The 91,256-nt window shown below is 62.6% G+C and carries 91 protein-coding genes and 1 pseudogene; 45 read left to right on the plus strand and 47 right to left on the minus strand.

Translation table 11 applies throughout. The features are described 5' to 3' along the window. Positions 1-214: 214 nt before the first annotated feature. Complete coding sequence (locus ACN6NG_RS00040) at positions 215-484, minus strand: hypothetical protein (protein WP_155737803.1); 270 nt, start codon at positions 482-484, stop codon at positions 215-217. Positions 485-821: 337 nt separating this feature from the next. Between ACN6NG_RS00040 and ACN6NG_RS00045 the strand changes: the two genes are divergently transcribed. Continuing rightward, positions 822-1,139 (plus strand): hypothetical protein, encoded by a 318-nt coding sequence (locus ACN6NG_RS00045; RefSeq protein WP_474312691.1) that lies wholly within the window; start codon positions 822-824, stop codon positions 1,137-1,139. Positions 1,140-1,266: 127 nt separating this feature from the next. On the opposite strand, the gene ACN6NG_RS00050 is transcribed toward ACN6NG_RS00045, so the two are convergent. Continuing rightward, positions 1,267-2,244 carry an NADPH:quinone reductase gene (locus ACN6NG_RS00050; protein ID WP_474312692.1) on the minus strand — a complete coding sequence of 326 codons (978 nt, stop codon included), beginning with the start codon at positions 2,242-2,244 and terminating at the stop codon, positions 1,267-1,269. A gap of 134 nt (positions 2,245-2,378) precedes the next feature. On the opposite strand from ACN6NG_RS00050, the gene hemF reads away from it, so the two are divergent. Continuing rightward, positions 2,379-3,290 (plus strand): oxygen-dependent coproporphyrinogen oxidase, encoded by a 912-nt coding sequence (hemF, locus tag ACN6NG_RS00055; protein WP_063422588.1) that lies wholly within the window; start codon positions 2,379-2,381, stop codon positions 3,288-3,290. A gap of 25 nt (positions 3,291-3,315) precedes the next feature. After that, complete coding sequence (aroE, locus tag ACN6NG_RS00060; protein ID WP_049274556.1) at positions 3,316-4,140, plus strand: shikimate dehydrogenase; 825 nt, start codon at positions 3,316-3,318, stop codon at positions 4,138-4,140. 128 nt (positions 4,141-4,268) lie between these two features. Here aroE and ACN6NG_RS00065 read toward each other — a convergent pair whose 3' ends face one another. The 3 genes from ACN6NG_RS00065 to betC all read right to left on the minus strand — a co-directional run bounded on the left by ACN6NG_RS00065 (position 4,269) and on the right by betC (position 8,373). After that, entirely contained in the window at positions 4,269-5,834 is a 1,566-nt protein-coding gene (locus tag ACN6NG_RS00065; protein WP_016497377.1) for a SulP family inorganic anion transporter, read from the minus strand. A gap of 83 nt (positions 5,835-5,917) precedes the next feature. After that, on the minus strand, positions 5,918-6,841 hold the full coding sequence (gene choX / locus ACN6NG_RS00070) for a choline ABC transporter substrate-binding protein (RefSeq protein WP_474312693.1): 924 nt from the start codon (positions 6,839-6,841) through the stop codon (positions 5,918-5,920). Between the two features lie 14 nt (positions 6,842-6,855). After that, positions 6,856-8,373 (minus strand): choline-sulfatase, encoded by a 1,518-nt coding sequence (gene betC, locus ACN6NG_RS00075; protein WP_353457141.1) that lies wholly within the window; start codon positions 8,371-8,373, stop codon positions 6,856-6,858. 108 nt (positions 8,374-8,481) lie between these two features. Here betC and ACN6NG_RS00080 point away from each other — a divergent pair, with 108 nt between their 5' ends. Beyond that, complete coding sequence (locus ACN6NG_RS00080) at positions 8,482-9,381, plus strand: choline sulfate utilization transcriptional regulator (RefSeq protein WP_353457140.1); 900 nt, start codon at positions 8,482-8,484, stop codon at positions 9,379-9,381. A gap of 285 nt (positions 9,382-9,666) precedes the next feature. On the opposite strand, the gene ACN6NG_RS00085 is transcribed toward ACN6NG_RS00080, so the two are convergent. Then, entirely contained in the window at positions 9,667-10,221 is a 555-nt protein-coding gene (locus tag ACN6NG_RS00085; RefSeq protein ID WP_474312695.1) for an NAD(P)H-binding protein, read from the minus strand. Positions 10,222-10,273: 52 nt separating this feature from the next. Between ACN6NG_RS00085 and ACN6NG_RS00090 the strand changes: the two genes are divergently transcribed. After that, a complete protein-coding gene (locus ACN6NG_RS00090) occupies positions 10,274-10,606 on the plus strand; it encodes a DOPA 4,5-dioxygenase family protein (protein WP_016497382.1) in 333 nt (110 codons plus the stop codon). A gap of 118 nt (positions 10,607-10,724) precedes the next feature. Here ACN6NG_RS00090 and trpA read toward each other — a convergent pair whose 3' ends face one another. Together trpA and trpB are read right to left on the minus strand one after the other, a co-directional pair. After that, positions 10,725-11,534 (minus strand): tryptophan synthase subunit alpha, encoded by an 810-nt coding sequence (gene trpA, locus ACN6NG_RS00095; protein ID WP_063424516.1) that lies wholly within the window; start codon positions 11,532-11,534, stop codon positions 10,725-10,727. Then, positions 11,531-12,748 carry a tryptophan synthase subunit beta gene (gene trpB, locus ACN6NG_RS00100; RefSeq protein ID WP_016497384.1) on the minus strand — a complete coding sequence of 406 codons (1,218 nt, stop codon included), beginning with the start codon at positions 12,746-12,748 and terminating at the stop codon, positions 11,531-11,533. Before trpB ends, trpA begins: the two co-directional genes overlap by 4 nt. 110 nt (positions 12,749-12,858) lie before the next feature. Between trpB and ACN6NG_RS00105 the strand changes: the two genes are divergently transcribed. Further along, positions 12,859-13,755 carry a LysR family transcriptional regulator gene (locus ACN6NG_RS00105; RefSeq protein WP_474312697.1) on the plus strand — a complete coding sequence of 299 codons (897 nt, stop codon included), beginning with the start codon at positions 12,859-12,861 and terminating at the stop codon, positions 13,753-13,755. Here ACN6NG_RS00105 and ACN6NG_RS00110 read toward each other — a convergent pair. Beyond that, on the minus strand, positions 13,752-14,075 hold the full coding sequence (locus ACN6NG_RS00110) for an ElaB/YgaM/YqjD family protein (protein ID WP_016497386.1): 324 nt from the start codon (positions 14,073-14,075) through the stop codon (positions 13,752-13,754). The genes ACN6NG_RS00105 and ACN6NG_RS00110 overlap by 4 nt on opposite strands. A gap of 149 nt (positions 14,076-14,224) precedes the next feature. Here ACN6NG_RS00110 and ACN6NG_RS00115 point away from each other — a divergent pair, with 149 nt between their 5' ends. Next, positions 14,225-14,440 (plus strand): dodecin, encoded by a 216-nt coding sequence (locus tag ACN6NG_RS00115; protein ID WP_016497387.1) that lies wholly within the window; start codon positions 14,225-14,227, stop codon positions 14,438-14,440. Between the two features lie 101 nt (positions 14,441-14,541). Continuing rightward, positions 14,542-14,763 (plus strand): DUF1161 domain-containing protein, encoded by a 222-nt coding sequence (locus ACN6NG_RS00120; protein WP_049276156.1) that lies wholly within the window; start codon positions 14,542-14,544, stop codon positions 14,761-14,763. Positions 14,764-14,861: 98 nt separating this feature from the next. Here the strand turns inward: ACN6NG_RS00120 and ACN6NG_RS00125 are convergent, their stop codons facing one another. Then, the gene (locus ACN6NG_RS00125) at positions 14,862-15,866 is read right to left on the minus strand and encodes an LLM class flavin-dependent oxidoreductase (protein ID WP_353457138.1); all 1,005 of its coding nucleotides are present in this window, start codon (positions 15,864-15,866) and stop codon (positions 14,862-14,864) included. A 154-nt stretch (positions 15,867-16,020) separates the two neighbouring features. On the opposite strand from ACN6NG_RS00125, the gene ACN6NG_RS00130 reads away from it, so the two are divergent. After that, positions 16,021-16,446 carry an OsmC family protein gene (locus ACN6NG_RS00130; protein ID WP_019470354.1) on the plus strand — a complete coding sequence of 142 codons (426 nt, stop codon included), beginning with the start codon at positions 16,021-16,023 and terminating at the stop codon, positions 16,444-16,446. A gap of 73 nt (positions 16,447-16,519) precedes the next feature. After that, positions 16,520-16,753 (plus strand): DUF1161 domain-containing protein, encoded by a 234-nt coding sequence (locus ACN6NG_RS00135; RefSeq protein WP_016497391.1) that lies wholly within the window; start codon positions 16,520-16,522, stop codon positions 16,751-16,753. Positions 16,754-16,861: 108 nt separating this feature from the next. On the opposite strand, the gene ACN6NG_RS00140 is transcribed toward ACN6NG_RS00135, so the two are convergent. Then, positions 16,862-17,275, minus strand: coding sequence for a PA0061/PA0062 family lipoprotein (locus ACN6NG_RS00140; protein WP_016484244.1), 414 nt, complete (start codon positions 17,273-17,275; stop codon positions 16,862-16,864). Positions 17,276-17,330: 55 nt separating this feature from the next. Continuing rightward, entirely contained in the window at positions 17,331-17,744 is a 414-nt protein-coding gene (locus ACN6NG_RS00145) for a PA0061/PA0062 family lipoprotein (RefSeq protein ID WP_474312701.1), read from the minus strand. 85 nt (positions 17,745-17,829) lie between these two features. Here ACN6NG_RS00145 and ACN6NG_RS00150 point away from each other — a divergent pair, with 85 nt between their 5' ends. Further along, entirely contained in the window at positions 17,830-18,903 is a 1,074-nt protein-coding gene (locus tag ACN6NG_RS00150; protein ID WP_474312703.1) for an aminopeptidase, read from the plus strand. A gap of 118 nt (positions 18,904-19,021) precedes the next feature. Here the strand turns inward: ACN6NG_RS00150 and ACN6NG_RS00155 are convergent, their stop codons facing one another. Next, positions 19,022-19,672 carry an HAD family hydrolase gene (locus tag ACN6NG_RS00155; RefSeq protein ID WP_474312706.1) on the minus strand — a complete coding sequence of 217 codons (651 nt, stop codon included), beginning with the start codon at positions 19,670-19,672 and terminating at the stop codon, positions 19,022-19,024. A gap of 20 nt (positions 19,673-19,692) precedes the next feature. Further along, positions 19,693-20,241, minus strand: a complete 549-nt coding sequence (locus tag ACN6NG_RS00160) for a gamma carbonic anhydrase family protein (RefSeq protein ID WP_474312708.1) — start codon at positions 20,239-20,241, stop codon at positions 19,693-19,695. 66 nt (positions 20,242-20,307) lie between these two features. Between ACN6NG_RS00160 and prlC the strand changes: the two genes are divergently transcribed. The 5 genes from prlC (at position 20,308) to ACN6NG_RS00185 (ending at position 26,676) form a co-directional block, all read left to right on the plus strand. Next, a complete protein-coding gene (gene prlC, locus ACN6NG_RS00165) occupies positions 20,308-22,395 on the plus strand; it encodes an oligopeptidase A (RefSeq protein ID WP_474312709.1) in 2,088 nt (695 codons plus the stop codon). Then, the gene (locus ACN6NG_RS00170) at positions 22,392-22,673 is read left to right on the plus strand and encodes a YheV family putative zinc ribbon protein (protein WP_016497397.1); all 282 of its coding nucleotides are present in this window, start codon (positions 22,392-22,394) and stop codon (positions 22,671-22,673) included. The genes prlC and ACN6NG_RS00170 overlap by 4 nt, the downstream gene beginning before the upstream one ends. Positions 22,674-22,753: 80 nt before the next feature. Further along, positions 22,754-23,812 carry a PA0069 family radical SAM protein gene (locus tag ACN6NG_RS00175; RefSeq protein ID WP_353457134.1) on the plus strand — a complete coding sequence of 353 codons (1,059 nt, stop codon included), beginning with the start codon at positions 22,754-22,756 and terminating at the stop codon, positions 23,810-23,812. 421 nt (positions 23,813-24,233) lie between these two features. After that, the gene (locus ACN6NG_RS00180; RefSeq protein WP_016497399.1) at positions 24,234-24,953 is read left to right on the plus strand and encodes a carbonic anhydrase; all 720 of its coding nucleotides are present in this window, start codon (positions 24,234-24,236) and stop codon (positions 24,951-24,953) included. Positions 24,954-25,143: 190 nt separating this feature from the next. Further along, positions 25,144-26,676, plus strand: a complete 1,533-nt coding sequence (locus ACN6NG_RS00185; protein ID WP_063424530.1) for a SulP family inorganic anion transporter — start codon at positions 25,144-25,146, stop codon at positions 26,674-26,676. Positions 26,677-26,785: 109 nt separating this feature from the next. Here ACN6NG_RS00185 and ACN6NG_RS00190 read toward each other — a convergent pair whose 3' ends face one another. Continuing rightward, positions 26,786-27,427 carry a hypothetical protein gene (locus ACN6NG_RS00190; RefSeq protein ID WP_061202793.1) on the minus strand — a complete coding sequence of 214 codons (642 nt, stop codon included), beginning with the start codon at positions 27,425-27,427 and terminating at the stop codon, positions 26,786-26,788. A 368-nt stretch (positions 27,428-27,795) separates the two neighbouring features. Between ACN6NG_RS00190 and coxB the strand changes: the two genes are divergently transcribed. The 4 genes from coxB to ACN6NG_RS00210 are packed head-to-tail and all read left to right on the plus strand — an operon-like array spanning position 27,796 to position 32,037. Beyond that, positions 27,796-28,923, plus strand: a complete 1,128-nt coding sequence (gene coxB, locus ACN6NG_RS00195; protein WP_016497402.1) for a cytochrome c oxidase subunit II — start codon at positions 27,796-27,798, stop codon at positions 28,921-28,923. A gap of 43 nt (positions 28,924-28,966) precedes the next feature. Beyond that, complete coding sequence (gene ctaD, locus ACN6NG_RS00200) at positions 28,967-30,556, plus strand: cytochrome c oxidase subunit I (protein ID WP_016497403.1); 1,590 nt, start codon at positions 28,967-28,969, stop codon at positions 30,554-30,556. A 10-nt stretch (positions 30,557-30,566) separates the two neighbouring features. Further along, complete coding sequence (locus ACN6NG_RS00205; RefSeq protein WP_063424532.1) at positions 30,567-31,133, plus strand: cytochrome c oxidase assembly protein; 567 nt, start codon at positions 30,567-30,569, stop codon at positions 31,131-31,133. 16 nt (positions 31,134-31,149) lie between these two features. Further along, positions 31,150-32,037, plus strand: a complete 888-nt coding sequence (locus ACN6NG_RS00210; RefSeq protein ID WP_063424534.1) for a cytochrome c oxidase subunit 3 — start codon at positions 31,150-31,152, stop codon at positions 32,035-32,037. Positions 32,038-32,148: 111 nt separating this feature from the next. Here ACN6NG_RS00210 and ACN6NG_RS00215 read toward each other — a convergent pair whose 3' ends face one another. Further along, positions 32,149-32,352, minus strand: a complete 204-nt coding sequence (locus tag ACN6NG_RS00215; RefSeq protein ID WP_016484259.1) for a twin transmembrane helix small protein — start codon at positions 32,350-32,352, stop codon at positions 32,149-32,151. A 51-nt stretch (positions 32,353-32,403) separates the two neighbouring features. Between ACN6NG_RS00215 and ACN6NG_RS00220 the strand changes: the two genes are divergently transcribed. Genes ACN6NG_RS00220 through ACN6NG_RS00240 form a run of 5 tightly spaced genes read left to right on the plus strand, consistent with a single transcriptional unit; the run spans position 32,404 to position 36,287 of the window. Further along, positions 32,404-33,141, plus strand: a complete 738-nt coding sequence (locus tag ACN6NG_RS00220) for an SURF1 family protein (protein WP_353457132.1) — start codon at positions 32,404-32,406, stop codon at positions 33,139-33,141. Beyond that, positions 33,110-33,691 (plus strand): hypothetical protein, encoded by a 582-nt coding sequence (locus ACN6NG_RS00225; protein ID WP_063424536.1) that lies wholly within the window; start codon positions 33,110-33,112, stop codon positions 33,689-33,691. Before ACN6NG_RS00220 ends, ACN6NG_RS00225 begins: the two co-directional genes overlap by 32 nt. Positions 33,692-33,700: 9 nt before the next feature. Next, positions 33,701-34,780 carry a COX15/CtaA family protein gene (locus ACN6NG_RS00230; protein WP_063424538.1) on the plus strand — a complete coding sequence of 360 codons (1,080 nt, stop codon included), beginning with the start codon at positions 33,701-33,703 and terminating at the stop codon, positions 34,778-34,780. Further along, positions 34,765-35,658, plus strand: a complete 894-nt coding sequence (gene cyoE / locus ACN6NG_RS00235; protein ID WP_474312714.1) for a heme o synthase — start codon at positions 34,765-34,767, stop codon at positions 35,656-35,658. The genes ACN6NG_RS00230 and cyoE overlap by 16 nt, the downstream gene beginning before the upstream one ends. Next, positions 35,655-36,287, plus strand: a complete 633-nt coding sequence (locus ACN6NG_RS00240; protein ID WP_063424542.1) for an SCO family protein — start codon at positions 35,655-35,657, stop codon at positions 36,285-36,287. Before cyoE ends, ACN6NG_RS00240 begins: the two co-directional genes overlap by 4 nt. A gap of 196 nt (positions 36,288-36,483) precedes the next feature. Here ACN6NG_RS00240 and ACN6NG_RS00245 read toward each other — a convergent pair whose 3' ends face one another. The 3 genes from ACN6NG_RS00245 to ACN6NG_RS00255 form a co-directional block, all read right to left on the minus strand. Next, entirely contained in the window at positions 36,484-37,254 is a 771-nt protein-coding gene (locus ACN6NG_RS00245) for a MetQ/NlpA family ABC transporter substrate-binding protein (RefSeq protein ID WP_063424544.1), read from the minus strand. 64 nt (positions 37,255-37,318) lie between these two features. Then, entirely contained in the window at positions 37,319-37,990 is a 672-nt protein-coding gene (locus ACN6NG_RS00250; RefSeq protein WP_012269918.1) for a methionine ABC transporter permease, read from the minus strand. Next, positions 37,990-38,997 (minus strand): methionine ABC transporter ATP-binding protein, encoded by a 1,008-nt coding sequence (locus ACN6NG_RS00255; RefSeq protein ID WP_016497411.1) that lies wholly within the window; start codon positions 38,995-38,997, stop codon positions 37,990-37,992. Before ACN6NG_RS00255 ends, ACN6NG_RS00250 begins: the two co-directional genes overlap by 1 nt. 227 nt (positions 38,998-39,224) lie before the next feature. Here ACN6NG_RS00255 and katE point away from each other — a divergent pair, with 227 nt between their 5' ends. Then, complete coding sequence (gene katE / locus ACN6NG_RS00260) at positions 39,225-41,369, plus strand: catalase HPII (protein WP_474312717.1); 2,145 nt, start codon at positions 39,225-39,227, stop codon at positions 41,367-41,369. Positions 41,370-41,479: 110 nt separating this feature from the next. Here the strand turns inward: katE and ACN6NG_RS00265 are convergent, their stop codons facing one another. The 4 genes from ACN6NG_RS00265 to zur form a co-directional block, all read right to left on the minus strand. After that, entirely contained in the window at positions 41,480-42,187 is a 708-nt protein-coding gene (locus ACN6NG_RS00265) for a PA5502 family lipoprotein (RefSeq protein ID WP_403014131.1), read from the minus strand. Positions 42,188-42,314: 127 nt separating this feature from the next. Beyond that, positions 42,315-43,097, minus strand: a complete 783-nt coding sequence (gene znuB, locus ACN6NG_RS00270; RefSeq protein ID WP_016497414.1) for a zinc ABC transporter permease subunit ZnuB — start codon at positions 43,095-43,097, stop codon at positions 42,315-42,317. Continuing rightward, positions 43,090-43,863, minus strand: a complete 774-nt coding sequence (gene znuC / locus ACN6NG_RS00275) for a zinc ABC transporter ATP-binding protein ZnuC (RefSeq protein ID WP_012269923.1) — start codon at positions 43,861-43,863, stop codon at positions 43,090-43,092. Before znuC ends, znuB begins: the two co-directional genes overlap by 8 nt. After that, entirely contained in the window at positions 43,860-44,345 is a 486-nt protein-coding gene (gene zur / locus ACN6NG_RS00280; RefSeq protein WP_019472432.1) for a zinc uptake transcriptional repressor Zur, read from the minus strand. Before zur ends, znuC begins: the two co-directional genes overlap by 4 nt. An 18-nt stretch (positions 44,346-44,363) precedes the next feature. Here zur and ACN6NG_RS00285 point away from each other — a divergent pair, with 18 nt between their 5' ends. After that, entirely contained in the window at positions 44,364-45,320 is a 957-nt protein-coding gene (locus ACN6NG_RS00285) for a zinc ABC transporter substrate-binding protein (protein ID WP_474312718.1), read from the plus strand. Positions 45,321-45,431: 111 nt separating this feature from the next. Here the strand turns inward: ACN6NG_RS00285 and ACN6NG_RS00290 are convergent, their stop codons facing one another. Together ACN6NG_RS00290 and ACN6NG_RS00295 are read right to left on the minus strand one after the other, a co-directional pair. Further along, complete coding sequence (locus tag ACN6NG_RS00290) at positions 45,432-46,382, minus strand: homoserine kinase (RefSeq protein WP_063424550.1); 951 nt, start codon at positions 46,380-46,382, stop codon at positions 45,432-45,434. 69 nt (positions 46,383-46,451) lie between these two features. Further along, complete coding sequence (locus ACN6NG_RS00295) at positions 46,452-46,739, minus strand: DUF2782 domain-containing protein (RefSeq protein WP_003252997.1); 288 nt, start codon at positions 46,737-46,739, stop codon at positions 46,452-46,454. A 75-nt stretch (positions 46,740-46,814) separates the two neighbouring features. Here ACN6NG_RS00295 and polA point away from each other — a divergent pair, with 75 nt between their 5' ends. Beyond that, positions 46,815-49,562 (plus strand): DNA polymerase I, encoded by a 2,748-nt coding sequence (gene polA, locus ACN6NG_RS00300; RefSeq protein ID WP_474312720.1) that lies wholly within the window; start codon positions 46,815-46,817, stop codon positions 49,560-49,562. A gap of 399 nt (positions 49,563-49,961) precedes the next feature. On the opposite strand, the gene yihA is transcribed toward polA, so the two are convergent. Then, positions 49,962-50,594, minus strand: a complete 633-nt coding sequence (yihA, locus tag ACN6NG_RS00305) for a ribosome biogenesis GTP-binding protein YihA/YsxC (protein ID WP_258654474.1) — start codon at positions 50,592-50,594, stop codon at positions 49,962-49,964. A 201-nt stretch (positions 50,595-50,795) separates the two neighbouring features. Between yihA and ACN6NG_RS00310 the strand changes: the two genes are divergently transcribed. The 8 genes and pseudogenes from ACN6NG_RS00310 (at position 50,796) to ACN6NG_RS00345 (ending at position 58,574) form a co-directional block, all read left to right on the plus strand. Then, positions 50,796-51,098, plus strand: a complete 303-nt coding sequence (locus ACN6NG_RS00310; protein WP_016484276.1) for a c-type cytochrome — start codon at positions 50,796-50,798, stop codon at positions 51,096-51,098. A gap of 31 nt (positions 51,099-51,129) precedes the next feature. Beyond that, positions 51,130-51,747, plus strand: coding sequence for a c-type cytochrome (locus ACN6NG_RS00315; RefSeq protein WP_016497420.1), 618 nt, complete (start codon positions 51,130-51,132; stop codon positions 51,745-51,747). Positions 51,748-51,898: 151 nt separating this feature from the next. After that, complete coding sequence (dsbA, locus tag ACN6NG_RS00320; protein WP_063424554.1) at positions 51,899-52,531, plus strand: thiol:disulfide interchange protein DsbA; 633 nt, start codon at positions 51,899-51,901, stop codon at positions 52,529-52,531. 34 nt (positions 52,532-52,565) lie between these two features. Then, positions 52,566-53,398, plus strand: a pseudogene (locus ACN6NG_RS00325) (endonuclease/exonuclease/phosphatase family protein). A gap of 27 nt (positions 53,399-53,425) precedes the next feature. Next, the gene (locus tag ACN6NG_RS00330; RefSeq protein WP_063424556.1) at positions 53,426-55,345 is read left to right on the plus strand and encodes a GGDEF domain-containing protein; all 1,920 of its coding nucleotides are present in this window, start codon (positions 53,426-53,428) and stop codon (positions 55,343-55,345) included. A gap of 94 nt (positions 55,346-55,439) precedes the next feature. Continuing rightward, the gene (locus ACN6NG_RS00335; protein ID WP_474312721.1) at positions 55,440-55,835 is read left to right on the plus strand and encodes a hypothetical protein; all 396 of its coding nucleotides are present in this window, start codon (positions 55,440-55,442) and stop codon (positions 55,833-55,835) included. Positions 55,836-55,900: 65 nt separating this feature from the next. Next, entirely contained in the window at positions 55,901-56,689 is a 789-nt protein-coding gene (locus ACN6NG_RS00340) for an N-acetylmuramoyl-L-alanine amidase (protein ID WP_016497424.1), read from the plus strand. 280 nt (positions 56,690-56,969) lie between these two features. Beyond that, entirely contained in the window at positions 56,970-58,574 is a 1,605-nt protein-coding gene (locus ACN6NG_RS00345) for an EAL domain-containing protein (protein WP_049273074.1), read from the plus strand. Positions 58,575-58,612: 38 nt separating this feature from the next. Here the strand turns inward: ACN6NG_RS00345 and ACN6NG_RS00350 are convergent, their stop codons facing one another. Continuing rightward, positions 58,613-60,394: a KinB sensor domain-containing domain gene (locus ACN6NG_RS00350; protein WP_353457124.1), complete on the minus strand. Its 1,782-nt coding sequence runs from the start codon at positions 60,392-60,394 to the stop codon at positions 58,613-58,615. Next, positions 60,391-61,737, minus strand: a complete 1,347-nt coding sequence (gene algB / locus ACN6NG_RS00355) for a sigma-54-dependent response regulator transcription factor AlgB (RefSeq protein WP_016497427.1) — start codon at positions 61,735-61,737, stop codon at positions 60,391-60,393. Before algB ends, ACN6NG_RS00350 begins: the two co-directional genes overlap by 4 nt. 210 nt (positions 61,738-61,947) lie before the next feature. On the opposite strand from algB, the gene ACN6NG_RS00360 reads away from it, so the two are divergent. The 6 genes from ACN6NG_RS00360 (at position 61,948) to ACN6NG_RS00385 (ending at position 67,453) form a co-directional block, all read left to right on the plus strand. Beyond that, positions 61,948-62,769 carry a BON domain-containing protein gene (locus tag ACN6NG_RS00360; RefSeq protein ID WP_063424560.1) on the plus strand — a complete coding sequence of 274 codons (822 nt, stop codon included), beginning with the start codon at positions 61,948-61,950 and terminating at the stop codon, positions 62,767-62,769. A 174-nt stretch (positions 62,770-62,943) separates the two neighbouring features. Then, positions 62,944-63,234, plus strand: coding sequence for a hypothetical protein (locus tag ACN6NG_RS00365; RefSeq protein ID WP_049273081.1), 291 nt, complete (start codon positions 62,944-62,946; stop codon positions 63,232-63,234). A gap of 43 nt (positions 63,235-63,277) precedes the next feature. Continuing rightward, positions 63,278-63,439: a DUF1328 domain-containing protein gene (locus ACN6NG_RS00370; RefSeq protein WP_003252966.1), complete on the plus strand. Its 162-nt coding sequence runs from the start codon at positions 63,278-63,280 to the stop codon at positions 63,437-63,439. Between the two features lie 2 nt (positions 63,440-63,441). After that, complete coding sequence (locus ACN6NG_RS00375) at positions 63,442-63,912, plus strand: inhibitor of vertebrate lysozyme family protein (RefSeq protein ID WP_474312722.1); 471 nt, start codon at positions 63,442-63,444, stop codon at positions 63,910-63,912. Positions 63,913-64,656: 744 nt separating this feature from the next. Further along, complete coding sequence (gene gltP, locus ACN6NG_RS00380) at positions 64,657-65,985, plus strand: glutamate/aspartate:proton symporter GltP (protein ID WP_016497431.1); 1,329 nt, start codon at positions 64,657-64,659, stop codon at positions 65,983-65,985. A gap of 238 nt (positions 65,986-66,223) precedes the next feature. Further along, complete coding sequence (locus ACN6NG_RS00385) at positions 66,224-67,453, plus strand: nucleoside recognition domain-containing protein (RefSeq protein WP_043198682.1); 1,230 nt, start codon at positions 66,224-66,226, stop codon at positions 67,451-67,453. On the opposite strand, the gene ACN6NG_RS00390 is transcribed toward ACN6NG_RS00385, so the two are convergent. The 9 genes from ACN6NG_RS00390 to ACN6NG_RS00430 all read right to left on the minus strand — a co-directional run bounded on the left by ACN6NG_RS00390 (position 67,435) and on the right by ACN6NG_RS00430 (position 77,735). Continuing rightward, entirely contained in the window at positions 67,435-68,070 is a 636-nt protein-coding gene (locus ACN6NG_RS00390) for an ABC-type transport auxiliary lipoprotein family protein (RefSeq protein WP_259140783.1), read from the minus strand. The two genes, ACN6NG_RS00385 and ACN6NG_RS00390, sit on opposite strands and share 19 nt — an antisense overlap. After that, positions 68,067-69,005, minus strand: coding sequence for an MlaD family protein (locus tag ACN6NG_RS00395; protein ID WP_016497434.1), 939 nt, complete (start codon positions 69,003-69,005; stop codon positions 68,067-68,069). Before ACN6NG_RS00395 ends, ACN6NG_RS00390 begins: the two co-directional genes overlap by 4 nt. Positions 69,006-69,008: 3 nt before the next feature. Further along, positions 69,009-69,800, minus strand: a complete 792-nt coding sequence (locus ACN6NG_RS00400) for an ABC transporter ATP-binding protein (RefSeq protein WP_474312725.1) — start codon at positions 69,798-69,800, stop codon at positions 69,009-69,011. After that, positions 69,797-70,930, minus strand: coding sequence for an ABC transporter permease (locus ACN6NG_RS00405; RefSeq protein ID WP_041167477.1), 1,134 nt, complete (start codon positions 70,928-70,930; stop codon positions 69,797-69,799). Before ACN6NG_RS00405 ends, ACN6NG_RS00400 begins: the two co-directional genes overlap by 4 nt. A gap of 215 nt (positions 70,931-71,145) precedes the next feature. Continuing rightward, positions 71,146-72,171: a DUF5924 family protein gene (locus ACN6NG_RS00410; RefSeq protein ID WP_061202786.1), complete on the minus strand. Its 1,026-nt coding sequence runs from the start codon at positions 72,169-72,171 to the stop codon at positions 71,146-71,148. Positions 72,172-72,292: 121 nt separating this feature from the next. Beyond that, positions 72,293-73,699 carry a M16 family metallopeptidase gene (locus tag ACN6NG_RS00415; RefSeq protein WP_353457122.1) on the minus strand — a complete coding sequence of 469 codons (1,407 nt, stop codon included), beginning with the start codon at positions 73,697-73,699 and terminating at the stop codon, positions 72,293-72,295. Between the two features lie 30 nt (positions 73,700-73,729). Continuing rightward, the gene (locus ACN6NG_RS00420; RefSeq protein WP_353457121.1) at positions 73,730-75,388 is read right to left on the minus strand and encodes a Na/Pi cotransporter family protein; all 1,659 of its coding nucleotides are present in this window, start codon (positions 75,386-75,388) and stop codon (positions 73,730-73,732) included. A gap of 199 nt (positions 75,389-75,587) precedes the next feature. Beyond that, positions 75,588-76,358 (minus strand): TerC family protein, encoded by a 771-nt coding sequence (locus tag ACN6NG_RS00425; RefSeq protein ID WP_353457120.1) that lies wholly within the window; start codon positions 76,356-76,358, stop codon positions 75,588-75,590. A 69-nt stretch (positions 76,359-76,427) separates the two neighbouring features. Then, entirely contained in the window at positions 76,428-77,735 is a 1,308-nt protein-coding gene (locus ACN6NG_RS00430) for a CitMHS family transporter (RefSeq protein ID WP_016497440.1), read from the minus strand. Positions 77,736-78,002: 267 nt separating this feature from the next. Between ACN6NG_RS00430 and ACN6NG_RS00435 the strand changes: the two genes are divergently transcribed. Beyond that, positions 78,003-78,404: a GFA family protein gene (locus ACN6NG_RS00435; protein WP_063424577.1), complete on the plus strand. Its 402-nt coding sequence runs from the start codon at positions 78,003-78,005 to the stop codon at positions 78,402-78,404. A gap of 127 nt (positions 78,405-78,531) precedes the next feature. Here ACN6NG_RS00435 and ACN6NG_RS00440 read toward each other — a convergent pair whose 3' ends face one another. The 10 genes from ACN6NG_RS00440 to ACN6NG_RS00485 form a co-directional block, all read right to left on the minus strand. Further along, complete coding sequence (locus ACN6NG_RS00440) at positions 78,532-80,487, minus strand: DUF7844 domain-containing protein (RefSeq protein ID WP_353457119.1); 1,956 nt, start codon at positions 80,485-80,487, stop codon at positions 78,532-78,534. Then, complete coding sequence (locus ACN6NG_RS00445) at positions 80,484-80,804, minus strand: DUF2388 domain-containing protein (RefSeq protein ID WP_019473446.1); 321 nt, start codon at positions 80,802-80,804, stop codon at positions 80,484-80,486. The genes ACN6NG_RS00440 and ACN6NG_RS00445 overlap by 4 nt, the downstream gene beginning before the upstream one ends. Positions 80,805-80,841: 37 nt before the next feature. Beyond that, positions 80,842-81,135 (minus strand): DUF2388 domain-containing protein, encoded by a 294-nt coding sequence (locus tag ACN6NG_RS00450; RefSeq protein WP_016497444.1) that lies wholly within the window; start codon positions 81,133-81,135, stop codon positions 80,842-80,844. Between the two features lie 88 nt (positions 81,136-81,223). Further along, entirely contained in the window at positions 81,224-81,541 is a 318-nt protein-coding gene (locus tag ACN6NG_RS00455; protein ID WP_474312730.1) for a DUF2388 domain-containing protein, read from the minus strand. Between the two features lie 304 nt (positions 81,542-81,845). Beyond that, a complete protein-coding gene (locus tag ACN6NG_RS00460) occupies positions 81,846-82,061 on the minus strand; it encodes a DUF1127 domain-containing protein (RefSeq protein ID WP_016497446.1) in 216 nt (71 codons plus the stop codon). A gap of 383 nt (positions 82,062-82,444) precedes the next feature. Beyond that, positions 82,445-83,938: an acetyl-CoA hydrolase/transferase family protein gene (locus ACN6NG_RS00465; protein WP_063424583.1), complete on the minus strand. Its 1,494-nt coding sequence runs from the start codon at positions 83,936-83,938 to the stop codon at positions 82,445-82,447. 186 nt (positions 83,939-84,124) lie between these two features. After that, positions 84,125-85,561, minus strand: a complete 1,437-nt coding sequence (locus tag ACN6NG_RS00470) for an NAD(P)(+) transhydrogenase (Re/Si-specific) subunit beta (protein WP_016497448.1) — start codon at positions 85,559-85,561, stop codon at positions 84,125-84,127. 2 nt (positions 85,562-85,563) lie between these two features. Further along, entirely contained in the window at positions 85,564-85,878 is a 315-nt protein-coding gene (locus ACN6NG_RS00475) for an NAD(P) transhydrogenase subunit alpha part 2 (RefSeq protein ID WP_016484308.1), read from the minus strand. Between the two features lie 11 nt (positions 85,879-85,889). Next, positions 85,890-87,011: a Re/Si-specific NAD(P)(+) transhydrogenase subunit alpha gene (locus ACN6NG_RS00480; protein ID WP_368977830.1), complete on the minus strand. Its 1,122-nt coding sequence runs from the start codon at positions 87,009-87,011 to the stop codon at positions 85,890-85,892. A 436-nt stretch (positions 87,012-87,447) separates the two neighbouring features. Then, on the minus strand, positions 87,448-88,347 hold the full coding sequence (locus ACN6NG_RS00485) for a LysR family transcriptional regulator (RefSeq protein ID WP_474312733.1): 900 nt from the start codon (positions 88,345-88,347) through the stop codon (positions 87,448-87,450). A gap of 161 nt (positions 88,348-88,508) precedes the next feature. Between ACN6NG_RS00485 and ACN6NG_RS00490 the strand changes: the two genes are divergently transcribed. Both ACN6NG_RS00490 and ACN6NG_RS00495 read left to right on the plus strand, forming a co-directional pair. Beyond that, positions 88,509-89,690 (plus strand): acyl-CoA dehydrogenase, encoded by a 1,182-nt coding sequence (locus ACN6NG_RS00490; RefSeq protein WP_474312734.1) that lies wholly within the window; start codon positions 88,509-88,511, stop codon positions 89,688-89,690. A gap of 14 nt (positions 89,691-89,704) precedes the next feature. Continuing rightward, positions 89,705-90,925 (plus strand): CaiB/BaiF CoA transferase family protein, encoded by a 1,221-nt coding sequence (locus ACN6NG_RS00495; protein ID WP_063424587.1) that lies wholly within the window; start codon positions 89,705-89,707, stop codon positions 90,923-90,925. Positions 90,926-91,256: the final 331 nt, after the last annotated feature.

Below are 91,256 nucleotides of genomic sequence, written 5' to 3' on the forward strand. Positions count from 1 at the left end.
GGAGTAACTGGCCCGAAACAAATGTGGGAGCTGGCTTGCCGGCGATTGGGCCGCAAACCCCTGCAGATTTTTCTGGTTTTGTCTCGAATGGCTGGCGCGCGATCGTGTGAGGGCTGATAGGTGCTCGCCTTGATGCTTTCTTCGCCTGTGAGATCGAGCGCCGCCCGCGCGGCGCATCGCCGGCAAGCCAGCTCCCACATTTGTTTCGGGCCAGTTACTCCTGCACCTTTGGCGCGCGCACCCTTGGCGCATGCCTTGAGATGAAAGTAGTAGCGGCAGCGATACCTTCGATATCGAAGGGTAAAAACAAGGCGGGCAGCGATGACAGCACAGGAGTGATTGGCCCGAAACAAATGTGGGAGCTGGCTTGCCGGCGATGCGCCGCGCGGGCGGCGCTCGATTTGCGCGACACCACAGAAACCAAGGCGAGCGCCTGGTTACCGTTACGCGGTCTGCGTGCGCCAGATCGATTGATGCTGTGCATGCGCCTCCTGTCGCCATTTGCGTGATCAGAGTTTTCTGAATCTTACCGAAATGGCTGTCCAGCTTGCGGCTTGGGAAATATCCTACGAGCCGCGTCCTCTGCCATCACCTTCTCAGTGGGAACCTCTGCCCTTAGGCTTAAACCGTCGCCGAATAACTTGGCGATCGGGTGTGGTAACCCGGATGTGCGAATTCTGAATGGCAGCCATGGCGGCTGTGCGCGGGAGGCTTTCGAGCCTGCCGGGTTTGGGATTCGTCCGGTTTACCACCCCGCGTGCAGCTGCCACCCATTTCGTGTGGTAACGGATTGAGCGGCCGCCCTGATCAGGTGAATTCCCATGAGCAAGAAAATAGTCCCCGATCCACCCCTACCCTGCACCTCCACCCGCCCCTTCGGCCGCTGCGACGCCGGCCATGACCCGCTCTTCACCGTCAACCCGAACATTTCCGCCGAGGACGCTCTGGTCCACGTAGCCCTGTACCTACGCAGCGCTTACGAAACCGGCTACAAAGCTTTGGACTACATGCGTGAAGAAGGCCGCGGAATGTTCTGGTCGAACCTGCATGCGATTGAAATGGCAGAGGGTGTGATTGAGGCGATATTCGATGGCATCGAGTCGACCCCTCCACAGACAAACCGGCCCTCACAGGCATAGCGCAGCTATTGAAGCCGACGCAGTACCCGTGGGAGCGGGCGTGCCCGCGAACACCGGCAGAGCCGGTGCCATCCACCGCGGTGGCTGCTTCGCGGGCATGCCCGCTCCCACAGGGAACGTGTGTGGCTCAGGGGATTAGTACAGTCGATCCTACAGTCCGCCGCGCCGACAGCTCCGCCTGTGCCTTGGCCGCCTCGCTCAATGGATACCGCTGCTGGATATCCACAACCAGCTTGCCACTCGCAATCATCGCAAACAGGTCATCGGCCATGGCCTGGGTGTTCTCGGCATTATTGGCATAGGTCGCCAAGGTCGGCCGGGTGACGTACAACGAGCCCTTCTGCGCCAGGATCCCCAGGTTCACCCCGCTCACCGCGCCCGAGGCATTGCCAAAGCTCACCATCAACCCGCGTGGCTGCAGGCAGTCCAGCGAAGTCAGCCAGGTTTCGGCGCCCACGCCGTCATACACCACCGGGCATTTCTTGCCGTCGGTCAGTTCCAGTACCCGCTTGGCCACATCTTCGTGGCTGTAGTCGATGGTTTCCCATGCCCCCAGCGCCTTGGCCCGCTCGGCCTTCTCGGCAGAACTCACGGTGCCGATCAGCTTGGCGCCCAGGGCCTTGGCCCACTGGCAGGCCAGCGAACCGACGCCACCTGCTGCGGCGTGGAACAGGATCACATCGCCCGCCTTCACTTCATAGGTCTGCTTCAGCAGGTACTGCACGGTCAAACCCTTGAGCATCACCGCTGCCGCCTGCTCGAAGCTGATGTTGTCGGGCAGCTTGACCAGGTTGGCCTCCGGCAGCGTATGCACCTCGCTGTACGCGCCCAGCGGGCCACCGGCATGGGCCACGCGGTCACCCACCTTCAGGCGGGTCACACCGTCGCCCACGGCCTCGACCACGCCGGCCGCCTCGGTACCCAGGCCAGAAGGCAGGGACGGCGGTGCATAGAGCCCGCTGCGAAAGTACGTGTCGATGAAGTTCAGGCCGATGGCGTGGTTACGCACGCGCACCTGCTGCGGCCCGGGCGGGGTGGGTTCGAATTCCACAAACTGCAGCACTTCCGGGCCGCCATGCTGGCTGAACTGGATACGCTTGGCCATCTCGCACTCCTGTAGTCGGGATCGGGAAAAGGCCTTCTATCGGACGCCTTTGCTTGATCGCCGTCAACTGCGGCGCGCGCGCTGGCGGTGGTATGCTACGCGCGAATTCTTCCCTGCCCGTTCCTGGTGACCCGATGACTAGCCGCACCGAGGCCGTGAAAGCCTACCTGCTCGACCTGCAAGACCGCATCTGCTCTGCTCTCGAAACCGAAGACGGCGGCGCCCGTTTCGTCGAGGATGCCTGGGTGCGCGAAGCCGGTGGCGGGGGCCGCACGCGGGTGATCGGCGACGGCAAGGTGATCGAGAAAGGCGGGGTCAACTTCTCCCATGTGTTTGGTGCCGGCCTACCTCCTTCGGCCAGCGCCCACCGCCCTGAACTGGCGGGCCGTGGCTTCGAGGCCCTGGGGGTGTCGCTGGTGATCCACCCGCACAACCCGCATGTGCCCACTTCCCACGCCAATGTCCGGTTCTTCATCGCCGAAAAGGAAGGTGAAGAGGCCGTATGGTGGTTCGGCGGCGGTTTCGACCTGACGCCGTACTATGGCAACGAAGAAGACTGCATCCACTGGCACCGCGTGGCCGAACAGGCCTGCGCACCGTTCGGCGCCGACGTGTATCCGCGTTACAAGGCCTGGTGCGACCGCTACTTCCACCTCAAGCACCGTGGCGAGCCACGCGGCATCGGCGGCCTGTTCTTCGACGACCTGAACGAGTGGGACTTCGACACCTGCTTCGCTTTCATCCGCGCCATCGGCGATGCCTTCGTCAACGCCTACCTGCCGATCGTCCAGCGCCGCAAGGACACGCCCTACACCCCGCTGCAGCGCGAGTTCCAGGAATACCGCCGCGGCCGATACGTGGAGTTCAACCTGGTCTACGACCGTGGCACCCTGTTCGGCCTGCAGTCCGGTGGCCGCACCGAGTCCATCCTCATGTCGCTGCCACCTCAGGTGCGCTGGGGTTACGACTGGAAGGCCGCACCCGGCAGCGAAGAAGCGCGCCTGACCGAGTACTTCCTGCAGGACCGCGACTGGCTTGGCCAGTAAGCTTGTGGATAAACAAGGAGCCGTCATGGACCAGTACGTCGTTTTTGGTAACCCCATCGGCCACAGCAAGTCGCCGCTGATCCACCGCCTGTTCGCCGAGCAGACCGGCCAGGACCTGGAATACGCCACCCTGCTGGCGCCGCTGGACGAGTTCAGCGATTGCGCGCGCGGCTTCTTCAAGCAAGGCAGCGGCGGCAACGTCACCGTGCCGTTCAAGGAAGAGGCCTACCGCCTGTGCGACAGCCTGACCCCGCGTGCCCAGCGCGCTGGCGCAGTGAACACGCTGAGCAAGCTGGCTGATGGCACCCTGCAGGGCGACAACACCGATGGCGCGGGGCTGGTGCGCGACCTGACAGTGAATGCCGGGGTCGAACTGGCTGGCAAACGCATTCTCATCCTCGGTGCCGGTGGCGCCGTGCGTGGCGTGCTGGAGCCTATTCTGGCGCACAAACCGCAGTCGCTTGTGGTTGCCAACCGCACTGTGGAAAAAGCCGAGCAGCTGGCGCGAGAGTTCGATGAGCTGGGGCCGGTGGTGGCCAGCGGGTTTGCCTGGTTGCAGGAGCCTGTGGATGTAATCATCAACGCCACCTCGGCGAGCCTGGCCGGGGAGATGCCGCCGATTGCCGACAGCCTGGTCGAGGCGGGGCGCACGGTTTGCTACGACATGATGTATGGCAAGGAGCCGACGCCGTTTTGCGCGTGGGCTACCAAGCTGGGGGCTGCGAAAGTACTGGACGGGTTGGGGATGCTGGCTGAGCAGGCGGCTGAAGCCTTCTTTATCTGGCGTGGCGTGAGGCCGGATACGGCGCCGGTGCTGGCTGAACTGCGCCGGCAACTGGCTCGGGGCTGAGATTCTTGGGGCCGCTTTGCGGCCCTATCGCGACGCAAGGCCGCTCCCACAAAGTACGTCGTATGCCGATCCTCTGTGGGAGCGGCCTCGTGTCGCGATGGGCTGCAAAGCAGCCCCAGGACCCAACCTCATTCCTCAAACCGGATCGGACACAACTCCACCCCTTCCAGCTTCTGCAATTCCTCGATCACCTGCGGCCTGGCCCGGTGCAGGGTCAAACTCCCGCCCAACCGCCGCAACCGCCGCGCCTCGCGGTGCAACATATCCACACCCGAGTAATCGATAAAATTCACCTGCCGGGCATCGATCACCACATGTGGCCCCTGGCAGCGCTGCAAGCGCACCTGCAGGTAATGCGCCGCCCCAAAGAATATTGACCCGCCCACCCGTAACACATCCGCGTCTCCTTCACGGCTTTGCTGCACCCGTGGCCGGGAAGTGCGCTTCAAGTAGAAAAACAGTGACGCCAGCACCCCGGCATAGATGGCCGTCTGCAGCTCCAGCAACAACGTCGCCGCCGCCGTCAGTGTCATGACCAGGAACTCCGAGCGGCTGACCCTGAACAGCGCGCGAATCCCCCGATGGTCCACCAACCCCCAGCAGATCAGCAGGATGCTGCCGGCCATGGCCGGGATCGGCAGGTGCGCGATCAGGCCGGCGCCGGTAACGGCAAACAGCGCCACCCACAGAGCCGAGAACACCCCGGCCATTGGTGAACGGGCGCCCGCCTCGTAGCTCAGGCCCGAGCGGGTGAAGGAACCGGCGGACAGGTAGCCGGAGAAAAATGCACCGGCAATGTTCGACAGGCCCTGTGCGCGTATTTCCTGGTCCGGGTCGATCAGTTGTTCTGAACGTGCCGATAACGAGCGGGCAATCGACAGGCTGGTGACCAACCCCAGCATGCCCACCGCAACGGCGCTGGGCAGCAGACGCAACATGAGCTCCACGTCTAGCAAAGGCAGCGGGCTGAAAGGCGGGAGTTGCCCGGTGAACGCTGCCACCCGCGGCACATGGCCAAATAAGCCCGGCAACAGCCAGGCCAGCAAGCTGACCAGCATCAGGCTTATCAACAGGCTCGGCCAGCGTGGGCGCCAGAGCTTGAAGGCCACGCCGATCACTACGGTGGCCAGGCCCAACAGCAAGGAAGGCAGGTCGACCTCCCCTGCATGGCTGGCCAGGTCCTGTACGGTTTTCAGTGCTGTGGCCTGGCTGGGCAGGTCCATGCCCAGCAGGTTGGGCAATTGGCCCAGGGCAATGACGATGGCGGCGCCCAAGGTGAAACCGAGTACTACCGAGTGGGAGACGAAGTTGACCAGCGCGCCAAAGCGCAAAAGCCCGAGCAGCAGCTGGAAGATGCCGCCGAGGAAGGTCAGCAGCAGCACCAGGGTGATGTAATCGGCGCTGCCGGCCACGGCCAGCGGGCTGATGCTGGCGTAGAGCACGATGGAGATGGCAGCGGTGGGGCCGCAGATCAGGTGCCAGGACGAACCCCACAGGCAGGCGATCAGCACCGGTACGATGGCGGCGTACAGGCCATATTCGGCGGGCAAGCCGGCGATCAGGGCGTAGGCGATGGATTGTGGCAGGGCGAGGATGGCACCGCTCAGGCCGACCAGCAGGTCCTGGCGCAGGCTGCGGCCCGATTGGCGCGGGAGCCAGGTGAGGAAGGGCAGCAGGTGAATGATGCGATGCATGAGATATTCACATTTCCAAAGGTCCACTGTCCCCTGTGGGAGCGGGTTTACCCGCTCCCACAGGGGACGCGTCGTGTCTGAAACTACAGTTTGGCTTTGACGGCCTCCAGGGCATTGCCATCGGCCTTGGTAGTCACCCCAGCCAACCACCCTTCCAGCACCTCGGGATACGTTTTCACCCAAGCCCTGGCCGCGTCATCGAAGCTGATCTTCTTATCCACAACCTCGGCCATGATGGCGTTTTCCATGTCCAAGGTAAATTTCAGGTTACCCAACAGCTTTGCCGCATTCGGGCAGGCTTGTGGATAACCCTTTCGGGTCAGCGTATACACCTCGCCCTTGCTGCCGAACCACTTTTCCCCGCCAGTCAGGTAATGCATTTTCAGCTTCACGTTCATCGGGTGCGGGGTCCAGCCAAGGAAGGTGATGAACTGCTGTTTCTTCACCGCCCGGTCGACCTGGGCCAGCATCGCCTGCTCGCTGGACTCCACCAGTTTCCACTGGCCGAGGTTGAATTCATTCTTGTCGATGATTGCCTTCAGCGACAGGTTGGCCGGTGCACCGGAGCCGATACCGTACAGCTTCTTGTCGAACTGGTCGGCATGCTTCTGCAGGTCGGCAAAGTCCTTCACCCCGGCATTCCACACGTAGTCGGGCACCGCCAGGGTGAACTCGGTTCCTTCCAGGTTACGTGACAGTTGCTGCACATCGCCGTTGGCGATGAACTTGTCATGGAAGCCTTGCTGCGCCCGCATCCAGTTGCCCAGGAAGACATCGACGCGGCCGTCCTTCAAGCCGCCGTAGATGATCGGCACGGCCAGGCTGTCGATCTTCACCTTGTAGCCCAGGCTTTCCAGCAACAGACGGGCCACGGCATTGGTCGAGGCGATATCGCTCCAACCGGGGTCGGCCATTTTTACGGTACTGCATTGCGCGTCGCTGTCGGCGGCGTGGGTCGTGGCGGTGCCCAGGGCCAGGGCGAACACGGCGGCGGAGAACTTGTGCATGGCGGCCTCTCTTTTCAATCCAGGGGTGCGGGCTGTGGATAACGTGCCTTGCGCTCGAGGTCGTCGAGATCGATGTGGTTGCGCATGTACTGTTGGCTGGCGTCCACCAGCGGTTGGTGGTCCCAGCTTTTCAGCGTGCCGATGGCCAGCGCCTCCGCCACCAGGCGGCGGCGCCGCTGGCTGGCGAGCACCTGCTGGCGCAGGCTGGGGATATCCCAACGCTGTCGTGCTTCATCGGCAAATGCCTGCAGCAGCGCCTGGTGGTCCGGGCTGCCGGCGAGGTTCTCCCGCTCGTGCGGGTCGCGGCTCAGGTCATAGAGTAGCCATGGGTCGTCTTCGCTGTACACGAACTTGTAAGGCCCACGGCGGATCATCATCAGCGGGCCGACGGTGCCTTCGGCCATGTATTCGCCGATCACTTCATCGTGGCCGCCCTGCCCTTGCAGGTGGCCAAGCAGCGAGCGGCCGTCCAGGTGCAGGTTGTTATCCACAGCACCGCCGGCCAGTTCTACCAAGGTTGGCAGCAGGTCGCAGGTCGATACCGAGGCACTGACCCGAGCCGCCGCAAAGTGCTTGGGCGCATGGATCAGCAGCGGTACCCGCGCCGACATCTCGAACCAGTGCATCTTGTACCAGAGGCCACGCTCGCCAAGCATGTCGCCGTGGTCGCCGGAGAACACGATCAGGGTGTCGTCGGCCAGGTTGCACTCTTCCAGGGTTTGCAGCAGCTGGCCGATGTTGTCGTCGATGTAGCTGCAGGCGCCGAAGTAAGCGCGGCGGGCGTCGTGGATTTTTTCCACAGGCAGCGGCTTGTTCCACAGGTCGTAAACCTTGAGCAGGCGTTGCGAGTGGGGGTCGAGTTCTGCCTGGTTGAACTCGGCGCGTGGCATGGGGATATCCACACCCTCGTAGCGGTCCCAATAGCGCTTGGGGATGGTGTACGGGTCGTGCGGGTGAGTCATCGAAACGGTCAGGCAGAATGGCCGGCCATCGTTCTCGCGCACATGGTCGTACAGGTACTGGCGCGCCTTGAACACCACCTCCTCGTCGAAATCCAGCTGGTTGGTACGCACGCATGGGCCGGCCTGCAGTACCGAAGACATGTTGTGATACCAGCTTGGGCGCACATCCGGTTCGTCCCAGTTCACCGCCCAGCCGTAGTCGGCCGGGTAGATGTCGCTGGTCAGGCGCTCTTCGTAGCCGTGCAGCTGGTCCGGGCCGCAGAAGTGCATCTTGCCGGACAGCGCGGTGCGGTAGCCCAGGCGGCGCAGGTAGTGGGCATAGGTCGGCACATCGGCGGGGAAATCGGCGGCATTGTCGTAAGCGCCGATGCGGCTGGGCAACTGGCCGCTGACCAGGGTGAAGCGTGACGGCGCGCACAGCGGGCTGTTGCAGTAGGCCGAGTCGAACACCACCGCCTGCTCGGCCAAGCGGCTCAGGTGCGGCATCTGGATGGGCGAAGGGGCGTAGATCGGCAGCAAGGGTGCGGCCATCTGGTCGGCCATGATGAACAGGATATTCGGGCGCGTCATGGTGGCTTCCATCGTTGAGGGTTATGCGATTCACTTGCCTTCCAAGATGCGACTGCGGATAACATGGGTAAAGCCCATGGCGGGCAATGACTGGGATTAGCTGAGCTTATGTTTGAACACCTCGCCGGCCTGTCGCTGGATACCTTGCGCGTGTTCGAAGCCGCAGCGCGCCTGCGTGGCTTTACCGCTGCGGCGCTGGAGCTGGGCACGACACAGCCGGCAGTGAGCCAACAGGTGAAACGCCTGGAAGCCCAGCTGGGCACGCGCCTGTTTGACCGTATTTATCGGGGCATCGAGCTCACCGAGGCCGGCCAGCTGTTGTTTGGACAGGTACACCAGGGCCTGCAAGCCATGGATGACGGCATTTCCCAGGCCAGCGGGCGCGGTCAGCGCGAAGTGCTGCAGGTGGCCACCGACTTTGCCTTTGCGGCCTTCTGGCTGATGCCAAGGCTGCAACGCTTTCACGAGGCTTATCCACAGGTGGATGTGAGCCTGGTGACCGGTGAACGCAGCCAGGGGATGTTGCGCCCGGACATCGATGTGGCGGTGCTGTTTGGCGACGGGCGCTTTCACCAGGGTGAAAGCCGCTGGCTGTTCGATGAAGAAGTTTTCCCGGTGTGCAGCCCCCGCCTGACGGATGGCAAACCCTTGTCAGCCGTGGCTTTGCAACGTTTGCCTTTGCTGCATTTGAAGGGCGAGCAGGCCAGCCGCTGGTTTGACTGGGCGGGGGTTTTCCGCGGGTTTGGCGTGGCCAGCCTACCGCCTGCGGGGCAATTGCGGTTCGACAACTATACGTTGCTGATTCAGGCAGCGATTGCAGGACAAGGGGTGGCGATTGGTTGGCGGCACCTGGTGGATGGGTTGGTAGAGCAAGGGCTGCTGTGCCGGCCGCTGGAGGGGAGTTTGCGCTCGCAGCGCGGATACTACGCGGTGCTGCCGCCGCGCAAGCGGCGTGGGGCGCTGATCGAGCGGTTTGTGGGTTGGCTGGAGCATGAGCGCAGCCTTTGAGATCTTGGGGCCGCTTTGCGGCCCATCGCCGGCAAGCCAGCTCCCACAGGTAATGGGCAGGGCCAGGCATCGGCGCAGCCTTTGAGATCTTGGGGCCGCTTTGCGGCCCATCGCCGGCAAGCCAGCTCCCACTGGTACTGCACAGGGCCAGGCATCGGCGCAGCCTTTGAGATCTTGGGGCCGCTTTGCGGCCCATCGCCGGCAAGCCAGCTCCCACAAGTACTGCACAGGGCCAGGCATCGGCGCAGCCTTTGAGATCTTGGGCTGCACAGCAGCCCCGGCGATCTAGACCACGAAGTTCAGATGCTCGCCCCGGTGCAGGTCCAGTTCCAGCATATCCGCCATCCCCGCCGCCACACGTGCCCACCCCTCATCGGGCAAAGCCTGCGGCGTATTGATCAAGGTCCAGTGCAAAGCACTGCGCTGCAACCCATCAACCACCTGGTCCACACATTCGCGCTCTGCCTCGCTGTACTTGGCCGGCTCATCCAGCACAGCGAAATCGCCCACCAGCAACAGCCGGCGTATAGTCGTACGCTCAAGCCCCGCCACCAGCGCCTCGCTCAGGCGTGCTTGCCCCGGCAAGTCACCTGGCGCCAGCGCCGACAACAAGGCGATTACCGCCGAGCCGCCTGCCGCGCCCTGCTCTGCCTGGTCGGCATCGTCCAGCCCGCCTATCTTGAAGTGCAGACCCGGGCGTGCGGTATGGCGGTTCAGGTCATCGACCACCGCGGTGACTTCGTGCTGGCGCGACAGCAGCTCGGCCATCAGGGCATTGCCCAGGCTGCTTTCAGGCCCGAGCAAGACCAGTTTGAACACTGGGGTTTCGGCGTTTTTCACTGCATCACTCCCTTTGCAGGTGGTGATGGTTGGACCGCAATCAGGAGTTATCGTGCAGAGGATCAAGGGTTACCACGCCCACGTTTATTACGACGCAGCGACCATGGAGCAGGCCCGTGAACTGTGCGAGGAGGCGGCGCGGCTGTTTCCCGTGACCATGGGGCGCATGCATCAGAAGCCGGTTGGGCCGCACCCGGACTGGAGTTGCCAGCTGGCGTTCGGGCCTGAAGTGGTAGGGGTGGTTTTGCCTTGGTTGGCGCTGTACCGCAAGGGCCTGGTGGTGTTCATGCACCCGGAAACCGGGGATGAACTGGCGGACCACCGGGATCATGCGATCTGGATGGGGGCCGTGCGGCCATTGAAGCTGTCGATTTTTGGTGGGTAATTCTGTTGCCTGTGATGGCCTCTTCGCGGGCTTGCCCGCTCCCACAGGTTCTCCACAGTTTTCAGCATCTGTGTAGTCCCTGTGGGAGCGGGCAAGCCCGCGAAGCAGGCGACGCGGTTTAGCGGCGGGCGCCGCGCACGCCTTCAGCCAGTGCTGAGCACAGGCTCAATACATCAGTCACCGCCTGATCGGCACTTTTGGCGTGGGCAATTTTGTCGACCAGCGCCGAGCCCACCACGACACCATCCGCCAAGCGAGCTATGTTTGCAGCCTGCTCCGGGGTACGAATGCCGAAACCGACGCTGATCGGCAGTTTGGTATGCCGGCGCAGGCGGGCAATGGCTTCGGTCACGTGCTCGGTGGTCGCCGAGCCGGCACCGGTCACACCGGCCACCGACACGTAGTACACAAAGCCGGAGCTTCGCTCCAGCACGCGCGGCAGGCGCGCATCGTCGGTGGTCGGGGTGGTCAGGCGGATGAAGTCGATGCCTGCAGCCTGGGCCGGGGTGGCCAGTTCGGCATCGTGCTCTGGCGGCAGGTCGACGATGATCAGGCCATCGACACCTGCTTCCTTGGCTTCAGCCACGAACGCATCCACGCCAAAGCGGTGGATCGGGTTGTAGTAGCCCATCAGCACGATTGGCGTAGTGTGGTTATCCACACGGAATTCGCGAACCATCTGCAGGGTTTTGGCCAAGGTCTGGCCAGCTTCCAGGGCGCGCAGGGTGGCCAGCTGAATGGCCACCCCATCGGCCATCGGGTCGGTGAACGGCATGCCCAGTTCGATCACGTCGGCGCCGGCTGCCGGCAGGCCCTTGAGGATCTGCAGCGAGGCGTCGTAGCCCGGGTCGCCTGCGGTGACGAAGGTGACCAGTGCCGAACGGCCTTCGGCCTTCAGTTCGGCGAAGCGTTGTTCAAGACGGCTCATGCCTGTTTCTCCTGGGCGGCCATGTGGTTCATGACGGTTTGCATGTCTTTGTCGCCGCGGCCCGACAGGCACACGACCATCAGGTGGTCCTTGGGCAGCTTCGGTGCGCGCTTGATCGCTTCGGCCAGGGCGTGGGAGCTTTCCAGCGCCGGGATGATGCCTTCCAGACGGCAGCTGGCGTGGAACGCATCCAGCGCTTCGTCATCGGTAATGCTGACGTACTCGACGCGCTTCACTTCGTGCAGGTAGGCGTGCTCCGGGCCGATGCCCGGGTAGTCCAGGCCTGCGGAAATCGAGTGGGCGTCGGTGATCTGGCCGTCTGCATCTTGCAGCAGGTAGGTGCGGTTGCCGTGCAGTACGCCGGGTACGCCGCCGTTCAGGCTGGCAGCGTGCTTGTCGGTGTGCACGCCGTGGCCACCCGCTTCGACGCCGATGATCTGTACGCTTGGCTCTTCGAGAAACTCATGGAACAGGCCCATGGCGTTGGAACCACCACCGACGCAGGCAACCAGGCTGTCTGGCAGGCGGCCTTCCTTCTCTTGCAGCTGAGCGCGGGTTTCCTTGCCGATGATCGACTGGAAGTCGCGGACCATGGCCGGGTACGGGTGTGGGCCAGCGACAGTGCCGATCAGGTAGAAGGTGTCTTCGACGTTGGTGACCCAGTCGCGCAGGGCTTCGTTCATGGCGTCTTTCAGGGTACCGGTACCGGCGGTAACCGGGACGATTTCGGCGCCCAGCAGCTTCATGCGGAACACGTTCGCCTGCTGGCGCTCGATGTCGGTGGCGCCCATGTAGATCACGCACGGCAGGCCGAAGCGGGCAGCGACGGTGGCGGTGGCCACGCCGTGCATGCCGGCGCCGGTTTCGGCGATCAGGCGCTTTTTGCCCATGCGCTTGGCCAGCAGCACCTGGCCGATGCAGTTGTTCACCTTGTGCGCGCCGGTGTGGTTGAGCTCTTCACGCTTGAAGAAGATCTTCGCACCGCCACAGTGCTCGGTCAGGCGCTCGGCGAAGTACAGCGGGTTGGGGCGGCCGATGTAGTCGCGCTGGAAGTAGGCCAGCTCTTCGAGGAACTTGGGGTCTGCCTTGGCCGCTTCGTATTCGCGGGCCAGGTCCAGCACCAGTGGCATGAGGGTTTCGGCCACGTAGCGGCCGCCGAACGAGCCGAACAGGCCGTTGGCGTCGGGGCCGGGGCGGTATTGGGACTGGGTCATGGGGCGCTCCAGGGCGTAATGAATGAGTGATGGGCTTTACTCTAACCACGGCAAGCCCGGCTGAAAACCGATAAGATTGCGCAAACTTGTCAGAAAAACTCACAGGTACCATGGCCCACGACCTCCCTCCCCTGAATGCCCTGCGCGCCTTCGAGGCTACCGCCAGGCTCAACAGCGTCAGCCAGGCGTCTGAAGCGCTGCATGTTACCCATGGCGCTGTCAGCCGGCAGATCAAGGTGCTTGAGGAGCACCTGGGGGTGGCGCTTTTCGTCAAGGACGGGCGCGGCATCAAACTCACAGATGCCGGTGTGCGTCTGCGCGATGCCAGCGGTGAGGCCTTCGACCGGTTGCGCAGCGTGTGTACAGAACTCAGCCGCGATGTCAGCGAGGCGCCGTTTGTGCTGGGCTGCTCGGGGAGCCTGCTAGCGCGTTGGTTTATCCCCAGGCTTGGTCGCCTGAAGGCGGATTTGCCTGAGTTGCGCCTGCACTTGTCCGCAGGTGAAGGTGACCTCGACCCCCGTCGTCCAGGGCTCGATGCATTGCTGGTATACGCTGAACCCCCATGGCCGGCGGACATGCAGGTGCATGTGCTGGCTGAGGAGCGCATCGGGCCGGTGCTTAGCCCGCATTTTGCCGGCTTCGATCGCTTGCGAGATGCGCCCGCCAAAGCCCTGCTGGAGGAGGCCCTGTTGCATACCACCTCGCGGCCACAAGCATGGCCGACATGGGCTGGGCAACAGGGATTGGACCCGGCCGGGTTGCAGTATGGCCAGGCGTTCGAGCATTTGTACTATTTGCTGGAGGCTGCGGTTGCAGGCCTTGGGGTGGCCATCGCGCCGCAGCCACTGGTGGCTGATGACTTGCGGGCCGGAAGGCTCAGCGCGCCGTGGGGTTTTTCCCCTACCCGGGCAGCGCTGGCCTTGTGGGTGCCGCGGCGCGCCGCAGATGGGCGCGCCGAGCAGTTGGCGCAGTGGCTGCGCCGCGAATTGGAACGCCAGGCGGGTTAGTTGCGACGGGTCAGCAGATAGGCCGCCAGCAGGCCGAGGGCGCCAAGCGCCACGCCCGCTGTCGTAACCGGGTGCTCCTGTGCGTAATCACGGGTAGCAATACCGGTCTGGCGGGTGCGGGTCTTCACTTCCTCGTAAGCATCGCTGAGCAGGCTACGCGAGTGTTTCAGCGCACTTTCGGCGTTGCTGCGGATTGCCTTCACCGACTTCTGGGACTCTTCCGAGGCGTCATGCTTGAGGTTTTCCAGGCTTTTCAGAAGGCTTTCGATCTCCGCTTCCATGCTTTCCAGGGATGTTTTACGCAGCGAGTTGCGGTGCATGTTGACTCTCCTTTGCAGTATGGGCTGTAAGGTTGCGACCCTTGGCCCGCGCGAAAGTGCGATCGAACTTTCACCTTGGCGGATGGCTCGCAGGTAAACCAGGTCTACCCTGCTAGGCTGAATTTCACCGTTATCCAAGGAGCGTGAACATGACTGACCATCACACGTACAAGAAGATCGAGCTGGTGGGATCCTCGCCAACCAGCATCGAAGACGCGATCAACAATGCCCTGGCAGAAGCCGGCAAGAGCATCAAACACCTGGAATGGTTTGAAGTGGTCGATACCCGTGGGCATATTGAAGGCAACAAGGCCGCGCATTTTCAGGTCACGCTGAAGGTGGGCTTTCGTATCGCCAATAGCTGAAACACTGCCGGGCTGGATGATCCCGGCCTAATGGGGTATTCAGGAGAGGGGCGCCTTGGCGGGCGCCCTTTCTGATTTCATCTGCACAAGGAAAGCGATCGATGAACAAACTGATTCTGGCGCTGGGCCTGATGACATTGGCCGGTGGTGCGCTGGCGGCGGGCAAGCCGTGCGAAGAGCTGAAGGCAGAAATTGCCGCCAAGCTGGATGCCAAAGGGGTTACTGGCTACAAGCTGGAGGTCGTCAACAAGGGCGAGCCGGCCGGCAAGGTGATTGGTAGCTGCGAGGCGGGTACCAAAGAGATTGTGTACCGCCGCGGTTGATGCGTTTGCTTTTTCGCGGGCTCGCCCGCTCCCACAGGTACCACACTGGGTCAGGCACCCGTGCAGTCCTGTGGGAGCAGGCGAGCCCGCGAAAAAGGTCAGGCGGTCTTGAGGGCCTGCGCCAACAGCTCATAGGACCGGATCCGGTCCGCATGCTCATGCAGGTCACAGGTAAAGATCAGCTCGTCCGCCCCGGTCTGCTCCAGCAGCACCTCCACCTTGGCTCTTACCTTTTGCGGGCTGCCGATCATCGCCAGGCCCAGGAAACTGCCTACCGTATCCCGCTCATGGGGCAACCACAGCCCGTCCATGCTTTCTACCGGCGGCTTCTGCATCAGGCTTTGGCCGCGAATCAGCGCCAGGATGCGCTGGTACACCGAGGTTGCCAGGTATTCGGCCCTTTCGTCGGTTTCTGCCACCACCATGGGGATGCCCAGCATCACATACGGCTTGTCCAGCGTGGTCGAAGGCTTGAAATGATTGCGGTAAACGCGGATCGCCTCGTGCATGTAGCGCGGCGCAAAGTGTGAGGCAAAGGCATAGGGCATGCCGCGCATGCCCGCCAGCTGGGCGCTGAACAGGCTGGAACCGAGCAGCCACATCGGCACGTCAGTGTCGTGCCCCGGCACGGCGATCACTTTTTGATCATCGGTACGCGGGCCGAGGTAGCGCGACAGTTCCTCGACATCGTCCGGGAAGTCGTCCGGGCCGCCGGCACGGTCGCGGCGCAGGGCGTAGGCGGTCATCTGGTCCGAGCCCGGCGCACGGCCCAGGCCCAGGTCGATACGCCCCGGGTAGAGGCTGGCCAGGGTGCCGAACTGCTCGGCGATCACCAGCGGCGCGTGGTTGGGCAGCATCACCCCGCCAGAGCCTACGCGAATGGTCGAGGTGCCACCGGCCAGGTAGCCGATCAGCACCGACGTCGCCGAACTGGCGATGCCGTCCATGTTGTGGTGCTCCGCCACCCAGAAGCGGTTGTAGCCAAAACGCTCGACGTGTTGCGCCAGGTCCAGCGAGTTGCGCAGCGATTGCGCCGGGCCTGCATCGGCGCGCACGGGCACCAGGTCGAGGGTGGATATTTTCAGGTCACGCAGCTGCGTCATGGGAGCCTCCGCAAAGGTGGTTGGCCAGAGGCCTTTGTAACTCTGTATGGGCATATTCGGGGGATTCAATGTTTGCTGTGCGATTGGTCTGAACTTGCCGTAAGTGGCGGGCCTCTGAATCCATAACCACGTAACCGAATGACCAGGAGGCAGTATGAAAAAGACAGCATCGGCGATCTGGCAAGGTGGCTTGAAGGATGGCAAGGGCCTGCTTTCTACCGAAAGCGGCGCGCTCAAGCAGAACCCGTATGGCTTCAACACCCGTTTCGAGGGCACGCCTGGAACCAACCCGGAGGAGCTGATCGGCGCCGCGCATGCCGGCTGTTTCTCGATGGCGTTGTCGATGATGCTCGGTGAAGCAGGGCTGACTGCGGACCGGATCGACACCGCTGCCGAGGTGACGCTCGACAAGCTGCCGGATGGTTTTGCCATTACGGCCGTGCATCTTGTGCTCCGGGCCAAGGTACCGGGCGCGAGCGAGGCGCAGTTCCTGGAGATTGCCAACAAGGCCAAGGAAGGGTGCCCGGTGTCCAAGGTGCTGAACGCAAAAATCAGCCTGGATGCAGCGCTGGTGGGCTGAAGCGGCGCAACGGAGGCGGTTTGCTGTAGTCTAAACAGCGTCGGCAGCACGCTGCCTTTTCAGGAGCCGTTCCATGATTCGCGTAGCAATCGCCGTGTTGGCTTCCCTGGTCGCCACATCCACGTTGGCGGCGGTCAAGCCGTGCGAGGAACTGAAAGCCGAGATCGAGGCCAAGATCCAGGCTCAGGGTGTGCCGTCCTACACCCTGGAGATCGTGCCCAACAGTGAGGTCAAGGACCAGAATATGGTCGTCGGCACTTGCGATGGCGGGACGAAGAAGATCATTTACCAGAAGAATGATCGGTAGATTCGGGGCCGCTTTGCGGCCCATCGCAGCACAAGGCTGCTCCTGCAAACGTAGGCGATCCCTGTAGGAGCAGCCTTGTGCTGCGAATGGGCTGCAAACAGCCCCAGCTCACGGAATGCAGAACACGTTACTAGGCTCGTTCACCAGCACTTTGCGGCTGGCGTCGTACAGCAGCACCTGCGGCTCCATCACCGGCGCCCGCGCTTCCAGGCGATAACGCTCGCCGGCCTTGAAGTCGTCAAAGCGCACGGTCAGGTAGCAGGTTCGGTCCCTGGGTTCGGACATGATGCCGCCCGAGTAGATTTCATAATCGAAGCGCACCACCAGTTCGTGCTTGCCGGGCGTTACCTGAAAGTAACGGCCGTCCTCCAGGCGCTTGCCATCGAGGCGGTCGGCCATGATCACGCGGCCGGGGGTCATGGTGTACAGATCAACCCAGGCCTGCTTGGGGTCGACGGGGGGCAAGGGGCTGGCGCAAGCCCCCAGTGCACTGAGGGCGATCAGCATCATGGGCTGGCGCATGGCAAAACTCCCACTTGCGATTTACAAGTAACAAGCATAGCGCCGTTTGTGCGGTTCAGGTGCGTTGGCAGCCTGCAGGCAAGCCTTGGCCGACCATTTTCTGCTGGTCGTTGTAGAGCTTGATCCAGGGGCGGAAGCCGATACTGCCAGCGTGCAGCTGATAGCGCTGCCCGGCGGCAAAGTCCTTGAAGCTCAGTTTGACCTGGCAGTCGCGCCACAAGGGCTCGTCGACCGGGCCGATATTGCTGGGTGTGACCGGGAACTGGTAGCGCACGGTCAGCTCGTGGCTGCCGGGCTGTACTTCGAAATAGCGGCTGTCGGCCCAGTCACGTTCATCGACCTGCACGGCGTCCAGCGAGGTGTTGTCGTAGGGGGTAAGGTCGATCCAGGCCTGATTCGGGTCCGGGGCTGGCAACGTGGAACAGGCGGATATCAGCAACAGTGAACCGGCGACCAACAATGCACGCATGGCGAAACTCCCCCTTGGCGAGATAGTCTTGGAGCGAATTTGGCCTTGAGCGAGTCATACAGCCCGGATGCTTCGACTTTTTTTTATGCAGCGCTCAGACCCTGGGGCACTCGACCGCGTTTTCACCCGTTTGGTTCCGCTGCTGGGGGCGCTCCTGCTGAACGGTTGCAGCAGCGTGGCCTCCTATGGGCAGCTGGCCGAGGGCCAATTGCAGCTGCTGCGTGCGCGACAGCCAGTCGCGCAGGTGCTTGCCGACCCCACCACGTCACCGCAGTTACGCTCGCGCCTGGCGCACGCTGAACAGGCGCGGGTGTTCGCCAGCCAGCAGTTGAAACTGCCGGATAACCGCAGCTACCGGGTTTATGCCGACATTGGCCGGCCTTATGTGGTGTGGAATGTGTTTGCCACGCCCGAACTGTCGTTGCAGCCGGTGACGCACTGTTTCCCGATTGCGGGGTGCGTGGCCTATCGCGGCTACTACCAGCAAGGTGCGGCACGCGGGGCGGCGGCATTGATGCGCCAGGACGGCCTGGATGTGTATCTGGGGGGCGTGGAGGCGTATTCGACCCTTGGCTGGTTCGACGACCCGATCCTGTCGTCAATGGTCGGTTGGGGCGACGAGCGCCTGGCCACACTCATCTTCCATGAACTGGCTCACCAGCGCTTCTATGTGCAGGACGATACCGAGTTCAACGAATCGTTTGCCTCCTTTGTCGAGCAGGAAGGCACCCGGCAATGGCGTGCAGCGCGTGGGCTTGCCGCTGTTGGCGAGGAGCAGGGGCAGCAGCGTGACCAGTTCATCAGGCTGGTGCTGGCCAGCCGTGAGCGGTTGCAGGCGATTTATGGCGGGCCGCTGGACGATGCGCACAAGCGGCTGGCCAAGCAGGCCGAGTTTGAGCGTTTGAGGCGTGAGTACCGGCAGGTGCGTGATGGCCAGTGGGGCGGTGACAAGCGTTATGACGCCTGGATGTATGGGCCGATGAGTAATGCCAAGTTGTTGCCGTTTGGGCTGTATGACCAGTGGGTGCCGGCGTTTGCGGCGGTGTTCCGTGAGGTGGGCGGGGACTGGCTTCGGTTTTACCAGCGGGTCGAGCAGTTGGGGCGGTTGCCGATTGAAGAGCGCAAGGCTGCGTTGCAGGGGTTGATGGTTAACCTGTGAGATTTTGGGGCCGCGTTGCGGCCCTTTCGCGACACAAGGCCGCTCCTACAGGACATACGCGATTCTTGTAGGAGCGGCCTTGTGTCGCGATGGGCTGCAAAGCAGCCCCTTAGGGCCCTCAAGCCTTGATGAATGCCTGATGCATCTCGGCCAAGGTCGCAAAGTGGTAGGCCGGCTCTTCTGCCATCAGCTCTTCCCGGCTACCAAACCCATACCCCACCGCCACCGCCTGCAAGCCATTGCTGCGCGCGCCGATCAGGTCATGCTTGCGGTCCCCGATCATCAGGGTTTGCGCCGGGTCCAGCCCTTCTTCATCCAGCAGGTGGCGAATCAGCTCGACCTTGTTGGTGCGCGTGCCGTCCAGCTCGCTGCCGTAAATCACCTTGAAGTGGTGGTCAAAGGCGAAGTGCCGGGCGATTTCGCGGGCGAATTCCCACGGCTTGGAGGTGGCGATGTACAGCGTACGGCCCTGACCGTTCAGGGCTTCGAGCAACTCCGGCACGCCCTGGAACACCAGGTTTTCGTACAGGCCGGTGACGCGGAAACGCTCCCGGTAGAAGTTCACCGCCTCCCAGGCCCTGGCTTCGTCGAAGCTGTAGAACTGCATGAAGGCCTGCAGCAGGGGTGGGCCGATGAAATGTTCGAGGCGGGCCAGGTCCGGCTCGTCGATGCCCAGCTTGGCCAGGGCATACTGGATCGAGCGGGTGATGCCCAGGCGTGGGTCGGTCAGGGTGCCGTCGAGGTCGAAGAGGATGTTTTGCTGTTGCATGCTCGTCTCGTTAGTCGGGTTTATTCCGGTTGGTCGTAGCCTTCGGCCAGGTGTTGGTCCTTGAGCTTCACGTAGTTGCCGGCGCTGTAGGAGAAGAACGCGCGCTCTTTGTCGTTCAGCAGCCGGGCCTGTTTCACCGGGCTGCCCATGTACAGGTAACCACTGGCCAGGCGTTTGCCCGGCGGTACCAGGCTGCCGGCACCGATGATCACTTCGTCCTCGACGATGGCGCCATCCATGATGGTGCTGCCCATGCCGACCAGGATGCGGTTGCCCAGGGTGCAGCCATGCAGCATCACCTTGTGGCCGATGGTCACCTCGTCACCGATGATCAGCGGGAAACCGTCCGGGTTGAACGGGCCGGCGTGGGTGATGTGCAGCACACTGGCGTCCTGCACGCTGGTGCGTGCGCCGATGCGGATGCGGTGCATGTCGCCGCGTACCACGGTCAGCGGCCAGACCGAGCTGTCTTCACCGATCTCCACGTCGCCCAGCACCACTGCCGAGCGGTCGACGAAGGCACGTAGCCCAACTTTCGGAGTGTGTTGCTGGAAGCTTCGGATGGCCATGATAGCGTCTCTCATCTGTGCCGATAGGCAGGCTGCCTGCTGCGGTCGGCGTCGATTGTAATTAAGATGGGGCAGTGTTTCTTCTGCCAAGGTATCCAAACCGTGACTGCGAACAACCCGCTTCTGCAATCCCACGATCTGCCGCCCTTCTCGCAAATCCGTGCCGAACACGTGTTCCCGGCGATCGAAGCTATCCTGGCCGACAACCGTAAAGCCATTGCCGAGATCCTCGAAAAGCAGGGCAAGGCCCCTACCTGGGCTGGCCTGGTGCTGGCCATGGACGAACTGAACGACCGCCTGGGCGCTGCCTGGAGCCCGGTCAGCCACCTCAATGCGGTGTGCAACAGCGCCGAACTGCGTGAGGCCTACGAGTCGTGCCTGCCTGCATTGAGCGCCTACTCGACCGAACTGGGTCAGAACCGCGCGCTTTTCGAAGCCTACCAGGCGCTGATCGATAGCCCCGAAGCCGCCGGCTTCGATGTGGCGCAAAAGACTATTCTCGAACACGCCCTGCGTGACTTCCGCCTGTCGGGTATCGACCTGCCGGCGGACAAGCAGCAGCGCTACGCCGAAGTGCAAAGCAAGCTCAGCGAGCTGGGCAGCCGCTTCTCCAACCAGCTGCTCGACGCCACCCAGGCCTGGACCAAGCACGTTACCGACGAAGCCGCACTGGCCGGCCTGACCGATTCGGCCAAGGCGCAGATGGCGGCCGCTGCCCAGGCCAAGGGCCTCGACGGCTGGCTGATCACCCTGGAATTCCCCAGCTACTACGCCGTGATGACCTACGCCAGCGACCGCGCCCTGCGCGAAGAGCTGTACGCTGCCTACTGCACCCGCGCCTCGGACCAGGGCCCGAATGCCGGCCAGTTCGACAACGGCCCGGTGATGCAGGAAATTCTCGACCTGCGCCAGGAACTGGCTGCGTTGCTGGGTTACAAGAACTACGCCGAGCTGAGCCTGGCCACCAAGATGGCCGAGTCCAGCGACCAGGTGTTGAGCTTCCTGCGGGACCTGGCCAAGCGTTCCAAGCCGTTTGCCGCCCAGGACCTGGAGCAGCTGAAGGCCTATGCCGCCGAGCAGGGCTGCCCTGAACTGGCCAGCTGGGACGCCGGCTACTTTGGCGAGAAGCTGCGCGAGCAGCGCTACAGCGTGTCGCAGGAAGCCCTGCGCGCCTACTTCCCGATCGACAAGGTGCTGGGCGGTCTGTTCAGCATCGTGCAGCGCCTGTACGGCATCGAAATCGCCGAGCTCAAGGGCTTCGACAGCTGGCACCCGGACGTGCGCCTGTTCGAGATCAAGGAAAACGGCCAGCATGTCGGCCGCTTCTTCTTCGACCTTTACGCCCGCGCCAACAAGCGCGGCGGTGCCTGGATGGACGGCGCCCGCGACCGTCGTCGCACTGCCGGTGGCGAGCTGCAGAGCCCGGTGGCCAACCTGGTGTGCAACTTCACCCCGGCCGCACCCGGCAAGCCTGCACTGCTGACTCACGATGAAGTCACCACCCTGTTCCACGAATTCGGCCACGGCCTGCACCACCTGCTGACCCGCATCGAGCATGCCGGTGTTTCCGGTATCAACGGCGTGGCCTGGGACGCGGTCGAGTTGCCAAGCCAGTTCATGGAAAACTGGTGCTGGGAGCCGGAAGGCCTGGCGCTGATCTCCGGCCACTACGAAACCGGCGCGGCCCTGCCCCAGGACCTGCTGGACAAGATGCTGGCGGCGAAGAACTTCCAGTCGGGCATGATGATGGTGCGCCAGTTGGAGTTCTCGCTGTTCGACTTCGAGCTGCACGCCAGCCATGGCGACGGTCGCAGCGTACTGCAGGTGCTCGAAGGCGTGCGTGACGAGGTGTCGGTCATGCGCCCACCGGCGTACAACCGCTTCCCCAACAGCTTTGCGCACATTTTTGCGGGCGGTTACGCGGCGGGCTACTACAGCTACAAGTGGGCTGAAGTGCTGTCGGCTGACGCTTTCTCGCGCTTCGAGGAAGAAGGTGTGCTGAATGCCGAGACCGGGCGTGCCTTCCGCGAGGCTATCCTGGCCCGTGGCGGTTCGCGCGAGCCGATGGTGCTGTTTGTCGACTTCCGTGGCCGTGAACCTTCCATCGATGCGCTGCTGCGCCATAGTGGTCTTACCGAAGGCGCTGCGGCGTGAGCGAGGTAGTTGTGAACAAGACCAAGAAACGCTTCATCGCCGGGGCGGTATGCCCCGCGTGCAGCGAGCCCGACAAGCTGATGATGTGGAGCGAAGACGACGTACCGCACCGCGAGTGCGTCGCCTGCGGGTTCACCGACACCCTCAACGAGCAGGGCTTGTCGGTGCCCAAGGAGCTCGGCACCCGGGTCAACCACCTGGCGCCCAAGGCGGCGCCGGCCAAGGTCCAGACGGTGCAGTTCTTCCCTAATCCGAAGCTGAAGAAACCGACAGAGTAAGCACTGGCTGTCGGATCAGAGGCGCTGGTGGATTCATGGTAGCTGCGATACTGTATGTAAATACAGTATAGGGGTTAGCCATGAATCCTCCAGCACCACTAAAGGGCCGTGGCACGGCGCACAACCCGCACAACCGCTTCGCTCCCAGCCACTCGGTGGTGGAGGATGACGGCTGGTATCAGGAAGTGCCGCAGAGCCAAGGGACCGAGGTGCGGATCGAGACGGCCAAGTCGGTGATCAGCCGTAACACCTCACCCGACCTGCCCTTTGATCGCTCGATCAACCCCTACCGCGGCTGCGAGCATGGCTGCATCTACTGCTATGCCCGCCCTTCCCATGCCTACTGGGACCTGTCCCCCGGCCTAGACTTCGAAACCAAGCTGATCGCCAAGACCAACGCCGCCGAGGTGCTGGCACAGCAATTGAGCAAACCGGGCTACGTGTGCGCGCCGATCAACCTGGGCTCCAATACAGACCCGTACCAGCCGATCGAGCGGGAGCAGTTGCTGACCCGGCGGCTGCTGGAAGTGTTGCTGCGTTTTCGTCACCCGGTGACCATCGTGACCAAAGGTTCGCTGGTGTTGCGCGACCTCGACCTGCTGGCCGAAATGGCCCGGCAGCGTCTGGCGCGGGTAATGATCAGCCTGACCACGCTGGACGACGACCTCAAGCGGGTTCTGGAACCGCGGGCGGCGTCACCCAGTGCCCGGTTGAGGGCCATCCGCGTGTTGCGCGAGGCGGGTGTGCCGGTGGGTGTGTTGTGTTCGCCGATGATTCCGATGATCAACGACAGTGAGCTGGAGCGTTTGCTGGAGGCTGCCAGGGAAGCGGGCGCACAGAGCGCGGCCTACATGATGCTGCGCCTGCCACTGGAGGTGGCGCCGCTGTTCGAGCAGTGGCTGCAGGACCATTACCCGCAACGGGCGGCCCATGTGTTGAGCCTGATTCGCCAGAGCCGGGGCGGCGAGCTGTATGACAGCCGGTTTGGTGCGCGCATGCGCGGTGAAGGGGTATTTGCCGAGTTGTTGGCGCAACGGTTTGCCAAAGCCATGAAGCGGCTGGATTTTGAAGGGCGCGAGGCGCAGACGCTGGACTGCTCTGCCTTCTGCCCGCCCAATGGGCAGATGGCCCTGTTTTGATTTTGAAAAGATCACGGTTTTTGTGGGAGCGGGCGTGCCCGCGAACACCGGCGTAGCCGGTGCCTTATACCGAGTTGCCCTTTTCGCGGGCACGCCCGCTCCCACAGGCAGCTTGCAGGTCTCAGGTCCCCAAATGGGGCCCATTGCCAGCCCTCAATACAACTAATCCGAGTTAATAATTGCGCTAATACATATTGGCAGTTGATGTTTTTTTGCTATTATCCAGAACCCGCCTTTTATATCTGGAACGCCCGTTCTAGAGCCTTCGAATTAAGTTTCAGTTAAGTTTTCCCCGCTAGCGTAGGAAATCAGTCCACACCGACTGTGATCTATGGCCCGTGCGCGTCATCTAAAACCCTGCATAGCCAGAATCTTTCACCGGTAAAATGGATTTACCAACACACCGTCAAGAGGATGAATCATGCCCGTCAAGGACCCATCCAAGGTCGTTCCGGAGGTACCCGCTGAGGGCGCCGATGCCGCCCTGAAGCACATCGTCGACGGCTTCCTGCGCTTTCACCATGACGTCTTCCCCGAACAGCAAGAGCTGTTCAAGAAGCTCGCCACTGCGCAAACGCCGCGTGCCATGTTCATCACCTGCGCCGACTCGCGCATCGTCCCCGAGCTGATCACCCAGAGCTCGCCTGGCGACCTGTTCGTAACCCGTAACGTGGGTAACGTGGTACCGCCCTACGGTCAGATGAACGGCGGCGTTTCCAGCGCCATCGAATACGCCGTGCTTGCGCTGAAAGTGCACCACATCATCGTCTGTGGCCATTCCGACTGTGGCGCCATGCGTGCGGTACTCAACCCGCAATCGCTGACCAAGATGCCGACTGTTTCCGCCTGGCTGCGCCATGCCGAAGTGGCGCGTACCGTGGTCGAGAACAACTGCTCGTGCGGTACCGAACACGAAACCATGCAGGTGCTGACCAAGGAAAACGTGATCGCCCAGTTGCATCACCTGCGCACCCACCCTTCGGTTGCCTCGCGCCTTGCAGCCGGTGAGCTGTTCATTCATGGCTGGGTTTACGACATCGAAACCAGCAAGATCGAAGCTTATGACGCCATCAGCGACAGCTTCCTGCCCCTGGCTGCTGGCGAGCCGGTCCCCTGCGCTACTCCGAGAGGCCGCTACTAAGCGACCCATCCACCGCTAGAACCTTGATAGCCGGCTGCACCCTATGGGGTGTGGCGCGGCCTTCGGCTGCCTTGAATTCCCTGACTGCCTTGCCGGCAAGCCCGCTGGCGGCCCGCGCTTGCGCGCTCGTCAGGGGCAAACGTGCCCACGGCCAGAGGAATGGCCGTGCGACAGAGAAAGGAGAAACACGGTGAACATTACACAGTTGAAAGCGGCCCTGCCGCGTGAGTTGCTGGCGTCGGTGGTGGTTTTTCTGGTGGCCCTGCCGTTGTGCATGGGTATCGCGATTGCCTCGGGCATGCCGCCGGCCAAGGGCCTGATTACCGGCATTATCGGCGGCATTGTGGTGGGTTTCCTCGCCGGTTCGCCGTTGCAGGTCAGCGGCCCTGCCGCCGGCCTGGCGGTACTGGTGTTCGAACTGGTGCGCCAGCATGGCATGGCCATGCTTGGGCCGATCCTGTTGCTGGCCGGGCTGCTGCAGTTGCTGGCCGGGCGCCTGCGCCTGGGTTGCTGGTTTCGTGTCACTGCGCCAGCGGTGGTGTACGGCATGTTGGCGGGGATTGGCGTGCTGATCGTGTTGTCGCAGGTGCATGTGATGTTCGACACGGCGCCGCAGCCTTCCGGGTTGCAGAACCTGCTGGAGTTCCCGTCCACCGTTGCCGCAGCCCTGCCACAGGAAAACGCAGGCTCCGGCTGGATGGCCGGTGCGCTGGGCCTGGGCACCATCGCCATCATGTGGGGCTGGGAACGCCTGCGGCCGCAGCGGCTGCGCTTCGTCCCTGGCGCCCTGCTGGGTGTTGCCGCCATGACTGCCATCAGTATGTGGCTGGCCTTGCCGGTAAACCGCGTGCAGGTGCCGGCAGACCTGTCCGAGGCCATCGACTGGCTCCGCCCGGCTGACCTGATGCAACTGGCCGACCCTACCCTGCTGGTCGCCGCCTTTGCCCTGGCCTTCATCGCCAGCGCCGAAACCTTGCTCTCGGCCGCGGCGGTAGACCGCATGCACAGCGGCCAGCGTTCGGACTTTGACCGTGAACTGTCGGCCCAAGGTATCGGCAACATGCTCTGTGGCGTGCTGGGCGCGCTGCCGATGACGGGTGTGATCGTGCGCAGCTCGGCCAATGTGCAGGCGGGGGCGCAGACGCGGGCATCGGCAATCTTTCACGGCTTGTGGCTGTTGGCCTTCGTGGTGGTGTTGAGCAGCGTGCTGCAGCAGATTCCGGTGGCGAGCCTGGCGGGTGTGCTGGTGTTTACCGGGGTCAAGCTGGTCGACTTCAAGGCATTTCGTGGCCTGGGCCGTTATGGTCGCATGCCGATGTTCACCTATGCGGCGACGGCGCTGGCCATCATCTTCACCGACCTGCTGACCGGGGTGCTGCTGGGCTTTGCCCTGACCCTGCTGAAGCTGGCGTTCAAGGCAGCGCGGCTGAAGATCAACCTGGTGAGCCTGGAGAAGGCCGGGCACATGGAGCTGCGGTTAAGTGGTGCGGCGACGTTCCTGAAGGTGCCGGCGCTGACCCAGGTGCTGGATACCGTACCGGCGGGCACCACGTTGCATGTGCCGTTGGGCAACCTGAGCTACATCGACCACTCGTGCCTTGAGCTGCTGGAGGACTGGAACCGCAGTAATGCGGCCAATGGCTCACGGTTGTTGATCGAGCAGCGGCGCCTGAAGCGGCGGATCGAAGGGCGGTTGCGCACTACGGCGGGGGTTGGGGCCTGAAAACTTCTATCGCCTGAACTGGCCTCTTCGCGGGTGAACCCGCTCCCACAGGGACCGCACAGACACTCAATGCTGTGCAGTACCTGTGGGAGCGGGCGGTACAGGAATATCAGGCTGGCTGACCCAGCTCCACACCCAGCTGGCGCGACAGGCAAGGCCAGCGCTTCCACGCCTCGCCGGTTGCCGGGCTGCTCAGCTTTTCGCGGTAAGCCTCCACCGATTCCACCGCAAAGCTTTCGTTATTGAGCATTTCGTCAACCGAGTGGTGCACCACTTCATCCAGCTGGTTGGCAAAGCTTTCGCCAATCAGCTGGTGGGCAATAAGGTTGGCGACCGTGGTGTCGACCGGGATCAGCGGCTGCTGGAAGTGGCGGATGTACAGGTCATTCACCTCTTCCACCAGGCGGTGCGCCAGGTAGGCCTCATCCAGCAGGCAGTCCAGGCCTACATGCCCTTGCATCACGCTGGGCGGCTGCAGGAAGTAAGCCTCGGCAATTTTCAGTACAGGTTTGATCTGCGATTCGATCCCGGCTTCGCGGGCGACCTCGTGGGCGGCCTCCAGCAGTTCCGGAACTTGGTCGATGTAGGCGCTGACGAAGCGCGCCAAAGTACCCTGGGCGTCCTGCTCAGGCAGTTGGATCGAGGGGTGCAGATGGGGCAGTTGCAGCTCGAGACGCTGTTTCAATTGGCCGGTCTGGCCTTCATGTTGATGGGCTTGGCTTACCTGCTCGCGTACAGCAGCGATGTTCATGACAACTCCAGGGACATTACGTTTCAAACGGAAGACACTAAATTAGCTCGGTATACAGAATACCTAAGACGCATTTGTTATAAGCGGCGCAAACGTGTGCGCTATCAGGTATATGGGAGTGCCATTATTGCGCCACACCCTATCAAGCGCGCGGTTTTCAGACCATTCAGTCATTTCGTGAAGTTCATTTCACACGCTTCATTGCGTGCCATTGGTCGCTGTCTATACTCCCGTTGAACGTGATTCGTTGATGAGGCCCGACTGCTTTTGCAGGGGCTCGGTCGTCGAAGCCAGGCAGTCTTGACCGCCGTTCCCTCTTGCCGCAGGCCACGCCTCCGGGACAACAAGAATTAGAAGGGGAACCCGCAATGATGCGACATCCACATGTCTGGATGGGCCTCCTGTTGTGGTCGGTTTTTGGTCAGGCCAACGCCGCCTGGACCGTGAACATGCACCCGGGGGCGACGGAGGTTTCCAACGCCGTCTTCGACCTGCACATGACCATCTTCTGGATCTGCGTGATCATCGGCGTAGTTGTATTCGGCGCGATGTTCTGGTCCATGGTCGTCCACCGCCGCTCCACTGGCCAGCAGGCCGCGCATTTCCACGAGCATACCTGGGTGGAAATCATGTGGACCGTGGTGCCCTTCCTGATTCTGGTGGTAATGGCCATTCCGGCCACTAAGACCCTGATCGACATCTACGACGCCAGCGAGTCGGACATCGACATCCAGGTCACCGGCTACCAGTGGAAGTGGCACTACAAATACCTGGGCCAGGATGTGGAGTTCTTCAGCAACCTGGCCACCCCCACCGATCAGATTCACAACAAGGCCCCCAAGGACGAGCATTACCTGCTCGAAGTCGACCAGCCGCTGGTGCTGCCGGTGGGCGCCAAAGTGCGCTTCCTGGTGACTGCCGCCGACGTCATCCACTCCTGGTGGGTGCCGGCCTTCGCGGTCAAGCGCGACGCCATCCCCGGCTTTGTCAACGAAGCCTGGACCCGTATCGAAAAGCCCGGCATCTACCGCGGCCAGTGCACCGAGCTGTGCGGCAAGGACCACGGCTTCATGCCGGTAGTGGTGGAGGTCAAGTCCAAGGCCGACTACGACACCTGGCTGGGTGAGCGCAAGGCTGAAGCCGCCAAGCTCAAGGAACTGACCAGCAAGGAGTGGACCCTGGAAGAGCTGGTGGAACGTGGCGACAAGGTCTACCACACCACCTGCGTGGCCTGTCACCAGGCCGAAGGCCAGGGCCTGCCGCCGATGTTCCCGGCGCTCAAGGGCTCGAAGATCGCCACCGGGCCGAAGGAAGGCCACCTGAGCATTGTCTTCCACGGCAAGCCCGGTACCGCCATGGCGGCGTTCGGCAAGCAACTCTCGGAAGTCGACATTGCCGCCGTTGTCACCTACGAACGCAACGCCTGGGGCAACAACAAGGGCGACATGGTCACGCCGAAGGACGTGCTGGCGCTGAAGCAGGCAGAAGCCAAGTGAACCGGGTTACTCGCGGCAATCAATGGGTTGCAGGAGACAGGACATGAGCACAGTGATCGACGACCACGCCCACGGCCATGAGCACGCCCACGGCCCGGCCAAGGGCCTGATGCGCTGGGTACTGACCACCAACCATAAAGACATCGGCACGATGTACCTGTGGTTCAGCTTCATCATGTTCCTGCTTGGCGGCTCGTTCGCCATGGTGATCCGCGCCGAGCTGTTCCAGCCTGGCCTGCAGATCGTGGAGCCAGCCTTCTTCAACCAGATGACCACCATGCACGGCCTGATCATGGTGTTTGGCGCGGTGATGCCGGCCTTCGTCGGCCTGGCCAACTGGATGATCCCGTTGATGATCGGCGCGCCTGACATGGCCCTGCCGCGCATGAACAACTTCAGCTTCTGGCTGCTGCCGGCAGCCTTCCTGCTGTTGGTCTCGACCCTGTTCAGCCCGGGTGGCGGGCCGAACTTCGGCTGGACCTTCTACGCCCCGCTGTCCACCACCTACGCCCCCGCCAGCGTCACCTTCTTCATCTTCGCCATCCACCTGATGGGTATCAGCTCGATCATGGGCGCGATCAACGTGATTGCCACCATCCTCAACCTGCGTGCGCCTGGCATGACCCTGATGAAGATGCCGCTGTTTGTCTGGACCTGGCTGATCACGGCCTTTCTGCTGATTGCGGTGATGCCGGTGCTGGCCGGTGTGGTGACCATGATGCTGATGGACATTCACTTCGGCACCAGTTTCTTCAGCGCGGCCGGGGGCGGTGACCCGGTGCTGTTCCAGCACGTGTTCTGGTTCTTCGGCCACCCCGAGGTGTACATCATGATCCTGCCGGCCTTTGGTGCGGTCAGCTCGATCATCCCGGCGTTCTCGCGCAAGCCGCTGTTCGGCTACACCTCGATGGTGTACGCCACCGGCGCAATTGCCTTCCTGTCGTTCATCGTCTGGGCCCACCACATGTTCGTGGTCGGCATCCCGGTAGTCGGTGAGCTGTTCTTCATGTACGCCACCATGCTGATTGCCGTGCCCACCGGGGTGAAGGTGTTCAATTGGGTCAGCACCATGTGGGAAGGCTCGCTCACCTTCGAAACGCCGATGTTGTTCGCCATCGCCTTCGTGATCCTGTTTACCATCGGCGGCTTCTCCGGGCTGATGCTGGCCATCGCCCCGGCGGACTTCCAGTACCACGACACCTACTTCGTGGTGGCGCACTTCCACTACGTGCTGGTGCCCGGGGCAATCTTCGGCATCTTCGCCTCGGCGTACTACTGGCTACCGAAATGGACCGGCCACATGTACGACGAAACCCTTGGCAAGCTGCACTTCTGGCTGTCGTTCATCGGCATGAACATGGCCTTCTTCCCCATGCACTTCGTGGGGCTGGCCGGCATGCCGCGACGCATCCCCGACTACAACCTGCAGTTCGCCGACTTCAACATGGTGTCGTCGATCGGTGCCTTCATGTTCGGCGCCACGCAGATCTTCTTCCTGTTCATCGTCATCAAGTGCATCCGCGGCGGGGCGCCGGCACCGGCCAAGCCCTGGGATGGCGCCGAGGGCCTGGAGTGGTCGATCCCCTCACCTGCGCCCTACCACACCTTCCAGACACCACCGGAAGTGAAATAGGAAACCCGCCATGAACGGCCTGTCGCTGAAACGCCTGGTAACGCGCCTGCTGATGCTGACGGTGGTGATGTTCGCCTTCGGCTTTGCCCTGGTGCCGATCTACGACGTGATGTGCAAGGCCTTCGGCATCAACGGCAAGACCGGCGGGCAATACGAGGGCAGCCAGGTCAGTGACCCGTCGCGTTCGGTGCGGGTGCAGTTCATGTCGACCAATGCCAGCGACATGGTCTGGGACTTCTACTCCACGGCTGACCAACTGGAGGTCAACCCGGGGGCGGTGAACCAGATGATCTTCGTCGCGCAAAACCCGACCGACCGACCCATGAGCGCGCAGGCGGTACCCAGCATCACCCCGGCCGAGGCCGCGGCGTACTTCCACAAGACCGAGTGCTTCTGCTTTACCCAGCAGGTGCTGCAGCCCGGCGAACGCATCGAGATGCCCGTGCGCTTCATCGTCGACCGCGACCTGCCGGTCAGCGTGAAGCACCTGACACTGGCCTACACCTTGTTCGACATCACCGCTCGCCACCCGCCGGTCGCGCATGTTGCGGCCCAGGACGTCCAGGGCGCCCGTTAAGGGAAGGAGAACAGCAATGGCAAGTCACCAGCACTATTACGTTCCGGCGCAGAGCAAGTGGCCGATCATCGCCACCATCGGCATGTTCATCACGGTGTTCGGCCTGGGCACCTGGTTCAACGACATGAAGGCCGGGCACCCGGATTCGCACGGGCCGCTGATCTTCTTCGTGGGTGCGTTGTTTCTGGCCTACATGCTGTTCGGCTGGTTTGGCGCAGTGGTCAAGGAGAGCCGAGCCGGGTTGTACAGCCCGCAGCTGGACCGCTCGTTCCGCTGGGGCATGAGCTGGTTCATCTTCTCTGAAGTCATGTTCTTCCTGGCCTTCTTCGGTGCGCTGTTCTACGTGCGCGTACTGGCAGGGCCGTGGCTGGGTGGCGACGGGGCCAAGGGTGTTGCACACATGCTGTGGCCCACGTTCGAATTCACCTGGCCGCTGCTGCACACGCCCGACCCGAAACTGTTCCCGCCGCCCAAGGAAGTGATCGACCCGTGGCACCTGCCGCTAATCAACACCATCTTGCTGGTCAGTTCCAGTGTGACCATCACCATTGCCCACCACGCCCTGCGCCGTGATCACCGCGGGCCGCTGAAATTCTGGATGGCCCTGACCATCCTGCTGGGGCTCAGCTTCATTGCATTGCAAGCCTTCGAGTATCACGAAGCCTATACCAAGCTGGGGCTGACGCTGGGGTCGGGGATCTATGGCGCGACGTTTTTCATGCTCACCGGGTTCCACGGTGCCCACGTGACCTTGGGCACGATCATCCTGATCGTGATGTTCGTGCGCATCTTGCGCGGGCATTTCAACCCCGAGAAACACTTCGGCTTCGAGGCAGCCAGCTGGTATTGGCACTTCGTCGACGTGGTGTGGGTGGGGTTGTTCATCTTTGTGTATGTGCTGTAAGGCCAATCGCCGGCAAGCCAGCTCCCACAGGGTTACACAGGGCCTGTGGCCTATGCAGATTCCTGTGGGAGCTGGCTTGCCGGCGATGAGGCCAGCAAAACGAGTGCAGTTTCAGAAGGGGGCGTGTGAAACCAGCTGACCGCTGAGCAAACCCCAGGCGACCAGGGCAATGGTCAGGGCCGCCAGGGTCACCCGCACGGTCAGAGCCTTCAGCAGACGAGTCGAGTTTTCGTCGTCCTTGACCAGAAACACCAGGCCACTGAACAGGCTGGCAATCGTGGCCAACAGCATCAGGACAATCGCGGCCTTGAGCATGGCGCTACTCCGGGGGGATGCGGTGATGTGGATAAGTATAGCGAGGCGCCCGTGAGGCCGTTTCGCCCAGGCTGGGTACCGACTCTGGTGGTGCTTGCACTGCTGCCGGGGCTGGTTGCGCTCGGCTGCTGGCAACTCGGCCGCGCCGAGGAAAAGCGCGCGCTGCTGGCCACCTATGCCGAGCGGCGCATCGAGGCGCCGATCACCACCGCCCAGCTCGCATCAAGCGACGACAATGCGTTTCGCCGCCTGCACCTGTACGGCCGCTTCGACGCCGAGCACAGCGTATTGCTGGACAACCGCATGCGCGATGGCCAGGCCGGTGTCGAACTCCTGCAACCCTTCCATGACCAGGCCAGTGGCCAGTGGCTGCTGATCAACCGCGGCTGGCTGCCATGGCCAGACCGCCGCGTGCCTGTGCATTTCGACACCCCTGCACACGCCTTGGCACTGGACGCTTCGGTGTATGTATCGCCGGGCAGCACGTTCCAGCTGCATCCCGACCCTGAAGGCGGCCAATGGCCGCACCTGCTCACAGCCGTTGATGCCGCGCAGCTATGGCCGGCGCTGGGCCGTGAAGGCTTTGCCCATGAGTTGCGCCTGGAGCCCGGCCCGGCGGCCTATCGCCTGGACTGGCCGGTTGTCGCCATGGGCCCGGAAAAACACCTGGGCTACGCCGTGCAGTGGTTTGCCCTGGCGGGTGCACTGGTTCTGCTTTACCTCTATTTCGGCTGGCACCACAACAAGGAGAAACGCCATGGCCACCGCCACTCCACTGGACGTGCCTGAACGTAGCAAACCCAGAGCCCGCGGGCGTTTGCAGCTTTTGCTGATCCTGCTGGTAGTGCTCGGGCCGATGATTCTGGCCACCAGCATGTACAAGCTGAAGTTCTGGGTGCCAGAAGGCCGCAGTTACCACGGCGCCATGATCGGCAACGGTGAAACCCGCACCGATATCGGCGTGGCAGGCCAGGACCAGCGTTGGCAGTTGCTGGTCAGTGCGCCCGAAGCCTGTACCGAGGACTGCCAGCGCCTGGTGTACCTGGCCCGGCAAATCCAGGTGGGCCTGGGCCGCGATGCCAGCCGTGCCAGCCATGCACTGGCCACCGCCCAGCCACTGAGCGCCGACTACCAGGCGCTGCTGGGCCGCGAGTACCCGCAGCTGCAACGCTACCCGCTGGATGCCCCGCGCTACCTGCAGAAGGTGGGCGAGCCTGGCCCGCAACTGTGGATCGTCGACCCCCACGGCAACCTGGTGCTGCGTTATGACGGCAAGGCCAACGGCAAGCATGTGCTGGATGACCTGCGCCACCTGCTCAAGCTGTCCAACATCGGCTAGGAGCCTGCCATGGCCAGACCTGGATACCGCATTGCTGTGTTCGCCACCCTGTTGGCACTGCTGGTCGTCCTGCTGGGTGCCTACACCCGCCTGACCCACGCCGGCCTCGGCTGCCCCGACTGGCCGGGTTGCTATGGCTTCATCAGCGTGCCCAAGAGCGAGGCCCAGCTTGCCCATGCCGAGCTGCACTTCCCCGATCACCCGGTGGAAGAGGCCAAGGGCTGGGCGGAAATGGTCCATCGCTATTTCGCCGGTACCTTGGCCATGGTGATTGCCCTGCTCGCCTTCCAGGCGCTGCGTCGGCATGCCCGCGATGGCCAGCCTTACCGCCTGCCGGTGCTGTTGCTGGGTGTGGTGCTGGCCCAGGCGGCTTTCGGCATGTGGACGGTCACCCTGAAGCTGTGGCCGCAGGTGGTCACGGCGCATTTGCTGGGTGGCTTCACCACCCTGAGCTTGCTATTCCTGTTGTCACTGCGTCTATCCCGGGCCTTTGCGCCCTTGCCGAAACTGCCACTGAGCCTGCGGCGGATCGCTGCGCTGGCGCTGTTGGTGGTGGTCGGCCAGATCGCCCTGGGCGGCTGGGTCAGTGCCAACTATGCAGCGGTCGCCTGCATTGACCTGCCGACCTGTCACGGCCAGTGGTGGCCAGCGGCGGACTTCAGCAATGGCTTCCACCTGACCCAGCACGTCGGCCCCAATTACCTGGGCGGGCAACTGGACAGTGATGCCCGCACGGCCATCCACATCAGCCACCGCCTGGGCGCGCTACTGGTCACCTGCGTGCTGCTGATGCTCAGTTGGAAGCTGTACCGCTGTGGCCTCCCCGGCCTGGCGCGGCTGGTGCTGCTGGCGCTGGCCCTGCAAGTGGGCCTGGGCATCAGCAACGTGGTGTTCCACCTGCCGCTGGCGGTAGCGGTTGCGCACAATGCCGGCGGGGCACTGTTGTTGCTGAGCATGGTGCTGGTGAACTACCGCATTCGAGTGGTCGACAAGGTACGCGTGGGTGTCGGCCAAGGCTGGCGCCTGCGACCGGTGGCCGGCGTGGGCATCTCCCATCACATGAGGAACGACTCGTGGCGACGCTTCTGAGCGCACGACGGGCCAGCTGGCGCGATTACCTGGAGCTGACCAATCCCAAGGTAGTGGTACTGATGCTGATCACCTCGCTGGCGGGCATGTTCCTGGCCACACGGGCGGGGGTCGGCTGGAGTGTGCTGCTGTTCGGCAACCTGGGCATCGGCCTGTGCGCTGGCGCGGCGGCGGTGGTGAACCATGTGGTGGACCGGCGCATCGATGCACTGATGGCCCGCACCCATAAGCGCCCGCTGGCCCAAGGGCGGGTTGAGCCGCTAGCGGCGTTGTTGTTCGCCCTGGTCCTGGCGCTATTGGGTATGGCCCTGCTGCTGGTGTTCACCAACGCCGTCACTGCCTGGCTGACCCTGGCCTCATTGCTCGGTTATGCGGTGCTCTACACCGGCTTTCTCAAACGCGCCACGCCACAGAACATCGTCATCGGCGGCTTGGCCGGCGCCGCCCCGCCGCTGCTCGGCTGGGTGGCGGTAAGCGGCCATGTCAGCGCCGAACCCTTGCTGCTGGTGCTGATCATCTTCGCCTGGACCCCGCCGCACTTCTGGGCGCTGGCCATCCACCGCAAAGAAGAATACGCCAAGGCCGATATCCCGATGCTGCCGGTGACCCATGGCGAGCGCTACACCAAGCTGCATATTTTGCTGTACACCCTGATTCTGCTGGCGGTGAGCCTGCTGCCCTATGCCATCCACATGAGCGGCCCACTGTACCTGGCTTGTGCCCTGGCCTTGGGGCTGCGCTTCCTGCAATGGGCCTGGGTGTTGTACCGTGGCAGCCGGCCGCACGCGGCGATCGGCACCTTCAAGTACTCTATCGGCTACCTGTTCGCGCTGTTCATCGCGTTGCTCCTCGACCACTACCTGTTGCTGAACCTATGACCCGAACCCAGAAAACCGTCTTCATCCTCGTCGCCCTGGTCGCGTTGATCCTGGGCCTTACCGTCAACAAGGTGCTCAATGGCCGCGACCAGCCCAACCCCGCCGAGCTGATCGACGCCGGCATTATCCTGCTGCCGCAGAGCCGCACCGTGGCCGACGTGACCATGACCAACCAGGACGGCCAGCCGGTGCAGATGGATGACCTCAAGGGCAAATGGTCGCTGCTGTTCTTTGGCTACACCTACTGCCCGGACATCTGCCCGACCACCCTGGCCCAGTTGCGCCAGGTGAAGAGCGAGCTGCCCAAGGAAGCCGTCGACCGGCTGCAGGTGGTGCTGGTGAGTGTGGACCCGAACCGCGATACGCCGAACCAGCTGAAGCAGTACCTGGGCTATTTCGACAAGGACTTTGTCGGGGTGGCGGGGTCGATCGAAGATACCCAGAAGCTGGCCAATGCCTTGAGCATTCCGTTCATTCCGGCGGATACCAGCAAGCCGGGGTATACCGTGGATCACAGTGGCAACCTGGCGGTTGTCGGGCCGGATGGGCGTCAGCGTGGGTTCATTCGTGCGCCGTTCAACAACCAGAAGCTGGTGGCGCAGTTGCCCGGGCTTGTGAAGCGGGATTGAGAATGCTGGGCCTGCTGCGCAGGCCTATCGCGACACAAAGTACGGCGTACACCTCGGTCCTTGTGGTTTGCCTGCCAGGGCCAATCGCCGGCAAGCCGGCTCCCACAGGGACCTCACAGGGCCTGAGGCTGGCGCTGTACCTGTGGGAGCTGGCTTGCCGGCGATAGGGCCGCAAAGCGGCCCCGGGGATGTTGGATCAGAACGCCGGAACCACAGCGCCCTTGTACTTCTCGAGGATGAACTGCTTCACCTCTGGCGAGTGCAGTGCAGCCGCCAGTTTCTTCATGTCTTCCGAATCCTTGTTGTCCGGGCGGGCAACCAGGATGTTCACGTAAGGCGAGTCGCTGCCTTCGATGGCCAGCGCGTCTTTTTCCGGGTTCAGCTTGGCTTCCAGCGCGTAGTTGGTGTTGATCAGGGCGACATCGACCTGGGTCAGCACACGCGGGATGGTGGCGGCTTCCAGCTCACGGAACTTCACGTTTTTCGGGTTCTCGGCAACATCCTTCACGGTGGACAGGATGTTCTTGTTGTCCTTGAGCTTGATCACGCCTGCCTTGTCCAGCAGTAGCAGGGCGCGGCCGCCGTTGGTGGCGTCGTTGGGGATGACCACGGTGGCGCCGGAGGACAGCTCGTCCAGCTTCTTGATCTTGGTGGAATACACGCCCAGCGGCTCGATGTGCACGCCGGCCACGCTGACCAGGTTGGTGCCCTTGGCCTTGTTGAACTCATCCAGGTACGGCTGGTGCTGGAAGAAGTTGGCGTCCAGGCGCTTTTCGGCAACCTGTACGTTCGGCTGGATGTAGTCGGTGAATTCCTTGACCTTCAGCTCCACGCCTTCTTTGGCCAACTGCGGTTTGACGAAGTTGAGGATTTCGGCGTGCGGCACCGGGGTGGCGGCAACGGTCAGGGTATCGGCGTGGGCCGAGAAGGCCGCAACAGCGGCAGCGACAGCAAGCAGCTTCTTCATTGATCACTCCTTGTGAGGGCCGCGACGGCCCCCGAACGGGTCGGCCAGGCCGACCCCATTGGGGTTACTTACGGGAAAAATGCACGACCAGTTTGTCGCCCACGCTCTGCAGTACTTGAACCAGTACCAGCAGCAGTACCACGGTCACTACCATCACATCGGTCTGGAAACGCTGGTAACCGAAGCGGATAGCCAGGTCGCCCAGACCACCGGCGCCCACCACACCGGCCATGGCGGTGTACGAAACCAGGGTGATGGCGGTGACGGTAATGGCCGCGAAGATACCCGGACGGGCCTCTGGCAGCAGCGCACTGGTGATGATCTGGCGGGTGGTGGCGCCCATCGACTGGGTAGCCTCGATGATGCCGCGGTCCACTTCACGCAGGGCGGTTTCCACCAGGCGGGCGAAGAACGGCGTGGCACCCACCACCAGCGGCGGGATGGCGCCGGCAACGCCCAGCGAGGTGCCGGTGATCAGTACGGTGAACGGGATCATCACGATCAGCAGGATGATGAACGGCAGCGAGCGCAGGATGTTGACCACCAGCGACAGCAACGCGTACACGCCCTTCTGCTCGAACATCTGCTTTGGCCCGCAGAGGAACAGCAGCACACCCAGTGGCAGGCCCAGCAGCACGGTGAAGAACAGCGAGCCGAACAGCATGATCATGGTGTCGATGGTGGCCAGCCAGATTTCGGCCCAGTCGACGTTGGCAAAGAAATTCAGGGCGTCCATCAACGCAGTACCTCCATATGTACGTCAGCTGCCTTGAAGCGGGCGAAGGCCGCTTCCATGTCACCGCCGATCAGGGCGAGGGTGAGCTGGCCATAGGGGACATCCTTGATGCGGTCGATACGCCCGGCGAGGATGCTGTAGTCCACACCGGTTTCGCGGGCCACGGTGCCCAGCAGCGGCGCGTACGTAGCGTCGCCCTGGAAGGTCAGGCGCACGATGCGGCCAGGTACGTGGGCAAAGTCGTCGCGCTGCTCGCCTTCGTCGACCTGCTCGTCTTCCTGGACAAAGCGCTTGGTGGTGGGGTGCTGCGGGTGCAGGAACACATCGGCCACCGAGCCTTGCTCGACGATCTGGCCGGCGTCCATCACCGCCACACAGTCGCAGACACGGCGGATCACGTCCATTTCATGGGTGATCAGCACGATGGTCAGCTTCAGCTCACGGTTGATTTCGGCCAGCAGTTGCAGGACCGAGGCCGTGGTTTGCGGGTCGAGGGCACTGGTGGCCTCGTCGCACAGCAGGATCTTCGGGTTGGTGGACAGGGCGCGGGCGATGCCGACGCGCTGCTTCTGGCCGCCGGACAACTGCGCCGGGTACTTTTTGGCGTGGTCTTGCAGGCCGACACGGGCCAGCAGCTCGGTGACGCGCTTGTCGATTTCGCTGCGCGACAGCTCGCCGGCCAGGGTCAGTGGCAGGGCGACGTTGTCGGCGACGGTCTTGGAGGCCAGCAGGTTGAAGTGCTGGAAAATCATCCCGACCTGCTGACGGAAGCCGCGCAGCTGGCTGGCGTTGAACGCGGTGACGTCTTCGCCGTCGACGATGATCTTGCCGCCGGAGGGTTCTTCCAGGCGGTTGATCAGGCGCAGCATGGTGCTTTTGCCGGCGCCGGAATGGCCGATCAGGCCGAACACCTGGCCATCTTCGATGGTCAGGCTGGTCGGATTCAGTGCGGGGATTTCCCTACCGGCAACGCGGTAGGTCTTATGTACCTGTTGGAACTCGATCACGTAGCGAACCTTGTGGGGCGCATTGAAATTTGGGTCAGCGGTTAGCTGGGGTCGCGCATTTTAGCCTTTTCCCATAGCTGTTCTTAGCATTTATTTCGTAATGCACCAATCCTTCGGGCATATCGCGACAACTGGTAATCAAGATTGAACGCTCGGCAACGCCCTCCAGTCACTACTTGGACAAGCCCTGAACGGGCACGCCTTAAGACTGATGAGGAGAGCCGATCATGCCCAGCAAGAAAACGGACGCGCCCAAGCAGAGCGAAGCCGCCGGCACCCAGACCCCTGACCGGGCCAATACCAATGCCAAGCTGCAAAGCCTGGAGGCCGACCGCAGCGATGCGACCGGGCATGCGCTGCGCACCAACCAAGGCGTACGCATCGCTGACAACCAGAACACCCTGAAGGCGGGTGACCGCGGGCCCTCGCTGCTTGAAGACTTCATCATGCGCGAGAAGATCACCCACTTCGACCATGAACGGATCCCCGAGCGCATCGTGCACGCACGCGGTACCGGGGCCCACGGGTTCTTCCAGAGCTATGGCAACCACGCGGAGCTGACCAAGGCCGGCTTCCTGCAGGACCCGGAAAAGATCACCCCGGTTTTCGTGCGCTTTTCCACGGTGCAGGGCCCACGCGGTTCTGGCGACACGGTGCGCGATGTGCGGGGCTTTGCCGTCAAGTTTTACACCGACGAAGGCAATTTCGACCTGGTCGGCAACAACATGCCGGTGTTTTTCATCCAGGATGCCATCAAGTTTCCCGATTTTGTCCACGCGGTAAAGCCGGAGCCACACAACGAGATACCTACCGGCGGCTCGGCGCATGACACCTTCTGGGATTTTGTCTCGCTGGTGCCGGAATCGGCCCACATGGTCATGTGGGCCATGTCTGACCGCGCCATCCCGCGCAGCCTGCGAATGATGGAAGGCTTTGGCGTGCACACCTTCCGCCTGATCAACGCCGAGGGTGTGGCCAGCTTCGTCAAGTTTCACTGGAAGCCGAGCCAGGGCGTGCATTCGCTGCTGTGGGACGAAGCCCAGAAACTGGCGGGCAAGGACACCGACTTCCAGCGCCGTGACCTGTGGGAAGCCATTGAAACCGGCGACTACCCGGAATGGGAACTGGGCGTGCAGATTGTGCCTGAGGCTGACGAACACAAGTTCGACTTCGACCTGCTGGACCCTACCAAGATCATTCCCGAAGAACTGGTACCCGTCACCCCGCTGGGCAAGATGGTGCTGAACCGCAACCCGGACAACTTCTTCGCCGAGGTCGAGCAGGTTGCATTCTGCCCTGGCCATATCGTGCCGGGTATCGACTTCACCAATGACCCACTCCTGCAGGGCCGGCTGTTCTCCTATACCGACACGCAACTGAGCCGGCTGGGCGGGCCGAACTTCCACCAGATCCCGATCAACCGCCCTGTGGCGCCCAACCACAACAACCAGCGCGATGCTTTGCACCAGCACACCGTGCACAGGGGCCGTGCCTCGTATGAGCCGAATTCCATCGACGGCGGCTGGCCGAAGGAAACGCCACCCGCTGCCCAGGATGGCGGCTTCGAGAGCTTCCAGGAGCGCATCGATGCGCACAAGATTCGCCAGCGCAGCGAGTCGTTCGGCGACCATTTCTCGCAAGCGCGGTTGTTCTTCCAGAGCATGAGCCCGACAGAGCAACAGCACATCATCAAGGCCTACAGCTTCGAGCTGGGCAAGGTCGAGCGCGAGGCCATTCGTGCCCGTGAGGTGAACGAAATCCTGGCCAACATCGACCTCAAGCTGGCGGCCGCCGTTGCCGCCAACCTGGGGCTGCCGGCACCCAAGGCGGGCACCGTTCAGGTGAAAGGCAGCAAGCTTGCGCAGTCTCCGGCATTGAGCCAGATGAACCATCCGGGGGTTGTGGGCATCAAGGGGCGCAAAATAGCTTTGCTGCTGGCCGATGGCGTGGATGCCGGCAGTGTCGACCGGTTGGTCAAGGCGCTTGAGGCGCACAGCGCGCGCATCATGCTGCTTGGGCCCACCTCGGCACCGGTCAAGGCTGCCGACGGAAAGGCACTGCCAGTGGATGCCTCGATGGAGGGCATGCCTTCGATCATGTTCGACGGGGTGCTGGTACCGGCCGGCAAGGCCGCGCTGGATGCGCTGGGGGCGAGTGGCCTGGCCAAGCACTTCCTGCTCGAAGCCTACAAGCACCTGAAGGCGATAGGCTTTGCCAAGGAGGGCAAGGTGCTGGTGGACGCGCTGGGCCTGAAGGAGGACAAGGGGCTGTTGCTGGGCGATGACCAGAAGACACTGGACGCTTTCGTCAAAGCGGTCGAGGGGCACCGGGTGTGGGAGCGTGAAGCTGCTGCGGAGGCTGTACCGGCCTAAAGGGCTGCTTCGCACCCCATCGCGGCACAAGGCCGCTCCTACCGGAGATTGCATGCCCTGGTAGAAGCGGCCTTGTATCGCGAAAGGGGCGCGCAGCGCCGCCAGTGTTTTCAGCGCTGATGCGGTACCAGAACCACCTGCGCCGGCAGCGAGCGCTGAATCTGATGCTTCTGCTTCAGCTGGAACCCACTGTCGATCTTGCGCACGCGCTTCTCCAGCAAGGTCTTCAGCCACGGCGCATCGTCGGTGCGCGGCACCTGGAACACCACTTCGCAGTCATAGCTCACCACATCGGCGGCAATGTCATCGAGCTGGCGGCGCATGGCGCGGCTGTCAGTGGTCTTCAAGGCAACCACCGTGCTTGGCGCAGTCGGGTCGATGATGCGTGCCGTGGGCTTGGCTTCGGCGGCTTTCAAGGCAGCCTCTGCCTTCTCCAGCTCGGCCTTGCGTGCCTGGGACAGGGGATCGCCACCGGTCACTGCCGGGGCTTGCGGCATCAGTGCCCGGGCACGGGCCAGGGCGGTAGCGGCCGCATTCACATCACCCTTTTGCAGGACGATCTGGCTGCGTTGCAGGTAGGCTTCGGCCAACTGACGCTGGTATTGCTCCAGGCGCGCGTCGTCAGGCGACTGCGCTTGCAGGGCTGCCAGCTGGTCTTCGGCGGTGGCCAGCTCGTTGCTGGCGATGTTTTGTTGCAACTGCTGCCAGGCATCGGCTTGGGCAGGTGCGGGGGCCTGTTCGACCGGCGCGCTGGAACAGGCAGCCAGGAGCAGGGAAAACGCGGCAACAAGCAGATAACGGGAGGCGAACGGCTTCATTCCTGCGACTCTCTATTTGCGCAAAAAGCGAGCAAGTCTACACCCAGGTGCGCACGCTCGAAAACAGGTCTTACAGACCCTTTACCCGGCAAAAGGTTGCAAGGCGTGCCTTCACACGCCCTGCTGTTCAGCGTTTTGGCAGGGCCAGGCTCAGCAAGAATAGCACCGCCGCGCAAACCACGATCGACGGGCCGGCGGGGGTATCCTTGAACCACGACATGGCCAGGCCACAGCAGACCGCGGTGACGCCCAGCAGGCTGGCGCCCACGGCCATCTGCTCGGGGGAGCGGGCGTGACGCTGCGCCGCAGCCGCGGGGATAATCAGCAGCGAGGTGATCAGCAGCACACCGACGATCTTCATGGCCACCGCAATCACCACCGCAATCAGCAGCATCAGTGCCAGGCGCAGGCCGGCAACGGGCAGGCCTTCGACCGTGGCCAGTTCTTCGTGCACGGTGACTGCCAGCAGCGGCCGCCACAGCGCGGCAAGCAGCACCAGCACCAGCGCACTGCCGCCGAGGATCCAGGCCAGGTCGGTGGTGCTGATGGCCAGCAGGTCACCGAACAGGTAGGCCATCAGGTCGATGCGCACATCGTGCATGAAGCTCAGTACCACCAGGCCAAGCGACAGGGTGCTGGGGGCGAGGATGCCGAGCAAGGTATCGGAGGCCAGCGGTTGGCGTTGCTGCAAGGTCACCAGCAAAATCGCCAGTAGCAGGCAGCCAATGGTCACTGCCAGTGCCGGGCTGACGTCCAGGGCAAAGCCCATGGCCACACCGAGCAAAGCGGCATGGGACAGGGTGTCGCCAAAATAGGCCATTCGCCGCCATACCACGAAGGAACCCAGCGGGCCGGCAACCAGCGCCAGGGACAAGCCGGCAAGCAAGGCGTAGAGAAGAAAATCAGCCATGCTTGCAGTGCTCTCCGTGAACATGGGTGCCAGGGGCGACCACCGAGCCGTGCAGGTCGTGGCTGTGGTCGTGGTGGTGGTGGTAGATGGCCAGGCTAGGTGCGGTCTGGCCGAACAGTTCGACGAACGCCGGGTCGCCGCTGACCTGCTCGGGGTGGCCCGAGCAGCACACGTGACGGTTCAGGCACACCACCTGGTCGGTGGCGCTCATCACCAGGTGCAGGTCATGGGAAACCATCAGCACGCCGCAACCATGGCGATCACGCAGGCGGGTGATGAGGTTGTACAGCTCGGTCTGGCCGACCACGTCCACGCCCTGCACCGGCTCGTCGAGCACCAGCAACTGGGGTTCGCGCAGCAGGGCGCGGGCCAGCAGCACGCGTTGCATCTCGCCGCCGGAAATGGTCTGGATCGGGCTGTCGATGACCTGTTCGGCGCCAACTTCCTGCAGCGCCGACAAGGCTGCGGCGCGGTCTACGCCGGGCACCAGGCGCAGGAAGCGCAGCACCGACAGCGGCAGCGTGGCATCTACCTGAATTTTTTGCGGCATGTAGCCAATGCGCAGCTTCGGCTTGCGCCATACCTTGCCGCGGTGTGGTTTGAGCAGCCCGAGTACGGCGCGCACCAAGGTCGTCTTGCCCGCCCCGTTGGGGCCGATCAGGGTGACGATCTGGCCGGGTGCGACCGACAGGTCGATGCTGTCGAGCACCGCCTCGCCGCCAAAGGTGACGCCGACCTGCTCCAGGCGGATCAGGGCATCGCTCATGCCGCGCTCCGGCAGCTGCCGCACAGGCCGACCACTTCGACGGTCTGCGTCTCGACCGTGAAGCCCACGCCTTTGGCGCTGTTGATGATGGCGTCGCTGATGCTGCTCTGCTCCAGCTCGATGGCCACATGGCAGGCCCGGCAAATCAAGAACTGGCCTTGGTGCACGTGTTCGGGGTGGCTGCAGCCGATGAAGGCGTTGAGCGAGGCGATGCGGTGCACCAGGCCGTTTTCCAGCAGGAAGTCCAGCGCGCGGTATACCGTGGGCGGCGCGGCGCGGCGGCCGTCCTGCTCGCTGAGCACGGCGAGGATGTCGTAGGCGCCCAGCGGCTTGTGGCTTTGCCACACCAGCTCCAGCACACGGCGGCGCAGCGCGGTCAGGCGCAGGCCCTGGCGGGTGCACAAGGCGTCGGCTTCAGCCAGTGCGCTATGTACGCAATGGGAATGATCGTGAGGACGGTTGGCCAGCGGCGTGATGGACATGGGCAGCGACGGTTCTGGATGGAGACGTTATTATGTTACCTGTTTCTGACGACTCGAGTATCCACCGTGTCCCGATTCCTAGCTCTGTTTGTCGCTTTCATCGCATTTTCTGCCCAGGCCGATGTGCGTGTGCTCACCAGTATCAAGCCCCTGCAGCAGATTGCCGCTGCCGTGCAGGATGGCGTTGGCAGCCCTGACGTGTTGCTGCCGCCAGGCGCTTCGCCGCACCACTATGCCTTGCGCCCGTCCGATGTGCGGCGGGTGGGTGATGCCGACCTGCTGTACTGGATCGGCCCGGACATGGAGAACTTCCTGCCGCGGGTGCTGGCAAGCCGCAGCAAGGCCACGGTGGCTGTGCAGTCGCTTGCGGGCATGAAGCTGCGCCACTTTGGCGAGGACAGCCATTCCCATGAGGAAGAAGACCACGACGATCATGACCACGACCACCGTCCAGGCAGCCTGGACGCACACTTGTGGTTATCGTCGGCTAATGCGCGGGTAATTGCGGCTAAAATGGCGGCTGACCTGGCGCAGGTCGATCCGGCCAATGCGGCTCGCTACCAGAGCAACCTGAAGGCCTTCGATGAGCGGCTGGATGCGCTGGATGGACGTATCAAGGCGCGGGTGGCTGGTATTGCCGACAAGCCGTACTTCGTGTTCCACGAAGCGTTCGATTATTTCGAGGCTGAATATGGCTTGAAGCATACCGGCGTGTTCAGCGTTGCGTCCGAGGTGCAGCCGGGGGCGCAGCACGTGGCGGCCATGCGCAAGCGCCTGCAGGAAGTGGGTAAGACCTGTGTGTTCAGCGAACCGCCGCTGCGGCCGCGTTTGGCCGAGACCTTGACTGCCGGGCTGCCGGTGCGTTTGGCTGAGCTGGATGCACTGGGTGGCACCGACCCGGTGGATGGCAAGGGTTACGAGCGCTTGCTGGAGAAGCTGGGTGGTGAGCTGGCGGGGTGCCTGGAACAGCTGTAAGCCTGCACCGGCCTCTTCGCGGGCATGCCCGCTCCCACAGGAACAACGATAACTTTCAGGTTTGTGTTATCCCTGTGGGAGCGGGCGTGCCCGCGAAGAAGCAGACGGGGTCTAGAGGGCGAACGGCAGGTGCAAGGCCACCTTCTGGCGCTGCGCCAGGCGCACTTCGAACTCGCTCGGGTCGTGGATCATCACATCCATCCCGGCAAACGATTCGGCCGCGATCAGGCGCGACAGCCAGAAGCGCACGCAACCTACCCGCAACATTTCCGGCCACAGCTCGGCTTCGGCGGCAGTGAACGGCCGCAGCGCCGCATAGGCTGCCAGCAGTGCCTGGGCACGCGGTACATCCACCGCGCCCTTCTCATCCAGGCACCAGTCGTTCACGGTGATGGCGATGTCGTACAGCATCGGCCCGGAACAGGCGTTGTAGAAGTCGATCACACCGGTCAGGTGGGTGCCTTCGAACATCACGTTGTCGCGGAACAGGTCGGCATGCAGGTTGGCCCGTGGCAACGCCAGAATCTGCGCCTTGTGCGCGGTGATTTCATCCAGCGCCGGCTGCAGCAGTGCGGCCTGTTCGGCAGTCAGGCGCGGCAACAACTCGGCACCCGAGGCCAGCATCCAGTCCAGGCCACGGTCGGTGCGGCGCTCGATGATGTGCTCGCGGGTGGCCAGGTGAATGTGTGCCAGCAGCTCGCCGACCTGGGCGCAGTGCTGGTTGTTCGGCGCCTTGATGTGCTTGCCCGACAGCCGTGGCTGCAGCAGTGCCGGCTTGCCGCACAACTCGCGCAGGCCATTGCCGTCGCGGTCACGAATGGCATAGGGCACCGGCATGTCGGCGTCGTGCAGGGTGTCGAGCAGTTCGATGAAGAACGGCATGTCCTCGCTGGGCCCGCGCTCGATCAGCGTCAGGACGAACTCCCCCTGTTCGAGGCTGACGAAGAAATTGCTGTTCTCGGTGCCGGCGGCAATGCCCTGGAAGTCGAGCAGACGGCCCAGCTCGTACGGCGCCAGAAAGGTTTCCAGCTCAGGCCGGGTCACGGGGGTGAAGACTGACATGATGAAAAAATGCCCATACGGGCACTTCCGCCGGGAAGTGCCGGGTTGATGTGAACGGTGCGCGTCAGATTACCACTCGAAGATCTTCCAGGACGGAATCAGCATGTCCGGCTGGTCGGATCGAATGAAATTGGCATCAGTGCCATCAGCGCGTACCAGAAAATAAGGCTTGCCGTTTTTCGGCGTGATCTTGATCGCATACAGGAAGCCGTTCTGGCGGTACTCCTGGATGGTTTTGTCGCCTTCCGTGCGAATGGTCACCTCGGGATCGGCCGAGGGGGCGTCGTCCGCCGCCAGGGTGACGACAGGCGTGGTTGCCAACAGGCCGAGCAGTAACAGGCGATTGAGTGTACGCATGATAACCTAGTCCCTTTGTCGTCAATGATTCTGGCTATTCTAGCGCCGGACCCGTCGAAAAGGTTGATTCTGCTCATGAGCCAAGCCCCCCTCGTCCTGGTGGACGGTTCCTCCTACCTGTACCGCGCCTTCCACGCGCTGCCGCCGCTGACCACGTCCAAGGGCATGCCGACCGGTGCGGTGAAGGGTGTGTTGAACATGCTCAAGAGCCTGCGAAAACAGTACCCCGACAGCCTCTTCGCGGTGGTGTTCGACGCCAAGGGCGGCACCTTCCGCGATGCCATGTTTGCCGAGTACAAGGCCAACCGCCCGAGCATGCCTGACGACCTGCGGGTGCAGGTCGAGCCGCTGCATGCCAGCGTGAGGGCACTTGGCTACCCGCTGCTGTGCGTTGAGGGTGTCGAAGCCGACGACGTGATCGGCACCCTGGCGCGCAGTGCCGCCGCCCAGGGCCGCCCGGTGATCATCTCGACCGGTGACAAGGACATGGCTCAGCTGGTGGACGGGCACATTACCTTGGTCAACACCATGACCGGTAGCGTGCTGGACGTGGCTGGCGTGCACGAGAAATTTGGCGTCGGCCCGGAACATATCATCGACTTCCTGGCCCTGATGGGTGACAAGGTCGACAACATCCCCGGCGTGCCGGGCGTGGGCGAAAAAACCGCCGTGGGCCTGCTGACCGGTATCGGCGGCGGCCTCAGCGATTTGTATGAGAACCTGGACAAGGTCCCGACACTGGCCATCCGTGGCGCCAAGACCTTGCCGGCCAAGCTTGAGGAACACCGCGACGCGGCATTCCTGTCCTACGAGCTGGCCACCATCAAGGTCGATGTACCGCTGGACGTTGAAGTCGATGCGCTGGTGTGCGGCGAACCTGACCGCGAAACGCTGCAGGCGCTGTACACCGAGATGGAGTTCAAGAGCTGGGTTGCCGAGGTGCAGCGCGACGCGGCAAGGGCCGGTACTGAGGTTGCGCCGGTCGCAGAGCCGACGGCCAAGGTCGAGCCGCAGTACGAAACCATTCTGGACCAGGCCCGTTTCGACGCATGGCTGGAAAAGCTGCGCCAGGCGCCGCTGTTTGCCTTTGATACCGAAACAACCGGCCTGGATGCCCAGAAGGCGCAGCTGGTTGGCCTGTCTTTCGCTGTCGCGCCCCATGAGGCGGCTTATGTGCCGTTGGCGCACGACTATGAAGGTGCGCCGGCCCAGTTGGACCGCGAGGCTGTATTGCTGGCACTGAAACCGCTGCTGGAAGACCCGGCCAAGGCCAAGGTCGGGCAGAACGCCAAGTACGACATCAATATCCTCGCCAACGGTTCGCCCGCCATCGAAATGCGCGGCGTGGCCTACGACACCATGCTCGAGTCGTACGTGCTGAATTCCACCGCTACCCGTCACGACATGGACAGCCTGGCGCAAAAGTACCTCGACCACACCACCATTGCCTTCGAGGATATCGCCGGCAAAGGCGCCAAGCAGCTCACCTTCAACCAGATCCACCTGGACAAGGCCGGCCCTTACGCTGCCGAAGACGCCGACATCACCCTGCGCTTGCACCAGGCGCTACAGGCGCGCCTGGCGCAGACGCCGGGCGTGCTGCCAGTGCTGATGGACATCGAAATGCCGCTGGTGCCGGTGCTGGCCAAGATCGAGCGCCAGGGTGCGCTGGTCGATGCCGCACTGCTGCACGTACAGAGCGGTGAGCTGGGCGTGAAGATGGCCGAGCTGGAACTACGGGCCTACGAGCTGGCCGGTGAAGAGTTCAACCTCGGCTCGCCCAAGCAGCTGGGTTCGATCCTTTATGACAAGCTGGGCATGCCGGTGCTGAGCAAGACCGCCAAGGGCCAGCCATCCACCGCCGAAGCCGTACTCGATGAACTGGCCTTGCTCGGCTACCCACTGCCTGAGGTACTGATGCAGTACCGCAGCCTGAGCAAGCTCAAGAGCACCTACACCGACAAGCTGCCGGGCCAGATCAACCCGCGCACCGGGCGAATCCACACCTCCTATCAGCAGGCAGTGGCAGCCACCGGCCGGTTGTCGTCGAGCGACCCGAACCTGCAGAACATCCCGATCCGTACCGCCGAAGGCCGGCGTATCCGCCAGGCGTTCATTGCCAGCCCGGGCTACAAACTGCTGGCGGCGGACTACTCGCAGATCGAGCTGCGCATCATGGCCCACCTGGCCAAGGACGAAGGCCTGCTGCACGCCTTCCGCAACGACCTCGACGTGCACCGGGCAACGGCGGCGGAAGTGTTCGGTGTTGCCCTGGAAGACGTCACCACCGACCAGCGCCGCAAGGCCAAAGCCATCAACTTCGGCCTGATCTACGGGATGAGCGCTTTTGGCCTGGCCAAGCAGATCGGGGTCGACCGCAAGCAGTCGCAGGATTACATCGACCGTTACTTCGCCCGCTACCCGGGCGTGCTGGCCTACATGGAGCGCACCCGTGCGCAGGCCGCCGAGCAAGGCTTTGTCGAAACCCTGTTCGGCCGCCGCCTGTACCTGCCAGACATCAACGCCAAGAACCCGGCCCTGCGCAAAGGCGCCGAGCGTACGGCGATCAACGCGCCGATGCAGGGCACCGCAGCCGACATCATCAAGCGGGCCATGGTCAATGTGGATAACTGGCTGAGCGAGAGCGGGCTGGATGCCCGGGTGATCCTGCAGGTTCACGACGAACTGGTACTGGAGGTGCGTGAGGACCTGGTTCAGCAGGTGAAAGATGAAATTCGCCAGCACATGAGTCAGGCCGCACAACTGGATGTGCCGCTGCTGGTGGAGGCAGGAATTGGCGCAAATTGGGACGAAGCTCACTGATTGAGCGGGGAAAGCTGTGTAGGATCTGCGACGTAGTGACGCGGATCCTGGCACTGCTCAGTGCCGTTGGTGCTGAAGTTTCATGAAGCTATCGCAAATAGTTTTCAGGGCTTTGGAACTAAACCGGTGAAGCGGAACTCAGAGTAACTGAATGGCTGGTGAAGCCCTTCGATGCTCCTATGTTGTGTTAAGTGTTGGCAGATATCTGGACCCCGCCCTAGCGGTCCGGACTTGGACCCCGAACTTCCCCCTCCCCATACGAAGTCCGGGGTTTTTTTTGCCCGGAATTTGGGTCGACCGTACCGGCCTCATCGCCGGCAAGCCAGCTCCCACAGGGGTATCACTTCCCTTGAGGCCTGTGTTGAACCTGTGGGAGCTGGCTTGCGGGCGATAGGGCCCTCAAACAGCAGGCTTGTCTTCCAGCTCCATCCAGCCCGCCAGCACGCGGTAGGCGTCTTCCACGCCCAGGCGCTTGGGTGCCGAGAACAGCTGGATGGTCACGCCATCACCCCAGCCCTTGCGGATTTCCGACTGCACTTTCAGCAAGGTGTTCTTGCCCGCGCCGTGGGTGAGCTTGTCGGCCTTGGTCAGCAGGATGTGCATGGGCATGCGGCTGGCCTTGGCCCAGTCGAGCATCATCTTGTCGAAGTCGGTCATCGGGTGGCGCACGTCCATCATCAGGATCACGCCGCGCAGGCACTCACGGCTGCCCAGGTAGGCTTCCAGGTGTTTCTGCCAGTGCTGCTTGAGCGGGATCGGCACTTTCGCATAACCGTAGCCCGGCAGGTCGACCAAACGCCGTTCATCGTCCAGACTGAAGAAATTCAACAGCTGGGTGCGCCCCGGGGTTTTCGAGGTACGCGCCAGGCTGGCATGGGTCAGGGTGTTGAGGGCGCTGGATTTGCCGGCGTTGGAGCGGCCGGCAAAAGCCACCTCGTAACCCTGGTCTTCCGGGCATTGTTCGACCTTGGCAGCGCTGAGGGCGAATGTGGCTTTCTGGCAGAGGCCGAGGATGGGGTTCTTGACTTGCATGGGATATCCGATGTGGGTGTTGCCTGACTCTGAAGGCCCGAGCCTGGCAAGCGGTGTCGTTTCCGTTTGGATGGCGGAAGTATATAATGCCCCAGTTTTTGTGTGCTCATTCTCCCAGCGAAGGGGAACGGGCATGGGGTGTCGAACAATAGCTCGCGCATCAGAACGCAGCGCGGCCCCCAACCCTGAAGGTCGTTCCGCATGGCGAAATGGCTGCTTGCTGTCGGTATGTTCCTGCCGGTTTTCAGCGCACAGGCTACACAGGATCCCGAGGTGTTGTACAACCGCACGTGTGCGGCCTGTCACACCGGGCAGTTGCCACAGGCGCCCAGACAGGGTGACCGGGCAGCATGGGAGCCAAGGCTGGCGCAAGGCATGGATGTACTGGTGAAGCACGTGACCCAGGGTTTCAAGGCTATGCCGCCGCGTGGATTGTGCATGGACTGCAGTGCCGAGGACTACCGTTTGGTCATCCTTTGGATGAGCGGCAGTCCCGATACATAACATTTCACCCTTAGCCGTGTTGGATTAGCTGATGAACAAACTAGTCGTGAGTCTGCTGTTGACCCTGGGTGTCGCAGGTGCGGCCACTGCTGCGCAAACTGTCAAGGGCGATGCCGCCGCCGGTCAGGCCAAGACGGCCGTGTGTGGCGCCTGCCACAACCCCGACGGCAATAGCCTGGCACCAAACTTCCCGAAACTGGCCGGCCAGGGCCAGCGTTACCTCGAAAAACAACTGCACGATATCAAGTCGGGCAAGCGTACCGTGCTGGAGATGACCGGCATGCTGACCGCGTTCAGCGACCAGGACCTGGCCGATATCGCCGCCTACTTCTCCAGCCAGAAAGGCAGCGTGGGTGCCGCCGATCCCAAGCTGGTCGAACGTGGCCGTTCGCTGTTCAATGGCGGCGACCTGGAGAAAGGCATGCCTGCCTGCACCGGTTGCCACTCCCCCAACGGCGCAGGCATTGCTTTGGCCGGCTTCCCGCACCTGAGCGGCCAGCACTCGCAGTACGTGACCAAGCAGCTCACGGACTTCCGCGAAGGCAACCGCACCAACGATGGTGATGCCATGACCATGCGCACCATTGCCGGCAAGCTGAGCAACCACGACATCGAGGCGTTGGCCAGCTACATCCAGGGCCTGCATTAACCTTCAGTTAATGTTGTAGGCCAATGATGAAAGGGCGGCCGGGCCGCCCTTTTTTCAGTCCGCAGCCGTTACACTACAGAACTCGATCCCTTCCCGGCCTGTCTCAGTGCAGGTAGGGTCGTGGCGACCTATGACTGCTCAGGAGTAAAGCATGCGTAAACTGATTCTCAGCGCCGCGCTGGTGGCTGCCAGCGTATTTGGTATGACTGCCGTCCAGGCCGCCGAGCCTGTTGCTGGCAAGGAATACCTCGAGCTGAGCAACCCTGTTCCAGTTTCCGTGCCTGGCAAGATCGAAGTGGTCGAGCTGTTCTGGTACGGCTGCCCACACTGTTACCACTTCGAGCCGACCATCAACCCGTGGGCTGAAAAGCTGCCGGCTGACGTCAACTTCAAACGTGTTCCTGCCATGTTCGGTGGCCCATGGGACGCACACGGCCAGATGTTCCTGACCCTCGAAGCCATGGGCGTCGAGCAAAAGGTGCACGCCGCAGTCTTCGATGCTATCCAGAACCAGCGCAAGCAGCTGACCAAGCCGGACGACATGGCCGACTTCCTCGCCACTCAAGGCGTCGACAAGGACAAGTTCCTCGCCACCTTCAACTCCTTCGCCATCAAAGGCCAGGTTCAGAAGGCCAAGGAACTGGCGAAGAAGTACGAAATCACCGGCGTACCGAGCTTGGTCGTCAACGGCAAGTACCGCTTCGACCTGGGTACCGCTGGCGGGCCGGAAGGCGTACTGAACGTCGCCGACCAGCTGATCGCCAAGGAGCGCGCCGCCAAGTAGGCGGCGTAACCCATGCCCCGCTTCAGAACCACGCGTGGCATTGGCCTGCACCAGCCGCAGGTCAACGAGCATCACCTGCAGGCCTCCGGCTTGCCCGAGGATGGTCGCCTGCGGCTGCTCAGTTTCAACATTCAGGTCGGCATCAGCACCGAGCGCTACCGGCATTACCTGACCCGCAGCTGGCAGCACTTGCTGCCGCACAACGGGCGTGCCGGCAACCTGCAGAAAATCGGTGATTTGCTGGGCGACTTCGACCTGGTGGCCTTGCAGGAAGCCGACGGTGGCAGCCTGCGCTCAGGCTATGTAAACCAGGTCGAGCACCTGGCTCATCTGGGGGCCTTCCCCTACTGGTACCAGCAACTCAACCGCAACCTCGGGCGTTTCGCCCAGCACAGCAATGGCGTGCTCAGCCGCCTGAAGCCGCAAGCGCTCGAAGACCACCCGTTGCCTGGCCCGGCCGGCCGTGGGGCGATCCTGGTGCGTTTTGGCGAAGGCGAAGATGCGCTGATCGTGGTGATGATGCACCTGGCGCTTGGCGCCAAGACCCGTGCCCTGCAACTGGGCTACATCCGCGAGCTGATTGGCGGTTACCGTCACCAGGTGCTGATGGGCGACATGAACACCCATGCCACCGATCTGCTGGAGCACTCGCCGCTGCGCGACCTGGGCCTGATCGCCCCGCAAGTCGAGGCGACTTTCCCCAGCTGGCGCCCCCAGCGTTGCCTGGACCATATCCTGCTCAGCCCAAGCCTCACGCTTGAGCGTGTAGAGGTGTTGGCGCGGCCAATTTCCGACCACCTTCCCGTCGCGGTCGAGATTCGATTGCCTGATGCATTGACTGTGGATACGCTGCCGGTCTTGAGCTAATTGCCATCACCGTTTGCGGACCCGGGCATGACTGAAGACGCTGAGCGCTGGAAAGAAAAATACCTTAAAAGCATCGAGCAGCAAGAAAAGCTCGAGCGCCGTTGGGACGCCCGTCTCGACCTGCTGCGTCGCGGCCTGGTGCGCAGCACCCTGGCTGCCGAAGGCAGTGACAAGGTGGTGGACGCGTGCATGAAGGAAATGCGCGAGGTTATCCGCAGTGACAACATGGACGCCGGCCTCGCCGGGTTGATTCCGCGCCTTGAGAAAGCGGTGCTGGACTCCGAACAGCGCCGGGAAACCCGCATGAACCAGGTCAGCGATGCGCTGACCGCGCTGGTCGGCCAACTGCAAGGCTTGCCGCTGCCCAGCGATATCTCGCGGCCATTGAAAAAGCTCGCAAAAAAACTTGATGGTGGCGTTGCCCAGTCCCGCGACCTGCCGCCGCTGCTGGGCGAGCTGAGCGGCTTGCAGGGCCTTGCACTGTCGGCCCTCGGCAAACCGGGGGACGAAACCCGGCCCGGCTTTTTGCAACGCCTGTTTGGTAGCCGCGAGGATGAGCCACAAGGCGAGCCCGCGCCGGCAGCGGTGCCTGCTGCTGAGGCGCCCCCGGCTGCAAAGCACAGTATCGAAGCCCCCCAGCCAGACGATGTGGATGCGCTGCAACCGCTTTCAGCCTCTAGCGCCGAAGCGACCGTAACGCCCGAACCTAGGCTGGAGGTATCCGGCCCGGCGTTGATCGAAACAATTGACGCCCCGGCCGCCCAGCCACTGCCACAGGAAGAAGCGCCCGAGCCGGAAGCGGCCGTCAGCGAACCCTTGGCAGAAGTACAACCGGCACAACCGCTTGAAGAAACCTTTGGCGAAGACGGCCCCTATGCCCTGCCCTACGCCGTAGAGCCGCCCTACAGCCAGGTTGCTGCGCACATCGAGAAGACCCTGATCGGCCTGCTCGATGACCTGAGCCTGCCCGAGCGGCACAAGGCCCAGGCGCTGGAGATGCGCGAGCGCGTTGCCCGGGGCCTGAACTGGTACGAGCTGATCCCGGTGCTGGATGACCTCGCCGTGCTCATGCTGGCGATCACCGACAGTGGCCAGCACGAGTTCGAAACCTACCTGCAGCAACTCAATGAGCGCCTCGAAGGCTTCCAGAGCCACCTGCACGAAGCCAGCGCCGGCCATGCCGACAACAGCTCCGCCGCTCGCGAGCTGGACACCCAGTTGCGCGAGCATGTCGATGGGTTGCAAAGCAGTGTGCAGGGCGCTGCCGACGTCGATAGCCTCAAGCACATCCTGGAAAACCGCCTGGAAGGCCTGCTGGTCACCATGGACGAGCACAAGCACGAGCGGGACCGCCGCGAGCAAGAGCTGGCGGGGCGCCTGCAAGGGCTGTCGGAACGGGTGGCGAACATGGAGCACGAAGCGCTCGGTTACCGCGAGCACCTGGAAGAGCAACGCCAGAAAGCCCTGCTCGACCCCCTGACCGGTCTGCCCAACCGCGCGGCCTGGAGCGAGCGGGTCGAGCGCGAAATAATCGAATGGCAGGAGAATGGCGGCCATCTGGCCATGGCGATCCTCGACCTGGATCATTTCAAGCGCATCAACGACAGTTATGGGCATCTGGCCGGGGACAAGGTGTTGAAGATCGTCGCCGACCAACTGCGCAAGCGCCTGCGGGGCCGTGACTTCATCGCCCGCTTCGGTGGCGAGGAATTCGTCCTGCTGCTGCCACAGACATCACCGGCCGCCGCTGCTCAAATGGCGGAAACAATGCGGGCCACGGTGGAAGCCTGCCCGTTCCACTTCAAGGGCGAGCGGGTGGTGATCACCACCTCCATCGGCCTGGGTGCGTTCCGCTCCGGCGAGCGCGGCGACCAGGTGCTCAAGCGCGCTGATGCGGCGCTGTACCGGGCCAAGGAGCAGGGGCGCAACCGCGTCGAGCAGGGGTAGATAGTTACCGCGCCCTGGGTCGTGCGTGGATCGACACTGGCAGGCCTGGCTGGCAAGTGGCTGGCCAACGTCGATCCACACAAGGAACCGAAACATGAAAATTCGAGCATGCTGCGTGGCGCTCATGATCGGGCTCGCCTTCCAGGCCGGCGCCCACGCCCAGGAAACCTTGCTGACAGCACATGTAGCCGCAGATGGCACGCTACTGCAACAGTCCCCTCAATGGATCAGTAGCGTTGAACTACAAGCACAGCCCAACTACTTCAATCAGTACAAAATCTTGCTCAAGCCTTCCGCTATGCCAGGAAACCCACGTTTCTGCGTAGCTTCGCCCATCGATGCAAGTAGCTATCATCGGCAGCTGCATGGCCAGGCGAAGGTCATCGGTGCTCCACGCGCCAGTCATGTAACCGTGATGACCCAGTTGCTGGACATGCCAGGCGCAAGCGGCGACAACGCGCTGGAGTTCATGCTGATGTGCAGCCGCTGACTCGCGGCAAGCGCGGCCATGGGGAGCACGTTATACTGTAGCGCTCATTCGCTGAGGCCACTGACGTGCTTTCCACGCTGAAAAAAACGCTGATTTCCTTTTTGCTGTTATCTGTCGCCGGTTGCTCGACGGGCCTGCGCATCGACCGCAGCCACCCCTCGGCCAACCAGGACAACCGCATCCAGTTCGTTGTCCTGCATTACACCAATGCTTCGCTGGAGCGCTCGCTCGCGTTGCTCACCCATGGTGAGGTCAGCAGCCATTACCTGATCGGCGACGGCCCTGCGACGGTGTATCAGCTAGTGGATGAAAACCGCCGTGCCTGGCATGCCGGCGACAGCCAGTGGCAGGGGCGCACCTGGCTGAACTCCTCGTCCATTGGCATCGAGATCGTCAACCCTGGGTTCACCGACACACCCAATGGCCGGGTCTGGCACCCTTACAGCGAAGCGCAGGTCCAGTCACTGATTGCGCTGCTCAAGGACATCGTAAAGCGCAACAACATCGAACCGCGGCACATCATTGGTCACAGTGATATCGCTCCATCACGCAAGCTGGACCCGGGGCCGCTGTTCCCGTGGAAGCGCCTGGCCGATGCCGGGCTGGGTATCTGGCCAGATGCCAACGCCGTGGCACGGCAGCAGGCCTACTTCAGCGTCAACCCGCCGAGCATTGGCTGGTACCAACAGGAACTGGCGCGGTTTGGCTATCAAATCGAGCAGACCGGGGTGCTGGATGTTGCCACCCGCCATGTGATCACTGCGTTCCAGATGCGCTTCCGCCCGCAGCGCTTCGACGGCATGCCCGATGCGCAGACGGCGGCGATGCTGCAGGTGCTCAACCGCATGCGTTGAGCCCTCTCGGCGAAACCGTTTTGCATCCCTCAGGCTGGCGCATCACCCTGTGGGAGCGGGCATGCCCGCGAAGCATGCTACGCGCGGCATGGCACCGGCTACGCCGGTGTTCGCGGCGGTTCGGCGCTCCGACACGCCCGCACAGTGATCGCGCAAACCTTTGGGTTTTAATAGGGCAGCCGCTCCCACAAAAAACAGTGTGGCGTGCAGCGAAGTGCCAGACGGTGAGGGTGATTCTCGATTCAGTTGCTATACCTTAGTTATCAACTGGATGCCTTTGATGTCAGCCATCATCACCTTGCTGCGCCAAATTTTTTACCGTCCCTGGATGCTGGCCACGTTGGCAGCGCTGGCCAGCGCGGCCCTGTTGCTCTCTGCCAGCATCGGTATTGCCCTGCAACAGATGAAGCAAAGCGAGAGCGAACAGATGAACGCCCAGGGTGAGCGTTTTCTCGACCGCCTCGAACAAGTGTTTGGCCAGCTGCGTGAAGGGGTAGACCTGTTGCAGGCACAGCCCTTGCGTGGCTGCAGCCCAGCGATGCTGGCGGCGTTGCAGCAGGTGGGGCTGAGTTCGCGGTTCATTTATGAAGCGGCTTACGTGGATGGTGATATCGCCTGCTCCAACCGTGGTGATGAGCGGGCGTTCGAACCTTTGCGGGCACCGGATATCCAGGGGCCGACCTACAGCTACTGGTTGAACACCACCACCGAACCGAACGAGAACCTGGCTGCGCTCATGCTAGGCCGTGGCCAGTTCGTGGTCTCCACCTCGCGCGGGCACCTGACCGATGTGGTCGATCTGCCTCCGGGCGGCAGCCTGGTGGTGGTGCTGGATAACGGTGCCCGCGCCATCCCCGTGCTGGGGCCGCCACAAGTGTGGCCGCCGCCCTCGGCCTGGTCGACAAGCCACAAGTCGCTACTTGAACTCAGCGACCGCCTGATCTACCGCATGCCGACCAAGTCGCCGGATTACCAACTGGTGCTGATTGCCCCGCGGGCCAGCCTGCCATTGAGGATGAACGGCATGCTCTGGCTGCTGTTCCCCGGCAGTGTGTTGGCGGCTTGCTGCATTGGTTGGCTGGTGCTGCAATTGATCCTGCAGCGGCGGTCGATGAGCTCGGAGTTGCAGCATGCTTTGCGCCGCGGGGAGCTGCAGGTGCTGTACCAGCCGATCTTCGAACTCGACAGCCGACGCTGCGTGGGTGCCGAAGCGCTGGTGCGCTGGCGGCGCCCGGACGGTACCCTGACCAGCCCGGACTTGTTCATCCCGCTGGCGGAAAACACCGGGCAGATTCGCCAGATCACCGACTTTGTCCTGCAGCGCGTGCTCGAACAGCTGGGCCAGTTGCTGCGCTCGCACCCCAAACTGTACATATCGGTGAACCTGGCCGCCTGCGATGTGATGGTGCCGCGTATCGGCCGGGTGGCGGCCCGCCTGCTGGCCTTGCATCGGGTGGCGCCCAGCCAGATTGCCTTCGAGGTCACCGAGCGAGGCCTGGTGGATGTGGTGGTGGCCCGTGACAACCTGCAAGCGCTGCGCGCTTCGGGGCATCAGGTGCTCATCGACGACTTTGGTACAGGCTATTGCAGCCTGGCCTACCTGCAGACCCTCCCGGTGGACTGCCTGAAGATCGACAAGGCGTTCATCGACGCGCTGGGCCACGATGCCGCCAGCAGTGGCGTTGCTCCGCATATCATCCGCATGGCCCATGACCTTCACCTGCGGGTGATAGCAGAAGGCATCGAGTGTGAAGACCAGGCGGTGCTGCTGAACAGTGAAGGGGTCAATTACGGCCAGGGCTGGCTGTTTGCCCGGCCGCTGAACGCCAGGCAGTTTGCCGAGCTGGTAACCCGCGGGCAGCTACCACGACGCGCAGAGCACTGAGTAATCCTGCCCGGCGGTGAGGCCGGTGCAGGCGACTGTCAAACCGGCAGCGCCATATAGAACTGGGTCCCCTGCCCGGGCCGGGAAAACACACCCATCCGCCCGCCATGCAGCTGCACGATTTCTTTGCACAACGCCAGCCCCAGCCCTGCGCCCCCTTTCTTGCGGCCTACCTGCACGAAGGGCTCGAAGATGCGCCCCTGCTGCCCGTAGGCAATGCCCTCGCCGTTGTCCTCGACACTGATGATCACCCGCTCCGCATGCCGTCTTGCATGCAAACGGATACGCCCGCCGTTGGCGGTATGGCGGATGGCGTTGTGCAGCAGGTTGTCCAGCACCCGGTCCAGCTGGGCAGCATCAGCCCGCAGGCGCGGCAGCGGCGGTTCCAGCTCCTTGGTCAACTCGATCTGCTTGTGTGCCGCCTGCTCGGCAAAACGCAGTTGCGCCCGCTCCAGCAGTTCGTCAAGGGCGCAGGGGGCCAGATCGAGTTTCTGCAGCCCGCTCTGGTAGCGGGAGAAGTTGAGCAGGTCGTTGATCAGCTGGGTCAGGCGCTGCATTTCTTCGCCGATGGTTTCCAGCAGGTCGTTTTCGCGCGCCTCGGCAGGGAACTTGACCCGCTCGCGCAACAGGCCGAATGCCATGTGCATGCCGGTGACCGGGGTGCGTAGCTCGTGGGAGGCACGTAGCACGAACTCGCTGCGCACGCGTTCGAATGCCCGCTGCTCGGTCACATCGTGCAGCACCATCACCGCGCCAAGGATCGGGCCCTGCGGGTGGCTGACCGGGGTCAGGCTGTAGGTGAGCAGGCGCGCTTCTTCATCGACCTCCATGTTCAAGTCGTCCGGCGGCCGGTCCAGGCTGCCGCCGCGCAGCACCTGGCGCAGCTGCTGCTCCAGTTCCGGGCGCTGCAGGGCCTCGGCCAGGCTGCTGCCCACGCGGCTGTGGTTCCAGCCCAGTTGGCGTTGCGCCACCGGGTTGAGGTGCTCCAGGCGGCCTTGGTGGTCGATGATCAGCAGGCCGTCGTCGATGCTGTCGAGCACGGCCTGCAGCCGCTGCTGGCCGGCCAGCAGCTCGTCGACGTTGGTGGCCTGATGCTTGCGCAAGGCATCGGCCATGAGGCCGAAGCGGCGGGTCAGCTGGTTCAGCTCGGTGGCCTGGGTGACGGGCAGGGTGACGTCGAAATTACCTTTGCCCAGTTGGTCGGCCGCGATGGCCAAGGCTTCGATCGGCTGGCCGAACCGCCGGGCGATGTTGTGCGCGGTAATAAAGCCCAGTACCAGCACCACCAGGCCCATCAGGCCAAGCACACCACTGACCAGCAAGGCGCGGTCCCGGGTGCGTTCCTCGCTACGGGTGATCAGGTCCAGGGCCTGCTTGTGGGAGTCGATCAGGTCGGTACGCACCTGGTTGAAGGCCGCACCCAGCGGTTGGTCGATACCCATGCTGCGAGCGGGTGCGGCGCTGTCGCGATAGGCCTGGAGGAACGTCTGGTAATTGCTGCTGGCCTTGCTGAAACCGGTGCGCTCACCGCCTTGCTCCAGGCCTTGATTGAGCAGGGCCTGGAAGTTGTCCTGCAGCACCCGCAGGCTCTCCGGCGCCGTGCCTTCGTCAAGGATCAGGGTGAGCTGTTCGCCAAGGTTCTGCCGCAACTTCAGGCCCACTTCCAGGGCGTGAGTGGTCTCCTGTACCAGCCGCTGTTGCACCGTGGCCATTTGCAGCACGCTGAACAGGCCCAGCATAAGCCCGAGCAAGGCCACCGTGACCAGCGCCGAGATGCTGAGGAAAAGCCGCGTGCGCAGCTTCATGGGTGGCCACTTCATAGGTTGTACTGCTTGCGCTTGCGGTACAGCGTGGAAGCGTCGATACCCAAGGTCTTGGCGGCTTGGTCCAAGGTATCGCTGGCGGCCAGCACCGCGCCGATATGGGCGCGCTCCAGCTCATCCAGGCTCAGTGCGGCGCCCACGCGCGGGGCATTGCCGGCAGGCTGTTCGCCCATGCCCAGGTGGCTGATTTCCACACGTTCCTGCGGGCAGATGATGCTGGCCCGCTCTACCACGTTACGCAGTTCGCGAATGTTGCCGGGCCAGCGGTAGTTGAGCAGGGCCGAGCGTGCTTCGTCGCTGAAGCCCCGGGCGGGGCGGGAGTATTCCTTGACAAAGCGGGCGAGGAAGCGGTCAGCCAGGGTCAGGATGTCCTCGCTGCGCTCGCGCAGGGGCGGCAAGTGCAAGGTAATGACATTGAGGCGGTACAGCAGGTCTTCGCGGAAGCGGCTTTCTCGCACCATCTCTTCGAGGTTGAGGTTGGTGGCGGCCAGAATGCGTACATCGGCGCGCCGGGTAACCGGGTCACCGACGCGCTCGTATTCCTTGTCCTGAATGAACCGCAGCAACTTGGGCTGCAAGGTCAGCGGAAAATCGCCGATCTCGTCAAGAAAAAGCGTGCCCCCGTCGGCCTGGCTGACCCGCCCAAGGGTACTTTCGCTGGCGCCGGTGAAGGCGCCGCGGGTGTGGCCGAACAGTTCGCTTTCCATCAGCTCGGCATTCAGCGACGGGCAGTTGATGGTCACGCAGGCTTTGCGTGCACGCTTGCTCCAGCCATGGATGGCTCGGGCCAGCTCGCCTTTGCCGGTGCCGGACTCGCCCAGGATGAGGATGTTGGCGTCGGTGGTGGCGACCTGGCGGGCGGTTTCCAGCACCGCCATCATGGCCGGTGTGTGCGAGTCGAGGCCATCCTTGGGTTTGCGCACTTCACCTTCCAGTGCCTCCAGGCGCGCGGAAAGCTGGCGCACTTCCAGCTGCTTGGCGGTGGCCAGGCGCAGCTGGTCGGGGCTGCAGGGCTTGACCAGGTAGTCGGCGGCGCCGGCCTGGATGGCGTCCACCGCCGTGTCGATCGCCGAGTGCGCGGTGACAATCACAACGCGCATCCAGGGTGCCTGGATGCGCATCTGCGCCAGTACGTCGAGGCCGTTGTCCTCGCCCAGGCGTAAATCGAGGAAGCACAGGTCGAATACCTGGCGCTGCAGCAAGGTTTCGGCCTGGGCGGCGCTGTTGGCCGTGGCCACGCTATAGCCCTCGTCTTCCAGGCAATAGCGGAAGGTGCGCAGGATCGCGGACTCGTCATCCACCAGCAGAATGCGGCCTTGGTTGTCCTGGGCTGATTCCATTTCCTGCGCTCCTTAAGGATAGATCTTCATATAGTGTGGGAAAAATCGGGCAAGTTGCATGGTCAATTCTGAAGGATTCTGTCCTTTGCATGCTAGCCAATGGCCAAATGATGCCTGCAGACCGCGATATTCCAATGATTTGCTTAGAGGCACGCTGTGGCACATTGGTTGCGATGATTTTCAGATTTTGCCTACGAAGGAGGCACTGCCATGCCCTTTTACCTGCGTACAGCTGTTTTGGCAGCCACCCTGCTGCCAATCTTTACCCCGGCCTTCGCCGACCCTGTGCAGGACGCGCGCCTGGAAGGCGCCCTGCAAACCGCGCTGTCATTGAACCGCATGCTCAACCCATTTCGTATCAAGGTAGAAGTGGACGGCAAGCAGGCGCGGCTTTCAGGTGAGGTGGAGAACGAGGTCGAGCGGCAGCTGGCTGAAGATGTGGCGCGGGCTACCCGGGGCATCGAACAGGTGGAGAACCAGCTGCAGGTCAATGCCCAACTGGTTGAGCGCCCGCTGGAGCTACGTGCCTACGCCCAACGCCTGCAGGACGCCACCCTGGCGGCGGTGATCCGTGCCCGGCTGTTGTGGAGCCGCACCACCGAAAAGGCCCCTATAGAAGTACAAAGCAGTGACGGCGTGGTGACGTTGCGCGGCAGGGTCGACAGTGCCGAAGCCAAGGAGCTGGCAGGCGTGGTGGCACGTACCACCGACGGCGTACACCTGGTCAACAACCTGGTCAGCCTGGATACCGCGGCCATGGCCAAGGCGCGGGAAATGCCAGTGGGCGCGCCAACCGGGCCGCAGCCGAGTGACAGCTGGATCATCGACAAGATCCAGAACAGCTACCGCTTCAGCCGCAATCTCGATGGCCTGAACCTGAAAGTAGCCAGCGAAGCGGGGATGGTGCGGCTGTCGGGCGAGGTAGTCAGCGCTGAGCAGAAAACCATCGCCGTGGAGATCGCCCGGCAGATCATCGGTGTACGCGGTGTGGATGCCGACTTGCTCAAGGTGGCGACCAAGGTGGAAGGCTGATCGTGCAATTCGCACGACCCCACAGGCCCCATCGTGCAGGATACGTGCTTGGGGTCCCTCCGCTATCTTGTTAAATAATTGATTTATAAGGATTTTATTTAATTAGCAAGGCTGGCATGCAGGCTGCAATTACCTGTTCAGGTTTGAACAAAAATTACAGCAGGAGGAGCCGGCATGAACCGCCAATCCGTCAATCGCTCGCAGATCGCCGCACTGCCCCTGCGCCAGATGCTGACACTCGGCATGGCGCTGCTGCTGACCTTGGCCGCTGGCCTCTTTTATTACAGCTGGCAGACCGCGCGCCTGGCTGAGCAGGTAGCAGCGCAGACTGCACTGTTGACGCAGATTCAGGCAACCCGTGCCAATACCTTGGTCAAGGCCGCTGACCCGCTGCCCGCTGGCCAGGCGACTGCCTCCCCGGCCACCTTGGAAAATGTCGTACCACAGGACCGTTGGGTCTTCTGACCTGCCGATCCGGACCGATTCTGAAAAAGAAAGGAGAACCACCATGCTGAGTTGGGCTATCACTTTCCTCATCATCGCCATTGTCGCTGCCGTACTGGGCTTCGGTGGTATCGCCGGCGCTGCGACGGGTATCGCGAAGATCCTGTTCATTGTCTTCCTGGTGCTGTTCGTAGCCTCCTTCTTCTTTGGACGTGGACGAGGTTGAAGATGAGCAGGATGCTTTCAACAGCCCTGGCTGCCGCCCTGCTGATGGGTGGCAGTGCGGCGGCGATTGCGGCCAATGACGGCCAGGTCCGGGTCGACCAGTTGCTCGGGTCGGACCCGGAGTACCGGGAAACCTGGCAGGACACAATCAAGGGCGAGGAACGCCTGCCTGATTGGGTGGTCAACCTGACCGGCAGTGCCCAGCAGCAGATGTCCGCCGTGACCGAAGATGGCGACAAGTATCTGGTAGGCCCGCTGTGCGAGTCGCAGGACAACTGCACCTACAAGCGGCTGATCGTTGCATTCAGCTGGGACAAGGATGATGCCTACGGGATGCTCGTGGAGGTACCCGAAGGCTTGCCGAGTGACAAGTCGCCCACACGCCATGCGCAGTACCGCTGGCTGGGCGAACCCGACGACGGCATGAAGGCAATGCTGCAGGAGCAGCTCAAGCGTGACTCGAACTGGTACTGAGTATTTGTTGCCGGTACAGATGAAAGGTCACCGACTGTCACGTAATAGAAGCTGAACCTTTCTATATTTCAGCCTTCTATGATGCGCCGCCCCGAGGAGGGGCAGCACATGACCAAGGGGCCGGGCTGTTCTGATTGTTGCAGGATCGGAGTGGCCTAGGGGTACAGGGAGTGCCTCCAGCGATGGGCCGGGTCAGGAAAGGCGGAATCGGAAGTCTCAGGTCGGCGGTGTCATAAGGATACCTGAGCCGATCTGGCTTCCGAGGAGCCCTGCAGAAAACGCCTCTTCTCTTGCGCGATTTTTACCTTGAGACACATTTTGTCTCGACCGCACGTCAATTTTTTTTGACTTCAATGACGCGTCTTCAAGTGTCATTTCCGCCATTCGGATTGTCGAACAGGCCATCTTCCATCCCCATCCCATACCGTCAAATCTGCCTAAATATGGCGGTTTGGTCTTGTTCGGGAATCCGAACGTTATAAATCAAGCACTTGCGAGCGCCCTATTTTCGTGCGAACCAGTATGCGAAAACGGTATGGGGTATGCGTTTCCGGCATTAGATTTCCCCCCTTGCCATCGCAATAGTTGCCGCCTTTTTCGCTGGCCAGAGCGCCCTGTCGCTCGCCTGCGCTGTCCTTACATGAAGTCGCCGGATGGATTGATTTGCTGCCCGTGACCTGGCCAATGGCTCTGTCACGGGCGTTTTCGTCCGGTGCCATGACCACTAGAACAAAGGGTAAAGACATGAAGAAGGCAAAACTGAGCCTCGCCTGGCAGATCGTTATCGGTCTGGTCCTGGGCGTTGCAATCGGCGCGCTGCTGAACCACTTCAGCGCGGAAAAGGCCTGGTGGATCAGCAACGTCCTCCAGCCCGCCGGTGACATCTTCATTCGCCTGATCAAGATGATCGTCGTCCCGATCGTGATTTCGTCGCTGATCGTGGGTATCGCCGGGGTTGGCGATGCGAAGAAACTGGGCAGCATCGGCCTGAAGACCATCATCTACTTCGAAGTGGTGACCACCATCGCCATCGTCGTGGGTTTGGTGCTGGCCAACCTGTTCCACCCGGGCGCCGGTATCGACATGAGCACCCTGGGTACCGTGGACATCTCCAAGTACCAGGCCACTGCGGCTGAGGTGCAGCATGAGCACGCGTTCATCGAAACCCTGCTGAATCTGATCCCGTCGAACATCTTCGCAGCGCTGATGCGTGGCGAAATGCTGCCGATCATCTTCTTCTCGGTCATGTTCGGCCTGGGCCTTTCGAGCCTGCAGGCAGAACTGCGCGACCCACTGGTACGCACCTTCCAGGCCGTCTCGGAAACCATGTTCAAGGTCACCCACATGATCATGAACTACGCCCCGATCGGCGTGTTCGCCCTGATCGCCGTGACCGTGGCCAACTTCGGCTTCAGCTCGCTGCTGCCGCTGGCCAAGCTGGTACTGCTGGTGTACTTCGCCATCGCCTTCTTCGCCTTCATGGTGCTGGGCCTGGTGGCCCGCGTGTTCGGCTTCTCGGTGATCAAGATCATGCGCATCATGAAAGATGAGCTGATCCTGGCCTACTCCACCTCCAGCTCCGAAACCGTGCTGCCGCGCGTGATCGAGAAAATGGAAAAGTACGGCGCGCCGAAGTCGATCTGCTCGTTCGTGGTACCGACCGGCTACTCCTTCAACCTTGACGGTTCCACCCTGTACCAGAGCATCGCGGCCATCTTCATCGCCCAGCTGTACGGTATCGACCTGTCGTGGAGCCAGCAGCTGCTGCTGGTGCTGACCCTGATGGTCACCTCCAAAGGCATCGCTGGCGTGCCGGGCGTATCGTTCGTGGTCCTGCTGGCTACCCTGGGCAGCGTGGGCATCCCGCTGGAAGGCCTGGCCTTCATCGCTGGCGTCGACCGCATCATGGACATGGCCCGTACCGCACTGAACGTGGTGGGCAACGCCTTGGCTGCACTGGTCATCGCCCGTTGGGAAGGCATGTACGACGCGGCCAAGGGCGAGAAGTACTACGCCTCGCTGATGGCCGACAAAAAGGAAGCTGTCGTCGCTGGCGAAACCGCCAAGCGCTGAGCCTGACCGCTGATTGATAAATAGCCCCGACCTGTCGGGGCTTTTTGTTGTCTGTGAGATCTTGGGGCCGCGTTGCGGCCCTATCGCGACGCAAGGCCGCTCCCACAAGGGCTGGCGTTCGCCGATCTTTGTGGGAGCGGCCTTGTGTCGCGATACGAGGGCGCAGCCCTCGCCTGAGATCGCCAGTCAGGGGCTGCGATACGCTATCATTCGGGCATTTTTCAGGGGGAACACACGGATGCTCAACGGCCTTTGGCTTGGCTTTTTCCTGGTGGCGGCGGTGTCCGCCCTGGCCCAATGGCTGGTAGGCGGCAACGCTGGCATCTTCGCGGCAATGGTCGAAAGCATCTTCGCCATGGCCAAGCTTTCGGTCGAGGTGATGGTACTGCTGTTCGGCACCCTGACCCTGTGGCTGGGCTTTCTGAAGATCGCCGAGAAGGCCGGTATCGTCGAATGGTTGGCCAAGGTGCTGGGCCCGCTGTTTGCCCGCCTGATGCCTGAGGTACCGCCAGGCCACCCTGCCCTGGGCCTGATCACCATGAACTTTGCCGCCAACGGCCTGGGCCTGGACAACGCCGCCACGCCGATTGGCCTGAAGGCCATGCGCGCACTGCAGGAGCTGAACCCCAGCAGCACCACCGCGAGCAACGCGCAGATCCTGTTCCTGGTGCTCAACGCCTCGTCGCTGACGCTGCTGCCGGTCACCATCTTCATGTACCGGGCCCAGCAGGGCGCGCCTGACCCGACCATGGTGTTCCTGCCAATCCTCCTGGCGACCAGCGTTTCGACCCTGGTCGGCCTGCTGTCGGTGGCTGTGATGCAGCGTTTGCGTCTGTGGGACCCGGTGGTGCTTGCCTACTTCATCCCCGGCGCTTTGCTGCTGGGCGGTTTCATGGCCTTTCTTGGCACCCTGTCGGCCGCCGCGCTGGCTAGCCTGTCATCGATCCTGGGCAACCTCACGCTGTTTGGCGTGATCATGCTGTTCCTGGTGATTGGTGCCATGAGGCGGGTGAAGGTGTATGAAGCCTTTGTCGAAGGCGCCAAGGAAGGCTTCGACGTGGCTAAGAACCTGCTGCCGTACCTGGTGGCGATGCTGGTGGCGGTGGGTGTGCTGCGCGCCTCTGGCGCCCTGGAGCTGGCCCTGGACGGTATCCGCCATGCGGTGAACTGGATGGGCCTGGATACCCGCTTCGTCGAGGGCCTGCCCACCGCGCTGGTCAAGCCGTTCTCCGGCAGCGCAGCTCGGGCCATGCTGATCGAGACCATGCAGACCCAAGGCGTGGATAGCTTCCCGGCCCTGGTAGCGGCAACGATTCAGGGCAGCACCGAAACCACCTTCTACGTACTGGCCGTGTACTTTGGCGCCGTGGGCATCCAGCGCGTGCGCCATGCGGTGGGTTGCGCACTGCTGGCCGAGTTGTCCGGGGTGATTGCGGCGATCTTCGTCTGCTACTGGTTCTTCGCCTGAACCTTCAGTTGAGCCTGGTTGGCCTGGCCAATGGTCCAGCCCACCACCTGCCCCACCAGCTGGTCGCTGGCCTGACCAAAGCCGGCGACCACCGCTGACACCTGCTTTTCGGCCAGCGGCTGGCGGATCTCGAAGCGCTTGCTGGCCAGGATGCGCTGGTCGCGGCCCTGGACCAGACGCGCGTCGTAGCGGATCACCACCTCCACTGCCCCGCCCGGGCGGTATTCACTCTGAAACGCCTGCAGCTCGCCAGCCAGCTCGTAGTCGGCCTGCAGGTTGCTGTCGTCGGCGCTCAGGCGCTGCACCTGGCCGTCACGCTGGAAACCATCGAGCAGGCGGTTGCGCAGCAGCACCGGGGCGGCATCGCTCCAGCGCGCGCCCTTGTAACTGCTGACCACATCGCCCTGGGGGATGACGGCAATGCGCGGCCCCGCCAGCACTTCACTGGCCAGCGGCTTGTTCAGGCGCAAGGACCAATCCAGCGGCGCCGCCGTGCGGCTGGGCTGGTTTACCGGCAGGCGATAGAGGTCGACGGGTTCGGTCTTGGGCAGGATCGAGCAGGCACTTGCCAGGCTCAGCGCGGCCGCCAGGGCCAGCAGGCGCAACGACGGTTTCATGGCTGGAACTCCTTGTTGTTGTCGCGGCCGAGCAGGTAGCCGCTCGGGTCGGCCTCCAGTTGCCGGGAAATGCCTTTGAGCGCGTTGAGGGTTTCGCGCAGCTCGCGAATGGCTGGGGTGAGCTGGTTCAGGCCCTGGGCGCCGTCGCCGATGGCCTCGCTGTTGTTTTTCAGCAAGTTGTTGATGGTGGCAGTGCTTTCGGCCAGTGACTGCATGGCCTGTTCGGCACTGCCGATTGCCTGCTTGCCATCGCTGGCCAGCAGGCCGTTGGCATTGCGCATCAGTGCCTGGGTTTCGGCCAACGTGGCACTGGCCTGTTTGCCCACCTGCACCAGTTGCTCGATGGCCTGGGCGATGCTGCCGTGCTGGCCGGCGAAGGCACCCGTGGTCTTGTCGAGGTTGGCCAGGGTGCTGCTGAGGTGGCCGATGTTGTCCTCGGAGAACATCTGGTTGGCGTTGTGCAGCAGCAGGTTGATGTTGGTGACCAGGTCACTGCTGTCGTTGAGCAGTCGCGAGATCGGCGACGGCGAGGCAATGATCACCGGCAGCTTGCCATCCTTGCCTTTCAGTTCCGGGCTTTGCGGGGTGCCGCCGCTGAGCTGGATGAACGAGTTGCCTGTCACGCCGGCCAGGGTCAACTTGGCCTGGGTGTCTTCTTTTACTGGGGTGTCGCCGCTCAGGCGCACCCGGGCCAGTACCCGGCGCGGGTCTTTCGGGTCCAGTCGCAGGGTGGATACATCGCCCACCTTGATGCCGTTGTACTGCACCGGGCTGCCGCGCGACAGGCCGGAAACGGCTTCGTTGAACACCACTTCGTAATCCTTGAACGCGTCATCGACACTGGACTTGGTCAGCCAAAGGCCGAACAGCATGGCACCAGCCACCACCAGGACGGTGACCAGGCCGATAAGAACGTGATGGGCTCGGGTTTCCATTGCTCAGCGCTCCTGCCCGGCACGGGTGGCGGCCTGTTCGGCCGCGCGCCCGCGGGGGCCGTGAAAGTATTCTTTGATCCAGGCGTCGTCGGTCTGTTCGACCTCGGCCAGCGGGCCGGCCACCAGGACCTTTTTCTGCGACAGCACCGCGATGCGGTCGGTAATGGTGTAAAGGGTGTCGAGGTCGTGGGTGATCAGGAACACTGACAGGCCCAGGGCATCGCGCAGGGTCAGGATCAATTGGTCGAACGCGGCGGCGCCGATCGGGTCCAGGCCGGCGGTGGGCTCGTCGAGGAACAGGATGTCCGGGTCCAGGGCCAGGGCGCGGGCCAGCGCTGCACGCTTGATCATGCCCCCCGACAGCGAGGACGGGTACTTGTCGGCGGCGGAAATGGGCAACCCGGCCAGGGCCAGCTTCACGCCGGCCAGGTGCTCGGCATCGGCGCGGGACAGCCCGGCGTGTTCGATCAACGGCAACGCTACGTTCTCGGTGACGGTAAGCGAAGAGAACAGCGCGCCCTTCTGGAACAGCACGCCGAAGCGCCGTTCCACTAGCGAGCGCTGTTCTTCGCCCAGGCCCGCGAGGTCTTGGCCGAACACCTTGATCAGCCCCTCATTGGGCCGGCGCAGGCCAATGATGCTGCGCAGCAGTACCGACTTGCCGCTGCCCGAACCGCCGACCACGGCGAGGATTTCGCCACGGTACAGGTCCAGGTCCAGGTTTTCATGCACAACCTGGGGGCCGAAGCGGTTGCAGATGCCGCGGGCTTCGATCACTTTTTCCCGGTCATTCACCAGCCCATCTCCATGAAGAACAGGGCGGCCACGGCGTCCAGCACGATGACCACGAAAATCGACTGCACCACCGCCGAGGTGGTGTGTGCGCCCACCGATTCGGCGCTGCCGCTGACCTTGAAGCCTTCGAGGCAGCCGATGGCGGCGATCAGGAAGGCAAAGAACGGTGCCTTGGCCAGGCCCACCAGAAAGTGCTGCACGCCGATATCGCTTTGCAGCAGCGACAGGAACATGGCCGGCGAGATGTCCAGCGACAGGGCGCAGACCACTGCGCCGCCGACGATGCCGCAGATCATTGCGATGAAGGTGAGCAACGGCAGCGTAATCAGCAACGCCAGTACCCGTGGCACCACCAGCAGCTCCATGGGGTTCAGGCCCAGGGTGCGGATGGCGTCGATTTCTTCGTTGGCCTTCATCGAGCCGATCTGCGCGGTGAAGGCGCTGGCGGTGCGGCCGGCCATGAGGATGGCGGTCAGCAGCACGGCGAACTCGCGCAGGAACGAGAACGCCACCAGGTCGACGGTGAAAATGGTCGCGCCGAACGCGGCCAGCACCGTGGCACCGAGGAAGGCCACCACCGCGCCTACCAGGAAGGTCAGCAAGGCGACGATAGGGGCTGCGTCCAGCCCGGTCTGCTCGATATGTGCAACAACCGGCGTGAGGCGCCAGCGGTGCGGTGTGAGGGCGCGGCGCAGCAGGGTTTCGAGGATGACCCCGATGAAGCCCAGCAACTGCATGGAGTCTTGCCACAGGGTGCCGACGGCACGGCCGATGCGTTCCAGCAGCATCAGCAGTACGTTGCGCTCGGGCTCCTTGACCGGGATGCAGTAGTCCTGGACCGAGCAGTAGACGTTCTTGAGCAGTGCGCGGCTGGCTTCGGGCAGGTCTTCGGTGCAGTGTGACAGGCGCTCGGAGCCAAGCAGCTCGGCCAGAAGCGATGCCCCGGCGGTGTCCAGGCGGCCCAGTTGGCTGAGATCGGCGACGGTGTCGGCAGGGTATTGCGCGCGCAGCTGCTCGCTCTCGCGCCTGAGGCTGGCGTAGTGCGCCAGGGTCCAGTCACCGGTTATGCGCAGGCAGGCCGGTTGGCTGCTGGCGTCCAGGGTGGCGCTGGGGGTGGTCATAGGCTCCATGCAATTGACTCGGCGCTAAGGCTTAGGGGCTGATCATAGCGCAGCAGACATGGGCTGTTTGGTGATTATGTGCTGTCTCTTGGTTCGGCATCGTGACCTGTAGGAGCAGCCTTGTGCTGCGAAGAGGCCGTGAGCGCCCACAAAAGTGGTTTGCGGTACAGGCCCCTTCGCAGCACAAGGCTGCTCCTACACAGGTAACGCGTAAGGCATGGATTTCAACTTCCAGCCGGTGTGTCGTCGACCACCTTGAAGCGCAGTACGCCAATCACCTGGCCATCTTCGGTCAGCACCCTGACCTGCCATTTGCCCACCGGGTTTGGCGGGAAGTTCTGCTTGTGGGTCCAGGCCCGGTAGCCTTCCTTGCGCCCGCCGTGGATGTCCAGGGCGATGCGGTCAACTTCCTTACCGTCCTTTTGCCACACATGGTAGATCCGCTCGTTCAGGCCGCGGGGTGCGTTGATGGCGGTGTAGGCATACAGGCCACTGCTGCGGATGCGGCTGGCGGCAATCTCGTCCAGCGACTCGCCTGGCTGGCGGTTCAGCACTTCGGTACTCACCGCCACCTCGGTCATCCACAGGGTGGCCGGCGGTACCCAGGAGCGCAGCAGCCAGCCCCCGGCACCGACCGACAGGGTAACCAGTACCAGCGCCACGGCGCGGCGCCAGTTGTTGATCGGGAAGCTGCTGGCCAGGCTGGGGAACGACAGGGCCATGGCCGCGATCAGGGCCAGCTTGAAGCTTTGCGCGGTGGTCAGATGCAGGATGATCGGCAGTGCGGTCAGCAGGGCGGCGAACAGCGTCAGGGTATGCAGCGCCAGGAACAGCCAGCGCCGCGGTGCCAGCCACTTGTAGTACAACGGGTCGATGATCGAAATCAGGCCCGCGGCGCCGAGCAAGCCGGTGAATACCAGCTGGCCGCTGTTCCAGGTGGTGGTGATGAAGAAGAACGGCAGCACGAAGAACAGCGTTTCCTGGTGGATCATCTGCGTCGCGTAGCGCAACAGCGGCTGTGGGATTTCGCGGTTGAAGGTGCGCGCGAACAGGCCAGTGAGGGTGTTTTCCAGCATCAGCCAGACCCAGCTGACCAGCATGAGTACGGCAACCCAGCTGGCCAGGCCGGCCTGGCGGTCGACCAGGATGAAGCTGCCGATACCGGAGAGGAAACCGCCGAGCGCGATGATGCCGGGGTAGCGTTTGAGCAGTTCGATGATGCGCTGGACGATATGGGGGATTTGGGGCATTGGGGGCTACAACAGAAAGGATGAGGTGGCTGTACGGCCCCTTCGCGGGCTTGCCCGCTCCCACAGGGTTCGGCGATAACGCCCGCGAAGGGGCCGGTACTGGCAAAAGGATACCGCCGATTCACCGCTCCCGTGTAGCACCACTCGGCCGTTCAGGCCCGTGCCGTCGCCAGCGCAGCAACCCTGCCGCCAGGATCAGCCCCACAAGCAAGGCGGCCAGCCCGTAAAGCTCGTTGTAGCCAAGCAACGGCTTCTCGATACGCAGGTAGCCCTCTTCCCTGAGCAGTTCTTTCAGCGCCGCGTTGGCCTGTTCCAGGCTGACCTGGCGCAGCTTGCGCACCGGGTTGGCAAAACGCCCGTCGGTATAGTCGTTCAGCGCGCCCCAGTAATAGTCGGCCAGGGCGCTGTTGCCTTGGGTGCTCCAGCTCTCCTTGGCGACGCTAGCGTCCTTGATGCGGGCGAAGGTGTCCGGGTCCAGGCCTTCCTTGCGCAGGTGCTCGAACAGGGCCTGCATTACCTTTACCGCCTTGTCGATGTCATCGCGCTCAAGGTCGGCGTTGAGGCTGAGCAGGCCGGTGTCGCCAAAGCTCTCGCGCTGCACCGATGGACCGTAGGACAGCCCGTTGCGCAGGCGTAGCTGGTCGTACAGCGCCCAGTCCAGGTAGCGCGACAGCAGGTCGAGGGTGGCCTGGTGGTCGTTGTCCAGCACCGGCTCGATGAACAGCCAGTGCAGTTTGACGCTGTCACCCAGCCAGCCCCGGGTCAGGTCGCGACGTTGTTCGGCCTGGTGGGTGATGCTCTCCAGGTTGCGGCGCTCCTCCGGTTCGGTGGCTGGCAGTTCGCCAAAGGTGCGTTCCAGATAAGCCGGCAGCAGCCGGTCGAGGCCGCCGACCATGATCAGGGTCATGTTGTTGGCCGCGTACCAGCGGTCACGCAAGGCTTGCACCTGCTCCAGGGTCATGTCGTCGATATTGGAGCGCTCCGGGCATTTCAGGCCCAGCTCGGTGGCCAGCTGATCGCTGGCGGGGTGGCCGATGTCCTGGCGGTCGAGCCAGCGCTGCAGGTGGCCATAATGGCCGCCATCTTCGCGTTCGATGATGCGCTTGGCGGTGGCAAGGGCCTTGGCATCGATAGGGGTGTCGCGGATGACCGCCAGCAGCAGGTCGAGTACCTTGCGCTGGTTGCGCGCCGGGGCTTCGATCACGAAGGTGGTGTCGGCGCTGCTGGTATAGGCGTTCCACTCGCCGCCCAGCGTTTGCAAGCGCTCTTCCAGGCCGCCCTCGCCTGTTTCGTCGATGCCGCTGAACAGCAGGTGCTCAAGCAGGTGCGGCAGTTCTTTCTGCTCGCAGCCGAAGTCGTCCAGGCCGACCCCGACCACCAGGCGGATCGCCACATGGTCACGCTCGTAGCCGTCTTTCAGGATGACCTGCAGGCCGTTGGGCAGCAGGTAGCCCTCAACGCGTGAGCGGTCGAGGGCCAATGAGGGCAGGCTGCAGATCAGCAGGCAAACGAACATCAGGCAACGCATGGGCGAGCGAGAATCCTCTGGTAGGCAAAATCAGGGCAGACGGGCTTCGTCCGGCACGCTGTCGAGCATCAGGCCGCCGGTGTCCGAGCCGCCCAGTACCACATAGGCACTGCTGCAGAACAAAGAGTTCAACCGCTTCATGTCGGCAATCAGCTCCAAGTGTAGCGAACTGGTCTCGATACTTTGCACCACCTTACGCTGCAAGCGGCTGACATGGGCGTGCGCCAAGCGCCGTTCCTGGGCGCGAAAACGGCGTTTTTCACGCAGCAGCAAGCGGGCGCTCTCCGGGTCGGCACTGAGAAACACCGACAGACCCAGGCGCAGGTTGGCCAGTAATTGCTCCTGCAGGCCGGTGAGCTCCTCCAGGCCTGTCTGGGAAAACTCCCGGCGCTGGCTGGTTTTCTGCTGCTGGACCTTGCGTAGCATGCGCTCGATCAGGTCGCAGGCCAGCTTGAGGTTGATCGCAAGCTCGATGATCTCGGCCCAGCGGCGGTTGTCCGGCTCGCTGAGGTCCTCGCGCGACATTTGCGCCAGGTAAAGCTTGATCGCGCTGTACAGGGCCTCGGCGTCTTCGCCCAGGACGCGGACCTGCTGCGGCAGGGCGGTCTGGGTGCCGCGCAGGGCACCGAGCACGGCTTCGAGCAGGCTGTCGACGATATCGCCCAGGCGCAGGGTTTCGCGGCAGGCGTTGGCCAAGGCCAGGCTGGGCGTTTCCAGTGCCGAGGCGTCGAGGTGGCGTGGGCGCACTTGTCCGTTGCCGGCTTCGCGCTCGGGCAGCAGGGTATTGCACAGCCGGCCCATCAGTTTGACTGTGGGTAGCATCAGCAGGCAGCGCAGTGTGTTGTAGAGCAGGTGGAAGCCGATGACCAGCTCTTGTGGGCTGAAGCTCAGCGAATCCATCCACTCCACCAACGGGTGCAGCACCGGGATGATCAGCACCAGGCCGAGCAGCTTGTACAGCAAGCTGCCCAAGGCCACCCGGCGCCCGGCGGTGTTCTGCATGCTGGTGCTGATGAAGGCCAGCAAGCCACTGCCGATGTTGGCGCCGACCACCAGGCCGATGGCCACCGGCAGGCTGATGACTTCGGCGCCTGCCAACGTTGCGGTGAGTAGCACGGCGGCCAGGCTGGAATAGGAAACCATGGCGAACATGGCGCCGACCAAGGCGTCCAGCATGATGTCGCCGGTTAGTGAAGCGAACAGCACTTTCACGCCTTGGGCATGGGTGATCGGCGCAGCTGCCTGCACGATCAGCTCCAGTGCCAGAATGATCAGGCCAAGCCCGATACCAACCCGGCCCAGTTGGCCTGCCCGTGTCTGCTTGCGCGAGAGGAAGAAGATTACACCCAGGAAGATCAGCAGCGGTGACAGCCACGACAGGTCGAAGGTCAGTACACGGGCCATCAGCGCGGTACCCACATCGGCACCCAGCATGATCGCCAGGGCCGGGGTCATGGCCATCAGGCCCTGACCGACGAAAGATGTGACCAGCATGGCCGTGGCGTTACTGCTCTGCACCATGGCGGTGACCAGAATGCCGGCGATGAACGCCAGCGGTCGCTTGTCCATGTTCTGGCTGATGATGCGCCGCAGGTTCGAGCCGAATACCCGGAGGATGCCGGTACGCACGATATGGGTGCCCCAGACCAGAAGCGTCACGGCTGAGAGCAGGTTGAGCAGGGTCAGCATGGCGAAGGCCCCCTGTTGCACTGGCCCACCGGGCCAAGAAAAGATACGTGAGCTTTTGAAGAATTTTCAGTGCTCACTCAAAGCTTTAGTTGTTTTGCGCAGCTGTCGCCAGCTTCGCATGGCTGTCATTTGTTTGAAACCGATCAGACATGAAAAAAGGGCCCTGCGAAGGGCCCTTTCTGTTTTGCACTTCCGGGTGTTATTGACCCGGAATGTCTTTGCGCAGTTTCACCGGGTCTTGCTCTTTGCCCTCTTTGCGGGCTGAGGCGGTGCGCATGCGGATGTTGATAGCTTCCACTGCCAGCGAGAATGCCATGGCGAAGTAGACGTAACCCTTAGGTACGTGCACCTCGAAAGCCTCGGCGATCAGCACGGTACCGACCACGATCAGGAACGACAGTGCGAGCATCTTCAGCGACGGGTGTTTGTCGATGAAATTGCTGATGGCACCGGCGCAGAGCATCATCACCAGCACGGCTACGACGATGGCGGCGATCATCACCGGAACGTGAGAAACCATGCCCACTGCGGTGATTACCGAGTCCAGCGAGAACACGATGTCGATGATGGCGATCTGGATGATGGTATAGAAAAACTTGCCACCCGCGCCTTTGGGCTCATCCGGGCTTTCATCTTCGCCTTCCAGGCCGTGGTAGATCTCTTGCGAGCTCTTCCATAGCAGGAACAGGCCACCGAAGAACAGGATCAGGTCCCGCCCGGAGATGCCCTGGCCGAATACCACGAACAGGTCGGCGGTAAGGCGCATGACCCAGGTAATCGACAGCAGCAGCATGATGCGGGTGACCATGGCCAGGGCCAGGCCGAAGATCCGGGTGCGCGGCTGCATGTGCTTGGGCATGCGGCTGACCAGGATCGAGATCATGATGATGTTGTCGATCCCGAGGACGATCTCAAGCGCGGTGAGGGTAAAAAAGGCAACCCAGATTTCCGGGCTGGTCAGCCATTCCATGTAATTTCCTTCGAGCGGTAATGGCAACGCGCCCCGGTCAGGGCGCGTCGCGTAGGTGATACGTATGTATTAAAGACTACTGAACAGCGGGAAAATCCCCATCAGCAGTGCGGCGAGCATTATGCACAGGCACACCAGCACTGCCCACTTGAGCGTGAAGCGCTGATGATCGCCGAACTCGATGCCGGCCAGGGCCACCAGCAGGTAGGTGGAGGGTACCAGCGGGCTGAGCAGGTGTACCGGTTGCCCGACGATCGACGCACGGGCCATTTCCACCGGGGTGATGCCGTAGTGGCTGGCGGCTTCGGCCAGCACCGGCAATACGCCGTAGTAGAAGGCATCGTTGGACATGAAGAAGGTGAACGGCATGCTCACGATCGCGGTGATTACCGCCAGGTAAGGGCCCAGCGCTTCGGGGATGACGGCCAGCAGGCTCTTGGACATGGCGTCGACCATGCCGGTACCCGACAGGATGCCGGTGAAGATGCCAGCAGCGAAGATCAGCCCGGTCACGGCCAGCACGCTGCCGGCGTGGGCGGCGATGCGGTCCTTCTGCTGCTGCAGGCACGGGTAGTTGACGATCATGGCGATGCTGAAGGCGATCATGAACAGCACGGGCAGTGGCAGCACGCCGGCGATCAGCGCGACCATCAGGGCGGCGGTCAGGGCACCGTTGAAGTACAGCAGCTTGGGCCGGCGTGCCTCCGGGAATTGCGAAACGGTGATTTCGCTGTGGTCGATATCGTCCGTCGGCAGGTGCAGTTCGCCCAGGCGGGCACGTTCACGCTTACCGTACATGTAGGCAATGGCCAGGATCGCCACCACGCCGAACAGCATGGCCGGGATCATCGGCACGAAGATGTCCGAAGGGTCCACGTGCAGCGCACTGGCGGCACGGGCGGTCGGGCCACCCCAAGGGGTCATGTTCATCACCCCGCCGGCGAGGATGATCAGGCCGGCCATGATCCGCGGGCTCATGCCCAGGCGGCTGTACATAGGCAGCATGGCGGCGCAGCAGATCATGTAGGTGGTGGCGCCGTCACCGTCGAGCGAGACCACCAGGGCCAGCACGGCGGTACCGACCGAGACTTTCAGCGGGTCGCCCTTGACCAGTTTGAGGATCTTGCGCACGGCCGGGTCGAACAGGCCGGAGTCGATCATCAGGGCGAAGTAGAGGATGGCGAACATCAGCATCACGCCGGTAGGCGCGAGCTTGCTGATGCCTTCGAGCATCATGGGGCCGATCTTGGCGGAGAAACCGCCGAACAGGGCGAACAGGATCGGTACCAGGATCAGTGCGATCAAGGCCGACAGGCGCTTGGTCATGATCAGGTACATGAAGGTGATGACCATGGCAAAGCCGAGGAAGGTCAGCATGGCAATACTCCAGGCGTGGCGCGGCGAAAGGAAAGTCGATTCGGGCGGATCAGCGCGTCAGGCGCTGCGCAGGGAGCATGCGGAGGGGTACTGCAGGAAGGCGGGCACAGGAATACATCAGAATCACCATTGTTGTTGTTGATTGGGCCGGGCGCGGTGTTTACCGGGTGCCCTGGCTGACCGGTCTTGTGCCGGTAGTGGCGGCTATCCTATGAGGGCAAGCTTTCAGCCAGCTTTCGCTGAGGCAAAGGCGACGAGAGGTAGGTGATGCAGAATGTGACCGAAGGGGGCTGCCATTGCGGCGCCTTGCGTTACCGGTTGGAGGGTGACCTGACAGACATTGCCCACTGCCACTGCACGATTTGCCGCCGGGTAAGCGGTGGGCTGGTGGTGACCTGGGTCACCCTGCCCCGTTCGGGGTTTGTGTGGCTGGCGGGTGAACCGAACTGCTATGTGGCACCGGCCAGTTGCAGCCGGTACTTCTGCGGGCAGTGTGGGGCGCACGTCGCGCTGGTGACCACGCACAGCCCTGAAACGATTGACGTGACGGTGGCGACGCTGGATCACCCGGAGCGGGTGCGGGCCAACCGGCATATCTGGGTGGGCAGCCGGTTGCCCTGGTTGCATCTGGATGAGGCTTTGCCAGAAGAGGATGGCGAAAGCCAGTAAGCAATTGTGCTGGTGCTGCAGGCCCTATCGCCGGCAAGCCAGCTCCTATAGGTACTGCGCAATATTCAAGGCCTGTGCACAATTTGTGGGAGCTGGCTTGCCGGCGATAGGGCCGGTACAGCCATGCTTACAGTTGCAGGCCACCCGCAGCTTTGTGCAGCGCCCGCAAATGCTCACCGATCTGCTTCACATTGGCCTCGACCGCGGCAATTTCCTTGGCCCGTGATGGTTCCAGCAGCGCCCTCACCTCTTTGTCCAGGCTGGTGCTCAAGCGCAGCAGCTGCGCCTGGCGTTCGCTGCTGACCTGCTCGAGGTGCTTGCGCTCTTCGGGTTGTGGCAGCCCGTAGCCCTTGGCATCGAGCAACTCTGCCGGGCGGCTGAGGAAACCACTGTTGGCGAGCATCTGCTTGAGGGTGGCGTCAGCTTTGTTGATGCTGCCATCTTTCAGCGCTGCGGCATTCAGGTAACGTTGCTTGACCTCGTCCTGGGCCAGCAGCAGTTGCCGGCGCAAGCTGGCCTGTTCAAGCAGCAGCAACGCAGCGCTGGTGCGCAGGTCGGCCTTGGCGAACCAGGGGCGGCGCTGTTCGGCATCCTGGGCCAGCCAGTCTTCAACCAGGGTTTGCTTGATCGGCAGCTGTTTCCTCAGTACCTCGAACATGGCCTGGTAGCGGTCGCGGTAAGAGTCGAAGCGGTAGCCCAGGCGCAACGCCTCGCGTGGGTCGTCGAGTACGCTGGTGTCGGCCAGCCCCCTGCCCTTGAGCACGGCCAGCAAACCGTTGGGCATGATGCTGTCGAGGTCGTTCAGGCGTGGGTTGGCGGTGCCGCTGCGCAGCAGTTTCAGTGACTCCACCGCACAGTTGTTGGACAGGAACCAATAGTTGCCGTCATAGCTCCAGTGCATCTCGGCGGCCTGACGCACCAGGTTCTCGACTTCATCGCGGCTGAGCTTCAGGGGTACCGAGGCCAGGCTACGCAGTTCGGTCTTGGTGTACTCATCGATCACCTGGCCCAGCGGCAGTACGAACAATCGCGAGGGGTAGACACCGACCAGGCCGTCCCAGCTGGACAGCTGCACGTCGTTGACGAAGGCGCGGTACGACAGCACCAGGCTCTGGTCGAGGTCCAGGCGGCAGTCCGGCCCGCGTGGGCGGCCGGGCTTGCAGATCACCAGGCGCAGCATGCTGTGGCCCCACCGGCTGACCAGGTTCTGGTTGGCTTCGGCCAGCAGGTAATCCACTTCATACACCCGCTCGGGGTCGATTTCACCCAGCGGCTGGCGGGCGAAGTCGCTGCCCGCGTTGATGAACGGCAGGCCCTTGGCGCAAGTGTCCTGTTGGGGTGCCCAGCCGAAATGTTCGCGCAGGTATTGGTTGAGCGCCGGGCGGCGGCAGCCGTAGCTCGGGTCGAGGAGGAAGTACTCCATGTTGACCGCGATGTACTCCTTGGGGCTGCTCAGCTCATAGCTGTCGGGGCTGCGCACGAACTGGCCATTGTGCTGTTCGCGCTCCCCGCGTCGGCCCACGTATTGCTGCCAGCCGGCCAGGTCGAGCAGGCGCGGGTCGTCGCTGAGGGTGAAGCGGCGCTCGGCCTGGCCTCGGCATTCTTCGGGCAGGCCAATCTTGCCCAGCGTGCCTTGCTGGCGCTTGCAGCGGGCAATCAGCGAATTTTCGGCACCGGTCCACAGGCGGGCACGGTCGTAGATATGGGTGAGCTCGTGCAACACGGTGGCCAGCAGCTCCTCACGTACCGTGCCATGCGGGCGGTTGGTGCGCTCGGTGGCGGCGCTGCCATCGGTGAGGTCGGGCAGTAGGCGACGGTTGAGTTCGAGGGTGGACACCAGCGATGCCTGGCCATAGGCGTCGGCAGGCATGTTGTCGCTCCAGCTGACCCGCACGCGGCGGTCCAGCTGTTGCTTGAAGCGCGGAGGCAGCTTGCCCATGGCCTCGTCGAGCAGGGCCTGGGTGGCTTGGGTTTGTTGGGGGTCAAGGCCGGATGCCTGCAGCTCAAGCTGCAGGTCGGCCAATGCGGGTGTGCCGAGCAGCGTCAGGACGCAGCCGAGCAGCCAGGCACGTAGGCGGTTCACAGCGCGAGGATGGCTTCGGCCAGTACCTGATCGCTGGCGCCGCGGGCTTCTGGCACACGCTCGCGCAGGGTGCTGAAGGCGGCCTCGAGCTGGACACCGCGAATGTCACCATTGCTGGCGACGAAGCTGGCGGCGTCATCGTGGGCTTCGCGTACCACTTTGGAGTCGCGAATTGAGGTGGTGGTGTCTGAGGTGAAGTCGATCGAGCGGCCAAAGGCACGCACGATGATGTTGCTGGTGGCCACCAAGGTCTGTGCATGGGCCAGGTCGGCCAGCAGCAGCATGCCGAGGGTAGCGGCAATCAGCGGTTTACGCATGGAGCATCTCCGAAAAAATACAGGGAGTCAGATGTAGCTATTGGACGAGAATTGCCTGCGCCAGTTCCAGATCGCCGACGGCGTGCTGTGAACAATTGTGGCGTAATGATTCCAGCGCGGCCTCTAGCCGCACGCCGCGGATTTGGCCGTCGCTGGCAACGAAGGCAGCCGCATCGTCGCGCGCCTGGCGAACCAGCTTGCGATCAAACGGTGCGGTGGTGACCTGGCTGGTGACATAGCCGGTGATGACCAGGCTTTGCGTGGTGGTATCCATGGCATGGGCACTGGCCATACCGGCGACGGAGAACAGCAGCGGCAACAGATAACGCATGGGCTCTACAACGGCTGGGAACGTGGGCGGCAAAGGTGGGTGCGGCTGTGCTGGGGGTGACCAGCACAGCTGAACGGCTCAACCGGGCTCAGAGCGCCAGGATGGCCTGGGCCAGTTGCGCGTCGCTGGCCTGCAGGGCCGGCATCTGCGAGCGGATGTGCATGAAAGCGCTTTCCAGCTTGGCACCGCGGATGTCGCCTTGGCTGCCAACGAAGCTGGCGGCGTCGTCACGGGCGGCCTGCACGATCTTGTCGTCTTTGAAAGACGAGGAGATATCGGAAGTGGCATCGGTTGATGCGGCTACTGCGCCAACGACGGCGTCGGTGGTGACAACGAAGCTGGTGGCGTGTGCGGTGCCGGCCAGGCTCAGCATCAGGGCGGCGCCAATCAGGTATTTACGGGACATGATGGTGAACTCCTGGACTAGGATCGGGTGGTTCTGCTTATCGGACGCTTATACAGCGCGTCGCGGTACGTTTAACAGCGGCTTTCAATAGACAGCTAAGGTAAGCGTATCACGCGCCGTTGTTTGTGGAAGTTAATGAACGGCACGCCAACTAACTGTACCTGCTTAATTCAAATATTGATAAAACTGTACTGGTCTAACTGAAACGGCTCTAGCGTGCGGCCTGGGAATAAAAAAACCCGTTGCAGTCACCTGCAACGGGTTTGGGAATTCGCGGTGCCAGCCGAAGCCGGCAAGCCGGAGCTTAGCGCCAGAAAGGCTTGCTCAGCTCTTCGTAACGCTGCGACTCGCTGATACCGGCGTCAGCCAGCAGACGGCCGTCCAGGCGAGCCAGTTGACGGCGGCTGGCCATACGGCGCTGCCACAGCAGCAGGGTCGACAGTGCGCGCAGGGGCAGCGAGGCGTTGGATTGCTGGGCGTTGCTTTCAAAAACCAGACCGGAACTGAGGGTACGTTCCATGATGCTTCATCCTTCCGCTTATGGCGGGATTAGGTAGTGATTTAACTGATGCCAATGATCCTCCTCTGTTGTCCATAACAGTAGATACAGTTCTGTTGAAAGACGATAGCTCAGTTAACTGTGTAACCCTACTGTTGCACTTGAAAATGGCGCAACTGTACTGGTCTGCACGAATATGGTGCGTTTTAAGGTCGTGAGAAGGTTTTGAACGGCAGGGACCGGCACAAAACCGGTACAGTAGAACAGTTTGTTTCGAGGTGGATGACCCAACTGTGTAGCACAGGCTTGTAGGGGCGGCCTTGTGTTGCGATAGGGCCGCAGAGCGGCCCCAGTATTGCGATGTCACAGCTGATTTGGAGTCGCTGCTGTGCAGCCCATCTGCATCAGCTGGCCAGCATGCGCCCGGTTTCTTCCAGGTTCTCGTGCCAGCTCAGCGCTTCACGCAGGATGTGCGGAGTGTGGCCGCCACGCTGGCAGGCGCGATCGAAGTAATCGTTCAGCGCAGCGCGGTAGTCTGGGTGCACGCAGTTGTCGATGATCGCCCGTGCCCGCTCGCGCGGCGCCAGGCCACGCAGGTCGGCCAGGCCTTGCTCGGTGACCAGGATGTCCACGTCGTGCTCGGTGTGGTCGACATGGCTGACCATCGGCACCACGCTGGAGATCGCGCCGCCTTTGGCAATCGACTTGGTGACGAATACGGCCAGGTGGGCGTTGCGGGCGAAGTCACCCGAGCCGCCGATGCCGTTCATCATCCGGGTGCCGCACACGTGGGTGGAGTTGACGTTGCCGTAGATATCGAACTCCAGGGCGGTGTTGATACCAATGATGCCCAAGCGACGTACCACTTCCGGGTGGTTGGAGATTTCTTGCGGGCGCAGCACCAGCTTGTCCTTGTACCGCTCCAGGTTGCCGAAAACGTCGGCATTGCGGCGGCCGGACAAGGTGATCGAGCTGCCCGACGCGAAGCTCAGCTTGCCGGCGTCGATCAGGTCGAAGGTGGAGTCCTGCAGTACTTCGGAGTACATGGTCAGGTCTTCGAACGGCGACTCGATCAGGCCGCACATCACCGCGTTGGCGATGCTGCCGATACCGGCTTGCAGCGGGCCGAGCTTGTTGGTCATGCGGCCGGCTTCAACTTCTTGCTTGAGGAAGTTGATCAGGTGGTCGGCGATGCCCTGGGTTTCGTCATCCGGCGGCAGTACGGTGGACGGTGAGTCCGGCTGGTTGCTGATGACGATGCCGACAATCTTGGCCGGGTCGATCGGGATGGCGGTGCTGCCGATGCGGTCGTCGACCTTGACCAGCGGGATTGGCGTGCGGGTCGGGCGGTAGGTCGGGATATAGATGTCGTGCAGGCCTTCGAGGTTGGGGTTGTGCGAGAGGTTGATCTCGACAATCACCTGCTTGGCAAAGATCGCGAAGCTGGCCGAGTTGCCCACCGACGTGGTTGGCACGATGTGGCCTTGTTCGGTGATGGCCACGGCTTCGATGACAGCGATGTCCGGCAGCTTCAGCTGCTGGTTACGCAATTGTTCGACGGTTTCCGACAGGTGCTGGTCGATGAACATCACCTGGCCGTCGTTGATGGCCTTGCGCAGGGTGCTGTCGACCTGGAACGGCATGCGGCGAGCCAGCACGCCGGCCTCGGTCAGTTGCTTGTCCAGGTCGTTGCCCAGGCTGGCGCCGGTCATCAGGCTGATTTTCAGTGGCGACTGCTTGGCACGTTCGGCCAGTGCATGCGGTACGGCCTTGGCTTCGCCAGCGCGGGTGAAACCGCTCATGCCGACGGTCATGCCGTCCTCGATCAGACCAGCGGCATCAGCCGCACTCATTACCTTGCTGTGCAGGGAGGACAAGCGGATACGATCACGGTACATGGATTGTTATCTCGGGCTACTGAAACTACTGCAGCGCAGTCTAGAGATTTAGCCCATTGCCGTCCCACGACCATGGTCGTATGAGAAGCCTTGAAGTAGAGCCGTTGATCCGGATCAATAAAAGGAAAGCCCCGGCAGAATCTGACCGGGGCTTCCTTTATATCAGTTGGTTTGCAGTGGGAGTTATCACTCCACCGCCTTCACCATGTCCTCGATGACTTTCTTGGCGTCACCGAACACCATCATGGTTTTGTCCAGGTAGAACAGTTCGTTGTCCAGGCCGGCATAGCCGCTGGCCATGGAGCGCTTGTTGACGATGATGGTCTTGGCCTTGAACGCTTCGAGGATCGGCATGCCGGCGATTGGCGATTTGGGGTCATTCTTCGCCGCCGGGTTGACCACGTCGTTGGCGCCCAGCACCAGCACCACGTCGGCCTGGCCGAACTCGGCGTTGATGTCGTCCATCTCGAACACCTGATCGTACGGCACCTCGGCCTCGGCCAGCAGCACGTTCATGTGCCCGGGCATGCGCCCCGCCACCGGGTGGATGGCATACTTCACGGTCACGCCGTTGTGGGTCAGCTTCTCGGTCAGCTCCTTGAGCGCGTGCTGGGCACGGGCCACCGCCAGGCCATAGCCCGGGACGATGATCACGCTGTCGGCGTTGCTGAGCAGGAAGGTGGCATCGTCGGCCGAACCGGACTTCACCGGGCGTTGCTCTTTCGAGCCTTGAGCGGCGCCGGCGTCGGTATCGCCGCCAAAGCCACCGAGGATGACGTTGAAGAACGAGCGGTTCATTGCCTTGCACATGATGTACGAGAGAATGGCACCGGACGAACCCACAAGCGAGCCTGCAATGATCAGCATCGAGTTGTTCAGGGAGAAGCCGATACCGGCGGCTGCCCAGCCTGAATAGCTGTTGAGCATCGACACCACCACCGGCATGTCGGCACCGCCGATCGGGATGATGATCAGCACGCCCATGACGAAGGCCAGGGCCAGCATCAGGGTGAAGGCGCTGTAATGACCGGTGAAGGTGAACAGCAGGCCCAGGGCGATGGTGGTCAGGCCGAGGATCAGGTTCAGCTTGTGCTGGCCGGGGAACTGTACCGGGGCGCCCTGGAACAGGCGGAACTTGTATTTGCCCGACAGCTTGCCGAAGGCGATCACCGAACCGGAGAAGGTGATTGCACCGATGGCAGCGCCGAGGAACAGCTCCAGGCGGTTGCCGGTGGGGATCGGGTCGCTGATTGCGGCAACGATGCCCATCGACTGCGGCTCCAGCACGGCGGCGATGGCGATGAACACCGCAGCCAGGCCGATCATGCTGTGCATGAAGGCGACCAGTTCCGGCATCTTGGTCATCTCGACGCGCTTGGCCATGATCGAACCGGCAGTACCACCGACCAGCAGGCCGACGATGACGTAGCCAATACCCGCAGTAGCCAGCTCGGCGCCCAGCTTATAGATGAGGCCAACCGTGGTGAGCATGGCGATGCCCATGCCGATCATGCCGAACAGGTTGCCGCGACGCGACGTGGTCGGGTGCGACAGGCCCTTGAGCGCCTGGATGAAGCAGACCGAAGCGACCAGGTACAGAAGTGTTACCAGATTCATGCTCATGCTTACTTCTGCCCCTCGTTCTTGGCTTTCTTCTTGAACATCTCAAGCATGCGGCGGGTGACCAGGAAGCCACCGAACACATTGACCGCGGCCAGGGCCACGGCGAGGGTGCCCATCAGCTTGCCGGCAGGGGTCACGGTGAGGGCGGCGGCCAGCATGGCACCGACGATAACGATGGCAGAGATGGCGTTGGTCACGGCCATCAGCGGCGTGTGCAGTGCCGGGGTGACGTTCCACACCACGTGGTAGCCCACATAGATGGCCAGCACGAAGATGATGAGGTTGTAGATGCCATGGGAAATCAGCATGTCTTCCATTGTCGTGCTCCTTAGCCGTTCTTGCGGACGACTTGACCATCACGGCACATGAGGCAGGCCGCGACGATGTCGTCTTCGAGGTTGATGACCAGCGCGCCGTCTTTGTCGAACAGCAGCTTCATGAAGTCCAGCAGGTTGCGCGCATACAGCGCCGAAGCATCGGCACCCAGCTGGGCTGGCAGGTTGGTCGGGCCGACGATGGTCACGCCGTTCTCCCGTACTACCTGGTCAGCAACGGTGAGCGGGCAGTTGCCACCCTGGGCTGCAGCGAGGTCGATGACCACCGAACCGGGTTTCATCTGGGCGACGGTTTCGGCACTGAGCAGGGTCGGTGCCTTGCGGCCGGGTATCAGTGCGGTGGTGATGACGATATCCGCTTGCCTGGCGCGCTCGTGCACGGCCTGGGCCTGGCGTTGCATCCAGCTGGCTGGCATGGGGCGGGCGTAACCGCCAACGCCTTCAGCGCACTCGCGTTCCTCGTCGGTTTCGTAAGGCACGTCGATGAACTTGGCACCCAGCGACTCGATCTGCTCCTTCACTGCCGGGCGCACGTCGGATGCTTCGATCACTGCACCCAGGCGCTTGGCGGTGGCGATGGCCTGCAGGCCGGCAACACCCGCCCCCAGGATGAGTACCCGCGCGGCCTTCACGGTACCGGCGGCGGTCATCAGCATGGGCATGAAGCGTGGGTAGTAATGGGCAGCCAGCAACACGGCCTTGTAACCGGCGATGTTGGCCTGTGACGACAGCACGTCCAGGCTCTGCGCCCGCGAGGTGCGGGGTGCGGCTTCCAGGGCGAAAGCGGTGATGCCGCGTTCGGCCATCTTGCCGATCAGTTCACTGTTGAAGGGGTTGAGCATGCCCGCCAGGAGGGTGCCACTGTTGATCAGGGCCAGCTCCTGGTCGTTGGGCGCGACCACTTTGAGTACCAATTGGGCGCCGTAGGCATCGGCTGCGCTCCCAAGGGAAGCGCCCACGGCCTCATAGGCACTGTCCGGAATGCTGGCGTTGAGCCCTGCCCCCCGTTGGACGGTGACCTGATGGCCCTGGCCAATCAGTTTCTTGATGGTTTCCGGGGTCGCAGCGACCCTTGTCTCACCGGTCTGCGTCTCGAGAGGAACACCAATGTGCACGACTATTTCTCCTGCGGTGACCTTTTGTCTTTGTATGAGCCAGCGCACTTCGGATGGTGCGCTGGGGCGGCTGTGGAGCGCCGACCCGCCGAATCCCGGGCGGGCGAAGCATTTTGCAGACGAACCCGGGGGCCTTCAACCGGTTATGGAGCGAAACGAAGTTAAAACTACAAGTCACCCTGTGACCGCTTGTCGCAGCGGTAAGGTTGCAGCCCGTCAAACATGGGCTATTGGGACATTAGGAGAAAAAACGAAAAATATTTGGGCCAATACGCTTACGGCACGGTAGATGTCGCAAAATCACCCGCAAAGCCGCGTGGTTAGCAGGGTTAAAGAGTATTTTCAGGCAGGCATAACAGTTTATGCCTATGCGACAAATACTTATATCTGTAGGTGTTTAAAATAATTGACTACAGAGTCAATTTGTCGCACTTGGTCAAGTTGCTGAGGTGTAGGCCTGGGCCTGGCTAACCAGCCAGTCGCGGAAGGCGCGCAGCGAGGCCGACTCTACCTTGCGCTCCGGAATCATCAGATAGTAGGCCTTGTCGCTGATCAGGGCATGCCTGTTAGCGACCACCAGCCTACCCTCCCCCAGCTCACGCTGGATCAGGAAAGGTGGAATCAGCGCGATCCCCATTTCATGTATGGCCGCCTGGGCGAGCATCGAGAATAGTTCATAACGCGGGCCTGTCATGTCGCGTTCCACATTCATCCCCAAACTGCCGAACCACTGCCGCCAGGCATAGGGGCGCGTGCTTTGCTGCAGCAATGGCAGTTGGGCGATGCGCTGCGTTTCAAGCATGCCCTGCCCGGCCAGCAGTGCCGGGCTGCAGACCGGTACCGGGTTCTCTCCCATCAGCCGGTGCGACTGGGTGCCGGACCAGTCGGCATCACCGAAATAGATAGCGGCATCGAAGGGGGTGTCGGCGAACAGGAATGGCCGGGTGCGGTTGGTGAGATTGACCGTGACCTCCGGATGGCGTTGCTGGAAGTCCTTGAGGCGCGGAAGCAGCCATTGGGTACCAAAGGTAGGCACTACGGCCAGTTCGATCACGCTGGCGCCCTGCTGGCCCATCACCGACAGGGTATCGCGCTCTACGGCGTCCAGTTGGGCGGCAACCTGGCGGCTGTAGGAAAGCCCTGCCTCGGTGAGCTTCACGCCGCGGCGCGAACGGCGGAACAGTTCCACATTGAGGAAGGCCTCGAGGCCGCCAATCTGCCGACAAACGGCGCCCTGGGTCAGGGCGAGTTCCTGCGCAGCCTTGGTAAAGCTCTCGTGGCGCGCCGCTGCCTCGAAGCAAACCATGGCGGCGGTGCTGGGGATCTTGCGGCGCATGTACGTCAACCTCACTCGTAAGGCTGTTTATAAGGTGTTTTACTGATTTACGAAGTGACAAATTATCACTAATTGGTGCGCAATCCTCGTTTGTCCCGGCGGCCGATCAGGCCTAGGCTCAAAGGCACAAGAAACTGCCCCCTATTTCGAGGATTTCGCTCATGGCCGGTAAAGCAAGCTTCCACTGGATCGACCCGCTGCTGCTGGATCAGCAGCTCACTGAAGAAGAGCGCATGGTGCGTGACAGCGCTTATCAGTTCGCCCAGGACAAGCTGGCCCCGCGTGTGCTCGAGGCCTTCCGCCACGAGCAGACCGACCCGGCGATCTTCCGCGAGATGGGGGAAATTGGCCTGCTGGGTGCCACCATCCCCGAGCAATACGGCGGCAGCGGGCTGAACTATGTGTGCTATGGCCTGATCGCCCGTGAGGTTGAGCGTATCGATTCGGGTTATCGCTCGATGATGAGCGTGCAGTCGTCGCTGGTGATGGTGCCGATCAACGAGTTTGGTACCGAGGCACAAAAGCAGAAGTACCTGCCCAAGCTGGCCCGTGGCGAGTGGATCGGTTGTTTCGGCCTGACCGAGCCTAACCATGGCTCCGACCCTGGCTCGATGATCACCCGCGCCAGGAAGGTCGACGGCGGTTACCGCCTGACCGGGAGCAAGATGTGGATCACCAACAGCCCCATCGCTGATGTATTCGTGGTCTGGGCCAAGGACGATGCAGGGGATATCCGCGGCTTTGTCCTGGAAAAAGGCTGGCAGGGCCTCAGCGCCCCGGCAATCCATGGCAAGGTCGGCCTGCGCGCCTCCATCACCGGTGAAGTGGTCATGGACAATGTGTTCGTGCCAGAAGAGAACATCTTCCCGGATGTGCGCGGTCTCAAAGGCCCGTTTACCTGCCTCAACTCTGCCCGCTATGGCATCTCGTGGGGGGCGCTGGGTGCTGCCGAAGCCTGCTGGCACACCGCGCGTCAGTACACCCTGGACCGCCAGCAGTTCGGTCGCCCTCTGGCTGCCAACCAGCTGATCCAGAAGAAGCTGGCCGACATGCAGACCGAAATCACCTTGGCACTGCAAGGCTGCCTGCGCCTGGGGCGTATGAAGGATGAAGGTACAGCTGCTGTGGAAATTACCTCGATCATGAAGCGCAACTCCTGCGGCAAGGCGCTGGATATCGCCCGCATGGCGCGCGACATGCTGGGTGGTAACGGCATCTCCGATGAGTTTGGCGTGGCCCGTCACCTGGTAAACCTTGAGGTGGTCAACACCTATGAAGGTACTCACGACGTGCATGCACTGATCCTGGGGCGTGCGCAGACCGGTATCCAGGCCTTCTATTAATAAGGAGCCAGCCCATGGGCGCGCTATCACATCTGCGGGTGCTGGACCTTTCGCGAGTGTTGGCCGGCCCATGGTCTGGCCAGATTCTCGCTGACCTGGGCGCTGACGTTATAAAGGTGGAGCGCCCGGGCAGTGGTGACGATACCCGCGCGTGGGGGCCTCCCTTCCTCAAGGATGCCGGGGGTGAAAACACCAGTGAGGCGGCTTACTACCTGTCGGCCAACCGTAACAAGCGTTCGGTGACCATCGATTTCACGCGGCCTGAAGGGCAGCGCCTGGTGCGTGAGTTGGCGGCGAAGTCCGATATTGTCATCGAGAACTTCAAGGTGGGTGGTTTGGCGGCTTATGGGCTGGACTACCAGAGCCTGAAGGCGATCAACCCACAGCTTGTCTATTGCTCCATTACCGGTTTCGGCCAGACCGGGCCGTATGCCAAGCGTGCGGGTTATGACTTCATGATCCAGGGGCTGGGAGGGCTGATGAGCCTGACTGGCCGTCCGGAGGGTGAGGAAGGCGCGGGGCCGGTCAAGGTAGGTGTGGCGCTTACCGACATCCTTACCGGGCTGTACTCAACGGTAGCCATGCTTGCTGCCCTTGCCCATAGGGAGCAGACCGGGGTGGGCCAGCATGTCGACATGGCGTTGCTCGATGTACAAGTAGCCTGCCTGGCTAACCAGGCCATGAATTACCTCACCACAGGCAACCCGCCTCGGCGACTGGGCAACGCGCACCCTAATATAGTGCCCTACCAGGACTTCCCTACGGCGGACGGCGACTTCATTCTTACCGTGGGCAACGACAGCCAGTTCCGCAAGTTCGCAGAAGTGGCCGGGCAGCCACAATGGGCGGACGATCCACGTTTCCTTACTAATAAGCAGCGGGTGGCCAACAGGGCCGAGCTGATTCCACTGATTCGCCAGGCCACGGTGTTCAAGACAACCGCCGAATGGGTTGCCCAGCTGGAGGCTGCTGGGGTGCCGTGCGGGCCTATCAATGACCTGGCGCAGATGTTCCAGGACCCACAGGTGCTGGCGCGTGGGCTGGCGGTGAACATTCCGCATCCATTGGCGGGTAGCGTGCCGCAGGTAGCCAGCCCTATACGGTTGTCGGAGACGCCGGTGGAGTATCGACGGGCGCCGCCGCTGCTGGGTGAGCATACGGAGGCGGTACTGGGGGAAGTGCTGGGGCTGGAGGCTGGTGAGGTGCAGCGCTTGCGCGAGGCCGGCGTGCTCTAGAAACAGCTGATGCTATATAAAAGCAGGGAGGCCGCCAGGCCTCCCTGCTTTGCTTTTCAGCAATATTAAGGTTTCTTGAAATTAAAGGTTGACGAGGTTTCGAATCCCCTTATAATGCGCCCCACTTCCAGCGACATCGGAACGACAAACTCCTTGAGATTCAATGAGTTAGGTGGTTAAGGTGATGCTGAAAGGGCTACGATTGAAAGATCGCAAGCGGTTGAAATGGTGGTTGACAGCGCTTCTAAACGCTGTATGATTCACCTCCCGCTACGAGAGATCGCAGCGAGTTAAGTGTTTGAAGCTAAACGAGTTTCTCGCAAAAAACTTC

The organism is Pseudomonas sp. TSO6 (assembly GCF_056098905.1).

What these genes read in the sequence shown, in the direction of transcription:
- ACN6NG_RS00125 (WP_353457138.1), bottom strand. Translation starts at nt 15,866, where the DNA reads ATGACGCAGCTGCGTGACCTGAAAATATCCACCCTCGACCTGGTGCCC.
- ACN6NG_RS00155 (WP_474312706.1), bottom strand. Translation starts at nt 19,672, where the DNA reads ATGCAACAGCAAAACATCCTCTTCGACCTCGACGGCACCCTGACCGAC.
- ACN6NG_RS00190 (WP_061202793.1), bottom strand. Translation starts at nt 27,427, where the DNA reads ATGAACATCGCTGCTGTACGCGAGCAGGTAAGCCAAGCCCATCAACAT.
- ACN6NG_RS00470 (WP_016497448.1), bottom strand. Translation starts at nt 85,561, where the DNA reads ATGAGCATGAATCTGGTAACACTTCTGTACCTGGTCGCTTCGGTCTGC.
- ACN6NG_RS00365 (WP_049273081.1), top strand. Translation starts at nt 62,944, where the DNA reads ATGAACCGCCAATCCGTCAATCGCTCGCAGATCGCCGCACTGCCCCTG.
- ACN6NG_RS00040 (WP_155737803.1), bottom strand. Translation starts at nt 484, where the DNA reads ATGCACAGCATCAATCGATCTGGCGCACGCAGACCGCGTAACGGTAAC.
- coxB (WP_016497402.1), top strand. Translation starts at nt 27,796, where the DNA reads ATGATGCGACATCCACATGTCTGGATGGGCCTCCTGTTGTGGTCGGTT.
- ACN6NG_RS00290 (WP_063424550.1), bottom strand. Translation starts at nt 46,382, where the DNA reads ATGTCAGTCTTCACCCCCGTGACCCGGCCTGAGCTGGAAACCTTTCTG.
- ACN6NG_RS00160 (WP_474312708.1), bottom strand. Translation starts at nt 20,241, where the DNA reads ATGGCCATCCGAAGCTTCCAGCAACACACTCCGAAAGTTGGGCTACGT.
- ACN6NG_RS00360 (WP_063424560.1), top strand. Translation starts at nt 61,948, where the DNA reads ATGCCCTTTTACCTGCGTACAGCTGTTTTGGCAGCCACCCTGCTGCCA.
- ACN6NG_RS00395 (WP_016497434.1), bottom strand. Translation starts at nt 69,005, where the DNA reads ATGGAAACCCGAGCCCATCACGTTCTTATCGGCCTGGTCACCGTCCTG.
- aroE (WP_049274556.1), top strand. Translation starts at nt 3,316, where the DNA reads ATGGACCAGTACGTCGTTTTTGGTAACCCCATCGGCCACAGCAAGTCG.
- trpB (WP_016497384.1), bottom strand. Translation starts at nt 12,748, where the DNA reads ATGACCCAGTCCCAATACCGCCCCGGCCCCGACGCCAACGGCCTGTTC.
- dsbA (WP_063424554.1), top strand. Translation starts at nt 51,899, where the DNA reads ATGCGTAAACTGATTCTCAGCGCCGCGCTGGTGGCTGCCAGCGTATTT.
- ACN6NG_RS00265 (WP_403014131.1), bottom strand. Translation starts at nt 42,187, where the DNA reads ATGAAGCCGTTCGCCTCCCGTTATCTGCTTGTTGCCGCGTTTTCCCTG.
- ACN6NG_RS00050 (WP_474312692.1), bottom strand. Translation starts at nt 2,244, where the DNA reads ATGGCCAAGCGTATCCAGTTCAGCCAGCATGGCGGCCCGGAAGTGCTG.
- ACN6NG_RS00335 (WP_474312721.1), top strand. Translation starts at nt 55,440, where the DNA reads ATGAAAATTCGAGCATGCTGCGTGGCGCTCATGATCGGGCTCGCCTTC.
- ACN6NG_RS00250 (WP_012269918.1), bottom strand. Translation starts at nt 37,990, where the DNA reads ATGGACGCCCTGAATTTCTTTGCCAACGTCGACTGGGCCGAAATCTGG.
- choX (WP_474312693.1), bottom strand. Translation starts at nt 6,841, where the DNA reads ATGCACAAGTTCTCCGCCGCCGTGTTCGCCCTGGCCCTGGGCACCGCC.
- ACN6NG_RS00455 (WP_474312730.1), bottom strand. Translation starts at nt 81,541, where the DNA reads ATGTCCCGTAAATACCTGATTGGCGCCGCCCTGATGCTGAGCCTGGCC.
- ACN6NG_RS00225 (WP_063424536.1), top strand. Translation starts at nt 33,110, where the DNA reads ATGGCCACCGCCACTCCACTGGACGTGCCTGAACGTAGCAAACCCAGA.
- ACN6NG_RS00475 (WP_016484308.1), bottom strand. Translation starts at nt 85,878, where the DNA reads ATGGAAGACATGCTGATTTCCCATGGCATCTACAACCTCATCATCTTC.
- ACN6NG_RS00045 (WP_474312691.1), top strand. Translation starts at nt 822, where the DNA reads ATGAGCAAGAAAATAGTCCCCGATCCACCCCTACCCTGCACCTCCACC.
- ACN6NG_RS00390 (WP_259140783.1), bottom strand. Translation starts at nt 68,070, where the DNA reads ATGAAACCGTCGTTGCGCCTGCTGGCCCTGGCGGCCGCGCTGAGCCTG.
- ACN6NG_RS00140 (WP_016484244.1), bottom strand. Translation starts at nt 17,275, where the DNA reads ATGCGCCAGCCCATGATGCTGATCGCCCTCAGTGCACTGGGGGCTTGC.
- ACN6NG_RS00495 (WP_063424587.1), top strand. Translation starts at nt 89,705, where the DNA reads ATGGGCGCGCTATCACATCTGCGGGTGCTGGACCTTTCGCGAGTGTTG.
- ACN6NG_RS00330 (WP_063424556.1), top strand. Translation starts at nt 53,426, where the DNA reads ATGACTGAAGACGCTGAGCGCTGGAAAGAAAAATACCTTAAAAGCATC.
- prlC (WP_474312709.1), top strand. Translation starts at nt 20,308, where the DNA reads ATGGGGCAGTGTTTCTTCTGCCAAGGTATCCAAACCGTGACTGCGAAC.
- polA (WP_474312720.1), top strand. Translation starts at nt 46,815, where the DNA reads ATGAGCCAAGCCCCCCTCGTCCTGGTGGACGGTTCCTCCTACCTGTAC.
- gltP (WP_016497431.1), top strand. Translation starts at nt 64,657, where the DNA reads ATGAAGAAGGCAAAACTGAGCCTCGCCTGGCAGATCGTTATCGGTCTG.
- ACN6NG_RS00135 (WP_016497391.1), top strand. Translation starts at nt 16,520, where the DNA reads ATGATTCGCGTAGCAATCGCCGTGTTGGCTTCCCTGGTCGCCACATCC.
- ACN6NG_RS00450 (WP_016497444.1), bottom strand. Translation starts at nt 81,135, where the DNA reads ATGCGTTATCTGTTGCCGCTGCTGTTCTCCGTCGCCGGTATGGCCAGT.
- ACN6NG_RS00240 (WP_063424542.1), top strand. Translation starts at nt 35,655, where the DNA reads ATGACCCGAACCCAGAAAACCGTCTTCATCCTCGTCGCCCTGGTCGCG.
- ACN6NG_RS00295 (WP_003252997.1), bottom strand. Translation starts at nt 46,739, where the DNA reads ATGCGTACACTCAATCGCCTGTTACTGCTCGGCCTGTTGGCAACCACG.
- ACN6NG_RS00425 (WP_353457120.1), bottom strand. Translation starts at nt 76,358, where the DNA reads ATGGAATGGCTGACCAGCCCGGAAATCTGGGTTGCCTTTTTTACCCTC.
- ACN6NG_RS00410 (WP_061202786.1), bottom strand. Translation starts at nt 72,171, where the DNA reads ATGCCCCAAATCCCCCATATCGTCCAGCGCATCATCGAACTGCTCAAA.
- ctaD (WP_016497403.1), top strand. Translation starts at nt 28,967, where the DNA reads ATGAGCACAGTGATCGACGACCACGCCCACGGCCATGAGCACGCCCAC.
- ACN6NG_RS00120 (WP_049276156.1), top strand. Translation starts at nt 14,542, where the DNA reads ATGAACAAACTGATTCTGGCGCTGGGCCTGATGACATTGGCCGGTGGT.
- trpA (WP_063424516.1), bottom strand. Translation starts at nt 11,534, where the DNA reads ATGAGCCGTCTTGAACAACGCTTCGCCGAACTGAAGGCCGAAGGCCGT.
- ACN6NG_RS00215 (WP_016484259.1), bottom strand. Translation starts at nt 32,352, where the DNA reads ATGCTCAAGGCCGCGATTGTCCTGATGCTGTTGGCCACGATTGCCAGC.
- ACN6NG_RS00150 (WP_474312703.1), top strand. Translation starts at nt 17,830, where the DNA reads ATGCAGCGCTCAGACCCTGGGGCACTCGACCGCGTTTTCACCCGTTTG.
- ACN6NG_RS00345 (WP_049273074.1), top strand. Translation starts at nt 56,970, where the DNA reads ATGTCAGCCATCATCACCTTGCTGCGCCAAATTTTTTACCGTCCCTGG.
- ACN6NG_RS00370 (WP_003252966.1), top strand. Translation starts at nt 63,278, where the DNA reads ATGCTGAGTTGGGCTATCACTTTCCTCATCATCGCCATTGTCGCTGCC.
- yihA (WP_258654474.1), bottom strand. Translation starts at nt 50,594, where the DNA reads ATGCAAGTCAAGAACCCCATCCTCGGCCTCTGCCAGAAAGCCACATTC.
- ACN6NG_RS00460 (WP_016497446.1), bottom strand. Translation starts at nt 82,061, where the DNA reads ATGGAACGTACCCTCAGTTCCGGTCTGGTTTTTGAAAGCAACGCCCAG.
- ACN6NG_RS00105 (WP_474312697.1), top strand. Translation starts at nt 12,859, where the DNA reads ATGGCCCACGACCTCCCTCCCCTGAATGCCCTGCGCGCCTTCGAGGCT.
- ACN6NG_RS00065 (WP_016497377.1), bottom strand. Translation starts at nt 5,834, where the DNA reads ATGCATCGCATCATTCACCTGCTGCCCTTCCTCACCTGGCTCCCGCGC.
- ACN6NG_RS00080 (WP_353457140.1), top strand. Translation starts at nt 8,482, where the DNA reads ATGTTTGAACACCTCGCCGGCCTGTCGCTGGATACCTTGCGCGTGTTC.
- znuC (WP_012269923.1), bottom strand. Translation starts at nt 43,863, where the DNA reads ATGAGCGATGCCCTGATCCGCCTGGAGCAGGTCGGCGTCACCTTTGGC.
- algB (WP_016497427.1), bottom strand. Translation starts at nt 61,737, where the DNA reads ATGGAATCAGCCCAGGACAACCAAGGCCGCATTCTGCTGGTGGATGAC.
- ACN6NG_RS00485 (WP_474312733.1), bottom strand. Translation starts at nt 88,347, where the DNA reads ATGCGCCGCAAGATCCCCAGCACCGCCGCCATGGTTTGCTTCGAGGCA.
- ACN6NG_RS00285 (WP_474312718.1), top strand. Translation starts at nt 44,364, where the DNA reads ATGGAGACGTTATTATGTTACCTGTTTCTGACGACTCGAGTATCCACC.
- ACN6NG_RS00130 (WP_019470354.1), top strand. Translation starts at nt 16,021, where the DNA reads ATGAAAAAGACAGCATCGGCGATCTGGCAAGGTGGCTTGAAGGATGGC.
- ACN6NG_RS00405 (WP_041167477.1), bottom strand. Translation starts at nt 70,930, where the DNA reads ATGGAGCCTATGACCACCCCCAGCGCCACCCTGGACGCCAGCAGCCAA.
- ACN6NG_RS00180 (WP_016497399.1), top strand. Translation starts at nt 24,234, where the DNA reads ATGCCCGTCAAGGACCCATCCAAGGTCGTTCCGGAGGTACCCGCTGAG.
- znuB (WP_016497414.1), bottom strand. Translation starts at nt 43,097, where the DNA reads ATGGCTGATTTTCTTCTCTACGCCTTGCTTGCCGGCTTGTCCCTGGCG.
- ACN6NG_RS00375 (WP_474312722.1), top strand. Translation starts at nt 63,442, where the DNA reads ATGAGCAGGATGCTTTCAACAGCCCTGGCTGCCGCCCTGCTGATGGGT.
- katE (WP_474312717.1), top strand. Translation starts at nt 39,225, where the DNA reads ATGCCCAGCAAGAAAACGGACGCGCCCAAGCAGAGCGAAGCCGCCGGC.
- ACN6NG_RS00430 (WP_016497440.1), bottom strand. Translation starts at nt 77,735, where the DNA reads ATGCTGACCTTCCTCGGCTTTGCCATGGTCATCACCTTCATGTACCTG.
- ACN6NG_RS00315 (WP_016497420.1), top strand. Translation starts at nt 51,130, where the DNA reads ATGAACAAACTAGTCGTGAGTCTGCTGTTGACCCTGGGTGTCGCAGGT.
- ACN6NG_RS00210 (WP_063424534.1), top strand. Translation starts at nt 31,150, where the DNA reads ATGGCAAGTCACCAGCACTATTACGTTCCGGCGCAGAGCAAGTGGCCG.
- ACN6NG_RS00435 (WP_063424577.1), top strand. Translation starts at nt 78,003, where the DNA reads ATGCAGAATGTGACCGAAGGGGGCTGCCATTGCGGCGCCTTGCGTTAC.
- ACN6NG_RS00465 (WP_063424583.1), bottom strand. Translation starts at nt 83,938, where the DNA reads ATGTACCGTGATCGTATCCGCTTGTCCTCCCTGCACAGCAAGGTAATG.
- zur (WP_019472432.1), bottom strand. Translation starts at nt 44,345, where the DNA reads ATGTCCATCACGCCGCTGGCCAACCGTCCTCACGATCATTCCCATTGC.
- ACN6NG_RS00205 (WP_063424532.1), top strand. Translation starts at nt 30,567, where the DNA reads ATGAACGGCCTGTCGCTGAAACGCCTGGTAACGCGCCTGCTGATGCTG.
- betC (WP_353457141.1), bottom strand. Translation starts at nt 8,373, where the DNA reads ATGACGCGCCCGAATATCCTGTTCATCATGGCCGACCAGATGGCCGCA.
- hemF (WP_063422588.1), top strand. Translation starts at nt 2,379, where the DNA reads ATGACTAGCCGCACCGAGGCCGTGAAAGCCTACCTGCTCGACCTGCAA.
- ACN6NG_RS00175 (WP_353457134.1), top strand. Translation starts at nt 22,754, where the DNA reads ATGAATCCTCCAGCACCACTAAAGGGCCGTGGCACGGCGCACAACCCG.
- ACN6NG_RS00115 (WP_016497387.1), top strand. Translation starts at nt 14,225, where the DNA reads ATGACTGACCATCACACGTACAAGAAGATCGAGCTGGTGGGATCCTCG.
- ACN6NG_RS00230 (WP_063424538.1), top strand. Translation starts at nt 33,701, where the DNA reads ATGGCCAGACCTGGATACCGCATTGCTGTGTTCGCCACCCTGTTGGCA.
- ACN6NG_RS00415 (WP_353457122.1), bottom strand. Translation starts at nt 73,699, where the DNA reads ATGCGTTGCCTGATGTTCGTTTGCCTGCTGATCTGCAGCCTGCCCTCA.
- ACN6NG_RS00145 (WP_474312701.1), bottom strand. Translation starts at nt 17,744, where the DNA reads ATGCGTGCATTGTTGGTCGCCGGTTCACTGTTGCTGATATCCGCCTGT.
- ACN6NG_RS00310 (WP_016484276.1), top strand. Translation starts at nt 50,796, where the DNA reads ATGGCGAAATGGCTGCTTGCTGTCGGTATGTTCCTGCCGGTTTTCAGC.
- ACN6NG_RS00110 (WP_016497386.1), bottom strand. Translation starts at nt 14,075, where the DNA reads ATGCACCGCAACTCGCTGCGTAAAACATCCCTGGAAAGCATGGAAGCG.
- ACN6NG_RS00445 (WP_019473446.1), bottom strand. Translation starts at nt 80,804, where the DNA reads ATGCGTAAACCGCTGATTGCCGCTACCCTCGGCATGCTGCTGCTGGCC.
- ACN6NG_RS00490 (WP_474312734.1), top strand. Translation starts at nt 88,509, where the DNA reads ATGGCCGGTAAAGCAAGCTTCCACTGGATCGACCCGCTGCTGCTGGAT.
- ACN6NG_RS00245 (WP_063424544.1), bottom strand. Translation starts at nt 37,254, where the DNA reads ATGAAGAAGCTGCTTGCTGTCGCTGCCGCTGTTGCGGCCTTCTCGGCC.
- ACN6NG_RS00385 (WP_043198682.1), top strand. Translation starts at nt 66,224, where the DNA reads ATGCTCAACGGCCTTTGGCTTGGCTTTTTCCTGGTGGCGGCGGTGTCC.
- ACN6NG_RS00350 (WP_353457124.1), bottom strand. Translation starts at nt 60,394, where the DNA reads ATGAAGTGGCCACCCATGAAGCTGCGCACGCGGCTTTTCCTCAGCATC.
- ACN6NG_RS00420 (WP_353457121.1), bottom strand. Translation starts at nt 75,388, where the DNA reads ATGCTGACCCTGCTCAACCTGCTCTCAGCCGTGACGCTTCTGGTCTGG.